We start from the raw sequence: 115,343 nt of genomic DNA on the forward strand, positions 1-115,343 counted from the left end.
GACCCTCCTTGGTATTTATTGTTTTCAGCGACTAATATTTTACCAAAAAGAGTGGTCTCTTGCTATTTTTTGTCCTAGAACAATTTTACACTAAGCTGCATTGTTACTTTAAAATAAAATTAGTTGTAAATAGAAAGAATCTCAAAGAATACCAAAAGGCTTTTTATTACATGGGAAATACGGAAGATTTTCCACGTAAAAAAAATCCCGCAGTAAATGAAAGTTTTCCTTCATCTACTGTGGGATTTTAAAAAGAATTTTATAGCGTGAAATTTATTATAAATAGAGGTGGGTCAATTGAATTATATAACAGGTTTGATTGTATTAATTTTATATTATTCCACAGTTACAGACTTTGCTAAGTTTCTTGGCTTATCTACGTCATGACCTAAGGCTGTTGAAACGTAATATGCAAAGAGCTGCTGCGGAATATTTGCAAGTAAGGATGTAAACATCCAGTGGGTTTGTGGAATGTAGATGACATCGTCCACAACTTTTTCGATTTCAGTATTGCCTTTTACGGCTATAGCAAGGACTTTGCCGTCTCTCGCTTTGATTTCTTTTAAGTTGCTCACTGTTTTTTCGTATAGATCTTCTTGCGTCACTATACCTATAACAAGGGTAGCATCTTCAATTAATGCAATGGGACCATGTTTTAATTCTCCTGCCGCATAAGGTTCACTATGCACATAAGCAATTTCTTTAAGTTTAAGTGAACCTTCCATAGATACCATATAATCAAGGCCCCTGCCTACATAAAATACGTTTTTGGAATGCACATATTTATCTGCCAGTCTTTTTATTTTTTCTGCCTTGCTCAGTACCCTGTTCACTTTCCTTGGCAATTGATATAATTCATCTCTTAATGATACAAATTCATCTTCTGTCATCTTTCCTAATTCAAGAGCAATATGACAAGTCAAAAGGTACATGGCAGCAAGTTGTGCGGAATAGGCTTTCGTCGAAGCTACTGCAATTTCCGGCCCTGCCCAGGTATAAAGGATGTCATCGGCTTCTCTTGCTATGGAACTTCCTACTACATTGACAACACCAAGAACTCTTGCCCCTCTTTGTTTTGCCAGGCGAAGGGCTGCCAGGGTATCTGCTGTTTCTCCTGATTGAGAAATCACGATCATAAGAGTGTTCTCATCTATTACAGGATCTCTGTATCTGAACTCTGAAGCAACTTCTGCAACTACTGGTACTCGTGTAATTCTTTCTATCAGGTATTTGCCTACAAGTCCGGCATAATAAGCCGTTCCGCAGGCAACAATGTAAATTTTATTGATATTGTCTAATTCATCTTTAGAAAGTTTAATCTCATCTAAAACCACTCTGTTTTGATTTTCCGGAAGTCGTGGCATTAAGGTATCTTTAACCACTTTTGCCTGCTCAAAGATTTCCTTTAACATAAAGTGGTCATAACCGCCTTTTTCTGCAGCAGCCACATCCCAGGTTACTTTAAATACTTCTCTATTCACCTGTTCTTTATTTTTATTGATGATCTTAACATCTTCTTTTGTTAAAATGGCTATTTCTTCATCTTCTAATAAATATACGTCTCTGGTATATTGAAGCACTGCAGGTATGTCAGAAGCTATATAATTTTCTCCCTTGCCCAGTCCTACAATAAGGGGACTGTCTTTTCTTACAGCAATCAATAAATCTGGGTGATCTTTAAATAAAACCCCTAAAGCATATGAGCCTTCTATTTTGTTCATTGCCTTAACAACAGCATCTACCGGATCTTCCTTATGTTTATAATAATAATCAATCAGATGAACAGCCACTTCTGTATCGGTTTCTGATACAAATACATACCCATGGCTGATTAATTCATCTTTTAATTCCATATAATTTTCTATAATTCCATTATGAACAACGGTTATACTTTCATCTCCATTGGTATGGGGATGGGAATTTTCATCAGAAGGTGCTCCGTGAGTTGCCCACCTGGTATGGCCTATCCCTACAGTTCCTTTTACAGTTCTGCCTTCAAGTTTCTCTTCAAGGTCTTTAAGTCTTCCTTTAGTTTTTACAATATTTATAGATGAACCATTATAAACAGCTATTCCTGCTGAGTCATATCCTCTATACTCCAGTTTTCTTAAGCTTTCTATCAGGATTGGAGAGGCTTCCTGGTCCCCGATATATCCTACAATACCGCACATATAAATACCCCCTTTATCTCCTATCTTTTAAACTATTTATTTAATTCTGTTTTAATCAGCTCTGCTAATTTTTCCGCTTCTTCTTTTAATACTTTTTCATCTTTTCCTTCTATCATGACGCGAATAAGAGGCTCTGTTCCAGAAGGGCGAATAAGTACTCTTCCTTCTCCGGCAAACTTCGCTTCCAGCTCTTCAATGGCTTTTTTAACAGTTTTATTTTCTAAGTAAGAATACTTCTTCTCATTAGAAACTTTCGCATTCACTAAAACCTGAGGAAGTACTTCCATGACACTCGCTAGTTCTGAAAGCTTCTTGCCAGTTTTTTTCATTACTGATAAAAGCTGAAGGGCAGTAAGTATGCCATCTCCAGTGGTATTATAATCAAGGAAAATGATATGCCCCGATTGTTCTCCACCTAATTTATAATTGTCTTTTAGCATTTCTTCTAATACGTAACGGTCTCCTACTTTCGTCTTTTCAACATTAATGCCGTTTTTTTCTGCCATAATGAATAGCCCTAAATTGCTCATGACTGTTGCAACGATTGTATTGCCTGTCAGAGTATTTTCCTTTTTCATCTGAAGGCCGCAGATTGCCATAATCTGATCACCATCAACGAGATTGCCATTTTCATCGACAGCCAGGCATCTGTCAGCATCTCCGTCAAAAGCAAGACCAAGATCCACTTTATTGGCTTTTACAATTTCCTGGAGTGCTTCTATATGAGTTGAGCCACAATTTTTATTAATATTGCATCCATTGGGCTCGCTGCCTGTTACAATAAGCTCTGCACCCAAAGCTTCCAGTACTTTAGGTCCTGCCATATAAGCTGCGCCATTGGCACAGTCCACAGCTATTTTTAATCCTTTTAAGTCCACGTTGATGGTTGACTTTAAGAAATCTACATAATCATTTAAAGCATCTGGTTCTTCAATGATCGTGCCTATTTCTTCTCCAACAGGTGTTGGAAGTTCTTCTGTATGATCTAATATGATGCCTTCTATTTCTTCTTCCAGTTCATCTCTTAATTTATAACCTTCGCTGTTAAAGAATTTGATGCCATTGTATTTTACCGGATTGTGAGAGGCAGAGATCACAACCCCTGCATCGGCTTTATATTTTCTTGTAAGGTATGCCACTGCCGGAGTAGGTACAACTCCGAGTTTTACAGCTTTTGCCCCTACGGAACAAATACCTGCAACCAGAGCTGCCTCCAGCATATTTCCTGATATTCTGGTATCTCTGCCAACTAAAATGATCGGTTGATGATGGGTTTCTTTTGTAAGTACATAAGCTCCAGCCTGCCCTAATTTATATGCTAGTTCTATTGTTAATTCTGTATTTGCTACACCACGAACACCATCTGTTCCAAATAATCTTCCCATTTCCAGCACCTTTCTTTTCTTATTTTAATCATAATATTTATATAAATTTTTAATTTTACACTATGTGTAAAATCCTTCCTCATTATAGCATCGTGTTAAATTTACGACAACAAATTTGAGAAAAAAATTATACAACTTTTATTGTTGGTATATACATCTTGTCATAGTGGTATATATCTTATATCCTATATATATGCTTTTAAAAATAAAATGACACAAAAAAAGAAGTGCCAATGCACTTCTTTTTTTATCATTCGGTTGCAGGAACACCTTCATGTTCAGGCACCTCTTGTTCTTCTTTAGGTTCAACAAGTTCTATTTCAACTTGAGGCGCCTCTCCTACTTGTCTGATGTTTTTAGGTAAAGTAAAGTTTACCGTAACTGTATGCTTACCTACACCATAATCCGAAACATCGATACTTCCTGCGATCATATTTTCAGTAATCTTATTAATGTCCTCTTCTATGCCTTGAAGATATACTGTAACTTCCTTTGAAATGTACCTAAATTGAAGATCTGTTTTAACGGTTAAACTTGAAGTCGGTATCTTAAATTCTCTTACAACTTGCTTTTTAACTTCTATAGTAACGGCTACCTTGGTATCTGTACTATTCCACAAAGAAACTCCCGAAGGAAGAATGATTTCTGGATTGAATGTAGTAGTCTTGTCTAAATGATCAAAGATAATCGTTGAAAGTTTAATCTGACTTAAGTTATTCACAACATTTTCAGGACCAACTATTGTAACTTCCTGAGGTTCTATTTTGATGCCTGTTGAAATATAGCCCTGGGCATAGGTCCCTTGTATATCAGCCTGTAGAACCGCCCTTCTCTTTTTTCCTACACTAAGCTGAACGGCTACGTTGTCAGTGCTTTTTTCAAGACCTAAAATTTCTTTTCCCTTAGCATCATATGCTTTAGGTTCAAGACCTAGAATTTTTTCACTGGTTACAATATCGGATACATTGACAGATACTTTAACAGAATCCACTTGATCAATCAAGGACTCTGCACCGGATAACACAATCTCACCCGGTGTTACCTTAGGCCCTAAGACCACGTAACCATCTTCTGTTTGTCCCTCAATATCAACCTGAATGGTCTTTGTCAAAGTTTTTCTCTTTTCTAAAATAACATCCAAGTATCTGATCTGATTCTGTTCTTCAAAAACAAGTCCCCTATATTCATCAGAGAATGAAATAGCAATGGGAATTTTATTGACTTCATCGGCTTTTGTGTAACGAAACAATTCAAGATCTGCAACAGCTTTAATCTCATTTAAGTACTTCTTATTGTTTTTTAAGCTCTCAAGAGTTAATCTGTTTCCTCTTAAATTAATCTTAATCGTTTTATTCTCAATTTCATCTAAATTAGATACAATAAGGTCATATTTTGATGTAACAGTCTCCAAATTTTCAATGGTAACGGGAATCGTAAAAGACATCGTTTCTTCGGGATTTTTTATATTGATAACAATAAGCCATAAACCTATCGCCAAAATAAGCGAAAAGATCTTCCATTCTAAATTTTTCCCAAAAAAATCACTCATGCTTATTTCGCCCCTTCCATAGTACAAGTTTTTTCTTTTCTGCTTTCTTATTGGGGGCATCCGTTAACAGGTTTCTTATGAATTCTCCCTTAACATTTCGTGTAAGAGAACCAAATTGCGTCACTGATATAGTTCCCGTTTCTTCTGATACGACAATTGTAATGGCATCCGAAACTTCACTTACCCCTAAAGCCGCCCGGTGCCTTGTCCCTAATTCTTTGCTGATTTCTAAGCTATCCGTTAAAGGAAGATAACACGTTGCTGCCGATATTCTGTTGTTTTTGATAATCACTGCCCCGTCATGGAGAGGAGTGTTATGCTCAAATATATTTATAAGAAGCTGAGAAGTGACAATCGCATCGAGCATAATACCCGTTCTTTCGTATTCACCCAGCTTAACGTCTTTTTCAATAACGATAAGGGCGCCTGTCTTCTCCTCTGACATATGTTCCACTGCTTTAACAATGGCCTCTATTGTTTTTTGAGAAATCGTCTCATCTTTTTCTTTTTGGTCGATCATAAAAGAAGAAAATAAGTTCCCTCGTCCAAGTTCCTCTAAGGCTCTTCTAAATTCAGGTTGAAAAACAACAAAGACTGCAATAATACCTACAGATATCGCATTGGATAAGATCCACCATACAGTATTTAAATGAAAGACATATGCAATAATAGCAACTGAAAAAACAACAAAAAGGCCTTTAAAAAGTGCCCATGCCCTGGTGTCCTTAATCCACGTAATAACGATATAAATAAGGTAGGCAACAATAAGAATATCAATAATATCAGCAATACCTATATGAGGGATATTCGTAACAGATATTTTTAATTGTGACAGAATATCTTTTAATGAGTTCAACCTGATTACTCCTCTTTAATTATAATGTTACTTTTAATTATACCATGTTTTATAGGGATTTGCTAAAGCTTTTACAATGAATTTTGACATGGTAAATTATACAAACTTTTTAGAAATTTAAGCTTGTCTATTATTAATATACGTTGTGCCTGGCATAAATTCCTTCTTTTTTTGAAATACTATGTAAAAACCTTATTGTAGGCTGTCGAAAGGAGATTTTTATGGATAAAGATAACGAATTGGTTCACACTATAGAAACTGCTCTTAGAGAAAATTTAAAACATCAGGTAATTGACCTTAATATTCATGCCACCGATGGGACCGTATATTTGACAGGCTTTGTGGATTGCCTGGCAGATAAAATTCAAGCAGAAAAGGTGGTTCAAAACTATGTTCCCCATGTTCGTTTTGAAAATAATTTAACCATTGCTATGAATGGAAATATATCAGATAAAGAACTTAAGGAGCAAACAGAAGACAATCTTCGTCACTGCGAATTTGCCGATCGTCTAAGGAATGTCAATGTAAAAGTAGAAGGCGGTTCCGCCACTCTGATCGGAAGTGTCAATACTTTAGCTGACGAAATTAAAGCTCTGGAAGTAGCAAGACAGACCATCGGCCTTAAAGATGTCGTAAGCAATTTGACCATAGAAACTGCCGAAGAAATGTATGATGATGCACTGTTAAAGAGCATGGTTCAGCAGGCACTCAATAAGTCTGATTTAGACAGGCATTCCATTATCCCAACGGTAGAAAAAGGTGTCGTGACTTTAGAAGGAATGGTCGACCATAGATACGAAGTAGAAATGGCTGGAGAATTAATCGCCAATGTGGATGGCGTTATAAAAATTAAAAACCATTTACGAAATCGCCAGGATGATGGAGAAGATCCATATGTGTATTAAACTAAACAGGCGGCCATTGGCCGCCTTCTTATTTTTCTAAAGCCTGGGCTAATCGTACTGCTTCAATGGCATCCCCTGCATAGCCATCGGCTCCTATTTCTTCGGCAAATGCCTGGGTAACCACTGCACCGCCCACCATAAATTTCGTATCAAGCCCTTCTTTTTTTGCTGCATCAATCACAACACCCATTTCTCCCATGGTAGTTGTCATAAGGGCTGACAATCCCACAATGGGGGCATTATGTTCTTTCACTTGTTTTATGATTTCTTCTTTTGGCACATCCTTACCTAAATCAATGACTTCAAAACCATAATTTTTAAGCATGAGTCCAACAATATTCTTGCCAATATCGTGGATATCTCCTTTAACAGTTGCAATAATGACTTTAGTTTTCTTTCTGGCATTGTCTTCTTTAAGAAGAAGAGGTTCTAAATAGTTAAATCCGGTTTTCATGGCTTCCGCACTCAAAATAAGCTGAGGAAGAAAATATTCTTTTTGATCGTATAATTCCCCTACTTTATTAATGGCTGGAATGAGGAGCTCATCCACTATATCAAAAGGTTTCATCCCTTCATCCAAAGCTTTTTTAATATAGCCCTCTATGGCTTCTTTCTCTCCTTTTAGTACAGCCTCATAAATCTTTGTCCTTGTATTTTCCTCTTTTGGCTTTTCATCTATGCTTTTAGAAATCGTTTTGGATTGTCCGAAATACGCTATATAGTTTTTACTGTTTTCATCTCTTCCAATCAGAACATCTCCTGCCATTTTTAATTCCATTAAGTTTTCGCTGCTTGGGTTGGCAATAGCCATATTAAGGCCTTTAGCCATTGCCATCATTAGAAATGCAGAATTTAACCATTTTCTTTCAGGAAGTCCAAAGGATATATTGGACAATCCAATAATGGAAGAAGTTTTTAAGTGTTTTGTGGCATATTCTATAACCCCAAGCGTCGTAAGGGATGCCTTTTGATCGGCAGATACAGTCATTACAAGACCGTCTACAACCATGTCTTGTGGTCCATAACCTATTTTTTTAGCTTCTTCTAAAATTCTGTCGAGGACTTTAATCCGCCCTTCTGCAGTAGCAGGTATTTCCTGATCGTCTAAAGGCAAGGCAATAAACATTGCTCCATATTTGGCTGCAATGGGAAGGAGCTTTTCTAATTTTTTCTCTTCTCCGGAAATAGAATTTAAAAGTGCTCTCCCTGGATAGATTCTAAGGGCGGCCTCTATAACTTCTGGGCTGGAGGAATCTATACATAAAGGCAATTCGCTCAAGGTAGAGAGGTTCTCTACCACATTCACCATAACCTTTTTTTCGTCAATACCGGGCATACCAACATTAACATCTAATATGCTTGCCCCTTTTTGCTGTTGTTCTAGGGCCAGGCGTCTTACTTCCGAAAGTTTCCCATCTAAAAGTTCCTGCTGCAGCTTTTTCTTTCCTGTCGGATTAATTCTTTCACCTACAATAACCAGGGGCATATTTTCCCCCATAAATACTGTTTTTCTTGCAGAGGTAAGAGCACTTATTTTGCTCTTAAGCCACATTTTAGGCACAGCACTTTCAGTTCTTTCTTTTATGAGTCTGATGTATTCTGGCGTTGTGCCACAACATCCTCCAATAAGGTTTACCCCTATATTGGTGAATTCATCTATGAAGCTTGCGAATTCTTCCGGTCCTAAATCATAGAAAAGCTCTCCATCTTTGACTACCGGAAGCCCTGCATTGGGTTTTACCAAAATAGGTACTGTAGCAACACCTTTCATCTCCTTAAGTATATGAATCATATCCTTAGGTCCTGTGGAACAGTTGCATCCTATAACATCTGCCCCCAAGGACTGAAGGGTAATGGCAGCAGTAATGGGGTCAGTTCCTGTTAGAGTTTTTTCGTCTTCTCCAAAGGTTAGGCTCACCATCACAGGTAAGTCAGTAGTTTCTTTAACTGCCAGAAGCGCTGCTCTTGCTTCCTGGATATCGATCATGGTTTCAATGACAAATAAATCAACGCCCCCTTCCACAAGGGCTTCTACCTGTTCTTTATATACTTCTACCGCTTCTTCAAAAGCTCTTTCTCCGAAAGGTTTTATGAATTCCCCTGTAGGAGAAAGATCGCCTGCAACTAAGATATCTCTCCCAACAGCTTCTCTTGATAATTGCACTAAACTCATATTGATTTCTCTTACTTGATCTTCTAATCCAAAGGTTTTAAGTTTCCAACGGTTTGCTCCAAAGGTAGGGGCATAAACAATATCAGATCCGGCTTCTTTGTAAGATCCTTGAATTTCCAATATAGCATGAGGATTTTCCAATATCCACTTTTCAGGGCATACACCTTGGGGCATACCTTTCTTCTGAAGCTGTGTGCCGGTGGCACCGTCTAAAATGAGTATTCTTTCTCTCAGCAGTTCATAAAATGTAGTTTTATTCATTCCTTTCTTCTCTCCTTATTCTGTTTTCTACGCCGCATATGGCGGTTACCGATTTCTCCGGCGTCATCATGTATGATTTTGTAAGGCTAATGCCTAATTTATCCAATTTAAGCTCTTCAAAAAAAATCTTTTGATATCTTAAATCTAAATCTCCATAACCTGGGCTATAACGCATAGAAGTTAATGCTTTCCCTTCTTTTTGAAGAGTTTTATTGATAAAATCCATAACCCAGGCAACCGTTTTATCGGCCATTTGAGAAGCAGTAGAATCGAAGATAACAGCTTTTACAGAGTTTTCTTTTTTGATTTCATCTTCTATTGCATGGATCATTTCATCTCCAATAGTAGATGCCATTAAAGCCGCTGTTTCACTGTTTTTTAAAAGTTCTGCTAAGCTTTTGCTTTTAACCAAATGCCTTCCTATGGTGATACTGTGGCAAGTTCGCTCTGTTATAGGCAAGATTAAAAAAGCCCCCTTCGGGTGGCAGTGGCTCACGCCTTCCCAAATGAGCTCCTCGATTTGCTCTTTTTGATCTTTTTCTAATTTGGTTTTCGTCTTTTTATATCCCAAGCGGTATAAAATCCTGTCCATAGGCGGCTCAATCCATATATTCTCAAAATATTTAACAGCAGAGTCCATACAATCACTTCCAAATAGTTTTTATGATTTTATACCATAATTTATCTTTTAATGCAAGAAAAACCGCAGAATTCTCTGCGGTTATTCCTCTTTATTTTCTTCTTCAAGATGATTTGGTTCTTGTACAATTCTTTTAATCTCTCTTTTGGGTTTTTCTAAAATAATTTTCGGAATCACTTTAACATAATAATAATTTTCTTCATCTTCAAACTGTACAGATTCTGCTCTGGAATAATCTACGACACGATGCATGAACTGAACAAGAAACATAAGAAACATGGAAATAATATTGGACACCAGTCCTCCCAGTATATTAACATCCATATCCAGAATTAAGATAGCTACTAAAAAACCTATGATATTAATACCGGTTCCAATGCCTATAGCGACATACCATGAATAGTCAAATGAAAATCTGCTGATACAATAAACCGATATGATTGCCAAAGAAAATATAACAATAGTGATGATGGCTGTTTGGTCCTGAGTCACCCACTGAATGGTGGAAACATACATCTTGGCCAATACATTGGGTATATCCATCAGTTCTCCCGATTTCATATTAATAAGCATCTGAATATGAGGGATAAAATACCATATCAAAGTTCCAAAAGCAATAGGAATGATGCCACTAACCCCTACATATAATCCTGCAAATAGCGGAACTACAAAGGGAATTCTTAAAGCAAAGCCTAATAAAAGAGCTAAGATCAATAAACTTTGTTTTGGAAACATCCTAATATAAAGAAGATAAATAATGATTAAGAAAAGGGAAACTAGTACAGCCACTTCTACAGAGACAAAGGCCAGATGAGTCGATACTAAAAAAATGATAAGCAAAAAAAACCATTGAGCCGGAACTATCATTCCTGAAATTCCAAATAAAATACCTACAGGTAATTTGGTCAGTACGATCGCATAACCCATTTTACTTATAAATAAAAAAATAATAAATGATGCAATAAATTTAAGTATAGGAAAGATCATTCTTTCATAGCGTTTATAATAACTGATGATCATCTCTCGTATTTGGTAAATTTGATTCATAAGTTTCTTTCTTTACCTCCTCTTGCTGAGAAGACAACTTGAGTTCCTCCAGCTGCCTTAGCATTTGTAAATACTTTCTGATTCTTTTCTCGGAAGCTTTATACCTTTTTTCATGAACATAGGAAGATAGCACAGAATAAACAACAAGAAGTACGACAATAATGCCTCCTAACCACATTCCGTAAGCCTTGTAGTCTATACTAAAAAGGTCTACTTTCTCTACAAAAATTTTATAAAACAAAATTAAACCTATAATTAAAAATCCGGCAATCGTTACAGAAAGTCTGGTCCACCAGTTTTGAATATATACATAGTCGGATTTAAAATATCCGTTAATTTTCCCATCCAAATTGCCGTGATTCTTCTCATAAATAGCCAACTTGGACATGAGCTTAATCTTTTCTTCATCAATCAAGCACAAATCACCTCTTTACTAAAAGTATTATACAGTATATTCTCCTTATTCTGGAAAAACCCTTCAAATTTCCTAAAAATATTTGTACTTTTAATGCTTATTTATTATAACATAATATCTCACAAATTCACTTCACTTTTTTTAAAAAATTTGTATAAAATAAATAAGCAGAAATTAGCAATAATTTTCTGCTTATTTATTATCGACTATTTATTCTGAAAGCAATCCTCCTACAGAATAACGATTGGAGGGGCTCCATAGAATCCATTCCTCTAAACCTGCATCATAAGTGGCCTGGATTTGCTCTCTGATCTGTTTAGGTCCATAAGGTTGGTAATGGGTAATCCAGGTTGCCGTAAAATCCTGAAGCCAGGGGCGAACAATCGCCCGATGTTCTCCTTCAGGAATTGCTGAAAGTTTTTCATTAGAGGCTTTCATAGCAGCCAAGATAATGTCATAAGGCTGTAAATCAGGATATTTAATGCCAAGAGAGCCATCAGCATAATGGGAAGGATATACCATGGGACAAATATAGTCTAAGTGTTTTGCCATTTCCACATAATCCTGTCCCACAATATCCGCATCTATTTTACTGGTAATAATGGTTCCAAAAACATCTGCCGATACAAATACACCTAAGGGTTTTAATTCCTTTACTGCATATTCTGTAAACTCAGTGATAATCTCTGTTTTCGTTTTCGTTTCAGCCAAAGGCCCCAAATCAACAGATTTCATTCCTGCTGAAGTATCAAAGCGAATATAGTCAAACTGGATTTCTTTAAAACCTACTTTTGCTGCTTCCTTAGCGATATCGATCACATAATCCCATACTTCTTTATTGTAAGGATTGACCCACGCGATTCCTTTGGCACGAAAAATACTGCCGTCTTGATTTTTAATCGCAAAATCTGGTCTTTTTTCTGCTAGATAAGGATCTTTAAAAGCTACAATCCGAGCAATGGGAAAAATATTATTTTCCCTTAACTGATCCATTAACTCATGAATATCCTTAATTCCTACCCTGTCCGTTGCACCGATTTCCTTTGCAATAGGGACATCTGCATCAAAGGTAATATATCCATCATCGCTTTTTACATCTATAACCATAGCATTAATCTCAGTGGTATTTGCGATTTCGATCAGTTCGTCCATATATTGAGGTATGCCAGCTTTCCAGCCTGTAACATAGATCGCTTTTACTTTCTTCGGCTCTAAGTAGGCAGCGTAATCAATCGGAGGCTGTGGCATATAATTTTCAAAGGACAGTATGGAACTTTTTTTGACATCTTGAGTATGATCAGAAGCATTTTTGTCATTTGCTTCTACATTATTCTTAAAATTAAGATACCCTGATCGATGAAGGGAATATCCTCCAATTCCTATTGCAAGAATACCTAAAAAAATTCCTAATATTATAAACTTAAAACCTTTTTGGCCCATATTCATCTTCCACCTTTATCCATCATTCTATATGCCATGTCCCATTATTATACCATATAAATTCTCTTGATTCGACATATTTTTATTTTATCTTTTTTATTATATGTTTAACTCAGACGCAATATGATGGTAAAAAAATAAGTGATGAACCAAAGTTCATCACTTATTTTTTGTTTTCTATAGGTTTCATGGTTGGGAACAGAAGCACGTCTCTTATGGAATAGGAATTTGTAAGGAGCATAACAAGTCTGTCTATTCCTATTCCTAAACCTCCTGTTGGCGGCATACCGTATTCTAAGGCTGTTAAGAAGTCCTCGTCGATCATGTTGGCTTCTTCATCTCCTGCCGCTCTTAATTCTTCCTGGTATTCAAATCTCTTTCTCTGGTCTATTGGATCATTAAGTTCTGAGAATGCATTAGCAAATTCACGGGCAGTAATAAAAAGCTCAAATCTTTCTGTATAATCTGGATTGTCGGGTTTTCTCTTAGCCAATGGAGAGATTTCTACCGGATGATCCATGATAAAGGTCGGCTGGATCAAGTTCTTTTCTACATATTCTTCAAAGAACAGATTGAGGATATCTCCTTTTTTATGGCGTTCTTCATATTCGATATGATGTTTCTTTGCAAGTTCTCTCGCTTCTTCAAGGGTATGGATCTCATTAAAATCTACATTAGCATATTGCTTTACTGCTTCGACCATTGTAAGTCTTGCAAACGGTTTTTCTAAATCGATTTCATCTTGTCCATAGGTTACTTTTGCTGTACCTAAAACATTCTTAGCCACAGTACGAATAAGGTTTTCTGTCAAATCCATCATGCCATAGTAATCTGTATAAGCTTGGTATAATTCTAAAAGAGTAAATTCTGGATTATGTCTTACAGACATTCCTTCATTTCTAAATACGCGACCGATTTCGTATACTCTTTCCATTCCACCGACAATAAGACGTTTTAGATGGAGTTCAAGAGCAATTCTCATATACATATCTATATCCAATGTATTATGATGAGTGATAAATGGCCTTGCAGCAGCACCTCCGGGGATTGTATGAAGCACTGGAGTTTCTACTTCCAGGAAATCTTTATCATCTAAAAATCTTCTTATTTCTTTGATAATCGCAGTTCTCTTAATAAAGGTATCTTTTACCTCAGGATTTACAATAAGGTCTAAATATCTTTGACGGTAACGAAGGTCTGTGTCTTTTAATCCATGCCATTTTTCAGGAAGAATCTGAAGGCTTTTTGAAAGCAATACAACTTCTTCTGCTTTAATGGAGATTTCTCCTTTTTTGGTCTTAAATACTTCCCCTTTAGCCCCTATAATATCGCCAATATCAAAACGTTTGAATTCTTCATAAGCTTCTTCTCCAATGCCGTCTTTTCTAACATAAATCTGAATTCTGCCCTGACGATCCTGTACATCACAGAAGGAAGCTTTTCCCATAATTCTCTTGGACATCATACGTCCTGCTACGCAAACAATTTGCCCTTCCATTGCTTCAAAATTCTTATGAATGTCTTCACTGTGATGGGTTACGTCGTATTTTACCAGCTTGAAGGGGTCTTTACCTTTTTCTTGAAGTTCACTTAACTTCTCTCTTCTGATTCTTAATAATTCATTAAGATCCTGTTCTTCCGTTTCCAAATGGAGTTGGTTTTCTTCCGACATCCGTCTTCCTCCTTAGCTTATTTCTTATTATTATCTATATATTTCAAGTATTTTAAACTCCAGTTTTCCTTCAGGCACTTCAACTTCAACAACATCTCCTACTTTATGGCCTATTAAAGCAGCCCCTACAGGAGATTCATTGGAAATTTTACCTTCTGAAGGATCTGCTTCTGTAGAACCTACAATCGCATAATCCAATACTTCATCAAATTCCATGTCTTGAATCTTCACTCTGCAGCCGAGGTTTATTACATCCACATTAACATCATCTTCATCTATTACATGGGCGTTGCGAAGAATCTTCTCTATTTCTACAATTCTTGTTTCGATTTCAGCCTGTTCTTCTTTGGCTGCATCGTATTCTGCGTTTTCAGAAAGATCCCCCTGTCCTCTGGCTTCTTTGATTTTTTCCGCAACTTCTTTTCTGCGAATAGTCTTTAACTCTTGAAGTTCTTTCTCTAATTTATCCAAGCCTTCGTAAGTTAAAACGATCTTTTTTTCTGCCATAAAGCAACTCCCTTTCTATTCACAATTGATTTAATTTAAAGTATATTAAAGTTCCATCCCCATATTCTTAGGATTATATCGCACCTGAATTATGTTGTCAATATCATGGTTTGGCTTGTCTTCCTTCGCTTATACAATATTGCCGTAACGACAAAAATTCTCTACCTTCCATCCGTCTTTTACGATTTCTTTATGAATCTGCTTTAAATCGCCTAAAGTATATTCTTTAGACACGATAAGATCAAACCACTCCTTTGATGCAAACCAGATCATTTCACAAAAAGCAGTGGAATATTGCTTCCCCTGTACAGAAAGTATAAAATCATCTATAACCTTTAAATCAGGACATTTTATGAGTATATTCTTTACCATCTCCTTGTTGTCTCCTATATAGAAATACATTGCTCTTTTATTGCAATAGTAGAAATCCGTATGAGGTATATCTCGGCAATCTATAATAACATCAGTATACTCAAGGACTGTTTTTTTATTATGCGACAAAAGCTGCAAATTTAGTCCTACATCATCATAGATTTCTTCTGATTTTACTTTAAATCTTTCTGTTTCATCACTAATTATGTTTAAGTAATTGACGCAGGGATAAATTAAATCCAGTATTAAATCCGTTGTTTTATTCTTTCCATCTAATATAGTTACTTCTGTATCTTCTAAAGACCTGCCTGCAACTTTTAAAATAGCCCAATAAATAAAAAAAGGTATTACATAATCTCCCTTTGAGATCGGAATAGAATAATATAACTTGTTCTTTCCCTTTTCTGAAAAGCAAATCATTTTCACTTTCTTTTCTTCTAAAATTTCCATTACCCTGTCCATTAGTTTTTGAAGATATCGCTCGGATTTCCCATTGGCCTCTTCTATAGTCAAAGGAAGCTGTACTTCGAAAAACGATGTCTCTAAAAAAGGTACTTCTTCTACTTTTACAGGACAGTTTTTTAGAATATATTGATCCTTTAAGAAAGAAGGCAGTTTTTTGATCCAGTTATAACCCAAGTTGACCTCGTCCGATGTTTTTGCCCAATGTAAATATGCAACCTTTTTCATCTTTCCTCCCCTTTTCTCTCAAGCTTCCGCTTTATATATGATTGTATGTGGAGGAGAGGAAAATATTACAAAAACCGGATCGCCTTTAAAGCGATCCTGTTAAAATTGCTCCAGATATTCTTTTAGAAGTTTTTCCATTTCTTCGTAATTTTGAGCCTCATTAATCTTATTTCTGAGAACTCCTGCTTTAAGCAATCCTTTAGTATACCATGAAACATGCTTTCGCATTTCTCTTATCCCGATGTATTCTCCTTTAAATTCTATGAGCATACGGGCATGGCGAAGGGCCATATCTATTTTTTCCTGGGGGGAGGGTTCTTCTAGAATTTCTCCGGTTTGTAAGTAATGAAGCACTCTTTTAAAAATCCACGGATTACCTTGAGCACCTCGACCAATCATAATGGCATCACAATTGGTTTCTTCAAATAATCTTTTGGCAGTTTCAGGGCTTACAACATCCCCATTGCCAATGACAGGAATAGACACCGCTTCTTTAACTTGCCTTATAATATTCCAATCGGCTTTTCCACTGTAAAACTGTTCCCTGGTTCTCCCATGAACGGCTATGGCTGCTGCCCCGCTTTCCTCTGCAATTTTAGCAACTTCTACAGCTGTAATGGTATTGTCATCAAATCCTTTTCGAATTTTAATTGTAACCGGCTTTTTTACTGCGGAGGAAACTGCCTTTACGATTTCTCCAATCTGCTTTGGATTTTTCATTAAAGCAGAGCCTTCTCCATTTTTTGTGATTTTAGGTGCAGGACATCCCATATTGATATCAATCATATCAATATCACTTTCTTCAATCTTTTTTGCCATTTCCGCCAAAATCCTAGCATCAGAACCAAAAAGCTGAACAGCCACAGGATGTTCTCTTTCATCTACCGCCAAAAGCTGCTTGGTATTTTCATTGTCATACAGAAGGCCCTTTGCGCTGACCATTTCTGTGTAAACTAAGCCACAACCCATTTCTTTGCAAAGAAGTCTAAAGGGCAGATCTGTAACCCCTGCCATAGGAGCTAAAAATACCGAATTTGGAATGTCTATATCTTTTATTTTCATGAAATCCTCCTACTTATTTTTTTCGTAAATGATTCTAAGGCCTTGCAGAGTTAAAAAACCATTGACTTCTTCTATTGTCTTGGATTCAGGGGCAATGACTTTTGCCAGACCTCCCGTTGCAATAACTTTTGCCTCCGGTGACTTCATCTCTTTTTTAATACGTTTTACGATATAATCGACTTGTCCAACATATCCATATACCAATCCGGATTGCATACTGTCTATGGTGTTTTTTCCAATCACCCGATCCGGCTTTTGAATTTCTACCTTCGGAAGTTTTGCCGCCCTTTGCCACAGGGCATCAGCAGATATATTAATCCCCGGTGAAATCACTCCACCGATATAATTTCCTTCTTTGTCTATAACATCATAGGTGGTTGCTGTTCCAAAGTCAATGATAATAGCTGGTCCTCCATAAAGCTTCAGAGCTGCAACAGCATTCACAATTCTGTCCGCTCCTAATTCCCTGGGATTATCCGTTCTGATATTGAGTCCTGTTTTGATCCCCGGTCCTACAATTAAAGGGTTAATGCAAAGATATTTTCGGATACCATGCTCAAGGGAATACATAATATCGGGAACCACAGAAGCAATAACCACTTGCTCCATACTTTTGGGGTTAATATCGTTATGCTGTAATAAATTATATATGAACATACCTAACTCATCGGAGGATTTATAACCGTGAGTACTCATTCTCCAATAAGCGGTTAATTTTTCTCCCTCATAAGCGCCCAGAACAATATTGGTATTACCGACATCAATAGCTAATATCATGCTCTTTCCTTCTTTCATTAGTATATAAAAGCAGACACATAGTGTCTGCTGATCAATCCTTAAATATTATATATTTTTTTCAATCCTTTTACAATGACAACCGTCAAAATTGCTGCCACGATCATTTCGGGAATTCCATTGGCTGTAGCAATTCCCAGCAAAATCACCTTTGCAGTACCTGATTTGCCTACAGCGCTGAATGCTTCAACGACCCTTTGGGCATAAAGAATATACATCATTCCTAATACCAGGACCGTATTGGTACAGCTTCCAATCATCGCTCCCGCTATAATGGAGATATAATCATTGGCAAATTTTTGGATACCATAATATCCATAGTAAGCCATGATTCCTACTAATATCCTCGGTAAAACGGATACTAAAGGATTCATAAAGGCAAAGGACAATATACTGGTAGGCTGGGTCAGATTTCTAATGAGACTGGCAAGTCCAAAGGATAATCCTACAATCCCACCTACTAAAGGGCCTCCGGTCATGCCTCCAATAATTGTCGGAACGTGAGCAATGGTTGCACTAACAATAGGCAGTCGAATGGTGCCTATAGGCGTTGCATCCAAAATAATAGAAATTGCCACCAGCATTCCGGTTAAAACGAGCTTTTGCGTTGAGCTTCTTTTGGCTAATGCTGTTTGATTCACTTTTTCACCTCCGTTCTCGTTCCGTAAGGATACAAGACGCATCATATAATGTTTTTCATAGTCTGATTTTAATAATATATAATTTCTTGCTTTCTATAAAATATGCGTAGAAACTATATAATAATAAATATCAGCTATGGAATTTATTATAGCAAAAATAAGTGAAACTTCAATCACTGTTTTTTCTTTTTTCAGTTTCTTTTAAAATAGCTTCCTTTATGGGTTGTCCTTCTGGCGTCATGTATATCTTATACCATAGTTTCAACATTTTGATCAGTTCCCTTTGTTCCGATTCTAATCTTTTGATTTCCAAAGGCACCCCTATTTCATCAAAATCATAATCACATTCTTCCGCCCTGGCTTCAAAATACACTTCTCCATTTTCATAAAATCCAATGGTAAAAATGGCATGCAGTTTTTCTGCTAAAGAAATGCAAATCATTCGAAGTTCATTTCTGATAGAAGTGGGAATCCCATCGAATTCCGGATTGCTATAATATTTCTGAGTATAATAAGAAGCTGAAAATATCACTTTTTTCTCCATTTGATCATCTCCTAAATATAACCGTATAATCCCCTGACAGAAACTTCTCCTGAAAAAACAGTAATAACTTGTCCATCTTGCTTTTCTACCATAAGTTCTCCTTCTTTGGACAGATCTACTGCTTTACCGATAAATTCCTCATTTCTATGGATAATTTTTACCTCTTTTCCAAGGGTTAAACAGTGGTTCTTATATTTTTCAAGCAAATCTTCCATATCTTGATTCTTCATATAGAGTTCATAATATTGTTCAAGGTACATTAAAATGGCTTTTACGATCTCTTTTCTGTCATACTCCTTTTCCCCTTCGATTTTTAAAGAGGTAGCAGTATTTTTTAAGTCTTCTGGAAAGGAATCCGTATTCACGTTAATGCCTATCCCCAGAATAATATAATTGATTTTTTCCATTTCAGCGCTCATTTCTGTTAATATGCCGCATATTTTTTTATTGTGCAGCACAAGATCATTAGGCCATTTTATTTGAACCGGAAGTCCTGTTGCCTCCTTTATTCCTTCACAAACCGCAAGTCCTGCCAATAAAGTAATTTTAGAAGCATCTGTAGGTGCAATAGACGGTCTTAAAATCACCGACATCCATATGCCCGTTCCGGCCGGAGAAATCCAAGTTCTTCCCAGTCTCCCCCTGCCAGCCAACTGTTCCTCCGATATGACTATGGTACCTTCCTTTTCGCCGCTGGCGGCCAGTTTTTTAGCTTCTTTATTGGTTGAATCGATCTGATGATAATGAACAATCTTTCTTCCCAGCCATTTGGTTTTTAAATGATATAAAATTTCGTCTTCTGTCAATAAATCAGGAGTTTCCTGAAGTAAATATCCCTTTTTTGTAACGGATTCTATGACATATCCTTCTTCCTTCAGATGAGAAATAACTTTCCAGATAGCAGTTCTTGAAACACCTAAAACTTTGCTTATTTCTTCTCCGGATACATATCCGTCGGAGTCCTTTAATAATTGCAGAATTTTTGATTTCATCTTGTACTCTCCTAATCTATGTATTGAAACAAAACACTACAGCTTATACTGTAGTGTTTTCACTGGAAATCTCTGAAATTTCTTCTTTGGAAGTTTCTGTTTCACTTTGAGAAGTTTCCGATTTTTCTTCCTTCTCTTCAACTTTATTAAATAATTCTGCGAATTCTTTTCCTGATATTTTTTCTTTTTCCATTAAAAGCTGTGCTGTCTTATGGAGGATATCGATATGATTTCTTAAAATAGCCTGAGCTTCTTCATACGCGTGCTCAATAATCGCTCTGATTTCTCTGTCAATCGCTCCTGCCACTGCTTCTCCATAATTTCTTGTATGAGCAAGATCTCTGCCTATAAATACTTCGTCGTTGTCATCTCCAAATTGAATAGGGCCGAGGCTGCTCATACCGTATTTCGTTACCATATTTCTTGCAATAGCTGTAGCCCGCTCTATATCATTGGAAGCCCCGGTGGTAATATCGTCTAAAATAATCTTTTCAGCGGCTCTTCCTCCAAGAAGGCTTATGATTTCCTGTTCCATACGCTTCTTAGTCATATACATTTTGTCTTCTCCAGGAAGAGGCATTGTATAACCTCCTGCCATTCCTGTGGGAATAATAGAAATGCTATGAACCGGATCAAGTTCCGTAAGCACCTGATGAATAATCGCATGACCTGCTTCGTGATATGCAGTAATTTTCTTTTCTTTTTCAGAAATCACTCGACTCTTCTTTTCAGTACCAATACCAACTTTTACAAATGCCTTCTGAATAGTTTCCATATTGATTGCGCGTTTACTTTCTCTGGCTGAAAGCAATGCGGCTTCATTAAGTAAATTTTCAAGATCCGCCCCTGTAAAGCCAGCGGTTGTTTGCGCAACTACTTTAAGATCTACATCTTCTTCAAGAGGCTTTCCTTTTGCATGGACCTTCAGAATTTCTTCTCTTCCCTTTACATCTGGTCTACCTACTACAACCCTTCTGTCAAAACGGCCGGGACGGAGCAACGCAGGGTCAAGTATATCCGCTCTGTTAGTCGCTGCGATAACAATAACCCCTTCATTCACTCCGAAACCATCCATCTCAACAAGTAATTGGTTCAGAGTTTGTTCTCTTTCATCATGGCCTCCTCCAAGACCTGCTCCCCGCCTTCTTCCTACGGCGTCAATTTCATCTATGAAAACGATACATGGAGAATTTTTCTTAGCCTGTTCAAAGAGGTCTCTTACCCTGGAAGCTCCTACCCCTACGAACATTTCAACAAAGTCTGAACCGGAAATACTAAAAAACGGAACTCCCGCTTCTCCAGCTACAGCCTTTGCCAGCAAGGTTTTACCTGTTCCCGGAGGTCCTACCAAAAGAACACCTTTAGGGATTCTCGCTCCCAGTTCAACATATTTTCTGGGCTGTTTTAAAAAGTCAACAATTTCTTTTAATTCTTCTTTTTCTTCATCTAATCCTGCTACATTATTAAAAGTAACTTTTTTCTTATCATCTACAACCATTTTAGCACGGCTTTTACCAAAACTCATTACCCGGCTTCCGCCGCCGCCCCCTTGTACTTGCTGCATAATGAATATTAGCAGAATCACCACTAATACCATAATAACAAGGGAAGGTAAAAGCTGTATGAACCAATTGGGCCGGCTAACTGAATAAGTAACAATTTGTGTATTTTCTTCAAACTGCTCAATACGTTCCATAAAATGATCCACACTGGGAACACTAATAACAACCAGATCTCCGTTTTTCAGAGTCGCTTTGACTTCTGCTCCTCTGGAATCGGCATCAGGATAAATGTCTAATCTTTTAACTTCTTCATTTTGCAGATTTTTAATCAATTGATCATAAGTAACCTGATTTTCAGGACTATTAGGGATACTATTTGTAGTAAAAATCACAGCTAAAATGATGATAATAAAAATCAGCATATATAAGCTGAGCCCTTTAAAATATTTTTTCAAACCCATTCCTCCTTCCTGTCTCTAAAAATGCCCTAGGCACCTCGTACAGTTATAAACTTTGCCATCATATTATGATACCATACTAATCCAAGGAGTGCAAGAAAGCCCCCGGATGCTTATTCTTCCGTATCTCTCATCACAGCTATATATGGAAGATTTCTGTACTTTTGCATATAATCAAGACCATATCCCAGAACAAATTCATCAGGAATCGTAAAGCCTACATAGTCTACTTTAACATCGGATACTCTTTGCTCTGGTTTATCCAGAAGGGTACAGATACGAAGGCTGGCCGGTTTTCTGTTGTTTAAAGTCTTAACTAAATAACTTAGGGTACGACCTGAATCAATAATATCTTCAACAATCAACACATGTTTCCCTTCTATAGGTTCATCCAGGTCTTTTACAATTTTTACAACCCCACTGCTTGTCATTTCATTGCCATAACTGGATACTGCCATAAAATCCATCTCTAACGGAAGATCGATCTCTTTAGAAAGATCCACCATAAACATAACTCCACCTTTTAAAACACATATTAAGCAAATTTCTTTTCCGGAATAATCCCTGGTAATTTGCTGTCCCAATTCCTTAATGCGATTTTTAATTTTTTCCTCTGAAATCAGTACGTCTAGTTGCTTCATTACAATGTTCCTCCCATTTTACAAATAAATAAATGTCATCATTATATCTCATACTTCATCTTTAGTCAAAGGAATCCACCTTACCTGTAAAACTTTTTCCGTGGATGAAGTAATTTTATAAGCATCGCTATACCGATAACCAATCACCCAAAGAATTTTATTCCCATCTGCCAGTAAGGGAATCCTGTCTCTTTCATCCCTTGGAATTTTTTCATCAATGAAAAAATCCTTAAGTTTTTTGGTTCCATTTTTAAGAAGAATACGGTCTCCAGGCTGTTTCGTTCTAATATGCAGACCAGTTTCTATTTTATCATAGTCAAAACTTTTCGTACAGGTATTCTGATGAGATAAGTTAAAATTCTCTTTATCCAGTACGATTACTTCCACCTTAGCATTCAATTCTTTTACAAATATGGTTGAAGGTACAGAAACATCGTAGCAAAATCCTTCAAAAAGTTCTTCTCCTGCCTGAAATATTAAATCTTCATACTGCCTTTTTACAATGATATCATTAGGCAGACAAAGCTTTTTACCCGTACCTTTCCTGCTTAATTCAATAACGTCCAGAACATGGTTTAAGTCGATGTTTTTCAACTGTCCCCTTAACCTTTCCAGAACGATTCTTATGATTCGCTTTTGAAGGACAGGATGATATGAGCAAAACAAAGGATTATCCAGTATTACAAGATGGGCTTTTTCTTCTTTGATACAGAGCTTGAGATGCTTGTTTGCCTCATCGTTTAAAAAGCTTTCTTCTTCCCTGAGGAGGGTGCTCATATTGTATAGGGTCTTAACAATATTTGGATTGAAATTTTTTTTAATAAAAGGAATCAGTTCATTGCGTATTTTATTTCGGGTGTATATGTTGAGTGCATTGGTATAATCTTGTCTATAATGTATATGATTTTCCAGGCAGTATTGTTCGATCTCATCCCTGGTAAATTCGAGCAAGGGCCTTATTATATGGTCCCTGACCGGAGTAATGCCTCCTAATCCCTTCATGCCACTGCCTCTAAACAACTGCATTAATACCGTTTCTGCCTGGTCATTCATATTATGGGCCACTGCAATTTTGTCCCCGTGGGTTTCTTCTCTCACTTTTTCAAAGATCTCGTACCGAACTGCTCTGCCAGCTTCTTCTTCACTGCATTTTCTTTTTAAAGCCTCTTTTTTCACATCTATGTTATATATAAAGCATGGAATATCCCATGTTTTACATATGTCACGAACATAAGCTGCATCCTCTTCAGCTTCTTTGCCCCGTATTCCGTGGTTGATATGAACAGCAGTTATTTTAAATGGAACAATCCGGGATACTTGCTTTAACAGATGAAGCAGACACATGGAATCTGCTCCTCCGGACACCCCGACTATTATATTATTATCTTTTTGTATCATATTATATTCTTTTATAATTTTATAAATCCTCTGTAACATAGGCACACCCATCAGAAAAATAGTTTTATATTTAGATGATACAAAATGCGTTATATAAATGCAAGTGTCGTACTAAAAATAGTAAAAAAGCAGTGCACAATTCGTACACCGCCCAAAAACTATGTATTCACTTAGATGCTGTCATCAGAAAATCTGGGATGCAAAATAGATAAAGAGTACAATACTTAAAAACAAACAGCCGTTTAAGATCCAATCTGTACTCCGTTTTTTAAGTTTTCTGCCGGAGTATATCGGTTTGCTTTTTTTCATATAATTTCCGATGATTTTTTCTGCTTCAGCAACAATATCCTTTGGCATTCTATTAGGATTTACATCTTTATTCAAGATGAAAATGGCCTTTTCGTACCAACCACCCTTGTCATTTTCAATAAATACCACTCGGCCGTTAGAAAAATATTCCATAGGAAAACCTCCATCATACTTTATGTTCATGGATAAGTTTTCCCTATATTTGTCATTATATGCATGTAAAAATCACAAATATTTTTCCCACACCTTAGCGACTAAAATCGTCATGTCATCTTCTATTTCATGATCAGAATTCTCTTTTGCAATGTTTAAAAGATAATCAGCAATATACTCTGGTTGGTTGGTATCTATGCCTTTCAGGATCTCGCTGAACCATTTTTCTTTTTCTATGATGTCTTTCTTGGAGTCTAAAACCCCATCCGTCACCATAACAATAATGTCTCCGTCTTTTAGTTTCTTCTTGGTGACATCAATATCTACATTGCTCAGCATGCCTACCGGCAGGGAAGAAGAACCAATAACTTCTACCATTTCTCCTCGTTTTATGAATGCTGAAGCGGCTCCAATTTTAACAAATTCCGCAACTCCTGTATACAAATCGATAATCGTCATATCGAGGGTTGAAAAGAAATCCTCGTTGGATTTTAAAACCAGTACGGAATTGATCATTTTAATGGCCAGATCCTTGTCAAATCCTGATTCTATGAATTCTTCCAGAAGTTCTATGGCTGCACTGCTTTCTTCGCTGGCTTTATTGCCGGTCCCCATGCCATCAGAGAGAGCTAAAAGATATTGGCCGTTCTTTATTTCCATAAAGGAATAATTATCTCCCGATATGGCATTGCTTTCTTTTGATTCTCTGGCTACTCCTGTCATAATCCTGAATTTTTCTTCTTCGATGAGTTTCATCTTACATTTGTCTTTGCTGCAAATGCCAACACATCCACTGTCTATGACTTTCATTCTCCTGCCCAGAATCTTACTTACTACAGGCAGAATATTTTTTGTACACAGCCGCTTCCCTTTGCAAGGAGAATGCTCAATCACCACTTCGTATTTATTTTGACGGTTCAAAACTACGATTACATCAGATACAATAATTTTTTCCCGGTCCAGTTCTACTTTAATGGCTTGTTCCAGTTCTTCTTTGAAATAAACTTCTCCGTATACTTCCATTGCTAAATTGCCAATGATGGATGAAACCCCTTTTAATTGCTCTGATACCAATTCCCTGCTTTCCACTATTCTGTTATGCCAAAGCAGGTTTAATTTATACAGTTCAAACATCCTGTTGGTCGTATCAGTAAATACATCTACCCTTAAACATTTATCCACAAAATCTTGCGGAATATCACTAAGGTCGATTCGGGATTTTCTTTCTGCAGCGGATAAAATGCTAAATACAGTTTGGTATGTATTATAAAAATCAGTCTCCCAGCAATGGGAACACAAACCGCAATCCTTGCATACTCTGGAAGCAACATCTTCAATCAGCATGGATACATCCCGCTGATTTAAACTGGTCTTTTTTCTGGAAATATTAGAAAATGTCCTGGATAATTTTAAAAAAGCATTGGAAAACGCTTCTAGTTGCTGCGCTGTAATGTCTCTTATGCGTTTATAATAAACTTCTTGCCCTGTTTCAGATTCATTGTTTATAAACTGTTTAATATAGGTTATAACTCCTTTAGGGAAAGTAAAAAACAGAATACTGGCTGCAATAATGGGTTTTAAAAAATCATAGGTAATCGCTGTGCCCTCAAAATAAAAAGAAACGATCATCTGTCCTAGTAAAAAGCCTATACCGCTCCCTATTCGTCCGATGTCTTTAAAGAGTCCAGTAATCATCCCGGATATACCTAAAACCCCAATAGATCCTGCAGGCATTACCCCAATAAGGGTTAGTATAGTTCCAATCACAATGCCTACAGTTCCTCCTATAGAAGGTCCTCCTATAAATCCAAATAGTAAAACCAGGAATATACTAATCACTTCTCGAAAATAAATTCCACTGACAGAAAAATCAATAACACCAGCAATGGCTGTCCCAAAAATTAAAATCAAACTGATAATTTCTTCATTGCTTAAAATCGTTCTTTTTAAGGAACCTTTTATACATGAAATTGCACTGCCATATATGTACGCAGCTGTAAAAACAAAAATGCTTTCTAAAACTGCTACAATCAAATAGTAGCCCGAAAAACCATTAATAGCCGCAGTTAGTATACCCATGGCAAAGCAGGAACCCATGGCAAGAACAGCTTGTACAATTTTAGTTGGCTTATAGCCCCTGGCTTCTACCAAATACTGAAATACAAGCATTAAAACAAAAGTTCCGATATATTTTGAAGACAAAACAGAGTCTCTTACACTTAAAACGCCTGCACAAGTGAATAAAAGCAACCAAATTCGATTGGCCTTCGCAGGCAAACCTGCAGCAAAATAAGCAATGCTTAGAGGAAGTAAATTGGTAAAAAGAATGACTCTGGAAATTGTAAATCCTACAAGATCAATGAATAAGTCCTTATAAGTTACGTCCAGGAAAAAATTTTTCCAATGGATGGTTTTTTTCGCTTTCGGCAGATCTACTTTCTTAAATGTACTATATTCTACGCGTTCCATATTTATCGTACCCCTCCCTATTTTTGCTTTTTCATTATAATAGAAAGGGATTAAATTATTTGTCACTATCTGGAAACTCATCCAAAAACCTTTAGACAACTTGTCCATCCATTTTACAAAAACTAAAAATACATACCTCTTGAATGCTGTTTTTTGTATATAACTGATGGTTTGATGAAACTCTTGATAGTACTTTCTTCATATGGATCCTGTAAAAACACAAGAAAGCAACACGTTTTACTTGTGAAATATAAAAGTTGGCATAGGAAACTCGGAGAAATTTCCTATGCCAACAACAAAAAAAAGATATATGCAAAGATTTGCATATATCTTTTTAGATGGGCGCAATAGGGCTCGAACCTATGACCCCCTGCTTGTAAGGCAGGTGCTCTCCCAGCTGAGCTATGCGCCCTTATGGTAGCGGAGGACGGAGTCGAACCGCCGACACTACGGGTATGAACCGTATGCTCTAGCCAACTGAGCTACTCCGCCACATTTTTGGTTGCGGAGAGAGGATTTGAACCTCTGACCTTCGGGTTATGAGCCCGACGAGCTACCAGGCTGCTCCACTCCGCGACGAAAAACATAACTGACAATGTTATATTATAAAGAGCTTTTGAGGGTTTGTCAAGTATAAATTTTTATTCAGTTTTTTCCATAAATACAATTTCATCTTCTTTTACCATGCCCAGTTTTTCTCTTGCCACTTTTTCTACATAGATGTCTGATTGAATATACTCTTTTTCTTTTAAAAGCAATTCCTGCTCTTCTTGGGCCAATTGAATTTTTTCACTGTATTCTGCTTTTTGTTTTTCCAGACCCCTGTTAATTTTTTGCAGATCATAAGTTTTAAATGCAATCATCCCAAAAAACATAGCTAAGAATAAAACATTCCAGCTAATAAAGCGTTTCTTTTGTCTTTTTCTCCTACTCAATACAATCCCCTCTTTGCCCCTCTTGATCATCCAGTGCATCAACTCTTCATACAGTATTTAAACAAAAAAGTTTCACAGGGGAAACTCTCGCACCAAACACAGTTGCCAAAACCGACAAAATATAATACGCGCGAGTACATCTCCTGCCCGCAAGGCTTTTTATTACATAGGAAATCCGGATGAATTTCCTATGTAATAAAACATTCTTCATCCAACTCCGATATCCTTTTTTCTTAAAGAAACTTTAAACTTTTTTATACATAATATAAAGTTCTCTTAACATTTGCTTTGATTTACGCTTTACCCGATTCTTTGATTTATGTATAAAGATTTTAGTTCGTACCCCCAGGATTCTCATAGGGCGAGAAATCCATTTATAGGGATAAGAAAGGATTTTTAGAATCATTCTAATAGGTATAAGAACGATCTTTATGAGTCCCCGGATTATTCTCTTGATCCAGTATATAATCCAGTCAGAAATTTTCATAAGGAAAATACTAAAAGTAAAAAAGTAAGTTACATTTCCAAGGAATGCGCCAAGTAAAGCAAATCCCCTAATCTCCCCATAATTCTTGCTGAAAAGTACAAAAAACATAAAACTGGATACTATGATCCAATAAATCAAGTCTTCTAACTGAATGACCCAGTTAGGATGAGGAATAATCTTTCTGATGATACGGAATACGTCATAAAAAATTCCTATAATGATACCTGCCTCAACTGCTGCAATAAATATCTGTGCCTGCTCACTAATAGATACAATCAAGTCAATCCACTCCTACTTAAAGAGCTTTCCTAAAAATGAATTCCCTTTCTTGGTAAAAGCCTCTCCATCATGATAAATCAAGCTCTCTATTTCACCTTCTATTTCCAATTCTTTTTTCTCCAGATTGAGCTTGTTTACATGAAGTTCTGTACCTTTTATTGTGAGCATACCCATTTCTGTTTCAACATCTACATTTTCTTCATCAAATGCCAGGACATCCAAAACTCCTGTGATTGAAAGCGTTTGGCGATCCTGCATTATAATATTATGGCCTTTTTGATTTACAATTTTGTCCTCCATAACATTACCACCTTTCAATACAACCTGCAAACTTTCCATTTTATTTATATATATTGAAGGTTGTATTGAAAAATGCGTATAAGTCTATAAATGTCTGTACATATTCTCTACTTCTTCTTTTTTAACATGTTCCTTAACATCCAACACTTCAACTTTTGTAGTGTTATTGCCAAAGCGGATCTCTATAATATCCCCTACTTTAACAGCAGTACTTGCCTTGGCTTCTTTTCCGTTTATCAAAACTCTTCCGGCATCACAAGCTTCATTGGCAATCGTTCTTCTCTTAATTAAGCGGCTTACTTTAAGATATTTATCTAAACGCATGGATTCATCTCCTAATATTTTTATTTTTTTTAAGTAAAGAAGTTTCCATCCTGTCCGGAGGGTTTTTTATTACATAAGAAATCCGGAGGAAGTTCCTATGTAATAAAAAAATCTACACTCGAAAAAGTGTAGATTTGTCATTTGAAATATGTATCATGCGCATCAAGTATTTTACTTTGCATTTACTGCATCTTTTAAAGCTTTTCCAGCTTTAAATCTTGGCGCTTTAGAAGCAGGAATACTCATTGGTTCTCCTGTTTGAGGATTTCTGCCTTCTCTGGCTGATCTTTCTGCTACGTCAAAAGTTCCAAATCCAACGAGTTGAACTTTTCCGTTTTTAGCAAGTTCTTCTGTCACCACTTCTTCGAATGCTTTGAGTACTTTTTCTGTGTCTTTTTTGCTCATTTCAGCTTTTGCAGCCATAGCTGCTACTAATTCGGACTTGTTCATAAATCCTTCCTCCTCTTATTTCATTTTACATTTGTAATGTAACAAATAAAAAACTACTCAATTTTAGAGACTTTAAGTTTCGACTCCTCCCATAAAGCATCCATTTCTTCGAGAGTCATGTCTTCCAACCTTCGATCCCTTGCAATTGCAGTATTTTCAACGTATTCAAATCTATTTATAAACTTTTCTATAGCATTTGTCAAGGCAAATTCAGGATTTATTTTTAAAAATCTAGCAATATTTACAACGGAGAATAATAAATCTCCATATTCTTCCATAATATGTTCACTTTTTCCTGATTTATAGGCTTCTTTAAGCTCCTCAAATTCTTCTTCGACCTTATTTAAAACATCCTGTATATCTGTCCAATCGAATCCTACATGGGCTGCCTTTGCTTGTACCTTATAGGCTCTGACTAAAGCCGGAAGTACCTCAGGAACGCTTTTTAATACTTCTGTTTGGTTTTCAAAGCCTTTTTCTTTTTTCTTAATCTGCTCCCAATTCTGCAAAATCTCTTCTGTACTTTCTACACTAATATCTCCAAAAATATGAGGATGCCGCAGGATAAGCTTTTTACAAATACCATCTATAACCTCATCTATTGTAAATTCCTTATTTTCTTCGGCAATTCGTGAATGAAATACGATTTGCAAAAGCAGATCTCCCAGTTCCTCTTTTAAACTCTCTTTATTGCCTTTTTTAATGGCATCAATCACTTCGTAACTTTCTTCAAGAAGATTCGGAAGAAGGCTCTCATGAGTTTGCTTTAAATCCCAGGCACAACCGTTTTCACCCCTAAGGGTCCTCATAATTTCCAAAAGGTCTTCATAAGTATATTTTTCTTTTTTATCCATTCTGCACCCACTCATTTAATACAGTGTTACTCTCTTAACTTTAATTTAACATGAGTATAGCATAAAAAAACACTTCATGACAAATAGTCAAATTTGATCAGAAATAAGTTAAAAATTGATGAAAAATGCAGACAGAAAATCTATCTGCATTTATTGTTCCATTTGTTTTCCTAAAAATCCTGCTGCTGACTGCGCCAGTTTGGTTTCTACTTCTCCCATCTGGGCGTTTTTGTCAGCAGATAAGAAGATCACCGCTCCTACGACATCTCCTTCAGCAATAATAGGGGATATAAGTTCAGAAGTATAATTGAGCGTCGTTTCATCTGCCAGAATAGGAATAAATTTCTCATCATCCTTGGATGCAGTAAATACAGTTCTTTCTTCAATAACCTTTTCAAGGGACTGGCTGATATTCTTATCCAAAAATTCTTTTTTAGAACCTCCTGATACAGCAATGATCTGGTCTTTATCCGCAATGCAGGTAATAAGTCCTGTTGTTTGAGACAAAGCTTCAGCATATTCTTTTGCAAAAGTTCCTAATTCACCTATAGGAGAATATTTTTTCAAAATAACTTGTCCATCATGATCTGTAAAAATTTCCAAAGGATCTCCTTCTCTGATGCGTAAGGTTCTTCTTATTTCCTTTGGGATCACCACACGTCCTAAATCATCTATTCTTCTTACGATTCCAGTAGCTTTCACATTAATTCCTCCTCTAATCTCTAGCGTTCATAATCATTTTCAATAATAGTATGATTACAATATTGTTATTTTATGCATGTTTTCCATTTTTCTTCTAAAACAAAAAACGAGGAAATATTCCTCGTTTTTTAACTTCATTATTCTATTTTCTTACTTTAATGGTGTCCCAAACTTCTTTATTGATCTCAACAGTTGCCTGATTCATCCATTCCTGTACTTTAGACTGATAAAAACTTTGCTTTTCTAATTCATAATAACTTTGCTCTGTTTCTTCCTTATCTGGTTCTATGATTTCTTCCAACTTTATAATATGGTATCCATAGCTTGTTTCTACCAGGTCGCTGATTTCTCCGACTTTTAACCCAAAGGCCGCTTCTTCAAATGCCGGTTCCATCTGATTTCTTCCAAAAACATATTCTCCGTCAGAAGGCAGGGAGGCTTCATCCTGTGAATATTCCTGGACTAAAGATGCAAAATCTTCTCCTGCTTTTGCCCTTTCTAAGGCTTCCTGCGCCTTGTTATAAGCTTCTTCTTGTTCTTCTTCCGAAAGCGCTACCAATTGCCCGTTTTTTATGTCATGGGTTTTCAACAGAATATGTTTGGCTCTGACCTGCTTTAAACTTTCTTTGTTTTGCTCAAAGAATTCTTCAAATTCTTCCTGATCGACAACAAAATCTTTCGTAATCGCTTCATATAATTTTTGGCTGATGATGTTTTCCTCTGCTATTTTTTCAAGGGTTGCATTTGAAATCCCCATATTTTTTACTTCTTCTTCACCAATTTCTGATTTAAGAATACTTGCCCGAGTCTTTATTTGCTCCTTCTCTTCATCGGTTAAAGCCAGTTTCATCTTTTTGGCTTCCTGAACCTGAAGCTTGATCGATTTAATAGAATCCAGAGCTCTTTCTTTCGCCACTTCTTCTGCCGGTTTACCATCAAACTTTGTCTCCCAGATGTCTTCTTCTCCTATACTCTGGTATACCTGTTTAATTCGCCACAAATAGACTTTATACTCTTCTACACTTACCTTTCCGTCATTGATCACTGCTACATATTCTGTTTTTCTGGAGCAGCTGGTTAGTAATATTCCTGCAACTATGATTATGGATAATATCGCTGTCATTCGTTTTTTAAAGCCCATTTCTCAAACCCCATTTCATATATATGCCTTGTGTATAGTTTTGCCCCATTTTTCTATATTATAAAAGAATTTTACTGCAACTTCAAACCTTTCATGGCTTGTAATAAATTCTTAATATATCTGATAAGTGTCTCTTTTTCATCATCGGATACATGATATATGAAATAAGGGTTTTCTGCAGCTGCAAAAGTCAGTTTTCTGTTATATTTGCCAAGCAGTTCCGGAATCTTTGAAGGATCTATACGGGCATCTTTTTTCAAAGTAATATTCACCTTGTTTCCCTTTTGAGCAATAGACACGATGTCTAAGGCGTGGGCTTCTGATTTTATAAGGGCAATTTCCAGCAGATTTTGCACACTCTTTGGAAGATCACCGTATCTGTCTTCAATTTCTTCCTGTAAGTCGAAATAATCCTGCTCGGTTTGTATCGAGGCAATCTTTTTATAGATTTCCAGTTTCTGCATCTCATTCACTATGAATTTATTAGGTATATAGGCATTGACATTTAATTCTATAGAGGTTTCAAAGGCCTCTTGTACAACTTCTCCTCTTTCTTCCCGAACAGCTTCTTCTAAAAGCTTACAATACAGATCATATCCTACAGCTTCCATATGTCCATGCTGCTGTTCTCCAAGCAGATTCCCTGCCCCTCTGATTTCCAGATCTCTCATGGCAATCTTAAAACCAGAACCAAACTCTGTAAATTCTTTAATAGCCTGAAGTCTTTTTTCTGCCGCTTCCTGCAGAACCTTATCTTTTTGGTACATCAGATAAGCATACGCAATACGATTGGATCGCCCTACTCTTCCCCTTAACTGGTAGAGCTGGGATAATCCCATATAATCAGCATCCTGGATAATAATTGTATTCACATTGGGTATATCAAGACCAGTCTCGATAATTGTGGTACAAACAAGGACATCAATTTCTCCATTGATAAAATCCATCATAATATTTTCCAGTTCTCTTTCGCTCATCTGTCCATGGGCATAGGATACAACGGCCTCCGGAACCATTTCCTGGATCTTAGCAGCTACTTGATCAATGTTTTTTACACGATTGTACAGATAATATACCTGTCCATTTCTTGCAAGCTCACGATGAATCGCGTCTTTTACAAATTCCGGATTGTACTCCATAACATAAGTCTGTACGGGATACCTCTCTTCCGGAGGTTCTTCCAAAACACTCATATCCCTGATGCCTACAAGACTCATGTGAAGGGTTCTGGGAATAGGGGTAGCTGTTAATGTCAAAACATCTACATTTTCTTTCAGATATTTTAATTTTTCCTTATGAGCAACACCGAATCTTTGCTCCTCATCGATAATAAGCAACCCTAAATCTTTAAATACAATATCTTTCGATAAGAGTCTGTGGGTACCTATGATAATATCGATCATACCTTTTCTTAACTGCTCAATGGTCTCTTTTTGTTCTTTAGGCGTTCGGAAACGGGACAGCAATCCCACTTTAACAGGGAAATCCTTCATCCTCTGGGCAAAGGTATTATAATGCTGCTGTGCCAAAATAGTCGTAGGCACAAGGTAAGCGACCTGCTTACCGTCTTGTACCACTTTAAACGCAGCACGAATAGCAACTTCCGTTTTTCCATACCCCACGTCTCCACAAAGAAGACGTTCCATGATTTTATCGCTTTCCAAATCCCTTTTGACTTCCTCGATGGCTGTAAGTTGATCGCTGGTTTCTTCATAAGGGAACATATCTTCAAATTCTTTCTGCCAGACTGTATCAGGACTGTACCTAAAGCCCCTGTTCTTTTGTCTTTTTGCATACAGTTCGATCAGTTCTTTGGCTAAATCTGATACTGCTTTTTTAACCTTTGCCTTGGTTTTTGCCCAATCGCTTCCCCCAAGTTTATTGAGCTTAGGTCCCTTGCCTTCTGCACCTATATATTTTTGGATCATATCCATTTGGTTGACAGAAACGTATAAGTTCCCACTGTCTGCATAGCGAATCTTCAAATAATCTTTGCTGACATTGTCTACAACTATTTTCTCTATTCCCTGATAGATTCCAATACCATGATTTTCATGAACCACATAATCTCCTATGGTAAGATCCGTAAAGCTTTCGATCTTTGAACCTTTTGGTTTCTTTTTAGTCTTTCTCTTCTTCTTTTCCTCTCCAAAAACTTCTTTGTCAGAAATAATGACAAAGTCTATCATGCCGTATTCAAAACCTTTATGAAAACTTCCGTGAGAAATAACGATTTGCCCCTTCTGTATAGGCTCTGATAGGTCATTTCTATAAGTACTTATAATGTTAATTTCTGAAAGTTCTTTTTGCAGTCTTTCTCCCTTGCTTCTTGGCCCTGCCAAAATAAGAATCCGACTATTTTTCTGTTTCCAGAAAAGCAGATCTTTTTCAAGAATATCAATCTGTTTATAGAAAGAATTGATGGACTTGACCGGAAACTGCAAAATTTCTTTGATGGTAAAATCTTTTATGCTATGGGTCAGCATGGTCATTAAAATGGTATCAAAATCTTTTATACTGTCTAAAAGGTCTTCATAACTAAAAAGGGTTTCCATTTGACGGGGAAGAATATAGCCTTTTTCCAGTCTTCCCTTCATGCTTTCTTCAAACTCTTCTATAGTCTTAAGACATCTTCCCTTCAGTCTTACAGGTTCATCTATTATCACCAGAGTCTCTTGATCGAGATAGTCCGCTAAAGTCACCGTATCCTCATAAAAATATCTGACATATCCTTCTATCCCCTGAAAAGTCTTTTGGTTCCTTACCTTTTCTAAGAAGGCTTCCACTGTTTTTGATAAAATCTCTTTCTGCTCTGTAAGGCCTTTTTTCTCCATCTGTTTTAAGCTTTTTTTAGTTTCTTCATTTATCAGCGTGATTGCCTGCTCAATGGCTTCTTCTGTAAATACCAATTCCCTCATGGGGAAGATTTCTATCTGATCTACTTTTTCATTTGATCTTTGAGTGATAGCGTCCATCTGCCTTATAGAATCAATCTCGTCATCCCAAAGTTCTATTCTGTACGGACTGGCTAAAGTTCCGGAATAGATGTCTATAATACCTCCCCTGATGGCAAACTGCCCCGGACTTTCTACCAATTCCACATGCTCATAACCCATTAAAACCAATTGGCGGCTAAGTTCTTGGGTAGATACGACATCCCCTATCTTAAGATGGATAATAAAGGACTTAAATACCTCTTTTTTAACGAGCCTGTCTAACATGGCTTCAACAGATAAAATGATCACTGGATTTCTATGATCCAACAAGGCCTTTATGATATTTAATCTTTGCCTTACGATATCTATACTGTGAACATCCGCACTGTAAAAAAGGGGGTCCTTTGAAGGATATATATAAATCTCATCTTTTATAAAAAACTGCATGTCCTCATAGATTTCTTTTGCCTTCATTTCATTATGTGTAAGAATGATAACCGGTCTGTCAGTATGAGTTTTTAGGGCATAAATAAGATGGGCTTTTTGTGAATCCAGGATACCTGTGGTCAATATAGGAGAGTGATTATTTTTTAAATTTTCCAATAATTTTTGATAAGATTCCAACTCAAGCAGCGGTTGTATCATTCCGCTAAAAGCAGTATTTTTCAAGTCGTCACTCCCTTATCCGCTGATTAAATTTATTCATGGCAGAGGTACTGCCTTCTCTTATAATGGTTTCAACAGCATCTGCAGCGAGTTTAATACTCTTTACCATTTCTTCTATTTCTTCTTTCGTAAAGCGACTTAATACATAGTCGGCCAAATCCCAGCCTGGAGGCTTTTCGCCAACACCAACTTTCACCCTTAAAAACTCCTGGGAATTTAGATGAGCAATGATGTTTTTTATGCCATTATGACCTCCTGCACTGCCTTGAGTACGGATTCTTAATTGTCCGATGGGCAGGCTGATATCATCATATATTATAATTATATGATTTCTGTCTATCTTATACCAATTCATAATCTCTATAACGCTTTGTCCGCTAAGATTCATATAGGTCTGAGGCTTTGCCAAAACAACTCTTTCTCCGGCAATCATTCCTTCTCCAAGCAAAGCCTGATGCTTTTTCTTATTTACATTAATGTTATGTTCAAAGGCTAATCTTTCGATGACTTCAAATCCCACATTGTGCCTTGTTGTTTCATACTGCATTCCGGGATTCCCTAATCCAATCACTGCAAACATTGATTTTCCCTCCGTTTTTTTTCATAGCAAAGAGCCCTAGTATAACTAGGGCTTAGGTATTTTTATATTTATATGTTCATTAATCAAATAATTTAGATACAGATAAATCTTCATGAATTCTATGAATAGCATCTGCCATAATAGGCGCAACAGAAATCTCTTTTAATTTTGAAATTCTTTTTTCTTTTGAAAGTTTAATAGTATTGAGTACAACCAATTCGGAAATAGCGGACGCCTCTATTCTTTCTATAGCGGGTCCGGACAATACCGCATGGGTACAACAAGCATAAACTTCTGTAGCTCCTCGTTCTTTTAAAGCATTGGCTGCATTTGTAATAGTTCCTGCTGTATCAATCATATCATCTACTAAAATAACTCTTTTGCCTTCAATATTTCCTATTATATTCATAATCTCTGAAACATTGGCTTTAGGTCTTCTCTTGTCAATAATCGCAAGAGGAATATCTAGTTTTGTTGCAAAAGATCTGGCTCTTCCCACACTTCCAAGGTCCGGAGAAACAGCAACAAAATCTTCCAATGAGCCAAACTTTTCAGTATAATATCTCGTTAATAAAGGCATTCCAACTAAGTGATCCACAGGAATATTAAAGAATCCTTGAATTTGAGCACAATGCAAATCCATTACAAGCACTCTGTGGGCTCCTGCTGTTTGAATGAGATCTGCAACCAATCTTGCACTGATAGGATCTCTGGCTCTTGTTTTTCTGTCTTGTCTTGCATAGCCATAATAAGGAATAACTGCTGTTATTCTTCCTGCAGAAGCTCTCCTTAGCCCATCGATCATAATGAGCAATTCCATCAGATTTTCGTTAACCGGCGCGGATGTAGGCTGAATAATAAATACATCTGCTCCTCTTACCTTATCATCAATTCGAACTGAAATCTCGCCATCGCTAAATCGTCCGACTTCTGCGTTTCCCAGTTTTAATCCTAATTCTTTTGCAATTTCCTCTGCTAACTCATGATGTGCATTACATGAAAAAATCTTGATTTCGCTGTTCGCGCTCCTCATGAAAAAAGGCCTCCTTAGAATATCGGTAATTTACACCCCCCTAATTCGACACTAATTATATCATATCTTTTATAATTTACAAAGGAATTTCTATCCTATCATTTATTTCTTCTCTCCACCCAGTTTTCCTTATTAACCTGTCTTGCTCTGGCGATACCTAATGCCCTCGCAGGAACATTTTCTGTAATAGTGGACCCTGCTGCTATAAATGCTTCTTTGTGGATCGTAACAGGAGAAACCAAATTGGTATTGCATCCTATAAACGCTTCGTCTTCAATAACGGTTCTATGTTTTTTATGACCATCATAGTTCACAACAACGGTGCCACAACCAAAGTTGACATTTTCCCCCACATCGGCGTCTCCAATATAAGTTAAATGGGATACTTTTGTATTATTGCCTATAGTAGAATTTTTTACTTCAACAAAATCGCCAATCTTTATATGGCTTCCAATTTTGCTGTTAGGTCTGATATATGCAAAAGGTCCTACTGTAGTGTTTGAACCTATTTCGCTTTCTAAGATCACGCTGGATTCAATACTTACATCATTGCCAATCTTTGCACTGTCTATTCGTGCATTAGGTCCTATAACGCAATCCTCTCCAATAACCGTTTTACCTTGAATGATGGATCCAGGATATATGATCGTATCTATGCCAATCGAAACATCTGGCTCAATATAGGTACTTTCTGGATCTATGATGGTAACCCCTTCATCCATAAATTTTTTATTAATGCGTCTTTTTAAAATCTGAGTTACTTCACTTAATTGTGCCCTTGAATTGACCCCTAAAATCTCCGTACTGTCTTTTACAATCATTGCATTGACCCTATAGCCTTTGGATAAAATAATATGAAGGGTATCTGTGAGATAATATTCTCCCTGTACATTGTGATTGGTCAGTTCTTTTAAAGCTTCCTTCAAAAGCCTTGCCTGAAAACAATACATTCCTCCATTGATTTCTCTTACTTTTAGTTCTTCTTCACTTGCATCCTTGTGTTCCACGATTTTTATAAAATTTCCTGCTTCGTCCCTTATAATTCTTCCATAGCCAGTGGGATCTTCTACAATTGCCGATAGTATTGTTACACCATTTTTTTCTTTTCTATGGGTTTCTATCATATTTTTCAAAGTTTCACCGGTAATAAGAGGCGTATCGCCATATAATACCAGGATATCTCCCTCTTCTTCAATAAAAGAATCTGCCTGCATCACTGCATGACCGGTTCCTAATCTTTCTTTTTGAACAGCATATTCCACCGAATCGCCAATGGCTTCCCTTACCTCTTCGCCTTTATGCCCGATCACAAGACAAATCTTCTGGCTGCCTGCATATTTTGCGGCATCCATTACATGTTCTATTAAACTTTTTCCAAGCATTTTATGTAATACCTTTGATTTTTTTGAATTCATTCTGGTGCCTTCCCCTGCAGCCAGTATTACTGTTGATAATCCTTTTGTCTCCCTAATGCTCATTCCAATCCCTTCCTTATTTCATAATATCTTATACATTGTCTCATGTTTATGACAAATTTTCAATATTCAATACTAGAAAGAGTTTCGCCCTCAAAATTCTCGCACAGGATACAGTGGGCAAAACCGACAAAATTTAATATGCGCGAGTTTCCATTTTGCCCGGAAGTTTTTTGCCATAGGAAATCCAAAAGAACTTCCTATGCAATAAAGTCAAAAAGGACGGTTCCTATGGCTTTTACCTTAAGGAACCGTCCCTCTAATTCATTTCTTATTCTTCGATATCAGCAGCGATTTCATCCTCTGCCACATCATCAGATTCTTCCGCTACAAGCACCATTTCATATTTTTCCAAAACAGCAGTTTGGATTTTATCTCTTGTTGCAGAATTAATTGGATGGGCAATATCTCTGAATTCTCCATCAATTGTTTTACGGCTGGGCATTGCAATAAAACGCCCCTTATCGCCTTCGATTACTTTGATATCATGCACAACAAATTCGTTATCAAAAGTAACAGAAACAACCGCCTTCATTTTACCTTCCTTGTTAATTTTACGTACACGGATATCAGTGATTTCCATATGCGAACTCCTCTCTGTAACATGATGCGGTCCTAGAGTAATCCCCCCGGATACCGTTTCGATTATATATCCTTATTATATAACAGATTTATCCAAATATCAATATGTTTTATATATTCAAATTTTACTTAAAAATATAACTTGTATTAAATTACACTAAATTACGCTTCCTTTTTTCAAAATAATCGGTTTTTCTTTCGTACCTATAAGTTCTCTTCCGTCAGAAACTACAACTTCTTTATCCAAAATAGCGTATTCTATCCTACAATTGTTTCCAATATATGTTCCTTCCATGATGACTGAATTTCTAATATCTGAATTGGTACCTGTAAATACCTTTCTAAATAAAACAGATTTTTCTACACATCCATTGATAATGGAGCCTCCACCAACCAAACTGTCTTTTACGCAGGCTCCAGGATTATACTTTACAGGGGGTTCATCTTTTACTTTGGTTGAAATATGGGGATATTGCTTTAAGAACAAATCCCTTACATCTTTCTTTAAGAAATCCATATTTACATCAAAATAAGTTCCAATTGATTTTAAGCTTCTCCAATATCCTTCAAAGGGGTAACCATAGATCTTAAGTTTTCTTCTGTATCTTATGATAATATCATTGACAATATCAAAACGGCCTTCGGATACAATATCTTCTAAAAGCTTAATCAGCAGGGTTCTTTGTATAACGTAAATTCCCAATGAGATAATACTGCTTTGAGGATCGATTGGCTTTTCTTCAAATTCTTTCAATCTATAGTCTTCATCCAGATTCATAACGCCATAATCGGATACATCTTCATCTTTCATATCCTTACATATGATGGTAATATCTGCTTGTTTTTGCTGATGGTATTCCAGGACTTTGTTATAGTCCATCTTATAAATCTGATCTCCTGACGCGATGATTACGAAGGGTTCATTACTTCTCTTTAAGAAGCTTATATTTCTGTAAATGGCATCTGCTGTTCCACGGTATCCAAAAGGATTATCGCTGGAGATATATGGTGAAAAAACAAAAAGGCCTCCTTGTTTTCTTCCTAAATCCCACCATTTCGCAGATGACAAGTGGTCTAAAAGTGAGCGGCAGTTGTATTGGGTAATAACTGCTACTTTATTAATTCCCGAATTAGACATATTGCTAAGCGTAAAGTCAATCGCTCTGTAAGATCCTCCTACGGGCATAGCCGGAATCGCTCTTTTTGCAACTAAATCCTTTAATTTTTCAGTTTTTCCGCCTTCTAAAATAATTCCAACCGCTCTCATGCTTCCACCCCTTCCAGAATCAGTGAACAACCTGATTCTAATCTTCCGTTGTCATAATGCGTTGGTGTTGTGTCCCCATAAACAACGCAATTCTTGCCAATCCATATACCTTCAGGTATTGTAGTATTTTCCCCTACAACACTGATCCCTGTATTGTATATACTCGGTTTATCTTTATTTGGTATATTTTCCCCTTCTCCTATTTTAACATTTTGGTTAATAATGCAATTTTCAGCTACAATACAGCGATCAAGCACAACACCTTCTTTTAATACAGAATTGGCCATTACTATTGAATCTCTTATTACGGCACCATTTTCTACAATAACACCTGGACCTAATACGGAATTGATCACTGTTCCATAGATCTCGCAGCCCTCTGAGATAATAGATCTGTGAACTTCTGCTTCTCCCCCTATATACTGAGGTGTTTGATAGTCTAAATTGGTGTAGAATTTCCAAAATTCTTCATACAAATTAAAGTTGGGAAGCGTTTCAATAAGCTCCATATTGGCCTGCCAATAAGATTCGATTGTCCCTACATCTTTCCAGTAATCTCTGAAACGATAAGCATAAAGTCTGTCCTCGTTTTCCAACATCGTAGGAATGATATGCTTTCCGAAATCACTGTCTTCATGACGTGCATTATCCTCAATCAGAGCTTGCTTTAATTTTTTCCATGTAAATATGTAAATGCCCATGGATGCCAAATTACTCTTGGGATTTTTGGGCTTTTCCTCAAATTCAACGATACGGTCTCCTTCTCCAGTGTTCATAATACCAAATCGATGTGCTTCTTCTATCGGAATTTCTAGTACAGCAATGGTTGCATCACAATTATTTTTCTTATGGAAATCCAGCATTTTGCTGTAATCCATCTTATAAATATGGTCTCCTGAAAGAATCAGTACATATTCTGGATTATAGTTATCAATGAATTTGATGTTTTGATAGATAGCGTTTGCTGTTCCTGAATACCAGGCGCCTTCCTGTTCCTTGACATAAGGAGATAAAATCGTAACGCCTCCTGCTTTTCTGTCGAGGTCCCAAGGAATACCGATTCCTATATGTTGATTTAAGCGCAGGGGTTCATATTGAGTCAGAACACCTACGGTATCGATTCCTGAATTAATGCAATTACTTAAGGCGAAATCGATGATTCGATATTTCCCTCCGAAAGTAACTGCAGGTTTTGCAAGATTTTTAGTCAGTATGCCAAGACGGCTTCCTTGGCCTCCTGCTAAAAGCATGGAGATAATCTCTTTTTTATGCATAGTCCCCCACTTCCCCTTCTCAATAGATATTTAACATCTAGCCCATCATATATAGTAAATTTCTAGTACATTTATAATAGCACAAGCTGTTATATTTTAGCAATCCATAATTGTTGGAACTTTATAACTATTAAGTCAAAACGGCCTAGAAGGCCGTTTTCAGGAATGGTTTTACAATTATTTCTTTTTTTCCCTCATCAACTTTTTCCAGAACCAATAGAGTCGCATACTCCTCTACCAGCTTTTCTTCCGGTTCCTTGGTCGCCATCAGAACCCCGACGCCAACAGCCTCACATTCAAACTCTTTCATCAAGTCCATGATCCCTTTGGCTGTTCCTCCTGCTTTCATGAAATCATCGATAAAGATAACTTTTGATCCTTCAGGCAGCGCACGTTTTGCTAAGGACATGGTTTGAATTCTTTTTGAAGACCCCGTTAAATAATTCATATGGATTGCTGTGCCGTCTGTTAACTTTCCTTCCTTTCTGACAACTACTAAAGGTTTGTTTAAGACTCGGGCAGTCATAAGAGCAAGGGGAATACCTTTTGTTTCAATAGTAACGACATAATCAAAATCCTGATCTTGGAAAAAACTAGCCAGAGCTTTTCCCATACTATAGCTTAACTCCGGGGAATAAATGAGATCATTTAAGTAAATATATCCTCCTGGGATCATTCGGTCGGTTTGGTTAATCCTTTGACAGAGCTCTTCACAAAAATTCTTAATCTGCTCTTTTGTCATAACAGGCTTATATAATACGCCTCCGGCAGCTCCCGCTACAGTTTCAATTGATCCTAAATCAAATTTTTTAAATATATTCTTTACAATATCAATATCTTCACTTAAAGTGGATTTGGCACACTCAAACAAGTCTCCGAAAGTATTCAGGGTAAAAATTTTCTGCGGGTTCTCTGTAAGAATCTTTATAATCGTTCCGATCCGTTCACTTTTATTAATTCGATTCACTGTTAAACTCCTTCCACCTTATAAATGGTATAGTTTTCACCATTATACACCAAATTATCGAATATTTTAAGTTCTTTTTCTAAAAACATTCGGCTTCAAATTTTACTTTTTTCTGGAATAATAATATAGTATAATGTTATATTTAGAATATAAATAGTAAAATCTATTTTTAATTTTAGGGAATAAATTATTTATCCTTGTTTTAATATAAATCTATAATATAAACGAATAGAGGTGCACTATGCTGGATATTAATTTTGAAAATACCCATCAAAAAATTCATTTTATAGGCATTGGCGGTATCAGTATGAGTGGATTGGCAGAAATCCTTGTGAAAAAAGGATTTAAGGTGTCCGGATCAGACATGAAAAACTCTAAAATCATACGCCACTTGGAACAACTGGGCGTAGACTTCCATTTAGGCCATTTGCCTTCAAACATTAAAGATGATTTAGACTTCGTGGTTTACACAGCAGCTATTAAGGAGGATAATCCGGAGCTAATGGAAGCCAGAAAAAGAAACATTCCTACTATGGATCGGGCAGAACTCCTTGGTCAAATTATGAAGAATTATCCTTATGCCATAGCTGTTTCCGGAACCCATGGCAAAACTACAACAACCTCCATGTTATCCCATATTTTACTGGAGGCCAAAAAAGATCCTACCATATCCGTAGGAGGCATATTAGACGCTATAGGAGGAAATATCCGCACAGGACATTCCGATTATTTTATCACCGAAGCCTGTGAATATTATGACAGTTTTCTTAAATTCTATCCTTATATAGGCATCATTTTAAACATTGAAGAAGATCATCTGGATTATTTCAAAGATATTGATCATATCAGAAACTCCTTTACCGCTTTTGCAAAAAGAATCCCTAAAGAAGGCACCTTGGTGATCAATGGAGATATAGAGAATATTCATTCCATACTGGATGAAGTAGACTGTAAAGTAGTAACTTTTGGTACTGACCCCAGCCGCGTTATGTGGACTGCTGCCAATATTTCATATAATGAAAAAGCTTGTGGAAGCTTTGACCTGTTTTATCAGGGAAAAAATATGGGCAGGATTTCTCTTGGCGTACCGGGCATTCATAATATTTATAACGCTCTTGCTGCCTGTGCCTGTGCTCATGCATTGAATATATCGACAGAAGATATGGCAAATGGATTAAAGAAATTTACAGGTACCCATCAACGTTTTGAAATTAAAGGAAATCTAAAAGGAATTACCATTGTAGACGATTACGCTCACCATCCTACAGAAATAAAAGCTACTCTGGCAGTAGCCAATCATTATCCTCACAATAGACTATGGTGTGTATTCCAGCCACACACTTACTCAAGGACAAAGGCATTTTTAAAGGAATTTGCTGAAGCTCTCACGGCAGCAGATCATATTATTTTAACAGATATTTATGCCGCCAGGGAAAAGGATTTAGGTGAAGTACACTCAAAAGATTTGCAAAAAGAACTTGAAAAATTAGGTAAGAAATCCTATTATTTTTCAGATTTTGAATCTATTGAAAATTTTCTTTTAGAAAATTGTATCCCCGGGGATCTGTTGATAACTATGGGTGCTGGAGATGTGAGTATTATAGGAGAAGACCTTTTAGGCGCCAATTTGTCCACATTATCCACAGAATTGTCAACAGATTCTCAAATGATTTCATGTGAATAATTTCCTCTTGATCAATATAAACTTCCATAATTTAACACAACTTTTAATTCCCAAAAGCTTAGCCTTTTGGGAATTTTATATCATGAAATATATTGAAATTTCACGAACTTATCCACATTATCCACAGAGTTATTAACATATTGAGTGTGTATAGAATAATAGAAGTCGAAATTTTCTTTCGTAAACATTACTAAAAGAATATGATATAATAGCAGTACCAATGGGACCTTGATGAAAGGAGAGATAGTGATGGCGATTCTAAATATTAAAAACAATCTAGAATTATCCACAACACCGATTTCCAACGAGTTTATTGATACATATATGCCAAAAGCCAATGGAAATTTTGTTAAAGTCTATTTATACGGTTATCGCTTTTGCTTCCACGGCCAACACAATCTCACCTCGAAAGAAATGGCAGAAAAACTGGACTTACTGGAATCCGATGTCATAAAAGCATTTCAGTATTGGAAAGAACAAGGCTTAATGGATTTTGAATGGCATGATGATGACAATATCTATATTTCTTATCATATGCCATCACCTTACACAGAAAAAAGTCAAAAAACAGAAACAACCAATGCTATCGCTGAAAATAAAGACGTACATATTCATTTGGAATCCAAACCGGATTACACTCCCGAGGAACTAACGATTTATATGAAAAATCCTGAAATCAGCCAGTTATTTAAAATTGCTGAAAGATATCTGGGACGAATGTTAAATCACAATGATTTAAAAATCTTATATAGTTTGTATGATTGGCTAAGACTGCCTTTAGACGTTATAGAGCTCTTACTGGAGCATTGTATCTCCAATAACCACAGAAGTATTCGATACATCGAAAAAGTAGCCATTACCTGGGTAGAAGAAGGCATTACGACGGTTGAAAAAGCCAAGGCAAGAATGAAGGTATTCAATAACGATTACCGGGAAATTATGAAATGCTTTGGTCTGACCAACAGAGATCCGGCTCCTTCTGAAATTGAATGTATGGACAGATGGATTAAGTCTTTTCCTTTGGACATTGTTTTGGAAGCATGCAAAAGAACCATTGTTCAGACTCAAAAGCCGAGCTTCCAGTATACAGATTCTATATTAAAAAACTGGGCTAAAAATAAAGTTAAATCTCTGGAAGATATTGAGAAACTGGACGCTGCATATCTTCAAAAGAAAACTATGCAAAATAACCCCACTACCAATGATTCTCAGACAGCAGACTATTATTCTAAACCCAGTAAATTTGTTAATTTCAAGCAAAGAAATTGGGATTTTGATGAATTGGAACGACTGGAAAGAGAATACCTTACTAAACAGCTTTCTGAAGGCAGGTGATATGAATGACGGTAAAAGAAAGTCAGTACAAGAAAATCCTGAGGGATTATGAAGTCAAAAGAGATCTTGCAAACAGGCGCTTAAAAGCCAGACAGGAAGAAGTATATGCCAAAATCCCCAGAATTGCAGAGATCGATAAAATCCTTTCCAGCACCGGTATAGAGGTTTCGAGACTGATCTTGCAGCATCCGGAAAAAGCAGATGAATTGATCAAATCATTAGAACAGAGAAATTTAGACTTAGTAATTGAAAAAGCTGAGCTTTTATACATTAACGGATATGACAAGGATTATCTGGAGCCTTCCTATAACTGCAACGACTGCAAGGATACGGGATATATTGATCATTCCCCGTGTCATTGTTTTAAACAGGCTCTTATTGATGTGGCGTATGACCAATCCAATTTAAAGGATATCTTGTCTGTAGAAAACTTTGATAACTTTAATTTTGATTATTATTCGGATGAAATTCATCCCCAGGCTAACATTTCTCCAAAAGAAAATATTAAGCAAATCTACAGCCACTGCATCCGCTTTGTCAATGAGTTTGATGAGACATTCAGCAATCTGATTTTTTACGGAGATCCCGGTCTTGGTAAAACATTTTTATGCAACTGTATTGCAAAAGATCTTTTAGATCGTGGAAAAACCGTACTTTATTTAACAGCCTTTCAGCTGTTTAAACTGTTTGAACAGGAAAGATTTCGCAAAGAGGAAATCGAAGATTCTACCTATCTGGATGCCATCTTTACAGTGGATTTGCTTATTATAGATGATTTAGGCACAGAATTTAATACAGCCCTTACCGGTGCAGAATTGTTTAACTGTCTTAATGCAAGACTTCTTGACAGAAAGTCTACAATCATTTCTACAAACCTTTCTCCCAATGACTGGCAAAAGCAATATTCTGAAAGAATTATATCCAGAGTATTTGGAAACTATAAAGCATTAAAATTCATTGGAACCGATATACGTATACTAAAGAAATATAATTGAAAATAATCCTGCCAAGCTTCAGGCTGGCAGGATTTCTTTTTTCATGTCTAGGCTGCAATACCACTGACAATTAAATGCAACCACCAGTTGACATATTGAAAAGTAGGCTTTATAGCCTACAACCATCTTTTCTGCTATTATAAAGATATCTCAATATACCATGAAAGGAAGGAGAAAAAATGATATTAGCGGATAAGATCATCGAAGAGAGAAAACGTAATGGTTGGAGTCAAGAGGAACTGGCAAATAAGCTGGGGGTCTCCAGACAGTCTGTATCAAAATGGGAAAGCGCTCAATCCATTCCAGATATTAACAAGATCATTCAGATGGCAGAAATTTTTGGAGTTACTACAGACTACTTGCTTAAAGACAATGCCTCCAGAGCGAACAGTGAACATCCGATAAAAGAATCTGTAGAAACTGTAAAGAAACTTCCTACGGTAAGTATGGAAGAAGCATCTGAATTTCTTAGAATAGAAGAAAAAAATGCACCGCTTATTGCGTTAGGCGTATCTCTTTGCATTTTATCTCCCATACTTTTAATTCTTCTTTTTGGTTTTTCAAGTAGTGGAATATTGGGCATTTCAGAAAATTTGGCGGGCGGGCTAGGAATTACAATTTTACTAATTATGATCGCTACCGCTGTTTTCATCTTTATCTCTTGCAGAAACAGGGAAAAAAGATATGATTTTTTAAAAACAGAGGAAATCGATACGGTCTACGGTGTTACCCAGATCGCAAAAGAAAAGAAAGAAACCTTTGAAAAAACATTTAATATGAATATTTCTATTGGAGTAATACTTTGCATTTTAGCCCCCATCCCCTTATTAATCAGCAGCTTTCTTACGGAGAAAGAGTATATTATTTCGGTTATGATTGGATTGCTTCTTACCATCATAACTGTTGCAGTAAATATGTTCATCCGAGTTGGAATAATCAACTCAAGCTATGATATATTGCTTCAGACAGGGGATTATACCCCTGATAAAAAGAAAGCTTCCAAAGTTTCAGATAAACTGGCAGGAATATATTGGCCAATAGTTTTAGCAGTTTATCTGGCATGGTCGTTGCCAACAAATAATTGGAATGTCACGTGGGTTGTATGGCCTGTGGCTGGCGTTCTGTATGTAGTTGTTGTTTCAATTGCTAAGATATTGACTTCTGAAAAATAAAACGCCAATTTAAGTGTTAGGTATTAAGGTTTTTAGTTCTATAGTGGATCTTTTGCTCATATCATATAATGTTCAACCATACCCAATCAGGGGGGAGTGCATGAGATCCTTTAAAATTCAAATCTTACTGCTCGTCATCTTGGGTTTAGTGTTATCCGATATGATTTATTATCGTTACAATACGCTTCATATTTACGAAACGGCTCTTCATCTCAATAAAAATCCATATTACATTCATGTTGACCTGGATGATTATAAAATGTATGTGTTTAAAAATGGCGAAATCATAAAAATCTATCCTGTATCAGGAGGACGAACCATTTCACCCTCTCCCCTTGGGACATGGACCATCATCTCAAAAGCTGATTGGGGGGAAGGCTTCGGAGGTACCTGGATGGGATTTAACGTACCCTGGGGTAAATACGGAATCCACGGAACAGATGAACCTTGGTCCATAGGGAGGCCTCTTTCCCATGGATGCATACGGATGTATAATAAAGATGCTAATGAACTGCAAAAGATGATTCCCATCGGCACCAAAATAACCATTGTAAAAGGAATCTTTGGACCTTTCGGGGATTACTTCAGGGTACTGGAGCCAGGACATACCGGTGCTGATGTACTTATGGTTCAGCGAAGGCTTAATGACTTAGGCTATTATAATGGCTACTGTGACGGAAAATATGGAGAAAGTATGAAAAGTGCAGTGCATAAATTCCAAAAAGATCACAAACTACCGATCAGCAATAAGATCTCCCTTACTATGTATGAAAGACTGGGGTTTATACCTATGGAATAGGTATAAACCCCTCTGTTTTTATCCTTTCTAATCGGTATGAAATTGACTAAGCATAGCTGCCAGCTGTTCTCCTAATTCTGCCTGTGTTTCAGCAACAGATGAAATGGCTTCCACAGTTGAGGCGGTTTCTTTTAATCTGAAAGAAATGGTTTGGGTGCTGGAAGAAGCTGATGTAATTGATTGAGAAATCGCTTTTATCTGCTCTTGAATTTGCTCCATTGAAGAAGCAATGCTTTGGGTGCTCTTTGTAAAATCCCGAACCAGCTCCTCTACCAGCTTTGAATCCTTTTGGTATTGTATACTGGTTTCTGCCATTAAATCATAATCTTTAATCACTTTATCATTAATGAAGTCCAAAATATCTTTTCCATTGTTGGAAAGATTCTCAAAAGCCTCGTATACCTGTGCTATAACGGCATGTATATTGGTAACAGCACTGGCTGATTGTTCTGCCAGTACTCTTATTTCTTCTGCTACTACGGCAAAACCTTTTCCCTGTTCCCCTGCCCTTGCCGCTTCGATGCTGGCATTAAGAGCTAACAGATTGGTCTGTGCTGCAACACTTGAAATAAGTTGGGCCATATTTTGAATCTCTTTTACAACTTCTGCTTTTTCAATGGCTTCTAATATTTTTGCTTTCTTTTGAGTATAAACCAGATGGGTCTCATCCTGGGATTGTTGAGATGCTTTTTTCATGCTTTCAGCCCGTTCCTTAATCTGGCCTACTGTATGATTGCTCTGACTGATATGGCCCGCTAAATTTCTTATATTATCTGCTACAACAGAACTGGTATGATTCACTTCCAGAGTTGCCGCATCGATTTTGGTCATAACCGAAGCAATATCTTCCGTTGAAGCAGTAATTTCTTCTACTCGGACTGTAATGGCTTCAACTGCTCCATAAAGGCTTTGAGAAGAAGAACTCATCTCCTGTGAATCCGTTAACAAACACTTAAACATTCCTTTATGCTTTTCTACCATTTCTTTAATGGCTCTTGATAAATCCCCTACTTCATCTTTTCTGGTCAAATCATATCTCTGAACATCCACTAAATAATCTCCATGGGCAATTTTTAAAACGTCTTTAATCACTCGGGTTAAGGGCCTGCTAATTTGTCTTCCAAACACCAATACAAAAATAATACCTATTATAATCACCATAGTTGTAATAAGCGACAAATTTCTAAACAAGGCACGACTCATGTTAATAACATCATCTTTTAAAACCCATACACTAAAGCTTCCAATAAGGTTTTGAGAGGAATCTATAATTGGCTTATAGATCACTTCATAAGCAGCTCCATTTAAAATAACTTCTTCAATTATGGCTTCTTTTTTCTCTTTTAAAATTTTTAGGGCCTCAGAAGAAATATTGGTTTCCGGAAAAGAAGTCGCTACAACTTTCTCATCAGAAAATAGCGCAATAGAATACCTGGTCGCACCGCTTATGGCATCTACTACATCACTGCTGCCATCCAATAAAGCATCCCCCTTATAAAGATTTCCTTCTTTTAAACTCCAGGCTCCCTGAAATTCACGAGAAAATAATTCATATTCCAAATCAACAATGGATTTTAATTGTTTTTCCATATTATAACTATTTAATGCATTTACTCCATCTCGGACGAACATTAAAATCACTGTTCCACATATAAGCAGTAAAATACTAAAAAAGAAAGTCATCTTGCCTCTAAGTCTAAGTTGAATATGATTCATATATTTGTGCCTCCCTATATATGATTAATTTCCTATGAGTAATTACCTATAAATAATTATCTATGAATAATTTCCAAATTATTATACCATATTTTTGACTTGTCAAATAAGTATTTTTATTAATAAAATTACATTCTTTTTAATTATAGTAAACTGATAACTTTTATCAACTTTTTGTAGTCCCAGATAATAACAGAAAATTCCACTTATCAATCTATTTAACTTCTTTTTTGCATAATAAATGCACTTATGGAATATATCTTGTATATATGCATATCACAGTAAATTTAGAATAATGATATATTCATAAGTGCATCATAAATATTATTAAATTTCATTTTTTTGACAATTCAATCAAGTTATAGGAGATAATCTTGCATTTTCCCTACTTTTTGCCCTCATAAAACTCTCTGGCTTCAGGATATTTATCCCGGGCATAATCTGTTTAAATACTTCTTCCCTATCCATTAAGTTTTTATATTATAATGTAAATTCCAAAATGCTGTTGTTCAAATCTTCAGCCAACATAGATAACTTCTCTGCATTGCTGGATACAGTCTCTATAAAACTGTTCTGCTCCTCTATAGAAGCGGATGTTTCCTGTATACCTGCTGCGCTGTCCTGAGATATGGATGCAATTTCATCCACTGATAATCTGATCTTTTTACTGTTTTCTGCTATTCCATTCAGATTATAGGCTACATTTTTTACCCGTTCTACAATATGGATTATTTCATTATTTATATTTGTAAAGGCTTCTCCCGTTACTTTGATTTGGTCTATGCCTTCCTGTACTTCTCCATAACCCTCTCTTAAGGAATGAACTACGGATTTTGATTCAGACTGTATTCCCTGGATGATATGGCTTATACCAACAGCAGAATCACTTACCTGTTCTGCCAATTTTCTGATCTCATCTGATACAACTGCAAATCCTCGCCCTGCTTCTCCCGCTCTTGCTGCCTCTATGGCTGCATTAAGAGCCAGCAAATTAGTCTGCTTTGCAATGGCATTGATGATTTCTACCAGTCGGGTGATTTCCTGAGATTTCGTATCTAAGTTTTCTACTTTAGCCATAGAATGTTTAAAGGTATCATTGATCTTGTCCATTTGAGCGATGTAGTTTTCAATAAGCTCTTTTCCTTGGGTAGACATATTGGAAAGTCCATCAATGGATGTATATAGATGTTTGCTGTCTTCATTGGAATTTGCAATACTGTTGTTTAAACTTGATATAAATTTAGCCACCTCTCCTGATGAATTAGCCTGTTTCTCAGCGCCATCAGATAATGCCTGCATAGTAAATGCAATTTGCTCGCTGATTTGTTGAATTTGATTGGCGGATTCAGTAAGCCTTTCACTTTCTGTATTTACTTCTTTGGAAGCATCAGAAATCTGATGAATCATTTTTCTTAAATTTTCAATCATCGTATTAAAAGCTTTCGATAAAAGACCTATTTCGTCATTGCCGTCATAATTGATTTTTTGTACAGCCAAATTTCCTTTGGAAACTTCATTACTTAAGGATACGATCTGGTTTAAATACTTTTGAATTATACGGGATATTAAAAACATAATCAAAAATCCCAGGGCTGAAGATACAGCAATAGATACAATCAGAATAAGTATCGTAAGCCTTAAACTATTTAGAGCTTCTTGTACAGCTTCATCTTTTTTTGCGATTATAATTTCTCTAAGTTCTTTCAATTCCTCAATTGTTATATGTTTTAAGGTTGAAATTTCCATAGATGCATTTTTTCCTTTCTGCATCATGGCTTCTACTTTATATCTGTTTACAGAAGGAACAATTTCGTCTATAAAGATCGTATTGATTCTCGCAGCATTATTGCTGATTTTTTCGATAAGTTCCTGAGAATCCTGTAGTTCAGGCAGTTCTTTTAATACAGCCAGTCCTTCATTGAATTGAGTCATTGTATTGCCGAAAGTATCGAGTGTTTTTGAAGTAAGATAGGTAACATAGTCATATGTTATGGCATCTACTTCATTAAAATTTGCAATCATGTTGTGTATCGTTTCCACATAAGACATTTTTTGATCTACTACTTCTATATTTTTTTTAACATTTCCCATTAATCCATATACAATTACTGCGGAAATTATAAAGAAAAATATAGAGATGATCAGGGAAACAGAGTATTTCAACCCAATTTTCAAATTTCTCCAGCCTATCTTTTTTAATACTTTCATCATAAGATCCCTCCTTGAGTTACTTCTGTTACAATAAATGACTAAGATACATAGTAGATATTATTTAAATTCGACATTAATCTCCATTTTCCTTTTAATTTTTTAACTAATATTTTCATAAGAGTGTATATACTGATTCTTCTTATAGTTAAGGCATAAAAATATGTTTTTTACCTCACAAGCTTTGCATGCTCAATAGAGTCTCAACCCATAATGAAAAAAGAGTCAATCGAAACGATTGACTCTTTTTTTAATTATTGGGTTATTAAATAGATTGATCTGTTGCCATAACCTGTAGAAGTTTTAACTTCAACTGTATATCCTCCATCTATTTCAAATTCATCAGCTGTGCCTAATTGTACTGCTACATATACTTTATTATCTGTCATTCCATATACATAGTCAGTTACATCAGACATTACCTCTGCACCATATTGGATGGATAGAATGTCATTTGCAAGATCTGCTACATTAGTATAATGATAATCATCAAATACAATTACAAGATAATTATTTACACCTAATGGTTTAAATATATTATTCTTTATAAGACATTCATCTTGATCAACCCTAAATATAACAGTATTATCCTGCAAATTATATACTGCTGAATATACATATTCATTTACAGTTACAATATCCTCTGGTTTTTCTAACAGTGATCTGTATTCAAAAATTAACTTTTCTTTATCTGTAGTATTATAAATACTTCCTCCCTCTGCATAATAATTAGGGAATGTTACTGTATAGCCATATTTTCTCCCTGATATTAACTGCATTTCAACTATGCCGTTCTTATCTGTATAATACACTTGATTATCTATGGTTACCTCTGCACCTTGTAATGGTTTTTGAGTCATAACATCTTTGATTTCAAATCTTGCAGTATATGTTTGTGGCTCGACTGTTACAAAGATTTCTTTATCCCATGTAATATTACCTTTTGTAAAACGAAGAATTGGATTGTCCGCATAAGATGAATCATATATATTTTGATCTTTTAATCTTATCGTTCCATTATCATTTTCAAGATGACTATAATAACGATGCTGTTCATCAATTATAATGTCAACAGTAATATTTCTATCTGCAATTTCATTAGGTTTTAATTGCTTTACTATATTCTCAATATTTTCGCCTTTTTGAATAGTATTCGGTATTATTACTTTATCTACGTATTTATCAGCTTCTAATTCCAGTATTGCAATAGAAGCATTGCCTTCTACTGTTTTTGGTCGAGATCCTAATATTGAGCCATCAGCAGCACTACTTACTATCACCTTTTCAATATCAATCTCATATTCTCCTGAAACTTCAGTAACCGCATTTAATACCAGTTCTTTAATAGTAACAGCACTTAAGTGAATTTTAGCCTCGGTAGAAACTGTAATTCTACCAAATTTTCCTGTAAAATCTACTTTTTCGTTTTCCAATAGAGTACCTTCTACGACTATTTCTGGTGCCTCAACATCTAATGCAAAAGTGTCAATTGATGTAGGACTTTGTATATAAATTGAATCCACTTTAGAATCTCCAGCTATACTTAGACTAACTCTGCCATCTTTATTATTCACTGTAATGCTTGGTGTAGTAATATCTCTGAAATGAATACTACCTCCACCGACAATGGTTGTTACGCCTTTAACATTTAAATCATTAGCAGATATCCATCCATCTTCAGCATTTTCTGTAATGGTTAAACTACCTGTAATATCTGAAAAATCTATGGACACATTAGGTACATTAACGATTACGTTTCCTCGAATCTCTACATTTATTAATCTTATGTTAGAAGCATCAACGATTACGTTCCCGGATATGATCCTTCTTTCTGAGTCTATTCCAGTATTTTCTGTAATTCTTATCGTAGGTACATTGCTTTCACTTCCAGGGTTTTTATTGTCGGAATTTCCACTGCTGGAGCTTCCACCGCCACCGCCTGTAGTTGTCTTTTCTGTAATTACAGGCTTTTCAACATTATCTGCAACGGTCAGCTTATCAGGTTCTTGTTCGAATTTAACACCGCTAACGTTGATGACTGCTTCTTTTACTGTACCTTTTCCTGTTATATTTGCTACTGCATTCAATACAATTGCGTTCACTACTGTTCCTGAAGGTATATTAACGTTTATATCTGCTGAAGCTGCTTCTACTTCACTAAAGTTACCTACTAATGTGATTTGATCTTCTTTGGAAGCATCTATAACTACTGTGGTAAATCCATCTTTGGTTAAATTGCTTTCTTCTAATTTAACCCCTGATTTTGCTGTTACTTCTCCTACTGTAGTAGCTCCACTTACTACCAATCTTATTTTGCCATTTTCTTTCTCTACTGTTACTTTGCCTAATGTAGAATTTACAATGATGATACTGTTTTCTCCTCCACCGTAAACATAAGTGGTTCCTTCAACCTTAACATTCTTTAAGGTAACTTCGCCTTCACCGATTTCTTTCGCTAAAGTTAAGTTTCCTTTGATGGTCATATCGGTTAAAGTAACATCAGATGCTTTAACTACTACATCATTTTCAATTACTTCTATACCATCTTTAGAACCATATGTACCTGCTGCATCATAAACAACACCTGATTCTTTTTGGATTTCCTTTTTTACTGCTCCTAATGCGTTGTTTAAGGTTACCACTGCTTCTGCACGGGTTATGTTGTTTGAGGGCTTAAAGCTTCCATCAGGATAACCGCTCATAAAACCTTCCTGGACCACTGCACCGATTAGGCCTTTACTCCAGGCTGGCATGGCTAGAGAATCACTGAAGGAATTTGTACCGCTTTCATCTACTGTCAATCCTTTGATGGTTGCTACGATTTTTGCTACTTCCTGTCGAGTAATAGGGTTCTTTGGCTTCATGGTGTTGTCAGGATAGCCCCCTATATATCCCGCTGCACTCGCTACGGATACTGCCTGGTAATACCATGCTTCTTCAGAAACATCTCCATAATTAATGGTTGTTCCTTCTTTGTACCCGAATGCTCCATTCACTAAACTCATGAATTCTGCACGGGTAATGTCTTGTTTCGGTTTAAATGTTCCATCCGGATAACCCCCTATTAAACCCTGGTCAATCCATGACTGGATGGTTTCTTCTGCCCAGTGTCCCTTAATGTCGGAAAATGCACTGGCATAGATACTCGTAGGAAGCATAGTTACTGCCATGGCCAGCATTACTAAGAATGCTACTGTTTTGCTTGCTACTTTCTTCACTCTATCCCTCCTAAAATAATATTGAATGAAAAATATTCCTTTTTTAATAAGGAATATTGTATCAATTTTATCATTTTATCTCCTAAGGTTCAACATAAAACGATAAGATACTTTATTTTTCGCACGAATTTCTGAATATATAAAAATCGTGGTTTGCATTGCAAACCACGATTTAATATGCTCTGTATCTTTATATGGTTTTTACATTTTTTGAAGAAAAAGAATCTTATTGCATAATCTGCTTAAAAAGCTTATCACCATTTATTTATTTTTTCATATTATAATGTGAATTCTAAAATACTGCTATTCAACTCTTCTGCCAGTTTAAATAGCTTTTGCGCATTGCTGGATACGGTCTCTATGAAGCTGTTTTGCTCCTCTATAGAAGCGGATGTTTCCTGTATACCTGCTGCGCTGTCCTGAGATATGGATGCAATTTCATCCACTGATAATCTGATCTTTTTACTGTTTTCTGCTATTCCATTCAGATTATAGGCTACATTTTTTACTCGTTCTACGATATGGGCTATTTCATTATTTATATTTGTAAAGGCTTCTCCCGTTACTTTGATTTGGTCTATACCTTCCTGTACTTCTCCATAACCCTCTCTTAAGGAATGGACTACAGATTTTGATTCAGACTGTATTCCCTGGATGATATGGCTTATACCAACAGCAGAATCACTTACCTGTTCTGCCAATTTTCTGATCTCATCTGATACGACTGCAAATCCTCGCCCTGCTTCTCCCGCTCTTGCTGCCTCTATGGCTGCGTTAAGAGCCAGCAAATTAGTCTGCTTTGCAATGGCATTGATGATTTCTACCAGTCGGGTGATTTCCTGAGATTTCGTATCTAAGTTTTCTACTTTAGCCATAGAATGTTTAAAGGTATCATTGATCTTGTCCATTTGAGCGATGTAGTTTTCAATAAGCTCTTTTCCTTTGGTAGACATATTGGAAAGTCCATCGATGGATGTATATAAATGCTTGCTGGCTTCATTGGCATCTGTAATACTGTTGTTTAAATTTGATATAAATTTGGCCACTTCTCCTGATGAACTAGCCTGCTTCTCAGCTCCATCAGCTAATGCCTGCATAGTAAATGCAATTTGCTCGCTGATTTGTTGTATTTGCTCGGATGATTCTGTCAGCTTTTCGCTTTCTTCATTGACTTCTTTAGAAGCATTAGAAATCTGATAAATCATCTTTCTCAAGTTTTCAATCATTGTATCAAAAGCCCTCGATAAAAGCCCTATTTCATCATTGCTATCATAGTTGATTTTTTGAACGGATAAGTTTCCTTTTGCAATCTCATTGCTTAGGGATACTATTCGATTTAAACGCTTTTGAACTATACGGGATATCAAAAACATAATCAAAAATCCCAGGGCTGAAGATACAGCAATAGATATAATGAGAACAAGAATGGTCAGCTTTAAGCTGCTTTTTGCTTCTTTTACAGATCCTTCTTTTTGTGCTGTTATAATTTCTTTAACTTCTTGCAAATCATTCACGGTTACAGTTTTTAAAGAAGCAACTTCTTTTCTCTTCATCATATATTCTACTTTAAGATGTCTATTGGCAGCAGGAACGATTTCATCAATAAACATATGATTGATTTTTGAAACATTATTACTGATTTTTTCTAGCAACTCTTGATACTCCTGTAATTCAGGAACTTCTTTTAATAAGACTAACCCTTCATTAAATTGATCGATTTTGCTTTTAAATCTCTCGACTGTTTCTGGAGAAAGATACGTAATATAGTCATATGTCAGTGCATCTATTTCATTAAAATTTGCACTCATATCCAGTATTTTTTCCACATAAGATGTCTTCTGCTCCACGATTTCAATATTCTTGTTTACATTCCCCATTAATCCATACACAAATGCAGCTGAAAGCATAAATAAGAAAATTGAAATCAATAATGAAACAGAATATTTTAAGCCAATGCTTAAATTTTTCCATCGAATGTTTCTAAAAAACTTCATAATATGTCCCCCCATTACCTCTTGTTATATTCTTCAAGATATATATCATATATATATTCGACATATATCTACTTTTTCCTTCTAATTTTAATTTTCAAAATTATACTTTTTTATCATCCATGAATTGGTTTTATTTCTTTTAAGCTGCATTATTCCATAGATTAATAATAAAGATAATTCTTTAAATCTATGTAAGCTCATAGCAAAAAAGGCTGTTAACAATTTATATATGTCAACAGCCTTTTTTGCTATATTCCTTTAAAACTAAATTTCAATTCCAATTGATTGCTAATATCAAGGAGATATTCTTTATGAGTTTGTGCGCCCCATGAATTGTCTCCCCCTACACCCATTTGCTGTTTTGCGACTCTGACTACAGTATAATGAACAGGCGGTAACTCATACGGATGCATTGCATTTTCCAATTCATGAGGTGTATATGGCAGGGCTGAAAAACTTAAATCTTTTCCGCTAAATAGTAGTCCTTTTCCCAGCTTATTCGTTACCTTGGCGTAATAAACCCCAACCTTATTGCCACATTCCTGAGGTACTAAGTATTTTGCAAGATTATCCCTGACTTCATTGCGGTAAATTCCTAATTTAGCCCCATGGCATCTGTCAACATAAGTTTCTTCTGGTCCCATGCCAAACCATTCAAGCTGGTCATAATCCGCATCCAGTTTAAACATTACTCCAAATTCCGGCATATCTCCTAGTTCCTTAACAGGATCATAAGCCAAATGGACTTCTATTGTTCCATCGCCATATACTGTATAAGAGAGCTTACAGCTGGATGCCGGGCGAGTAGGTAAAAGATAGGTGAAGGTGATTGTAACATGGTTATCCTTTTCTTCCAATACAGGAGACACAACCACTTTCCCATTTTCATCCTTATTGGAAGCATACATGCTGGCCAATTTCCATTGTCCATATCGGGCAGAGAAATTATTTCCCATATCATTATCAATGGGTGCTCTCCAGAAATTAGGTTTAGGCATTGCTTTGAGCATTTCTGTTCCGCCATACCTGTAAGACACCAATCCACCGCTTATACCGGAGAATAGTACATCAAAGTCTTCTCCTTTTACTCCTATATTCCATCTGCCATAAACCACTTTTATAGGCTTTTTGCAAAGGGCAGGCTTTCCTTCCACTTCATACGCCTTTTGTCCAAAAGCAATTTCATGCCCTTTACTCGCCCAAAGGGTATCTTCTTTTAATCGGAATGAAACGGTAATCGCATATATACCTTCTTTTGACGGAAGTTCAACTGGCAGCTTTATTTCTTCCTGAGAAAGAGGTGGAATATTGGTTTCTATTCTTTCTTTTTGTATAAGTTTTCCGTTTCTTTCTACCAAGACAAAGCAATCATACGCATTGGTATTTACAAACAGGTTTTTGTTGGTTATAACCGCCTTGCTGCCGTCTATTTTAATACTGATTGGCTGATAATTATACTTTACTTCCTGCATTTTTGGAGAAACTTCTCTGTTTTCACCATACACAATGCCATTGCCACAGAAATTATAATCTGCAGGACGTTCATCAAAATCTCCGCCATAGGACTGGAATTCCTGCCCATACCTATTCTTTTTGGTAATGGACTGGTCAATATAATCCCAAATGAATCCTCCCTGGAACAAAGGGTCTTCCTCACTTAGTTCAATATATTTATGCATAGCCCCACAGGAATTGCCCATGGCATGAACATATTCACAGCAAATAAAAGGTTTTTCTCTGTTATGGGATAAAAATTCCTTAATTTTTTCTACAGGCGTATACATCTGACTTTCTATATCGCTGGTATCGTTATACCTGCGGTCCCAATTCACTCCTTCGTAATGAACCAGACGGGTATTATCCCATTTACGAAATGCCTGAGACAGCTTATAAATATTGCTTCCTCCAAAAGATTCATTTCCACAGGACCAAATGAGGATTGATGGATGATTTTTATCCCTTTGGTACATGGAATATGCCCTGTCTAAAATAAGATTCAGCCACTTTGGATTGTCTCCTGGAATGGCGTCTTCTATGCTTGCTGTACCCCGGGCTACAGTATCCCAGATACCGTGAGTTTCAAGATTTGTCTCATCGATTACATATAATCCGTATAAATCGCAGAGTTCATAGAGCTTGGAAGAGTTGGGATAGTGGCTGGTACGAATAGCATTGATATTATTTTGCTTCATCGTAATAATATCTTTGATCATTTCTTCTTGGGTCACGCATCGTCCTCTTAAAGAACTGAATTCATGTCTGTTTACTCCATTAAATACAATACGCTTTCCATTAAGACACATGACAGAATCTTTGATCTCGAACCTTCTAAATCCTACTTTCTGCAAAATCACTTCCTGAGTCTGCCCGTCATTACTTTTCACTTCAATGAGTAAGTCATATAAATAAGGACATTCTGCACTCCAAAGTTTTGGAGAAGCTACAGGAAAACTATAATGGGAGGATTCGGATAAGTCCGTTTCTTTTTGAATCACAATATTTTTTCCATCCATTAAAGATAATTTAATTTTTCCGCTGCGTGTTGCAACCAAATCCAGCATCAATTCTGCATTTTCATATGCATCATCCAATAAGGTCTGAACCTTTAAATCCCAGATATGCACATCCGGTATAGTGTAGAGATATACATCACGGAAGATTCCTGAAAATCTATAAAAATCCTGATCCTCACACCAGCTTCCTGCGGTCCATTTAAACACCTGAACCGCTAACTTATTTTCCCCTGTATTAAGATAAGGGGTCAGTTCAAACTCTGAAGGCGTAAAACTGTCTTCACTGTAGCCCACATAAACCCCGTTAAGCCACAGAGCCATACCACTTTCTACTCCCTGGAAGGATATAAACACTCTTTTGCCTTCCATATGGGCTGGTAACGTGAAGTATTTTACATAGCTGGCTGTTGGATTAAACTCTGTGGGAATTTCTCCCGGATCAATCTCTTCTCTTCCATCCCATGGATATTGAATATTGACATACTGTGGAACATCATATCCTTCCAATTGAATATGTCCCGGTACCCTTATAACATCCCAGGTTTTGCAATCATAGTTTAAATCAAAAAAATTCTTAATAGAAGAATCATAATTTTTAGCATAAGAAAATTTCCAAAATCCATTTAAAGAATATTTAAAACTACTTTCTTCTTCACTTAAGCATTCTTCCAGAGAAGAATAATAGTTATGGTCTGAATGGGGCTCCATTCGGTTTTCCTTAAAAATTTCCGGATTTTTCACAATCTCATAATCAAATGTCTTCATATCTTATGCCCTCCATTTAATGTTTAATCTATGAAACTTTTATTTAACTGCCCCGGTAATACCTTCTGCGAAACTCTTTTGTAAAATGAAGAAAATAATGATCGTCGGAATCGTACATAACAGTACGCCCAACATCAACATACCATAATCCGTTACATAACCCTCTGTAAGATTGGCAACCAACATGGGCATTGTAATACTTTGATCATTTGTCATAATAACCTTTGGCCATAAATAATTGTTCCATGCATTCATGAAAGTGATAGTCATAGCTGCCGCATAGGTTGAGCGCATCGTTGGAATAAACATACGATAAAAAATTTGGAGCTCATTTAGCCCATCTATCCTTGCCGCTTCAATAATGTCATGGGGGAAAGACCTGGCACTTTGTCTAAACAGCATGATCAAAAATGGCGTTGAAATCGTAGGTAAAATAAATCCAATAGTGGAATTGAGAAGACCTGCCTTTGAAAACATCTGGAACAATGGAATCATCGTTGCTGCAAAAGGCACCATCATAGCAAGCAGAAGTATGGACATCACAGTATCTTTTGCTTTGTCATGGAAAATTTCAAATCCATAGCCTGCCAAAGAACAAATACATAAAGAAATTAGTGTGAGGGTAACTGAATACTTAAATGAATTAATCATCGCCCCGGAAACATTTTGAGCTGTCAAAAGATTCTTGAAATTATATAACAATGCCGTACCGGGAATCAGTTTTCCTCTTATAACATCCACACTCATATTGGTAGCTGCACAAAACATCCAATAAAGCGGAAACACCGAAATAATAGAAACAATCGTCAAAAATACATATTCAAAAATTCTTTTTCCCTTCTCAATCACGTTTGTCACCTACTTTCATTTGGATAAAGGCTAATATCGCCACCAATATCAATATCAGATAAGACATAGCCGCTGCATATCCAAAATTCGGAACATATTTAAAGGACATGTTGTAAATATAGTGAGACATTGTAATCGTGGCATTTGCCGGACCGCCGTTGGTCAAGTTCACAGATTCATCAAAGAGCTGCAAGGTTCCATTGGTGGACATGATCGCAGTTAAAAGGATCGTTGGCTTTAAAAGTGGCACTGTAATTTTCCAGAAAGATTGAAATGAAGAAGCTCCATCTATTTTGGCAGCTTCATATATGGTATACTCAATGTTTTGAAGACCAGCCAAATAAAATACCATGTTATAACCAGTCCATCTCCAAATCAATGCAATAATGATAACTGCTCTTGCACTGTTGGGAAATGCCAGGAAATTATACCCTGTTTTGAATATACCTAACTTAATAAGCATCACATTAATGAATCCATCAATGGCAAATAAAGAACGGAAAATAATCGCATATGAAACCAGCGAAGTTGCACAGGGCAGGAAAATGGCTGTACGAAATAAACCTTTGAATCTTAAATTCCTGTCATTGAGCATACATGCCAGAACCAATGCTAAAATAAGCATGATAGGAACCTGTATAATGAGATAAATAAAATTGTTCTTCAATGCCTGCATAAATACATTATCCTGGAACATCCGAACATAGTTATTAACTCCTGCCCAGGTCATCTTGGCACCGATACCTGTGCGAAAAGAAAGAATGAGTGCTTTAAACATAGGATAAAAACTCATAGCCACAATTAAAATAACAGCTGGTATCAGACATGCCCAGCCAAAAAGATTTTGCCTGGTTTTTAATTTGAGCCTTTTATGAGAATAGCTGATCCCGGTATTCATCTCCAGATTATTATTGGAATAGCTCACGAGATCTCCCTCCCTTTACTGTTTTAATAAAAAATTCGAAAAGTATAGGGAACGGCCTGAATAAGACTGTTCCCTATATACAACTTCATGCTTTAGCCTCAATGACTTATTGTCCCATTGTAAATTTAACAGTGGATTCTGCCGTTTCCAGTTCAGCTTTTAAATCAGCGCCAGAAATAACATTGGATAATGCTGTAGCCACAGCATCTCTTGCTTCGTAGTAGTAGATACCAGTATTATTGCTTGGTACTTTAGATGCAAAATCTGTAATCATTGAATAGATCGCCTGATTCTGGAAGAATTCCTGAGGTTCGCCGTATACATCAGAATCTCCTGCCGGAATATAAGTTGCAAGAGCCCCTGATTTTGGCAGAATGGTTTCATAGAATTCTACGCTTCCGGCAAAGGTCTTGGACAAGAAATCAATAGCCAATTCTTTGTTCTTGCTGTTCGTAGTAATAGCCCAGCTTGAACCACCATTGTTGGAATAATTTGTGGCGCTGGATATATTATCTAACTTGGGCATATTGGTGATTTGCCAAAGTCCTTTTTGATCTTCTGCAGTCTGAATCGATCCTAAAATCCAGCATCCGTTAATTGTTCCTGCAACTGTTCCATTGGTGAATGATCCAACATATTGATCCCAATCGTTTACGTGAACCAATACACCAGACTTTATTAATTCAACATAAGTCTTTATAACTTCTTCCAATACTTGGTTGTTAACGATGTTTGGTGTTCCATCTGCATTGAATAAGCTTGATCCGGCAGACTGAAGCATGATCATAATTAAATCAGATTCCCCAGCTACACAGGAGTTTAGTGGTTTTCCGGTTTTTTCTAATACCACTTTAGCTTTTTCAATATATTCAGACCAGGTTATATCTGTAAAGTCTTCTATTGTAAATCCTGCTTGTTCCAAAACGTCTGTTCTAAGAGCCTGAATTACTGCTCCATTATCAAATGGAACGCCGTAGTTTTTACCATCTACTGTGGAATAAGCCACTTTAGACGCTCCAAATTTATCAAATGCAATACCTGAATTGGTTAAATCTACAAAAACATCCGGGAAACTCATTACATTCTTTTGGAATGCATTGTCCTGCATGAGTAAGATATCGGGCAGTGTGCTAAGATCTCCCGAAGTTGCAGCTGTTGTAAGTTTTGTCTGAATATCTTGCCAGGGGGTTTCAATAATATTGAGTTTAAAATCAGGATGATCTTTCTGATAAACTTTTTCAGCTTCCTGCATCGCATAGATATTAAATGCAGGGTCCCAGCACCAAACGGTCAATTCATTTGATCCGGAAGATGAGCCTGTTTTTGCTTCTGTTGATTGGGAATTTCCTCCTGATTGATTTGATTGGTTAGTTTGGGTGCCTGAACCACAAGCAGCCAAAGAAAGCGCCATAGTTGCAGTGAGCAATAATGAAATGATCTTCTTTTTCATTGTAAATCCCCTCCTCTTGTTATATGAGCATATCGAAAATAGTCATATTTGCGCTTTGAATTAGCAAATATGCATAAGTTTTTTTATATACTCATCTATTTTGTAAGTAAATTATACCAAAAATCATGGGCAATTGTTTTTATATTCACTCAAAAAATGTGCAAATTCAATCATTTATGCAAATACTACCATCCTTTTTGTGCACTAATTCTATAATTTAATAGTTTCCCTTCAAAATTTTCTGCAGATTGTTTCCATTGATATGGCGAAATTCCAACCAATTTTTTAAAATTGCGATTAAAGGTTGAAACCGCAGTAAATCCCACCTTATATGCCACATCTTCCATAGAAATCTGCGTTTTCTGAATGAGTTCACAAGCTTTTTGAATACGAATAAGATTGATATAGTCCACCGGTTTCATATTCATTGTTTCTAAAAACACTCTGCGAAAATGACTTTCACTCATATTGCAGGCCTGGGCCAACTGGCTTATTTTGATTTCGTCTCTGTAATTTTCTTTAACATAGTCCAGGGCTCCGGATATTCTGGAAGTTTGTTTTTTTATTTTTGCTTTTTGCTCTTCTTGATCATTCAATCGTAAAAGTTCTACAATGAGCACATGAACATATCCTTTTACACTTTCCTTATAGTAAATATCCTTTTTTCTCATCTCTCTTATGATGTTTAAAATAATCTGATTTAAAACAGGATACTCACTGGCACGCAACAATAATGGCCTTCGATAAATTTTTTTAAGAATTTCCTGAATAAAGAGGGTGTCATCCCTGTACATATTTTTCAGGCACTGCTCTGCATCAATAAATAGCCATTCCCAATAACTCTTTGTTCCCGGATCACTGCTTGCCCTATGGGGACAGTTGGGTGGAACAATAGAAAACATATCGGGACCCGAGCGTATACTCTCATTTTCAAGTTCCAATGCTCCAAAACCGTCATAGCAATAGCCAATCTCGAGATAATTATGGAAATGCAGGCCATCGATGCCTTCACTGTAGCTTCTAATCCATGATTCTCCCAAAAGCGCTAATACAATTTCATCGTTTGGCATTTCATAATATCTGAATTCGACTTTTTGCTTCCTTTTACTCATTCAGATTCCCCCCAATACCAATCTTATTTCTATTATAGCAAAATTTTGATTATAATATTTCTAAATTATTTATCTTTTCTTTATTTACACTCTAAATAAACAACTCATAATTTAGTCTTAATTGAAGAAAGGTATTAAATGTTAAGCGTAATTTGTTGAAATTTCTTGCCGTGTAAGATATATCATTGAGAGGTTAGTTTAAATACTTATCGGTATATAAATTAAAAAGTTATCATTCAGAAGAAGAATATATGCAAGCTTAGGATTAAAGTCATTACGTTATTCAGGTGAATGGTGCACTGGATGAAGCCTTCACTTACATCACAAAACCGGAAGTTAATTATGTGATTTCCTTTTGACGAAAAGAACCCCCATATTCCCAAAATAATAAACCTCCAGGTTTCAGCCTGAAGGTTTATCGTTTATCTGAAACAGAGAAACTCCCTGCTTTTATTCATATATATTTTTACTCAGATACCTGTCGGACCGGTCAGCAAAGATCATTACAATATTGCCTTTCTCGATTTTTTGAGCCTGCTTTAGGGCTGCTGCAAAGACAGCTCCCGAAGAAGATCCGACCAAAAGCCCTTCCTTTTTGGCCAAATCCTTTACTGCCCGAAAGGCTTCCTCATCACTGATTTTCTCTACATCATCAACAAAATCCATTTCTAAATTGCCTGGGATAAAATCGTTTCCTATCCCTTCTATTTTATAGGAGTGGCACGCCCCTCCCCCAATAATAGAACCATATGGATCCGCTAATACGCCTTTGATCGACGGATTTTTTTCCTTTAAGTATTTCATAACACCGCTAAAGGTACCGCCTGAGCCTGCTCCAGAAATAAATACATCAATCTTTCCTTCCATTTGATCATAAATCTCTCTTCCGGTATAAAGATAATGGGCCTCTGCATTATCGGGATTATCAAACTGATTGATCACCAAAACATCATCCATCTCTTTTTTAAGTTCTTCTATTCTTCTATATGCCCCCTGTAATCCTTCTTCTGTTGGGATGTTGATGATTTCTGCCCCTAATGCTTTCATAATCATCTGCTTTTCTACAGAAAACTTTCCAGGTACGATAAAGATAATTCTATATCCCCTGTTGACTGCTGCCAAAGCAATTCCTATACCTGTATTCCCTGCCGTTGCTTCGATAATCGTGCTACCTTTTTTAAGTCTTCCTTCTTTCTCATATTTCTCGATAAAATGCTTTCCGATTCTGTCTTTAACAGACCCTCCAGGATTCGCAAATTCTAGTTTGGCAAATAATTGAACATTCCCTGGCAGATCAAAATGATTGATTTTTATGATCGGAGTGTTTCCAATTAACTCTGTAACATGATTCACATAATGCATATAACATCGCCCCCTCATTTCAAAGAAATATCTAAATCTTTTATAATATCCTCCACGTATTCTATTCCTACGGACAATCTGATCAGTCTGTTGGTAATACCTAATTTTTCTCTTTTTTCTTCCGGAATGGATGCATGGGTCATTTGGGCCGGTACGCTGATTAAGCTTTCTATGCCTCCCAGGCTTTCCGCCAGGGTAATGATTTTCAAATTGGATAAGACTTTCTCTACAGTAGCTTCAGAATCTACTTCAAAAGAAATCATTCCTCCGGCTCTTGACATCTGACTTTTAAAGATCTCCTGTGAGCCATTGCAGCCTGGATAGTAGATTTTCTTTACCCAACTTTGATTTGAAAGCCAGTTTACAATTTGTTCTGCGTTTTCGCAGTGTCTGTCCATACGAACAGGTAATGTTTTAATCCCTTTGATTAAAAGCCAGCTGTCAAAGGGGCCTAAGATCGCTCCTACAGAATTTTGAATAAAGTGCATCCTGTCTCCCAGCTCTTTATTATTTACAACAACCAGTCCGGCAACCAAATCACTATGGCCCCCTAGATACTTTGTTGCACTGTGAAGTACGATATCTGCCCCTTGAGTGATAGGCCTTTGAAGATAGGGTGTCGCAAAAGTATTGTCAACTACGGTAAGAATCTCTTTTTCTTTTGCCAATTCTACGATAGAACGAATATGGGTTAATTTCATCAAAGGATTGGTTGGGGTTTCTATATAGATCATTTTCGTATTGGCTTTTATGCCGTTTCTTACTTTGTCGATGTTGCTGGTGTCTATAAAGTCATACTCTAAGTTAAAGTTTTTAAATACCTTATCAATGACTCTAAAGGTGCCTCCATATACATCGTCGCTGACCAGAATATGATCTCCCGATTTTAAAAGCATTAAGACAGATGAAATGGCAGACATTCCTGAGCTGAAGGCAAATCCTCTATAGCCTTCTTCCAGATCCGCGATCAGCTTTTCTAAAGCTTCCCTTGTGGGATTGCCCGTTCGCGAATACTCAAATCCCCGGTGTTTTCCCACGCTTTCCTGGGCATAAGTAGACGTTTGATAAATGGGAACGGTTACAGCTCCCGTATAAGGATCCCCGGTAATTCCTCCATGTATTGCCAAAGACCGAATATCCATAATATTACCTCCCCTAATTTTTTTGTGCAGTTAGTATCCAAACATAACTGTTCATTTTTTCAATCTCATAGGTATATCCTTGAGCCCTAAATATTTGAATCAGATCTTCTATGAGCTCATAGTACTCCGTGTATAAATCTTTCAGGAGATTAAAAGCTCGATCAGCTTTCACTTTTTCAATAAGCTTAAGCTTATATTCCTTCGATTCAAACATGGTGTCTGCAATGACAATTTTCCCATCAGGTTTTAATAATCCGTCCATTAACTTAACAGATTCTATTTTTTCAGCATAGGTTAAATGGTGAAATGCATAGGATGCTACAAATGCATCTACCTTTTGCTTTAAGGGCAGTGATAAAAAGTGACCATCCAATATTTCCAGTGAAGGTATTTTTACTTTTGCTGCTTTTCTCATTTCGCTGGAAGGTTCAATCCCTATGACATGAAAGCCCTTTTTTGTCAGCAGTTCGCTTAAGTTCCCCGTCCCGACGCCTATTTCTATTACTGTTCCTGACTTTTTGTCTTCTATTTGTGTACTGATTTTATCTAGTATCTTCGTGTAATTCTCAAAAACTTCTGCATACTCATGGTTTTTGCCATATACTGTGTCGTCATAAGAACTTGCCCATTGGTCAAATAAAGCATTGAAATCAGGCATATTCATCCTCCTTTAAATATGGCGTGATCGGAAAAGCCAGCAACATGCAGTATGCGCGAAATGCGCATCCTGCCCGGAGGGCTTTATGATATAAAAAATCCTTAAGGATTTCCTATGTAATAAAAAAGACTTCTCCTCCATTACATTTAGAGGCGAAGTCTTCCGCGGTCCCACTCTACTTAGGCATAAGCCTATCTTTAATGCGCTATACAGGGCGCTCCCTGATTGCCTACTACGCTTTCAGCAATCCGCTCCGGAGTGCACTTCAGTCAGAATCTCTGCAAGCTGCTCTCAGCCGGTGACAGCTTTTCTCTGTGACAGGATTTCTAACCTACTCTCTCCTTCATTGCATTATCTTCTCAATTCATAGTATTCCGATAAGATTATATTGTTTTCTTTATGATAAAAAATTTTTTTAGATATGTCAAGTAGTTTTTCTCAATTTTGCCATAACAAAAAAGTGGCTGTTATGCCACTTCCCAGTTTTCCCTGATATATTCCCACTTTTTATCCCGACTTTCTATGATGTATGCAATGTCTTTTTCATCTAGATGCCTGAATCTTCCCTGTTTTCTTAAGAAGTTTTCTACGGATGAAAATTCTTTAGGATTCTTATTCAACTTAAATCTTCCGTACTCATATTCTGCCAGATACCAGAGCCCGGTATCTACAACTTCTTTAGCCAATTCCACTGTTATGTCCTCTGGCGTTCCCCACCCTGTCGGGCATGGAGCATAAACATGGATATAAGAGGTACCTTTCACTTCCTTTGCCTTAGCAAGCTTATTCATGAAATCCTGAACATATCCAATACTTGCAGTGGCTGCATAACTAATGCCGTGAGCCGCTACAATCTCAAACATATTTTTCTTCTGAGTGATACTTCCATGAATATTTTCCCCCGCGGGGGTAGTGGTGGTTCTGGCACCGAAAGGCGTTAAGCCGCTTTTTTGAATACCTGTATTCATATATGCTTCATTGTCATAGCAAATGTAAATGATCTGATCGTTTCTATCAATGGCGCCAGATAATGCCTGAATACCTATATCCGCTGTCCCTCCGTCTCCGGCAATCCCTACAGCATGAAAATCTTTAATCCCCAATGCCTTTGCCCCTGCAGCAATACCAGAAAGCATGGAAGCTGTTCCTGCAAAGGTAGATATCATGGCATTGGTCGAGAAACATAATTGGGGATAGACAAAACCTACAGCAGACATACAGCCTGCCGGAATAACAGTATAGGTTCTTTCTCCCAATACTTTTAAAGCCAGTCTCACTGCTAAACTTCCTCCACAGCCGGCACAACCCTTATGTCCATAGAAAAATTCTTTATCTGTGATATTGTGGGCATTGATTCTTTTAATTTCCTTCTCCATCTGTGTCCACCCCCAAGTTGATCCATTTGATGTACTCTTTTTTTACTCCATTCGCTGCTTCTTCCAAGTATGTATACATAAATTTGATATCATTTTTAGAAATATCCCGTCCACCAAGGCCTGCAATAAAATTATAAGATTGAATGGGTTTGCCTGATTTCAGAAGGGCCGAATTGACATTGGTATAAACGGTTCCCTCGTATCCAAAGGAAATATCTTTCTCCAATACACCTACGACTTTTGCCCCCCGGGTTATATCAATGATTTCTTTTTCGGGGAAAGGACGCATAAATCGAATCTTAAGGACTCCGACTTTCTTCCCTTCCCTTCTTAATTCATCTGCGACCACTCTGCAGGTTCCCGTAATGCTCCCTAAAGTAACCAGTATAATCTCTGCATCTTCACATCTGTATCCGTCCACTAATCCCCCATATCCTCTCCCAAACTTTTTATGATACATCTCGTCTACCTCTTTAATTACTTCCGCTGCTTTTGCGGCCGCTCTGTGCTGCTGATATTTAAATTCCATATTATCTCCCGGAGAAGAACTAAAACACATATTCTTAGGATTCTCAAAGTCCAGCTTATTTTCTGTTTCAAAAGGGGGCAAAAATGCATCCACGGCTTCCTGGCTTGGTACTTCTACCAGTTCATAGGTATGGGTCAGAACAAATCCATCTAAATTGACCATCACAGGGGTTAATACTTCTTTATTTTCAGCGATGGCATAGGCCTGAATCATCATATCAAGGCTCTCCTGAGCATCTTCCACATAAACCTGAAGCCATCCACAATCCAGCAGGGACAATGAATCTCTTTGATCCCCATAAATACTCCAGGGAAGCGCCAATGAACGGTTGGCGTTCATCATCACAATAGGAAATCTCCCTCCACTGGCGTAATGCAAGCACTCCGCCATATACAAAAGCCCCTGAGAAGAGGTGGCTGTAAAAGCCCTTGCGCCCACTGCGCTGGCGCCCATGGCTGCTGAGAGGGCAGAATGTTCGGATTCCACATGAAGGAATTCAGATGTAAGCTCTCCTTTTTCCACCATTTCTGCAAGCCTTTCAACCACTACGGTTTGCGGGGTGATGGGATATGCAGAAATCACATGAGGTCTTGCTAGTTTGACACCTATAGCAGCAGCTTCATTCCCTGATACAAACATTTTAGTATTCCCCATTTTCCCCCTCCTTGATCATTTCTATGGCTTTATGGGTGCAAGCTCTTGCACAGATCCCGCAGCCCTTACAAAAATCATAATCAATGCCTACTTTTTTATTTTCCTTGAAAATGGTCCCTTCCGGGCAATACAAATAGCAAAGACAGCATCCTGTGCATTTTTCTTTATGTACAATAGGCTTTCTGGTTCGCCATCCTGCATTTTTTACAACCAGAGTCCCTGCTGGAGCGGCTGGTCCACAAGGATAATCTTTGATATGCTTTGGTTTTTCATACTGCATTAATTGTGGCTTATTCATAGCCACTCCCCCTTAATCCGTTCATAAGATTGGTTTAAAACCCGGATATTTTTCTCTGCCAGGCTTGATGAAAACTCATTTTTTATACTTTCTGCCACAGCATGGACTGGAATCACTTCTGAAATACCAATAAGCGCCCCAATCATGGCTGTATTGGTTACAGGCCTTCCCAGTATCTCCTGGGCAATGGCCACTGCATCAAAAGTGACAATCCAATCCGGAGAAATTGCTTTATACTTTTCTTCCCGGGCAGTATTGATAAGAATCTTTCCTCCAGGTTTCAGATCCTGAAGCAATGAGGGGGCAAACAGCGTTTCATCCAATACAACAATATAATCACAGTGTATAATTTCACTTCTGTCCCTGATTTTTTGATCATCTATCTTGGTAAAAGCAGTGATGGGTGCACCTCTTCTCTCCGGTCCAAAGGAAGGAAAAGCCAAAGCATATTTATTGCCGTACAAAGAGGCAGCAGCTCCTAGTATTCTGGAGGCTGTGAAACTTCCCTGTCCCCCTCTGCCATGCCATCTGATTTCAATCATGATATCCTCCATTCTGCATTTTTTGCCTTTTCTCTTAATGTCGAAAGTCTTTTTAGGGCTTCTTTAAGAGTATCTGTCTTTTTTGCGAAGTGAAAGCGAATCAGGTGGTTTACATCTTCTTTAAAGAAGCTGGAACCTGGGACAGCGGCTACCCCTACTTCTCTGGCAAGCCATTCACAAAACACCGTATCACTTGGAGCGCCGAATTCTGAAATATCTACCAAAACATAATATGTTCCCTGAGGTTCTGTATATTTAAGTCCCAGCTCATCTAAACCTTTTAAAAATATATTTCTTTTCTCTGTATAAAGTTTTCTTAATTCTTCATAATATGCATCCGAAAACTTTAGGGCTGCTACTGCTGCTTCCTGCAGAGGTGCTGCTGCCCCTACTGTAAGAAAATCATGAACCTTACGGGCATTTTCAATTACTTGGGAAGGCCCTATAATATATCCAAGTCTCCATCCTGTAATTGAGTAAGTTTTTGAAAGAGAGCTGCAGGAAATGGTTCTCTCAAACATTCCAGGCAAAGATGCAAAATAAATATGTTCATTCGGTTCAAACACAATATGTTCATAGACTTCATCAGTAATCACAAAAACATCATACTTTTCTGCCAGGTCTGCAATAAACTCCAGTTCTTCCCGTGTGAATACTTTTCCTGTAGGATTGGAAGGATTACAGAGAATAAGCGCCTTTGGATTTTGCTCAAAGGCTTTTTTAAGCGCTTCCTGATCAAAGTGAAATGTGGGCGGATGCAAAGGGACATATATTGGTTCTGCCCCGGAAAGAATCGTATCCGCCACATAATTTTCATAAAAAGGAGAAAAGACAATCACTTTATCTCCCGGTTTACAGGCTGTCATCATAGCTGCCATCATAGCTTCCGTACTTCCACAGGTCACAACAATTTGAGTATCGGGGTCAATGGGAATATCCATGTATTTTGACTGCTTTTTAGCAAGCGCTTCTCTGAAGTTTTGTGCACCCCAGGTGATGGAATACTGATGAGGGCCTTCTTCTGCTGCCTTTTTTAAGGCTTCCCTCAATTCCTTGGGAGGATCAAAGTCCGGAAAACCCTGGGACAAATTCACTGCCCCATAGCGGTTAGCTATTCGTGTCATTTTTCTAATAACAGATTCTGTAAAAAAGTCCAGACGATTGCTTACTTGCGGCATATTTTTCCTTCTTTCTATTGTTCTCTTAAGTCAATAAATCTTTTAGCCTTGTGGGTAGCTCTTGGAAGAGCCCCTTCTTCCAGGATCACCACTTCTTTAGGTCTAACGCCTAATCTTGCTTTAATATTGTGAGATACCTTTTCCGACAATTCCTCGTTCGTTATGGTGACATCCGCATGTTTTTCCACTTCTACTTTAAATTTGGTGGTAAAGTTTTCGGAAATCGCATACACTCTGTATTCCCCATTGAGTTCCTTAATGTTTCGAACGATAAATTCTATATCGCTGGGGAAAATATTCACGCCCGAGACAATGAGCATATCATCGAGTCTTCCTACCACCTGAATTCTGCCATGGGTACGTCCGCATTCACATTTTTCTTTGTTGAAAATAGCAATATCTCCTGTTCTGAAACGAATCATCGGTCTTGCCTGTTTTCTTAAGGTGGTGAGCACCAGTTCCCCCCTTTGACCATCCTTTACCGGTTCCAGAGTTACGGGATCGATCACTTCCACATAAATCTGATCTTCTGCTATATGCAGTCCGTTCCTTGCACTGCACATTCCGGCACAAGCCCCATAAATATCAGAAATACCATAGAAATCATACACTTCTGCATCCCAGAGATCTTCAATGGCTTTTCTTGTGGCTTCTATGGAACCTCCTGGTTCTCCGGCAACAATGATTTTATTGATCGCCAGGTCCGTTGCAGGATTGATGCCTTGTTTTTTAGCAGTTTCTCCAAGATACCATGCATAGGATGGAGTCGTCCAGATCACCGTAGGCTGAAATTCCTGCAAAATATAAAGGAGTCGTTCTGAAGGAATGGTTCCTGCCCAGATGCATAATGCCCCCAAATTCTGGGCTCCTATAACATCAGGGCCTCCCACAAACAAGGTGAAGTTTAAAGCATGCACATATCTGTCATGGGGTCTCATGCCTGCCGCCCAGAATAATCTGCTTTGGATATCCTGGAACTCATCAAAATCGGTTTTGGTAAAAGGACTTAGGGTAGGTACTCCTGTGGAACCGCTGGATGCCGAAACAAAGACCACATCTTCTTCAGGCACTGCAGTCAACGTTCCAAGAAGAGGCTTTGAGATTTGAGCGTCCCGCTCAATCTGCTTATTGATGAACGGAAACTTTGACAGGTCGGATAAAACCTTGAAATCTTCGGGTTTTACTCCGGATTCATCAAAAGATTGCTTATAATATGGTGAGTGTTCATAAGCGTATTTCAAGTGTTCTTTGAGCTGTTCTGTCTGATATGCTTCTAACTCTTCCCTTGGCATGGTTTCTATGGATTCATTCCAATATCTTTGATATGACATTTTTATTCCCCCTAATCAGCTGCGTTTGATTATGATCTTTTATCTACTTTTTTAGAGCTATAGTCTCCCAACCATTGAAAACCCTGTACGATTAACACTAAAACAACCACTGTAGTAAGCATGATGTCGGTTTGATATCTGTAGTATCCGAAGCGAATGGCTAAATCGCCGATACCTCCCCCGCCGATAATCCCTGCCATAGCAGAATATCCGATCAAACTGATGGCAGTTACTGTAATGCCTACGATCAGGCTGGGCAAAGCTTCCGTTAAAAGCACATGGTATATAATGGTCCTTGTTTTTGCCCCTGCGGCTTGCGCTGCTTCAATCACTCCTTTATCCACTTCTCTAAAGGCCGCTTCCACCAATCTCGCATAAAAGGCTATGGCTGCAACAGAAAGAGGTACTGATGCGGCTCCTGATCCTATAGTAGTACCCGTAATGAGCTTAGTGACAGGTAAAAGTACAACAAGCAGAATCACAAAAGGTGTGGATCTTACGATATTAATGATCAAACCTCCGATAAAGTTTAAAATTTTGTTTTGAAAAAATAAGCCACTGGACGTAAGATACAAAAATAATCCTAAAGGAATACCCAAAACTATGGATAATATCAGTGCTATTCCTACCATTTGAGAAGTTTCTCCCAGGGCTTTTAATAAATCAAAAATCAGTTCAGCTTGCATAGAGTACCACCTCCGTAAATGCAGTTCTTTCGTTGATATAGTCCACTGCCAGTTGAACTTCCCTTTCTTCTCCCTCTATATCGACGACTAAGATTCCCACGGGTCGATCTCCTATGTACTCGATTTTTCCATGGACGATATTTAGGTTAACATTATAACGTTTAGATACTTCTGATATTAAAGGCTCCGTTGCGGACTCTCCCTTATAGACAATTTTCAGTACCCTGCCCTTAAAATCATTGAAAATCTGCTTAGGGAATTCGAGGTGGAAGGTGTGTTCAATTAATTGTTTTGTAAAAACATTTCTCGGATTGACAAATACGTCATAAACATTGCCTGCTTCTAATAACTGTCCGTCATTCATAACCGCCACTCGGTCACAGATGCTTTTAACCACATCCATTTCATGAGTGATGATGACAATGGTAATCCCTAATTTCTGATTAATTTCTTTAAGTAAGTTTAGGATGGATTTTGTCGTTTCTAAGTCAAGGGCAGAAGTAGGTTCGTCACAGAGAAGAATTTCTGTTTCGTTGGCAAGGGCTCTTGCTATACCTACTCTTTGCTTTTGTCCGCCGCTAAGCTGAGCCGGAAAAGCATTACTTTTATCTGAAAGACCGACAAGATTCAGCAGTTGGTTTACTCTTTTTTGAATTTCATCTTTAGGTTTTCCTGCTGCAACCATTGGAAAGGCTACGTTTTCAAAAACTGTCTTTCTTTTTATCAGATTGAAATGTTGAAAGATCATCCCTATTTTCTGTCTAAGAAGCCTTAAGTCTTCTCCTTTTAAATCTGTAATGTCCTGATTGTTAATAAAAATCCTGCCTTCTGTTGGCCTTTCTAAAAGATTAATGGTTCGGAGCAGGGTACTTTTCCCTGCTCCACTGGCTCCAACAATTCCAAAAATTTCTCCTTTGTTAATGTTCAGCGAAAGTTTCTGAACTGCTTTAACTTTGCCTTCAGCCCCTTCATAAGTCACGCTGACATCCTGAAATTGAATCATATGTTTTCCTCCCTACTGTTGTAAAAACCAGGCTGGCTTTTGGAAAGCCTTAAACATATAATCTGGATTTTCGATAACTTCCCTGAACTCTTCCGATTCAACGACTTCTTTAATGTCTTTTACAAATTGGGAATTAATATCTTCTGTTCTTACAGCAACGAGATTTTTATATTCTTCCTGTAACTCTTCCATGACAAGGGCTGTAGATAAATCGATCCCTGCTGAAATCGCATAGTTTCCATTGATTGCTGCAAGATCCACGCTGTCTAATGTTCTTGGAAGCTGGGCTGCTTCTACCGGAGTAATTTTAAGATTTTTGGGATTGGATTCTATATCTTTTTCAGATGCTTTTGAAGGATCTATATCCTTATTCAATGTAATAAGTCCTGCCTGTTCCAGAAGCCTGAGGGCTCTTGCCAGGTTGGTAGGGTCATTGGCTATGGTGACTTCGGCGCCATCCGATAATTCATCTATGCTTTGTACTTTCTTTGAATACAAGCCTACCGCTGCTGTTGGCACATTGATTACAGGTGACAATTCAAGGCCGTGGTCTTCGGCAAATTTATTTAAGTACACCAGGTGTTGGAATAAATTGGCGTCAATTTCTTTATTGGCCAGAGCAAGGTTAGGCTGAACATAATCACTGAACTCTTTAATTTCAACCTTATATCCCTTTTTTTCAAGACCTGGCTTAATGCCCTTAACAATCATATCCCCATAAGGTCCTGGAGCAACTCCAAATATGATGGTCTTACTTTCCTTTGATGCACATCCTGTAAGTATCCCTAATATAGTAATAATGGATACAAGCAATACACTTATTTTTTTCATCTTATTTTCCTCCCTATTTTTTTGATTTTTTGAACTACATTTTTACGCATTAAAAAACCTCTTTCCGATGAAAGAGGTCATTTTCTTCCTCTCTCATCTCTCAGCTCATCTGTCTTGAGCTGTTGGAATTAGCACCTTGTAATACATACAGGTTGCCGGGCTTCATTGGGCCAGTCCCTCCGCCTCTCTTGATAAGAGTTTCTTACTAAATCATATTATATTGATAAGAATTATATGAGATAAATTCCGCTTTGTCAATAAGTTTTCAAAAAATTTTATTAATCCTATCTTTTTACTTTGTATTATATAAAACATAAAAAAACCGGGATTCATCCCGGCTTTTATTCAGCACTAAGCTTGAACCAATCTTTTAAAGACTGATAAGCTTCTTTGTAGCGCGTATAAATTTTATTGTACTTTTCTACATTTTTCTCTATAGGAGTTACAGATCCAACAATTTTTATAAATATATTGCAAGCTTCTTCAATACTGCTAAATTCTCCTGCTCCTACGCCTGCTAAAATAGCAGCACCAAGAGCCCCTCCCTGATTTGTATTGATTTCATTTATTGGATATCCAAAAATATCTGCAAGAATCTGTTTCCAGAGAGGACTCTTTGAACCTCCCCCAATGGCAATAATTTGAGAAATAGGTACTCCGATATCTTTTAAAATTTCAAGAGAATCCCGAAGTCCAAAGGATACACCTTCAAGTACCGCCCTTGTCATCTCACCTCTTGTGGTACTCATGGATAATCCCAAAAATGTTCCTCTTGCATCAGGATCGGCATAGGGAGTACGTTCTCCCATAAGATACGGAAGGAATATTACGCCTTTAGCACCTGGTTCCGTCTCACTGGCTTCTTTTAAGAGTTCATCAAAATCCATTCCTTTATTGGCTTCTTCTACCCACCATTTTAAGCAGCTGGCTGCCGAAAGCATAACCCCCATGGAATGATACTTCCCATTGGCATGGCAGAAAGCATGAAGGCGATTCTGGCTGTCTACAGCGTAGTCATCATGGGCTGCAAATACGACACCCGAAGTCCCCAGGGTAACCATTACGGTTCCTTCTTTAACCGTTCCGGTTCCTATGGCTCCGGCAGCATTATCGCCGCCTCCTCCTACAACCAGAATCTCTCCTGTGAGTCCCAGTTCCCCTTTCACTTCTTCTGACAACTTTCCTGTTACTTCATAGGATTCATAGAGTTTTGGAAGATACTCTTCTTTGATGCCTATGTACTCGATCATTTCCTTGGACCAGCATCTGTTTTTAACGTCTAATAGAAGCATTCCGGAAGCATCAGAAACATCCGTTGCATAATCTCCTGTCAATTTAAATCTGATATAATCTTTTGGAAGAAGAATGTGTCTTATTTTCTCAAACAATTCAGGATGATTTTTCTTTACCCATAAAATCTTAGGGGCTGTGAACCCGGTCAATGCCTTATTACCAACAAGCTCTGTGAGTTTTTCTTGCCCAAAATGATTGGTGATGTCCTCACACTCCTCCGCAGTTCTTTGGTCGCACCAAAGTATTGCGGGAAGCAGGACCTTATTTTCTTCGTCCAAGGCTACCAGTCCGTGCATTTGACCACTAAAGCCTATTCCCCGGATTTCCCCTTCAGGAAGATTGTTTTTTTGAATAACTTCTTTAATAGCTTCTTTGGTACCCATCCACCAGTCTTCAGGATTTTGCTCCGCCCAATTACTTTTTGGATAATACACCGGATATTCCCTGGAAGATTCCCCGAGAATTGTTCCGTCTTTATCAACAGCAAGTACCTTTACAGATGATGTACCTAAATCAATCCCCAAAAAAATCATACCTATTCTCCTCCTTGAAAGGGTTGTTGTATCAACAACCCAATAAATCGATCTTTACTACAGTGTATAGATATATTGATTAATTCGATCTTCTAAGAGTTCTTGTCTTCCGGATTTGTTTACAATCTTATCATGCTTTAATGCATAGGCAGTTAATTCTTCAAAGCCTACTTTATTTTCTACGATATCTTTTCCGATGCCTTCATTGTAACTTGCATATCTTTCTTCGATAAAGCTTTCTAATACTTTATCTTGAAGCAATTTATCCGCAATGATAAGACCCCTTGCAAAGGTATCCATACCAACAATGTATCCGATGAATAAGTCTTCTACTTCAAAGGAACCTCTTCTTACCTTAGCGTCGAAGTTAAATCCTCCAGGTGCGATACCTCCGTTTTTAAGCACTTCGTACATCGCTAAAACAGCATCGTAGATATTGGTTGGGAATTGGTCTGTATCCCATCCTAATAGCATGTCTCCCTGGTTAGCATCGATACTTCCTAATACGCCGTTAATTCTTGCCATGTTCAGTTCATGTTGGAAGGTATGTCCTGCTAAAGTCGCATGGTTCGCTTCTATATTCATTTTGAAATGGTCTTGTAAATTATATTTTCTTAAGAATCCTAAAACAGTCATTGTATCAAAATCGTATTGATGTTTTGTAGGTTCTTTTGGTTTTGGCTCGATTAAGAATTGTCCTGTAAAGCCAATTTTCTTAGCATAATCTACTGCCATTTGTAAAAATCTTGCATAGTTGTCTTGTTCTAAAGCTGTATTGGTGTTAAGAAGTGTTTCATAACCTTCTCTTCCACCCCAGAATACATAGTTTTCTCCGCCAAATTTCTTAGTAAGGTCAATGGCTTTTTTAACCTGAGCCGCCGCAAAAGCAAATACATCCGCATTAGGAGAAGTAGATGCTCCGTGAACGAATCTTGGATGGCTGAATGCATTGGTTGTTCCCCATAAACATTTGATACCTGTTTTTTTCATTAATTCTAAGATGTAATCAGAGATTTCATCTAAATTAGCAAATTTTTCTTCTAAGGAATTGCCTTCTGGTGCAATATCAAGGTCATGGAAACAGAAATATTCGATACCTAATTTGCTCATAAATTCAAATCCTGCTTCTGCTCTCGCTTTAGCAAGTTCCATGCCTTCTTTTCCTGCCCAAGGTCTCTTAGCTGTGCCTTCTCCAAACATATCAGCGCCCATAGCAGTTAAAGTATGCCAATAGCTCATAGCAAATCTGAAATGATCCTTCATAGGCTTGCCTGCAACAATTTTTTCTGGGTCATAGTATTTAAATGCTAAAGGATTAGTAGATTTAGGTCCTTCATACTGAATCTTCTTAATGCCTTCAAAATATTCTTTCATAAGATCCCCTCCAAAGTTTTTAAATTGATTTTAACAACTTAATTCTATTATATAGTATTCACAAAACTTTTTCAACCCATTTTAAGAAGTTATTTTTTAATATTTTCTTACTTTTCTATTCATTCTACCTGCTAAAAAGATCCTGTATTAAGCTTTTAAAATTATATAAGAAGTTTTTTATTGCATAGGAAATTCAGAGGAATTTCCTATGCAATAAAAAAACAGAGCACTTGTAAGTGCTCTGTCTTATTAATGCGGATGAAGGGAGTCGAACCCCCACGGTGTCGCCACCGGCAGATTTTGAGTCTGCTGCGTCTGCCAATTCCGCCACATCCGCCAATACTGGGTAGGAAGGATTCGAACCTTCGGATGCAGGAGTCAGAATCCTGTGCCTTACCGCTTGGCGACTACCCAACAATATTAATTTGTCCGAACAACTTCATATTCTAGCACAAATGATTTAGTTTGTCCAGTAGTTTTTTTCAAAAAAGCCGTCTCACCCGGAGGGCTTTTTATTACATAGGAAATTCGAAGAGATTTCCTATGTAATAAAATAACTCGTACGAAATGTACGAGCTATTATGCATTCATTGTGCTCTGAATTTTTTCATGTATAGCTTTTGCTGCTTTTTTCCCTGCCCCCATGGCTAAGATCACAGTAGCTGCACCAGTCACCACATCGCCTCCGGCATAAACATTTTGCTTGCTGGTATGCATGGTTTCTTCTTCTACAATAATTCCGCCCCATTTGTGGGTGTCTAAGCCCGGAGTCGTTTGGCGAATAAGTGGATTAGGGCTTTGTCCAATGGCTATGATCACTGTGTCCATATCCATTATGAAATTACTTCCTTCAACTTCAACAGGCCTTCTTCTTCCTGATTCATCCGGTTCTCCAAGACCCATCTCTACACACTCAATGGCTTTTACCCATCCGTTTTCTCCATGGATTTTCTTAGGATTTGCAAGCAGTTTAAAGATAATGCCTTCTTCTTTTGCATGATGAATTTCTTCTTTTCTCGCCGGCAGTTCTTCTTCTCCGCGGCGATAAATAATATAAACTTCCTCTGCTCCAAGTCTTTTGGCTGTTCTGGCAGCATCCATTGCCACGTTACCGCCGCCAATAACTGCAACTTTTTTACCAACCTTTACAGGAGTAGGATTATTGGGGAAATCATATGCCTTCATTAAATTCACTCGGGTTAAAAATTCATTGGCAGCGTATACTCCGTTTAAACTTTCTCCTTCAATACCCATGAATTTAGGAAGTCCGGCACCGCTCCCTACAAATACTGCCTTGTAGCCTTCTTCAAATAACTCATCAATTGTGATCGAACGACCTACTACAACATTTTTATTGATTTTAACGCCCAGATCTACTATAGTTTCTATTTCTTTTTCAACCAATGCTTTTGGAAGACGGAACTCCGGAATGCCGTACATGAGTACACCGCCTAAAGCATGCAAAGCTTCAAAAATGGTTACATCATATCCTAATTTAGCCAAGTCTCCGGCACAGGTAAGTCCTGCAGGGCCTCCCCCAACCACTGCAATTTTAATCCCATTTTTTGTAATCTGCACTGACTTTTTCTCTGCATGCTGCATATGGTAGTCGGCAACAAATCTTTCCAGCCTTCCAATACCTACCGGTTCTCCTTTTATGCCTCTTACACATACACCCTCACATTGATTTTCCTGGGGACATACTCTGCCACAAATGGCTGGCAGGTTGTTTTCTGAAGTAATGAGTTCATAAGCTTTTTCAAAGTTCCCTGCTGCTACTTCCTTAATAAATTCTGGTATAGGAACGTTCACAGGACATCCGGATACACAGGGTTTATGTTTGCAGTTAAGGCATCTTGTTGCTTCTTCCATGGCTTGTTCCTTGGTATATCCAAGTGCCACTTCATTAAAATTTTTATTTCTTACATTGGGATCTTGTTCAGGCATGGTTACTTTTTTTAAACTCATATTAGGCATTTTACTTTCCTCCTAGTCCAATGCGGCAAGAATGTTCTTCTTCCTTATACATTCCCTGCCTTCTCATGCATTCGTCAAAATCTACCAAAAGGCCGTCAAAATCAGGGCCATCCACACAAGCGAACTTTGTTTCTCCGCCAACAGTCACTCTGCATCCTCCGCACATCCCTGTTCCGTCAATCATGATCGGATTAAGGGATACTGCCGTTTTGATATTTTTCGGCTTTGTAATGCCTACAACAGCTTTCATCATTACAAGAGGCCCTATGGCAATGATTTCATCATATTCCTTACCTTCATTTAATAGTTCATTCAGTACATCGGTCACGAATCCTTTTTTGCCTTTTGTGCCGTCATCGGTTGCATAGTAGACCTTATCGCAAATCGCTTCAAATTCCTTATCAAGGATAATAAACTCTTTGCTTCTTCCACCCAGAATCACATCTACTGCCACACCCATTTCATGAAGTTTTCGTATTTGAGGATATAGGGGGGCTGCTCCAACGCCACCGCCAATTCCTAATACTCTTTTATGTTTTTTAAGGTCAGAAGGTTTTCCTAAGGGCCCTACAAAATCAGGAATCGTATCTCCTTCTTGTTTGCTGCTTAGTAGCTGGGTAGAGTATCCAACAATCTGATAAATAATGGTAACAGTTTCTTTTTCTCTATCGTAATCTGCAATGGTTAATGGAATTCTTTCTCCTTTTTCATCGGCCCTGAGAATGATAAACTGCCCGGGTTGGCAACTTCGTGCTACAAAAGGTGCATGAACAACCATTAGCTCTACAGCTTCGTTCAGTTTTTCTTTTTTCAAGATTTTATACATTTTTACATCTCCTCTGTAAAATAACTCAATAATAGGAGAAGCCTTATTTGAACAAGCAACAAATAAGGCTTCTATTACATTATACATAAGTTACATCTCTAAATCAATTTGGGTATTTTAGTAAGCTATTCCCTGTGCCAACATTGCTTCAGCTACTTTTAAGAATCCTGCAATATTAGCTCCTACCACATAATTACCTTCGTGGCCATATTCTTTAGCCGCATCCTGAGCACTCTTGTGGATATTTGCCATGATTTGCTTTAATTTTGCATCCACTTCTTCAAAAGTCCAGGAATATCTCATACTGTTTTGACTCATTTCGAGACCTGAAACAGCAACGCCTCCTGCATTGGCAGCTTTTCCAGGTCCAAATAAAATACCGTTCTTAAGGAAAATCTCAACAGCTTCTGGTGTAGAAGGCATATTGGCCCCTTCTGCCACTGCAATACATCCGTTTTTCACTAAGGTTGCTGCAGCTTCTCCATCCAGTTCATTCTGTGTTGCACAAGGAAGTGCAATGTCACAAGGGATTGTCCAAATTCCTGAGCATCCTTCATGATACTCTGCATTTGGATGATAGTTGATATATTCTTTGATTCTCTTTCTTTCAACTTCTTTGATTTGTTTTACTGTATCTAATTTGATGCCTTCTGCATCATAAACATATCCATTGGAATCACTAAGAGCAACAACTTTTCCGCCCAGTTGCTGTGCTTTTTCTGCTGCATAAATGGCAACATTCCCAGATCCTGAAATCACTACAGTCTTACCTTCAAAGGATTCTCCTTTGGTTCTTAACATTTCTTCTGTAAAGTAGCAGCAGCCATATCCTGTTGCCTGAGTACGAACTAAACTTCCCCCATAGGTTAAGCCTTTTCCAGTTAATGTACCTGTAAATTCATTGCGAAGTCTTTTGTATTGTCCATACATATATCCGATTTCTCTTGCTCCAACACCAATATCTCCTGCTGGAACGTCCGTATCTGCACCGATGTGTCTTTGAAGCTCTGTCATAAAGCTTTGGCAAAAACGCATAATTTCTCCGTCAGATTTTCCTTTAGGATCAAAGTCGCTTCCACCTTTACCTCCGCCCATTGGCAGACCAGTTAAAGAATTCTTAAAGATTTGTTCGAAGCCCAAGAATTTAATAACCCCGAGATTTACAGAAGGATGGAATCGGATGCCTCCTTTATAAGGTCCTATAGCACTGTTAAATTGTACTCTAAAGCCCCTGTTTACCTGAACCTTGCCATTGTCATCAACCCAGGATACCCTAAACATGATCACTCTTTCCGGTTCTACAATTCTGTCAACAATCCCTGCCTTGATGTATTCGGGATGTCTTTCAAGAACCGGTTCGAAGGAATGGAGTACTTCCCTCACTGCTTGATGAAATTCAAGTTCAGCCGGATTTTTAGCAATGACCCTATCCATGACTTCTTGTAAATAGCTGCTTTTAAATTCCACTTTGTCTCCTCCTCTATACAATGAAAGATAATTATTATTAACATGCATTATATACAATTGTCTGACATTGGCACCATTATATCACGTAGACTGCAATTTGCAAATATATTTTTTTAACATTTCTACAAAAAATAAAAAAAAGCCTACAGAATTTACATTCTGCACGGCTATTCATAAATATCTGAAAGCTCTATATTGAGCATTTCGACATTTTTATAAGAACTTCTTTCATTATTAAGGGGTTCTTTGGCTTTTTCCTTAAGAACTTTGATTGGAAGTTCGATGATAAATTCTGTCCCCTTATGTTCTTCACTCTGCACATGAATGGTACCATTATGCATTTCCACTAAAGATTTAACAAGAAACAATCCTATTCCGCTTCCCTCATATTGCCGTGTAGCACTGGAATCTACCTGACCGAATCTCTGAAAAATCACATGTTGTTTTTGGGATGGTATACCTATGCCAGTATCTTTTACGGATATAAGGATTTTCTCATCCTGTTTTTCTATTCCTACTTTAATGACGCCTCCAGGTAGAGTAAACTTGGCAGCATTGGATAAAAGATTTAACATAATTCTCTCTATTTTTTCTGCATCAAAAGCCATGATTTGCTTGGAGACTTTACTTTCAAACAGAAGGTTAATCGATTTGTTTTTTATGTATTGCTCAACCGACAAAGTAATTTGCTTAACAACATAAACAATATCAGCATTTTCCAAATGCAATTTAAAGAAGCCGGAATCAATTTTTGTTACATCAATAGTATTATTGAGCAGACGAAGAAGTCTGTAACAGTTTTGTTTCATAATACTTGCATACTTCTTTTCTTTTTCAGAAGGCAAGTAGAAAGTTTCTAAAAGCTGCAACGTAGATAAAATGATGTTTAAAGGCGTTTTTAACTCATGGGATACATTGGTAAAATACTCTGTTTTGGCTTTATTGTCGCGTTGCGCTTCCTTAAGTAATTTCTCTTGACATTTTATATTTTCCTGGAGGATGAGTTCTACTTTCTTCAAATCTGTGATATCTTTAATGTGCTCCATCACAAGCTGAACTTCATTCGTATCTTTGTCAAAAACGGGATATGCCATGATCTCCACCCATTTTTCCAGTTTCTCTATATAGGTTTGGATTTTTTCAGTCTTTTTGGACTGACAGGCCTTTTGGGTGATCGACTCCGTGCAAGGCTTACTGCACATTTTAAGATCTGTACATTTTTTCCCGATGACTTCTTCACTGGTATATCCCCAAAGATCAAGAGCTGCCATGTTGCACTGAATAATCCTGTCTTCAGTGTCTTTAATGTAAATTGGATCAGGGATACTGTCAAAAATCGTATCCAAAAGGGCCGAAGTTTCTTTTAATTGCCTTTTTATATCATAATGATGGTTTACTGCATTCGTGAAATCTTTAAGTAAAGTATAGGAGCCCGCCAGATACAACGGTTCATCATTTTCATCCCAAATGCCTTTTCCCTGAATGAGAACCCATTCATAATTTGAAGGCTGAATGGCTACCCTGCATTCTGTTTTAAAAATGGATATTTCTCTTTTCAAATAACGTTTTAAAGTCTCATTAACATAATCAATGTCCATAGGATGTATGATTTCTTTTAAAAACTCAATAGGCATATACAGGGTGGATTTATCTCCATCAAAATACTCTCTGATTTTTCCATTATAGTAGATTGTATTTTGAGGTATATCCAGACCCCAAAAACCATCATTGGCTCCTTCTTTTGCTATGTCTAGCCAAATCTGACCCTTTTCCAGTTTTTTGGCATCCGTATCAATCAATCTGTGATTTATATGCTCACCCCCTAAAGTCAAGAAAATTACTTTATTTTTGGAATCAGTATAACAACATTATACCCTTACAGGTAAATTTGTAAATATATTTTTGGAATTAAGGAAAATTTTGTACTAATGTTAAATAAAGAGCTGGATATCTGATTCAAGAGCATCTTTAAGATATTCTTTGGCTTCTATGACCTCTACCTCAGGAATCAGCTCTTCTTTCGAGATCCCCATAATTTCCATAGAAAGCTTACAGCCATAAAAATTCACTCCTCTTTTTCTTGCTCCGTTTAAAAAGTTTATGAGTCTTGGGGCCCCATCTTCTTCCATCATGTCAATCAACATTTTCTTCCCTAATCCACTGAAATTCATCTTAGAAAGTGGAAGTTCTTCCGGTCCTTTTGGTGTCATCATTCCAAACAGTTTTTCATAAGGACTTTTCTCTTCTGTATTTCCATTTTCTCCTGTTCTAAGCAAAAAGAGTCCCCAAAACGCAAAGAACATGGTTACTTCCATATCCATGTCTCTTGCCGTATTGGCTAAAATAAGAGCCGCCAAAGCTTTATCATAGTCGCCGCTAAACATGAGTAAGTTTAATTTTTTGCTCAATTTTTCATCTCCTTATAAAATTTTATTAGTATTTTATCCTCTTATTCAATATTTATAATAAAATTCAACGATCAATGTATAACATTCTTTTCACAAGAAAGAATTTCTCCTTCGAAACTCTCGCGCCAAACGCGGTCGGCAAACCGACAAAATTCAATACATTCAAATTTCCATCCTGCCTGGAAGCTTTTTTGAAATAGGAAATTCGAAAATTTTCCCTATATAATAAATAAAAGAGCGAACTTTTTCGCCCTTTGCATTGATCACAATGATTAATCTAAATTCTCATACTGATCAATATAATATTTTTTATTCCGTACAATACACTCTAATAATGCAGCCAAACGATCAATTTCCTGGAAAGTATTATAAAACCCCAGACTGATTCTGACCATCCCCGGCCGAGTTTTTGTTTCATCTTCTATGTAGGCTTTGATTTCTTCTTTAGAAAGCTTTAAGAGCATCTGAATGTAAGGTTGCGCACAAAAACAGCCATTTCTCACTGCAATACCGCCTTCATAGGACAAGGCCAATGCCACAACCCGGTGAGGAACTCCCTTAATATTAAAAGAAATAATACCTAATCTATCCTCTATATCATGAATATCTCCATATAGTTCTATATCGGGGATTTGAGTTAATTTATACATTGCATAGGCTGCCAACTTTCTTTCATGAGCCTCAATGGCATTCATTCCCATTGCATTAAGGGTTCTTATAGCCTGTATAAGGGCTACAACTCCTATGACGTTGGGAGAGCCTCCTTCTTCATTTTGTGGCGGATCATTCCACACCACTTCATCATGGGTAACAAATTTTACCGTTCCCCCGCCGGGATCAGAAGGTTCTCCAACAAAAACTTCTCTGGGCCCAATTAAAACCCCGATGCCAAAAGGCGCATACAGTTTATGGGCAGAAAACGCCAAAAAGTCTATATGCTCCGGATCTTTGTGAGATTTCATATCAACAGAAGTATGGGGAACGAGCTGTGCTCCGTCTATGAATATTTTAGCTCCGTACTGATGCGCAATTCTTGCTGCTTTATAGATTGGATTAATATATCCCAGTACATTGGATGCTCCTGTCATGGTAACGATCTTTACTTTCCCTTCGTATTTTTTAAGTTTACGCTCCAAATCTCCCATATCCAGCCGTCCATGCCCATCGATTCCAATATAGTCCACATGAAAGTGATTCCTCCAAGGTAAATCATTGGAATGATGTTCCATAGCTGTAGATAATACAACCTCTTTTCCCCCTTTTTCTCCTAATTTTATAGCTGCTTTATTAATGGCCTGGGTTGTATTGCTGGTAAAGATGACCACATCCTTTTTAGAATCAGCTCCGACAAAATCACAGACAATTTCCCTGCCCTTTTCATAAATCTGTGAAGACAGTCTTGATTTATATCCAGTTCCTCTATGAACAGAAGAATACCAAAAAGCAAAACGATTCACCGCATCCATCACCGAAATGAGAGGAGGAGTAGTGGCTCCATTATCAAAATTAACGCCCGTTACACATTTCCCATTTATGAGGGGGACTTTCCCCTCTACACCCACCACCCACTTTCGAAATCCATATGGGTTCATATTCCCCACCCCCAAAATATAGCAAATTGGCTTAATATTATAGTATTAATCAAAAAGAATATGGTGCCTGTCAATATACATTTCCACATTTGGAATGAATCCACAAATGTATATGGCAGACACCATTCTTAGGATTATATTTTAATTGAAGCAACTTCATAGAAAAATTTTCTTGGATAAGAAATGGTCACTACTGCTGTCCCTTCATATTTAGGGGACTGGACCACCCGAACGACTTTTGCAGGACATACTGCCTGCCCATCTTTATTCACCGCCATAACGTTTTCTCCTTTTTTAGGGAGGGGCAAAAATTCATAGGGGATGGATAAGGCAACTTCTTCTTCTGAAAAAATATAGTCTCTAAGGGTGATGGCCTGACCCGGGCAGGCAGGAACACAAAGTCCGCACCCGATGCATTTCTCATAATCTATTTTGGGTGTATTGCTGATCTGATCTCCAATCATTATTGCATGCCTGGGACAGGAAGCTTCACAGGGATTACAAGGGATTTCCTGAGTGCATTCAACGATTGCAACGGCTCCTTTTAATAACCTCTCTTTGGATGGAAGCACCATGCTCTTTTGACTTTTTCCTTCATGAATATTGTGTCTTAGCTGAGAAAGCCTGTTTTTAACAGAAGCTGCATATTTTATATATTCTTCTTTTTCATAAAGCCCCAGAGACCAGGCCACTGCAAGGCCTGCCATTCTGCCTTCTTCCATGGCGATGCTCGCTTCTTCTATTCCCGTTATATCTCCTGCAACATAGATACCTTTTATACTGGTTTCCATGTTTTCATCGTGAACAGGAATATGCCCTCCCAAAGAAGGATTGTACAGAAAGGCACAACCTGCCATCCATGCCAGTTCTCCTAAAGGGGTAAAACCCGTAGCAAGGCAGATGGTATCGACATCCAAAATTTTTTCGCTGCCCTCTATGGGTTTAAAATGCTCATCCACCTCTACAATCTCCGCTCCTTCTACGCAAGTACTTCCAAGAGCTCTTTTTATCGTATGCCTCGGATAAAAAGGCACCCCGGCTCTTCTTAACTTTGCCATATGAACCTCATATCCGCCCGCCTTCTCCCCTACATCGATAATTCCTGCCACTTCTATGCCTGTCTGTATGAGTTGATAGGATACAATGACCCCTACATTTCCCGATCCTACCATAAGCACTTTGTTCCCAGGCCTAACCCTATGAATATTCATCATGGTCTGGGCTGCGCCTGCACCCATCACCCCAGGGAGCGTCCATCCAGGGAAATTGATGGGATTTTCCTGGGCTCCTGTTGCGATAATGATTCTTTCCCCTTGGACCGTCAAAGACTTCTTTTTATTTTGAATTACCCATACTTCTTTATTGGCATTAAGCCCTACTACCTCTGTATTAAGCCATATCTCAATACCTAAATCTTCTGCTTCCTTAAGAAGCATTTCTCCTATATATATCCCTCTCATACCTGCCTTATGTTCCTTAGAACCGAAAAATTTATGGATCTGTTTAAAAAGTTGTCCTCCTGCCTTATGATTTTCATCAATGACAAGCACTTCTCCTCCTGCCTTTGCCACTTCAATGGCACTGCAAAGACCTGCAGGTCCACCTCCAATGACCACTACGGATTTATTCATCATCTTTTTCACTTCTCTCCCAACTGCCCAGGCCCTTCTGGGTTTCTATTTTCATTCCATCTCTCACTGGGGTAATACAAGTTCTTACATTTGGAATACCATCCACAACCATGACACAATCCGTACATCTCCCTATGGCACAAAAGACTCCTCTGGGTTCTTTTCTTTTTCTGGTATAACGGCAGACTTTAATGCCATTGGCAAGCAGCGTGGCAGCAATCATTTCTCCTTCATAGGCTTTAAGGATCTTGCCATCTACCCAGATGGCAACTTCTTTTTTATCTTCCATCTTTCCTAATATAGGATGTTCCATAATTCTATTCATTTAAAAGATCACCTTCTATTCCAAGATTAACTGGACGGACGGGTTGTCTATAGGTTCCCTGCCTTGGAAGGTTTTTCGTTATTTCTTGGATCATTTTTTCTATTCGCACTCTGCAAGTCCGTCCCTGACACAGTCCCATGCCGCATCTTGTAAATCTTTTTACTTCGTTAAAGGTATTTGCTCCATCCTCTATGGCCTCTTCAATTTCTCTTTGAGTAATTTCTTCACATCTGCATATAATAATATCCTCCATAAATACTCCTCTCTCTATTTTTAATAGGGCGAACACTGTCCGCCCTATCATTTTATGACCATTGCGCTTTTGAATTTTTCGTCAATAAAGATACTATAATAATCAAAACAGCAGAGATTATTAAAGCAATAAGTACCCTGTTAGAACCCAGGGCAGGAATTTGTGTGAGTATGGAGCCAGTTATAATTCCAATCCTTGCGCCCCAAGGGGTTACTTTGCTGTTTTTAACGCCCATTTCGAATTTTTCGCCTTTTCTTTCCTTCCAAAGAAGCCCTACTAAAAGAAGGGGGACTAAACCACCTCCGGCCATGGCATAGGCCCTGGAAAACAAGTCTAAAATAGAGCTGGCATAAATGCCTGCTACGGCAGAAAAAACACCAATGACAATGGTTAATCCTTTTGCATATTTAACAAGCTGTGCATCTGTTGCCTTCTCCTTAAAGGGTTTGATTAAATCGTTGACAATAAGAATGGATGCAGAATTTAAGTTTGAATCTGCCGAAGACATACCTGCCGCCAGTACCAGTGCAAAAATCATCACTGCAATACCTTTGGGAACATAATTGAGCATAAACCAAGGCATTGCATCATCCGGTTTTAGTCCTTGATTTAATGTAAGAATCACCATACCTACCAATGCAGTTAACATAACAAAGATAATCGCAATGATTCCACTCCATAAAAGTCCGTCTCTTGCAGCTTTTTTATTTTTAGCGGAAAAACACCTTTGCCAGTAAATCTGAGCTGCCAATATCCCAATACATCCCGTTACAAACTGATTAAGAAGCTGTATGACATTGGTTCCTCTAAAACTCCATAATTCTCCTTTGCCTACTTCTGCGAGTCTCATTCCCAATTCTGTCATACTCCAGCCAACTGGTGAAAAGGCAAAGATATAAAAAGCAACACCAAATATTACAACCAATATTCCTTGAATCAGATCCGTCCAAACTACGGAATATATACCTCCCAGAGTGGTATAAACAATAAATACAAGAGAGAATAATAGAATAATTGGAACAGGATTGGCGCCAGTAATAATGTTAAAGATATTTCCAAAAGCCTTTCCTTGTCCTCCCACCCATGCAATCATAATCATAGAAGCCAGAATACCGCCTAAGGCTCTTGTGACCTTATCTCTTACGATTAAATCATCCATCATTTCAGGAAAAGTATTATAGGTAAGCCGTCCTGCCAATCCTGCAAAAAATAGTGCAAAAATAATTTTAGATCCCTGTTCTCCTAAAATGAATACAAGCCAGGGAAGCCCAAATTGATAGCCTTTACCTGCATGGCCTATAAAATTTCCAACACCCATAATCGTTGCAAATTGTGTAAAGAAAATAAGATATAAAGGAAAAGTTTTACCCCCTATGGCATAATGCGAAAAACTGGACTGGGCTTTTCCCGTTACCTTCCAGGAAATGAACAAGAATACCGCGCACATTACGCCAGTAACAATCCACAACCATACCCCTAAATCCATACTCTGCCCCCTTTAACTTTTTACTTTTTAAACCTGCTTAAATTCAGTTCTTCCATAGGATAGGCCACTTTCTCGCCGCAAATCATAGAAGCCGTAATTTTGCCAGTAACAGGTGCCATAGCAATACCATCTCCTTCATGGCCTGCCGCAATATAGAATCCTTTTTTCCCCTCTACTTCTCCAATAATGGCTTTACCATCCTCGGAAGCTGGTCTAAGGCCGGCAAAACTTCGAATCATATGAACGTTTTTTAAAATTGGAAACATCTTAAGAGCTTCTTGCATGATCAGCATCAACGCTTCATAAGTCGTACTTTGGTCAAACCCTGCATATTCCCTCGTGCTTCCTATTAAGTAATTGCCACTGGAGGCTTGGCTAAGAGCCAGTCCAATTCCCAACTCCCTGTGTTTTTTGGGCTTTCTTTGGATAATCTGAGGGTTCATTTTCGCAGCAATATAATCCGCACTCCAGGCATTGGTTGCTCCAAGGGGTGGTACCTGCTGAGTAACGATAATTTGCCCCCTTTTGGGTTTAATGGGAATATCAATTCCAATAAGTTTTCCTATTTCCGGTGCCCAGGCCCCCGCAGCATTAACCACATATTCTGTTTGTATACGACTTCCATCTTTAAGATCAATCTCCCAGGAATCTTCCCTTTGCATAATGTCCGTAATTTCTATATGAGTTTTTAGGGCCAGACCAAGGGCAGTCCCCTTTTTTAGAAATCCTCTCATAACTTTTAGGGGATTCACCTGGGAATCTTTACTGCAGTAAGTGGAAGCTTTAATGTCTTTTCTTACAAAGGGTTGCTTTTTAAGTACATCTTTTCGATCCAGCATTTCAACCGGGAGTCCGTGGCTATTTTGTATTTTAACAAACTCTTCCATTGCCTTGAGTTGTACATCGTCTTCTATTAGTACCATCCCTCCCCTGTTTTCAAATTCCAGGTCGATCTCCAGTTCTTTAGACAAACATTTGTACATTTCTACACTTTCCAGCGTCATGTCTAAAAGAATACCTGGCTTTTTGGATTGAAAGAAAATAGCATCATCGCAGGAAGATGATGCCCCGCTGCCCACTTCCCCTTTTTCTAAAATCAAAACCTTTTTCTTTTTTAAAAGAAGGTAGTAGCTTACGGACAGTCCTATAATGCCTCCCCCAATGATCACGACATCATAATGTGCCAAGACCTAAACCCCCCACCAATTGCATCAATCAATTCATCAATCATTCGCCTTTCTATAAATATATGGAAAATTCAGACGCAATATAACAAAAAATAAAATACCTGCCGGTTCACATTTCTACATTTGAATGTAAACCGGCAGGCACTATAGGTTCGAATTATGAATATTTAAATATATGCTGCTTATATTTATCTAATATAATCATTAACGGATATCCGATTCCATAACAAGAAATCAATTGTCCAAGCCCTACGCCTCCCATAAATATAAGAAGGGTTGTATTCCACTCAATCCTGCCAAAGGTTCCGTAGTAAATCAGTAGTCCCACAATAAGGGCATTCACTACGATGGGTGGAATGGGCACCAGTACTTTCTTTGGCATTTTATAGGACAGATAGGCGGCAATTAAAGTGGCTAAACTGCCGAAAACGATGTCCACCATGCCAAATTTACTAATGAAGATATTGGATAATAAGCATCCAATAAATAACCCCGGAACTGCCGCAGGGGTAAAGAATGGCAGTACAGTCAAAGCTTCTGAAATACGCACCTGGATATAATCCGTGCTGATCACTGCAAAGGGCAGGGTTAACACCACATAAATTGCAGCAATCAGGGCTGACTGCACCAAAAACAAGATTTTCTTATTCATTTTTTATCCTCCTTAGTTTTGTTTATAGTCAGGATTTCGCGAACTGACTTCTGTAGTACTATAACACAATTAAAGCATAAAGAAAAGCTATTTTTCAGGGTTTTCATATTTTAGATATAATCTGCAATACAATAAAACATATTAAATATAATACTCTGTTAGAAGTTTGTTAGAAGTTCGGAGTAAAAACAGGTTACTATTTAAATAAAGGATTTTTATCCTCTCTGTCGAATCTTTTATAAAAACAAAATAGGAGTGCATAGGGATGTTTTTTGAATTCAGAAATAGAAACAGAACTGTAAAAGAACTGAGAAAAGATAAATGTTACACGGTTAAGGAACTGGCAGAAAAAGTGAACTTAAACCCTTCCATCATCAATAAAGTAGATTCGTTAAAATTAAGAGATGTGCCTGAACCAGTAAAGTCTAAAATCCTTCCTTTTCTAAAATAATTTTTTGTCGAAGCTTGTCACAAGCGGGCCAAGCTCCTCATATATTATTAGTGTAGACAAGGTTAATATATGAGGAGGTGAAAAGATGAACGAAGTTCAAGCTAAACCCAAACCAAAGCCAAATGCACAGACCCATGTTCATGAATTCGTAGGCAGTGTAATGGTTGCCGAAGGTGTAGAGCCCCATAACCACCGTTTTTCCGGTGTAACCAGTGAAGTGATTCCTCTTCCTTGTGGAGGACATAAACATGCTCTATACACCAGTACTGACTTCTATGACAACCATTACCATGAGGTTGCAGCTGAAACAGGACCTGCAATATATGTAGGTGACGGAAGGCATATACATTATGTAAATGCCACAACAACTCTAAATGCGGGCCATACCCACGATTTTATCTTTGCTACTTTAATCAATAATCCGACAGGAAACTAAAGTCAAAAACACAGCGATTGGATTATTAAATCCAAATCGCTGTGTTTTTTATTCCTCACTTATCTTAAAAACAATATACAGTATAGTTATTTCTTAATATTTTGATAAGGGCAACAACGCCCCCTATTTTTTAATAAAAAGGAACATTATATATGTTTTTGTCATAATATGTAGCAGGATTGTGAATCCTAATACTTTTTGAAAGGAGATTGGAGTATGCCCAATGGATTTGGTTATGGAGGGTACGGTTATGGATACGGCTATGGCGGGATTCTTTATCATTTAAGTCGACTGATCGGAGAAACCGTTACGATTTACACAACCAGCGGCGGTCAGTCTGGTTCTGGTTTCACTGGAGTATTGATTGGTGTGAATCCTTCATTTGTTACTTTAGTAACAGGTCAAGGTCCTGCCCCCGGATGTGCTCTTGGAAATACTTGTGGAGGATATGACAACTATGGTGGATATGGCAATTACAGTGGATACAATGGTATTTATTCTGTTGGTTCTATTACACATATTCCCGTTTACATGATTGCTTCATTTACCCATAATACACTTTAAAAAATGAATTCTTCAAAAAATCCTGGAGATTTGCTCTAAGAGAATAAGCCGCATAAGCTGATGAGGAAAGGTCATTTTTGAAAAACTGATTTGCTCATTTGAAAGTCTCAGCACTTCATCCGATAAGCCAAGAGAGCCTCCTATTATAAAGATGACAGAGTCTTTTCCTTTAAGACTCAATTTTTTTATATGGGAAGCAAATTCTCCGGAAGAATATTGCTTTCCCTGAATGGCTAAAGAAATAATATATCCATCCTGATTTTTGATGTGTTTTAAGATTTTCTTTCCTTCTTTTTGCTTCACTTCTTCTTCCTGAGCCGGACTTAAATTTTCTGGCGCTTTTTCATCTTCAAGCTCAATAACTTCTATATTACAATGTCTGGATATACGTTTTTTATACTCTAAAATACCCTCTTTTAAATAAGCCTCTTTTATTTTTCCTATGGAAATTATGGTGATGTTCATGTTCTCACTCCTGGACATAAATAAAGTAGGGAGAAAGCTCCCTACTTTATTTTGATCTTTTTACTCTTTTTATATCTGCACCTAAGCCACCCAGTTTCTTTTCAATGGCTTCATATCCTCTGTCAATATATTGCAGATTCGAAATCGTCGTTTCCCCTTCTGCTGCCAGAGCTGCCAATACTAATCCTGCCCCGGCTCTTAAATCCGTTGCACAAACTTGAGCGCCGGAAAGTTTTTTAATGCCTTTTATAACGGCTACTCTTCCTTCCACTTTTATATCTGCACCTAAACGCTTTAACTCATCTATGTACTGGAAGCGGTTGTCCCAAACACTTTCTGTAATAATACTGGTCCCTTCCACAACACTAAGCAAGGCAGACATCTGTGGCTGCAAGTCTGTAGGAAATCCGGGATAGGGCAGTGTCTTCACATTAACAGCCTTAAGAGGATTGGTAACACTAACCCGGATAAAATCGTCTCCTTCTTCTACGTTTACACCCATTTCAATAAGCTTTGCAGATAAGGACTCCATATGCTTTGGAATAAGATTTTTTACAGTGACATCTCCACGGGTAATAGCTCCCGCCATCATATATGTACCTGCTTCAATCTGATCAGGTATAATCATATAATTCGTACCTGATAACTTCTCAACGCCAATAATACGAATCACATCGGTTCCTGCACCTTTTACATTTGCCCCCATGCTGTTTAAAAAGTTGGCTGTGTCTACTACATGAGGCTCTTTGGCAGCATTTTCTATGATTGTAGTTCCTTCGGCCAAAACTGCTGCCAACATAATGTTAATGGTAGCTCCGACACTGACTACGTCTAAGTAAATCTGGGCTCCCACTAATTTTTCCGCCGATGCCTTAATCATCCCATGCTCTACAGCAACATCAGCACCTAAGGCAGTAAATCCCTTTATATGCTGGTCAATAGGCCGCGTTCCAAAATTGCATCCTCCTGGGAAAGCTACCTCTGCTTTTTTATAACGGCCAAGAAGTGCTCCGAGAAGATAATAGGAGGCCCGGATTTTTTTTACCGACTCATAAGTTGCGCAGAAGTTATTAATATTCCTGCTGTCAATTCTTAAGGTATGAGGATCAACAAATTCACATTTGACACCCATATCATTGAGGGTATTTGCTAAACTAATCACATCATCAATATAAGGTAAATTTTCTATCGTACAAATATTATCGCACAAAATTGCTGCAGGAATAACAGCAACAGCAGCATTCTTTGCTCCATTTACAGTTACTTCTCCCTGCAATCTTTTTCTGCCCCGTATAATTAACTGTTCCAATCCCAACACCTCTTAAACCGGATTTGTCAAATTCATCTAAAACGGTATAAACACCTCAGACAATTATATCACTAAAATTTGCCGGAAGAAAGTCCCTTTGTAAAAAATATCTACAGGGCAGTTCCTTCTATGGGAATATATTTAAGGAGAAAATATCGGTTTTATCGCATTTGATTGGTGTATGCATTAATATAGAAATTTCTTCCATTAGCCAATGTGATACGATAATAGGGAATCCCCTCTCCTTCTTTACGCCAAGGACTTTCTGATTCAATGAAGTATCCAAGATCAATCTTTTGAATCACCAGGATTTCTTCAAATCCTTGCTTCTTTTTCATCTGGTTCATAAATCCAAAAAGCATTTCATCGGGAGCATATATGCTCCTTGAAAGGTCTGTATACTTAACAGGCTTCATTCTATAAATATCGGCTTTTTCGATTCCCTTTGAAGTAATGAGAAGGTCTGCATAACTGTTGTATAAGATATCTCCGTTATAAGTTTCATAATAAGTATAAATGTAACTGCTATTGTCTTCTTTAAACTGCCACTGCATCTTTGATACTGTATAACCCAGCTTTTCTAAAAACTCGTCTGCTAATTTCTTGGATTGCTCTTTTGTAAAAACACTGTCTTTTTCAGCACTAAGATCCGCTCTATAGAAAACATATCCCGGGGCAAAACCTATTTTTGCTTTTCCCTTAGAATATACTGTTTGCTTTTCATTTTGGTCAGTAGTGATGGTGGTTACAGCAATATTTTCAGTGTCTCCAAAAATAGTTCTAAAAAGCTTGGTTTGTTCATCTCCATCTATGAATTTAGGCACCAGAATCAGTTTTCTCATAGGAGGGTATTTCTCTGGCAAAAGTGTATAAACCATAATATTATTATCATATAGTAATTTCTTGATATTGTTTTCTTGTTCTTTCGTAAGGGTATATACAGCTACCCGTTTCTGATAATTCATATACCCTAAAATACTGTTTAATATCAGAAAAATAATAATGAGTATATTTTTTACTTTCGCCCAATTCATAGTAAACCTCTTTTCTTAAGAGCATGCTTTAATAGGAAAAAGCTTATCTCCCACTCTGACCATCCAATATACTTTAAGGGGCTTATCAAAATCTGTTTGGTAATATGCCCAGTACATATCGTTAATTTCTATATTTTGTGCGCCTTCGGCAGATAATTGGTTAATGACTTCGCTTAAGGCTTGTAAATAGGATACATTCACTTCATATTCTTCATCGGATCGTTGCCCTTCCCAGGTTAATCTTCTATAAAGTTTTACTTTACCCTCTTCAACGACAATCTTAACCGCATGTTGCATATTGACTTGATCAGCTATTTTCCCAGAAAATACATAGGGTATATCCTGAAGCCTAAAGTCAAAATAAAATTCCCACCCGGCATTGGTTTTACGCTGTCCGGATAAGTACATAGGATTTTCCAGTAGATCTTCCTCACTTAAAGACGCCTGATGCTTGTCCAGGAATCCTTTGGCGATCTGATAAGCTTGTATAAAACTCATCCGGGTGTACTTTACCGTGCTGGATTGATCGATATATTCTATTACACCAGTAGGATAGTATTTAACCATGATACTTCCTTCAATATAATATACTGTTCCGTCTTCCATCTGCTGCTTTCGCTTTAATGTAGGATTCATAAATAAAGGATTGACGATTTGTTCCAGTTTTTCTTCATCTATAGTTCCTTTTGACATTACAGGATCCATCATTACCATCTTTTGATATACAGGCGGTTCATTAAATGCAGGGAGAAAAACATTATTGACAAATTGGTTCATATTGCTCTGCTTAGTAGAAATATAGAGGATTTGTGAAGAGTCTTCTCTGATCTCGTCAATTAAATTGTAAAGCATCATCGAATCATGCTTTACAGCCACCTCATACACCTTATTATATCCTTCATCAATAAAATAACAAGTTGCCTTTTGCCCTCCATTTTTACTGGGCACCAAAAGCACCTGATCAAATCGAGGGATTTTGGATATAAGTTTATTTCCATCAGTCACCAGACCTTCTGTAGGAATAACTCCCGAATACTGAAAAAGTATAGACTTCTGAGACAGGATCTGCTTCCAGTTTAAATTATCTTCCTTTATAAACTCTCCTTTAAAAAATATGGCAGTGAGAAGTTCCGTCATTTCTTCTTTTGCCATTTTAAATTCTTCTTTAGAACTTTTTAAAAGCGTATAGGCTCCTCCTTCAACTCCAAAGTTGATGATAATTCTTCTGGGCTGAAGAAGATAAATCGGCTCACCAGTATAATTAACAGCATCAAAACCGTTCCTTACCCATAAATTATAAAAAAAGTTACGGCCTGACAAATTGCCAAACCATAACTTTCCTGTGTGAAATATGCTTGCAAGTATTAAACCTGCCAGTAAAATTGTTTTTAGATTATCTTTATTCATTATTACCACCGCTGTGTATCATTTTAATATGGATTTTAATACAGTATTTTTTGTCGTTTCCTGTTCCGAAAAGATATTATTGATCTTCACTTCTTCAAGTTCTTTCTTGATTTCTTCTTTTTTGCGACTGATCTCAAAAAGAAATACCTGTTCATTATTTTCTTGTTCTACTTTAATTTCTATATAATTCTTTCCAACCTTTAAATTGATCAATTGGCTAAATAGTCCGGAGGCTCCTACACTTTGCGAATAGGTTTCTTTATCTTCCTGTTCTTTATCCTGATAAACTTTAAAAACGAGGACAGTTCCTTCCTTCGCTTCACCTGCAATATTTCTTACTTTGTCAAATGTCACTTCCTGTTCTTTAGTGAGGCCTGCTGTGATTTTAATAACACCTAAATCCAGAATATCTTCTTCAGCAGATGATATTTCGTATGTCTTTGCCGAAACATTTGAATTGGTAGTCAAATCCTTTGCACTCACTTCTGTCATGGGAAATAACATAATCAGAGCAAAAACCATCAAATACAAATACTTTCGCACAGTGTCCCCTCCTTCCTCCAATAATCTATCGTCTTTCACTATATCTATTATATAAAAAAAGTATTACAAAAAGATTACAAGCCCCTTACTTTTAGATTACATCATTTGCAAAATTCCAGGATAATGGTTGTACCCTTGCCTTGCTCGCTTTTTGCCCATATTCTCCCCTTATGATGTTCCATAATTTCCTTGGCAATAGCCAATCCAAGTCCGGTTCCTCCCATTTCTCTCGATCTTGCCTTATCTACCCGATAGAATCTTTCAAAGATTCGAGTTAGATCTTTTTGGGGTATGCCAATTCCTGTGTCTTTTACACCTACTCTGACCCATTCTTCATCTTGAGATATGTATACATCAATTCTTGCTTCCTCAGGGCTATATTTGATGGCATTACTGATGACATTGCTTAAGACCTGATGAATCCTGTCAGGATCTACAGAAACAAAAATCTCTTCAACATTCGAATGAAACTTCATGGTTTGATGTTTCTTTAAAGCATGAATTTGATGCTGCTGTACACTTTCTGCAACCAATTGGGCCAGATTGACGGTTCTTATGTTAAATTTAACTTGCTTATTGTCTAATCTGGATAATTCAAGTAAGTCTTGCACCAGAGCAGTCATTCTGTCCGCTTCATGATTGATCACCTGAAGAAAAGATACCGCCAGCTCTTTTTCTTCCAAAACTCCGTCTAAGAGGGTTTCTGTATAGCTTTTTACGGTTGTAAGAGGGGTCCTAAGTTCATGGGATACATTGGCGACAAATTCCTTTCTCATTTCTTCCAGTTCTTTTTGCTCTGTTACATCCTGAAGTACCAATATGACCCCTTCTGCCTCTCCTTTTTCCCTTCCATAAACCGCAAAACAGCCATTAATGTATTTATCTCCTATCATCATAATATGCTGTTTTATTGAGTTTGGCTTCATTTTTAAAAAATCATTAAAGTGAAGCTCTATTCCGGCACTTTTAAAAATATCATAAAAATACTTTTCCTCTCCGCTGGTCCTTAGCATTTCATAAGCTGCAGGATTAGCGTGAATGAGCATACCTTTTCTGTCAAAAGCCAAAATCCCATCTGCCATATGGGTGATGACTGTTTCCAGCTTATTCTTTTCACTGGACATGGCTAAAATCATTTGACTCAATTCCTCTGCCATATGATTAAAACTTCTTGTAAGCTGACCAATTTCGTCACTGGACTTCACTTCAATCTTGTGGTCCAGATACCCTTCTGCCATTTCTTTTGCCTTTGCAGTCAGTATTTTAATCGGTCCTGTCAGAGTCTTGGCAAAGTAAAAGCCAAAAATCATGGTAATACATAAAGCCCAGATGGATGCTACCAGAATAATATTTGTGATTTTGGCAATGTTTTCTGCTATTTCCTGGGCAGATGCTCTTATATAAATAATATATTGAACCTGGTTATTGGGCAGTACTAAAGGATAAGCATAATCAATATACTCTCTTGCGTATCCCCGTTCCAGAATTAGAATAGGATTTCCCATGGAAGGTTCTTTGTTAACGATCGCCTGGTATACAACCCTTGTATTCCACTGCTCCTGGTCTCCTTCTCCTATAACAATATTGCCTTCGGAATCCAGAATATAAATCTTCTTATTCCCAAAACTGCCGTCCCAAAACCAACTCAAATCTTTCCACCCGGACTGTATAGAACCGTCTTCCGATATAATAGCATTCTTGATCATATCTGCCATATCACTGAGCTCATTATTAATTTTACTGTATTCATGATGCTGAATTTGCCAGAGAATAAAAGTACCGCTGGAAATCATTACGATTAAAACCAAAGTGAGGTAGATAAAAACCAACCTCCACTGAATACTTTTCATATGTATATCACTCTACCCCTTAAAATAATACCCAATGCCTCGTTTGGTTAATATATACTGGGCATGACTGGGATCGTCTTCTATTTTTTCTCTGAGTCTTCGTACAGTTACATCTACGGTACGAATATCTCCGTAATACTCATATCCCCATACTTTTTCTAAAAGGGTTTCTCTTGAGAACACCTGTCCCCGGCTTAAGGCCAGGAATTTTAGAAGTTCAAACTCTCTAAGCGTCAGTTCAATAACTTTTCCGTTTTTAGTTACTTCATACTTATCTAAGTTGATGGCTAAATTGTCATAAGTAATAATACTTTTATTATTTTCTCCTTTGGATTCTTTTTCAGCTGCTGCTACCCTTCTTAGATTTGCCTTTACCCTTGCCATCAGTTCTCTTACGCTAAAGGGCTTTGTTACATAATCGTCTGCTCCCAACTCTAAGCCCAAAACCTTATCCACTTCTTCTGCTCTGGCTGTCAGCATGACAATGGGTGTATCTTTTTTTTCTCTTACTTTTCTGCATACCTGAAAGCCGTCTATTTTTGGCATCATAATATCCAATAAAATTAAATCCGGATCTTTACTGAATATGATGTCAAGGGCTTGCTCCCCGTCATAAGCTGTAAGCACTTCATAACCTTCTTTTTTCAGGTTGAATTTTATAATATCCGCAATATTCTTTTCATCATCTACCACTAAAATTTTTTGATTCATATTCCCCACCTCTTCTCACATCGCTTGATTTCATTGTACCAAAAATATGCTTTTATGTAAAATACGTTATTAACAAAAAAGGCGAACATTGTTCGCCCATAAATATAAATCTTCTATTATTTTAAATAATTATACGGATTTTTAGCAGTTCCGTCTTTTCGTATTTCAAAATGAAGATGAGAACCGGTACTATTTCCCGTACTTCCAACTGCTGCGATCTTTTCTCCTTTTGCTACCTTTTGTCCTACAGTAACATATATTTTACTTGTATGACCATAATAGGTTTCAAATCCGTTGCCATGATCTATTCTTACAAGATATCCGTATCCTCCATGCCATCCTGCTTCTACTACGACTCCTCCATCCGCTGCATAAACAGGGGTCCCTATCGGAGCAGCCAAATCTATACCTGCATGGAATGTTCCCCAGCGAGAACCAAAAGGTGAGGATAATGTTCCCGATACCGGCATCTTAAATGAACCAGTTGCACTTTTTGGGGGAGGTGTTTGGGTTCCAACGATCAAAATAGCTTCTTTAGGCTCTCTGATCACTTTTTCGGATATGATTTCTCTTCCTTCTTCATAGCCGTTGATTCGCACTTTGTAAGCAGTGATTTCTTTTTCTCCCTCTTCTCCATGCTGCTCTACCTTTAAATAAGTTTTATATTGGGTATCATCTTTTTTATAAATCACTGGCTTCTCAATAGGTTCTGTATAAGTAAATTTTTCTTTAGTCATGACAGAAATCACAGGTTTTGGGATCACTAAACTGATTTCCTGGCCGATTTGAAGAAGGCTGTCTTCTTCTAAATCGGGATTTGCTTTTAGCAAATCTTCTACAGTCATGTCATATCTCATGGAGATGGACCATAGCGTATCTCCCTCTTGTATCGTATAGGTTTTTTGCTGTTCTGTACTTTTGGTTAAAGCCGAAACTGCTTCTTCTTTAGTTAGAATCATGTCTAAGGACTCCACAAACAAAGGCCCTATCTCCACTTCTTCTACAAAGGACGCTTCTACCACTTCTGTGCCTTCTTTGATATACGCTTTTTTGACTGCATCAAGAACCTCCTGAGCTTCTTTCTCATCTTTAAGTACCGCCTGAACTTTACCGTCAACTTTTATAGCGTAACATCCTATATCATATGTAATATTCTTTTTGATTTCATCGATTAATTTTTCTTTATCCATTATTTCTTTTTTAGAAGCATGAGTAGGCGCTGTAGACAATTTTTCATTAACATCAATAGCATGATGAATTTCCTGCTCAACCAACAGCTTTACTTCATCAAAAGCTTCTCCCGCCAATGCTTCTTCTACTACTACTCCTATTTGTCTATCATCTAAAAGAACTGCATATGCATTATCCTGGTAAGAAATCTCAAATCCCAAATAAAAAACAGCGGTTACAAGAATACTCAAAACAAATGTCTTGAAATACTGCATCATATCAACAGATTGTATTTTCTGCAGATTAATCATATTGTGCCTCCACACTATAAATGTTATGGTTTCATAATAATTATGTAACAGATTTGTAAAAAATACAATTTTATTTTAACAAATATATGCCATTTTGTAAAGCCTAATGGAAAAAAAGTAGAGAATCCTCTCTACTTTTCCGCTAAAATATTGATTGTATCTGCCTGATCACTGCCATAACTTCTTAAAGTGACGGACACAAGCATCCCTTCTTCTAGATCTCTTCGGCTTAATCTTCTGGTGCCCCGGAATACCTCCACATCTTTGTCCAGCTGAATACGTTTTGATCCATAAGCATCAGATGTTCTAAGATCTAAATAATCATCCAAAAAATTGATATTTTCTATATATCCTTGAACCGCTCTTACTTTGGTTTGATCCTTTAGAATCATTTCTTCGATTTCCAGACTGTCCAGGGCGAGCTCAACTTCTTGGCCTAAACGCACATCATAGATCGTACCGCTTTCTCTTCCTCTGTCTTTTTTAATAATTGCTCCAGAAAGCAAAGGATAAGTTTTTGTTGTGCCATTGCTTAACTCAATGGTTATTTTGGATTGGGAAGTTGAGATCAGTATTTCTTGCACGACTCCTTTTACTTCCGAAAACGAACCTTCTGCATAAAGTCCTATTACTTTATCATACTCTAAGTCAAGAGTAATTTTATCTCCTATTCTAAGATCATTCCAGGCAGCATTTGATATAGATTTTTTGGTAATGATGGTTTCTGAAGTAATCTGATATTCTGTTTTTTCTCCCTTGCTGTTTTCCAGTACTATGATTTTTGTTCCATTGGTCTGTTTTTTCTCAGCTAAAGTGCCTTCTACTTTTCTTTGCTTCTCCATGATCGCTGCTTTATATAAAGTACTGCCCCTAACTTCCGCTATAATAATGTCTCCTTTTTGAATTTTTGAAAGGGCAACTTCTTTATTGTCTTTTGTAATAACTGTACTTTGACCTACAGTATAGGTTTCAACGGTTTCTTTGATATCACCCTTATAATCTACATATTTTACCACTATATCTATTCTGCCGTTTTCACTTACAAAATCCACAATTCCATCAATTCTTTTCGTGGAAGAAAGGTCTGTGGTTCCCTGGCTATTTTGACTGGAATTTGAAGGTGTAGTGGTATTGCTCGGGGATGTCGTATTCTGTTGATTGGTATTTGTATTGTTTGTGTTCGTGTTTGTATTGTTTGATTTAGCACTTTCTAATATTGTAATTTTAGAAATACGCTGCTGGCCATTTTCTTCTATCAGCTCTACCAGCAAAGTATCTCCTTCTTTTATGGTTTCGATATTGGTTTCTTTATTGTTAATAAAAATAGGTGCATCTTTTTTGATATAATAATAGGATTGCTTATTTTCACCATATTGAAGCAATATGTAATATAAATTGCTGTAAAACTTTTTAACGGTTCCCTGTAAATAAACTTCTTTTTGTGGTGTTGAAGTTTCAGTCTTTTCAGCAGATGGCGCAGTAGTACCGGTACCAGTATTTCCTGCCGGTTTTAAGGCATCAGCAAGAACCTTTGCCAGCATTGCTTTAGTTACTTTATCCTTAGGATTAAACTTAACATTGGTTCCCCCCTGAATCACACCTGCATTTTTCAGGTATAATACATAAGGCTTTGCGGAAGAGGAAATGGAATCGTCATCCGAGAATCCTGTAGAACCTGTTTTCTTTAAGGCTTCATTTTCTTTTCCCATTAATCGCACTACAAAAACAGCCATATCTTCTCTTCTAAGGGAAAGGACAGATTCTTCTCCACTTTCTTGTTTTACTACAAATTTAGGCAAGTCTGCTTCTTTTAAAACACCTTTTTGCAGAAGATAAGCAATTTCTTCATTACTGCTTTTGTCCCATTTTGAAAAACTCTTAGTATAACTATCTAACACATTTTTGTAAGTATCTATTGCTTTTTGAGAAAACTGTTTTTCTTCTTCTGAAACACTGCTGTCTACTAAAGGATCTTTATATCCTGCAATCTTTGCTGCAATCTGAGAAAAATAAAAATAATCTATAGTGTTATTGGGTTTAAATTGATTTTGAGTATTGCCCCCCATCCATTTTTTGTCCGTAACCTGCTGTATTGCTTGATAGGCCCAATGGTTTTCGGGTACATCCACATAGACTTGAGCAAAAGCAGACGTTGAAATAGCCATTGCTGCTGCCAGTGCCAATGCTGTTTTCCTAATATGTTTCATATTAATCCCCCTTACTTGATTTTATCTATTTCCAGTTACATCATGTGCTATCATTCCACTTTTTATTGTATGTCAAACTCTTGCTATATGCAAGCTTTTCCAATTAAAATAAATGTATTTTCTTGGGATGATATAGGTCATCCTTATAAGCAAAGGAAAATCCTTCCCATTCGAGTGCTTCTTTTTCATACATGGTCAACATAAACTGTGCCAGTAAAACCCGTCTTTCAACAATTTTTTTCGAATGAAGACTTTTTATCTCTTTTCCGCACTTTAACAGGATCATCGTTTGCTCATCTTTCTCACAGACATCTTCTATATGCAAAAGAGAAAGATATCCCTCACTGCCGTCTGTTCTTCCAATAGGCTTTCTCACTTTAACAGGCACCAATACCAAATCCCTCGAAAACACCAAAGGAAGTCCGTTTCTCCTGTGAATCAGGGAACTTGTCCACTGCCTTAGGGCATAAAGGTCGATTCTTCTCTGATGAAATAAAAAGGCAAGAAAAGCTCTCATACTCTTATCCATATATATTTCTTCGCCTGTACTTACATATATGTATATGCCATTTTCGCCCTTAGGACCGTACGTTGGTAGAATGCCCTGAATCCCTTTTTTAATAACAGTATTCATACCAATCCCTCCTAAAACATTTTGTAGCATTATTTTATCAGAACATATGTTCGTATTCAAGCCTGTTTCAAAATTTTAGGATACTTTCATTATTTTTTTCAGATGATGAAGCCCTTTGTCTTTATGCTTTACAGCCACGCTGTAAGAACAGCCCATCTCTTTAGCAATCATCCCCAGCTGCTTTCTTTTTATATAGAAATCTTCTATCACCTTGCGCTGTTTTTGTGTCAGATTTAAAAGAGCATGCTGGAGCACTCTATATTCTTCTTTTTCTGCTATGTCCTCTTCTATGTTGTTCCCCTCATCCATCAGCGCATCAATAAAAGCATTGCCTTCCTCCCACCCCGTATCCAGGGAACAATCCGCATCTTTCTTTTTTAACTGATTATAATAGAAGAATTTAAGCCTGTCCCTTATATAGGCTTCAAAGGGAACATTTTTTGCAGGATCATATGCTTCAACAGCTTCTAAAAGAATCAGTACACTATCCTGAAAAAGCTCCTCCCTGTCTCTTCTGTTGGAAGGCATAAAAAGCATCATCTTGTAAAAAAGAGGTTTAAATTTTTGAATCAAGTATTCTTTTGCAGTAATATCTCCTATTTTTGCTTTTTCTACATGAATTTGAATTTCAAGCGTCATAATCCTTCTCCTTATAAGGCGCCTTTTGTAAATTCAGTACTGTGATTAAAGCCTATCTCTCCTGGTTTAAAAACCAAAATCAGGATAAAGAACGATTCTGCAGTGATTATGTCTTGGTCTTAATAATTAAGATTAATATAGGTAGATTCTTATGTTAACTGTTGTTTGTCACCGACGAAAAAGTTCTGGTCCACATCTTTACCATTTTTTTAATATTGAAGAATAGAGTCTGATTCGTTAAAATAGGCTATGTAAGTTGATAGACATAAGTCGCCAACATAATCAATACCCTTCTAATACTTCTAATCTGGTGTTGACTATGAACAATCAACCCCTTCGGGGGATGAAGGCACTTCTAATCCTCATAAAAACCAGTTTTCTAAAAACTGATGGATAAATTTGACAGTAACAAAAACCTTGATTATGTTAACCACATCAGCTATAATACACATATAGTTGGTCGACATAAGTCATCAACATAATTTAAAAATGTTCAAAGCAAAACAATAAGGAGGAAGGCTTAATGAACAATCTTAAACAGAAAATTTTATCCTTCGCATTAGCAACCTCTGTGGTTCTTTCTTCCACAAGTATGGCTTTTGCAGGAAGCTTATCCAATATTGATAAGTTAAATGTTTTATCCGATCTTGGAATAATCACAGGAGAAGGCAACGGGGTTATCGCAACTCAAACAATGACAAGATACCGTGCTTTCGTAATGCAACTTAAAATGATGGGTAAATACGACGAAATGAATAACTTTGCATGGGAAGGAAAAGAAACTTTCAAAGATATCAACGCAAAGCACAGCCAATTCATTCGTAAATTAGCAGCATATTTAAAAGCACATCCTGAATTCGGTATTGAAGGGGATCACCTTGGAAACTTAAATCCAATGGCTCCTGTTAGTGCCCGTGAGTACATGAAAATGATGTTAGTACGTCTTGGATATGTTGAAAACAAAGACTTTACATGGGCATCTATTCCTGTATTTGCACAATCTTTAGGATTGGTTGAATCTGCTTCAGAAGTTGAAGGAAGCCAAATTCCATTAACCACAATTGCTGATTTCACATACGATACATTAGTAACAAAACCTAAAAACAGCGACAAAACATTAGCACAAGAATTAGGATTAAATGTATCCGCAGCTGAAATAAAATTAGACAGCGTACCTGCTACATCTAACAAAGCTGCAATCACAATCTCCGGTAGTGCATCCGGTCTTGACAAAGTAACTGTTAACGGTAAAGAAGTAGCTGTTAAAAACGGTAAATTCGAAACAGAAGTTACTTTAAAAGACGGCAGCAACACCATTATTGTTAAAGGCGATGGCGCCCAAGATGTATCCGTTACTGTTAAATACAATGACGTAGATGCTCCTGAAGTAGCTGATGTTCAATCTGCAGGATTAAAACAAGTGATCGTAACATTCAATGAAGAAGTAGATAAAGATTCTGCTGAAGTATTGGCAAACTACGACAACAAATTTGCAACTGCAAAACTTCAAAGCGATAAGAAAACTGTTGTATTAACATTAGCTAGTGCAGCAGCTCAAAATGATAAAATCAAATTTGATATCGAAGATATCAAAGACTTAAAAGGCAACAAGATGGATAAAGAATCCGTTGAAGTGAAAATGGTTGACCGTGAAGTGCCTGAAGTTGAAGAAGTATCTGTAAAAGGAAATCAAATGATTCAGGTGACCTTCAGCGAATTGGTTCAAGTAAGCGAATCCAACTTCGAATTGGTTGACGAAGACGGAAACAGAGTTGAAAGAATTAAGAACGTAGAAGTTGACGGCAGAAATGTAAAAATTAACTTCAGAAAAGCAATTGATGCTGGAAACTATATTCTTGAAGTAAATGACGTAAAAGACTATGCAAATCTTGTAATGCTGGATGCAGAATTCGACGTAACCATCGTAGAAGATGAAGATGCTCCAAGTGCAACTTTAGTTTCTGCAACTGATACAAAGGTAACTGTAGAATTCAACGAAGACATCAAAACTGCATTAAAAGATATTGAAGCAGAATGGAAGAGCGGTTCTAAGAAGGGCTCCTTCGACAAAATCACTGCCGATGACGATAACGATCGTTTAATCACTTTCGAATTAGAAGGTGGAAAAACTATCCCTCTTAGCGGTATTACACTGTATATCTGGAACGTAGAAGACTACTCCGGAAACTCTGTAGACAAAGACGATGCAATCGAAATCAAAGTTGACAGAGATGATATCGAAATCGATACAATAAGACCTGAAGTAGAAAGCATTAAACAAGACGGTAAAAACACCTTCATCATCACATTCAGTGAAGATGTTCAACTAGGTACAGTAACCGTATTTGACGAAGATGATGAAGAAATAGATGTAAAATCTATCGCTTACAAAGATTCTTCCAAAAACAAAAAAGAAATCAAAGTAGTGCTTGACAGCAACGACGATTTATACGGAACATTCACTGTAGAAATTGAAGATTTCGCAGACATGTCAACACAAGAAAACGAAATGATTCCTGATTCCTTTGAAGTTAAATTAGAAGATAGCGATATTTCTTCAGATGTCACAAGCTTCAAAGCGTTAAGAACAAGCAACAGCACTATAGACCAAATTCTTTACATTCAATTCCCAGAAAGAATGAATGAAAGCTCTGTAGAAAACGAAAACAACTATAAAGTATTCTTCGGCGGTAAATGGGTAACCATTCATAAAGATGCAGACATCACTTTACTTGCTGATGAAAAGACTGTAAAAATCGAAGTTAAAGATTGGTTTAACAACAGTGATGTAACACCTGCTGCTATTGATGGTATCCAAATCTTCAATGTAAAAGATGAATCCGGAAATGAACTGGATGGAACTGTATGGTTAGACTTTGCATCCAACAATGGATATGGAGTACTTTCCCTTGCAGCACCTGAAATTACAGCAGTTAAAGCAACAGCCAAAGATAAAGCAATCGCAACAGTAAGCGGTTCTATCGACGAAGCAACTTTAGATGCTGATGACTTCTACTTCCAAGATGCTTCCGGCAACAAATACTATGTAGATGATGTAACTTACAACAGCACAAAAGACGAATTAACATTCATTATGGATGACGAATTCCCAACCGATGTGGCTGGTATCACATTGAAATTGGCTGCAAATGTATCTACAGAAAACGTATTTGAACAAGCGATCGAATTAGCTTCTGGATTACCAGGATTAGTAGACGAAATCAAACCTGAAGTAACTGTAAGTGATGCAGTATATGCAACAGCTGGAAAATCCGCTCTTGCAGACTTCATCTTAGGTGAAAACAGCGGCGCTGAAGGACTCTATGTAATACTCGAAGCTTCTGAAGCAATCGATGTACCAGCAGGAGCAGATGCTCAAAATCTGCTTAAAGATGCCTTCACAGTTAAGAAAGGCTCTAAAGAACTGGCGATCAATAAAATCTTCGAATACACTGGTAACAATACAGAAAAATACAACAAGAATGGTGTAGACTATGTAGTACTCTTCATCACAGCTGATAAAGACGGAAACGCAGTAACAGCAAATGCAGTGAAAGATCAACTCATCATTTCCTTCAATGAAATCAGCGTAAAAGCATTAACCATCACTGATGCAGCAAGCAACGACAACGTACTTGCAGGATTCAAAGATGGAAAAGTAAACATTCAATAATAATTTAGAAGACATTAAAAAACCGTAGGGAAGTCATTTCCCTACGGTTTTTGCTTTGAAAGAAAGTTTGCTTAAACTTTAAAGCAAGTATGGATTATTCAGGAGGTAAACCAGTTGGGCGTGCTGAATGGCTGTTTTTTCCTGGGTTACCTGAGCGGACAGAATCGCCAGTTCTGCTTGCTTTAGATTCAGTTCTGTTACCATACCTAATTCGTATTGAGTTTTTAGGATATTGTACTGCTCTTTAGCTTGCTGTAAATTTGAAGTATCTACTTGATATTGCTCTTCTATCTGCTTTATTTGATTATATGTCGTACGGATTTTATCCCGAAGTTCATTTTTAGCTTGAGTAGCATCCATTCTTGCTTGCTTTAGTTTGCTTTCTTTTACTGCATAACTGTCTGCAGGATTATATTGTGAAGAAACATGGAGATGAAGATTATACTCGGCTTGCTTTACTGCTTCTTCTTTTAGAATGATGGATGGATCCGTTGTCATAGCTCTTTCTATGTAGGCATCTAATTCATTTTCACTCATTTCCAAAGGCGTAAAGTTAAGCGTATATTCTAAGGCTGGTCTTTCTTTTTCATCTATGTTCATTAAACGGTTTAGTTTGATATATTCATTGTCTAAAGATTTTTTAAGGGATTCTAGCTGTTTCTGTTGCTCTTTGAAATTCTGCTCTTCTTTAGTTTTATTAAAATCACTTTCTAACCCTAAATTTGCCTTTTGAGTTATTACATCCAGCTGCATTTTAGCATTTTCCAGGGTTTTATTCAGCAATTCCATGTCCATTTTATTTTTTTGTATGGAATCAAAAGCTGATTTTACCTGGTATTTTATTACTCCTTCTTGAATTTCCTTCTGATATTGAGCCGCTGTTACTCCGTAATCCGCTTGAGTTAATGCCAGTAAGGAACTGATAGTGCCTATATCTGCAACATAGTATGATACTTCTTTGGTATAATCGTTTACCTCTGGTCTATAAGTTACTATAGAACTTCTTGCATGTTTTAAGGATTCTTCTGCAATTTTTATGCTCTCCTCTATACTTTTTAATGCCAAACTGTTTTTCAACGCCTTGGCTACTGCTTCTTCATAAGTAATTTTTGATCCTTCTTCAGCGATATTTAAGGTTGGATACTCTATCTGCTTTATTTCTTGTTTTTCTGTTGCTGTTTGTGGCGCTGTATTAATTGAAATAATATTGTTGGCAGCATCCCATTTTACCTCTGCACCAAAAGCTTCGCTAACAAATCGAAGAGGAATCATTATATTTCCGCCAACTTGCTTGGGGGCAGTTGATAATTCAACAGGTGTTCCATTGATTTTTGCAGTCTTTGTACCCGGGATAAGGGTTAACTCCATATCAGTAGTTTTCGCTTTGATCGCTCCTGTAGTATCATCCCAGTTTACCGTAACCCCCAATATTTCGAAGATCTCTCTGAGTCCTACCAAAGTCGTTCCATCTTCCACAATTGGAGCAACTTTTAGTGAACGAGAAATACCGTTTATCTGCAGTGTTGTAGCTTGGGCAGCATATAAAGGTACTGAAGATGATATGAGTAAGGATGCTAATGTTATGGATGCTATTTTTTTAATATGTTTTCTCAAGTTAATTTTCCTTTCTATAGAACTTTTATTTTACTTTAATATCAAAAGGAACCTCGGTGTATTTTCCACTACCATCATTTTGCATGATTTTAAGCACCATATGAATTCCTTCTGCATCTTCCGGAATTTCTTTAAATATAATGTATCCTTCTCTGATTTCATCTTTTCTGATGTCATGATACCATTTCGTATCCCATCGTAAATCTGAAATATCTGAAACCTTATATGGCACTCCATCAACCTCTATAACTGTTTCCCGTTGAATCAGTTGAAGCGGTGGATATTCTTTGTTCTTTATTGCTATAAATACTTTTGTTTCATCATCGTTTTTCAAAACAGTCTGTATAGTTACATCCATATTCATATACGTCTTTGTAATCGGATATGTCTGGTAATTTCTTGTATCTTTTTCTTCTTTCTTTTCTTTTTCTTCTTCTTTCTCTTCTCTTGGCACTTCTACATACACTACTTTCTCTATTACTTCAGGTTCAGGCGTTTTAATTTCTATCGTTTGGGTTTGTGCATTCCATGTAATTGGCATACCTGTTCCTTCTGCGATAAAGCGGATAGGAACATAAACAGAATCTTTGTAAATAATAGCTGGTTTGTCTTCTGAAGGTTTCTTTATTTCTCCATCAAATTCAAAACGAATATGATTTGCAAGATAAGCAGAAACTAATTTAGATGTTTCCGCAAAAACACCAGTTGAAAAAGTGAATACACTGCCGATCACTGTTCCCAATACAATATAACCTAATTTTTTTCTTAACATAATACTCCTTCCTCCTTACTAAAATTAATGTTAGATGTGAAAAAAGAGACCCCATCAGGGGCCTCTTTTGTATAGGGCTAATTCATTTTAGTTAAATGTAACTGTCTTAGTTGCGTCGTCCCAGCTATAAGGAACATTTAATGCACTAGCAACCCAAGAGATTGGAAGGAATGTTCTTCCATCTTTAACTTCAGCTGCTGTATCCATTGTTAATACTGCTCCATTTACTACTAAGTCTTTGCTTCCAATCTTAACTTGAACTACACGATCTCCAAGGATTGTAACAGTCTTAGTAGCTTGATCCCATTTAATGTTGGATGGATCGATTCCTAATGCATATGCAACATATTTTACAGGAAGCATTGTACGACCATCTTTGATATATGGAGCTACATCAGCAGTTACTGTTTCTCCTTCTACTGTGTAGTCTGCACTACCTACTGTGAAGGCAACTTTTACTGATTTACCAGAAGCTTCTCCTTTATGAGGAGCTGGAGTTACAATTTTAACGAAGTCATCTACTTCATATACATCTACGTCAAATTTGTAATCGTTTCCTGGATCTTTTTCATCCTTCTTATCGTTTTCAATTGCTGCAGAACCGCTAATTTGTAATGCATAGGATCCTTCTGGTAATGTACGGTCTATATCAACTGATAATCCTTTGATTACAATTGTACTTGCTGTCTTACTTTCACGTTTTACTTCGATAGTTATCTCACCATTCTTAACTTTTGCTTCTCCAAGAACTAAATCACCTGATGTTACTTCTACATCTGGTTTGAAGTTCTTATTGAAGCCCATCTTTTCTACACCAATAACAAGTTCTTTAGATTTCTTTAAAGCACCTGCTTTGGTTTCAGTAATGGTGATATCATTTACCTTTACTTCTCTGTAACCAAGTTGTACTTCTACAGGTTTTACT

The 115,343-nt window shown here is 37.2% G+C and carries 97 protein-coding genes, 5 tRNA genes, 1 riboswitch and 1 other annotated feature (1 of these 104 running past the window's edge); of the genes, 10 read left to right on the forward strand and 92 right to left on the reverse strand.

Features of this window, described 5'->3' with window-relative positions; genetic code table 11:
- Positions 1–335 precede the first annotated feature (335 nt).
- The 4 genes from glmS to cdaA form a co-directional block, all read right to left on the reverse strand.
- The gene (glmS, locus tag JOD07_RS03250; protein WP_158739482.1) at positions 336–2,171 is read right to left on the reverse strand and encodes a glutamine--fructose-6-phosphate transaminase (isomerizing); all 1,836 of its coding nucleotides are present in this window, start codon (positions 2,169–2,171) and stop codon (positions 336–338) included.
- Positions 2,172–2,203: 32 nt separating this feature from the next.
- Positions 2,204–3,556 (reverse strand): phosphoglucosamine mutase, encoded by a 1,353-nt coding sequence (glmM, locus tag JOD07_RS03255; RefSeq protein WP_158739481.1) that lies wholly within the window; start codon positions 3,554–3,556, stop codon positions 2,204–2,206.
- Between the two features lie 250 nt (positions 3,557–3,806).
- Positions 3,807–5,105 carry a CdaR family protein gene (locus JOD07_RS03260; RefSeq protein WP_158739480.1) on the reverse strand — a complete coding sequence of 433 codons (1,299 nt, stop codon included), beginning with the start codon at positions 5,103–5,105 and terminating at the stop codon, positions 3,807–3,809.
- Positions 5,098–5,961, reverse strand: a complete 864-nt coding sequence (gene cdaA / locus JOD07_RS03265) for a diadenylate cyclase CdaA (protein ID WP_207756786.1) — start codon at positions 5,959–5,961, stop codon at positions 5,098–5,100. The genes JOD07_RS03260 and cdaA overlap by 8 nt, the downstream gene beginning before the upstream one ends.
- 221 nt (positions 5,962–6,182) lie before the next feature.
- Between cdaA and JOD07_RS03270 the strand changes: the two genes are divergently transcribed.
- Positions 6,183–6,866 carry a BON domain-containing protein gene (locus JOD07_RS03270; protein ID WP_204612191.1) on the forward strand — a complete coding sequence of 228 codons (684 nt, stop codon included), beginning with the start codon at positions 6,183–6,185 and terminating at the stop codon, positions 6,864–6,866.
- 28 nt (positions 6,867–6,894) lie between these two features.
- Here JOD07_RS03270 and JOD07_RS03275 read toward each other — a convergent pair whose 3' ends face one another.
- The 37 genes from JOD07_RS03275 to purR form a co-directional block, all read right to left on the reverse strand.
- Positions 6,895–9,300 (reverse strand): homocysteine S-methyltransferase family protein, encoded by a 2,406-nt coding sequence (locus JOD07_RS03275; protein ID WP_204612198.1) that lies wholly within the window; start codon positions 9,298–9,300, stop codon positions 6,895–6,897.
- Positions 9,293–9,940 carry a vitamin B12 dependent-methionine synthase activation domain-containing protein gene (locus tag JOD07_RS03280; protein ID WP_204612200.1) on the reverse strand — a complete coding sequence of 216 codons (648 nt, stop codon included), beginning with the start codon at positions 9,938–9,940 and terminating at the stop codon, positions 9,293–9,295. The genes JOD07_RS03275 and JOD07_RS03280 overlap by 8 nt, the downstream gene beginning before the upstream one ends.
- An 81-nt stretch (positions 9,941–10,021) precedes the next feature.
- The gene (locus tag JOD07_RS03285; protein ID WP_158739476.1) at positions 10,022–10,987 is read right to left on the reverse strand and encodes a hypothetical protein; all 966 of its coding nucleotides are present in this window, start codon (positions 10,985–10,987) and stop codon (positions 10,022–10,024) included.
- Positions 10,941–11,402: a hypothetical protein gene (locus JOD07_RS03290; RefSeq protein ID WP_158739475.1), complete on the reverse strand. Its 462-nt coding sequence runs from the start codon at positions 11,400–11,402 to the stop codon at positions 10,941–10,943. Before JOD07_RS03290 ends, JOD07_RS03285 begins: the two co-directional genes overlap by 47 nt.
- A gap of 210 nt (positions 11,403–11,612) precedes the next feature.
- Positions 11,613–12,842 carry a putative glycoside hydrolase gene (locus tag JOD07_RS03295; RefSeq protein WP_204612202.1) on the reverse strand — a complete coding sequence of 410 codons (1,230 nt, stop codon included), beginning with the start codon at positions 12,840–12,842 and terminating at the stop codon, positions 11,613–11,615.
- A 163-nt stretch (positions 12,843–13,005) separates the two neighbouring features.
- Entirely contained in the window at positions 13,006–14,514 is a 1,509-nt protein-coding gene (gene lysS / locus JOD07_RS03300) for a lysine--tRNA ligase (RefSeq protein ID WP_158739473.1), read from the reverse strand.
- A 30-nt stretch (positions 14,515–14,544) separates the two neighbouring features.
- Positions 14,545–15,021 (reverse strand): transcription elongation factor GreA, encoded by a 477-nt coding sequence (gene greA, locus JOD07_RS03305; RefSeq protein ID WP_158739472.1) that lies wholly within the window; start codon positions 15,019–15,021, stop codon positions 14,545–14,547.
- 129 nt (positions 15,022–15,150) lie between these two features.
- Entirely contained in the window at positions 15,151–16,083 is a 933-nt protein-coding gene (locus JOD07_RS03310; RefSeq protein WP_204612204.1) for a hypothetical protein, read from the reverse strand.
- A 99-nt stretch (positions 16,084–16,182) separates the two neighbouring features.
- Positions 16,183–17,145: a tRNA dihydrouridine synthase DusB gene (gene dusB / locus JOD07_RS03315; RefSeq protein WP_204612206.1), complete on the reverse strand. Its 963-nt coding sequence runs from the start codon at positions 17,143–17,145 to the stop codon at positions 16,183–16,185.
- 9 nt (positions 17,146–17,154) lie between these two features.
- Positions 17,155–17,922 (reverse strand): type III pantothenate kinase, encoded by a 768-nt coding sequence (locus tag JOD07_RS03320; RefSeq protein WP_204612456.1) that lies wholly within the window; start codon positions 17,920–17,922, stop codon positions 17,155–17,157.
- 59 nt (positions 17,923–17,981) lie between these two features.
- Positions 17,982–18,581, reverse strand: a complete 600-nt coding sequence (locus tag JOD07_RS03325; RefSeq protein WP_243144534.1) for an ECF transporter S component — start codon at positions 18,579–18,581, stop codon at positions 17,982–17,984.
- Between the two features lie 169 nt (positions 18,582–18,750).
- On the reverse strand, positions 18,751–19,125 hold the full coding sequence (locus tag JOD07_RS03330; RefSeq protein WP_158739469.1) for a DUF6145 family protein: 375 nt from the start codon (positions 19,123–19,125) through the stop codon (positions 18,751–18,753).
- An 11-nt stretch (positions 19,126–19,136) separates the two neighbouring features.
- Positions 19,137–20,117 (reverse strand): biotin--[acetyl-CoA-carboxylase] ligase, encoded by a 981-nt coding sequence (locus JOD07_RS03335; RefSeq protein WP_158739468.1) that lies wholly within the window; start codon positions 20,115–20,117, stop codon positions 19,137–19,139.
- 43 nt (positions 20,118–20,160) lie between these two features.
- Positions 20,161–22,080: an ATP-dependent zinc metalloprotease FtsH gene (gene ftsH, locus JOD07_RS03340; protein WP_158739467.1), complete on the reverse strand. Its 1,920-nt coding sequence runs from the start codon at positions 22,078–22,080 to the stop codon at positions 20,161–20,163.
- 110 nt (positions 22,081–22,190) lie between these two features.
- A complete protein-coding gene (hpt, locus tag JOD07_RS03345) occupies positions 22,191–22,718 on the reverse strand; it encodes a hypoxanthine phosphoribosyltransferase (protein WP_158739466.1) in 528 nt (175 codons plus the stop codon).
- Positions 22,719–22,766: 48 nt separating this feature from the next.
- Positions 22,767–24,116: a tRNA lysidine(34) synthetase TilS gene (gene tilS / locus JOD07_RS03350; RefSeq protein ID WP_204612215.1), complete on the reverse strand. Its 1,350-nt coding sequence runs from the start codon at positions 24,114–24,116 to the stop codon at positions 22,767–22,769.
- 183 nt (positions 24,117–24,299) lie between these two features.
- Complete coding sequence (locus JOD07_RS03355) at positions 24,300–24,578, reverse strand: hypothetical protein (protein WP_158739464.1); 279 nt, start codon at positions 24,576–24,578, stop codon at positions 24,300–24,302.
- A gap of 72 nt (positions 24,579–24,650) precedes the next feature.
- A complete protein-coding gene (spoIIE, locus tag JOD07_RS03360) occupies positions 24,651–27,047 on the reverse strand; it encodes a stage II sporulation protein E (RefSeq protein ID WP_204612224.1) in 2,397 nt (798 codons plus the stop codon).
- 339 nt (positions 27,048–27,386) lie between these two features.
- Positions 27,387–27,459: transfer RNA gene (locus JOD07_RS03365), tRNA-Val, on the reverse strand.
- 3 nt (positions 27,460–27,462) lie between these two features.
- A tRNA-Met gene (locus JOD07_RS03370) sits at positions 27,463–27,539 on the reverse strand.
- A gap of 7 nt (positions 27,540–27,546) precedes the next feature.
- Positions 27,547–27,623: transfer RNA gene (locus JOD07_RS03375), tRNA-Met, on the reverse strand.
- A 65-nt stretch (positions 27,624–27,688) separates the two neighbouring features.
- Positions 27,689–27,982 (reverse strand): FtsB family cell division protein, encoded by a 294-nt coding sequence (locus tag JOD07_RS03380; RefSeq protein ID WP_158739462.1) that lies wholly within the window; start codon positions 27,980–27,982, stop codon positions 27,689–27,691.
- A 244-nt stretch (positions 27,983–28,226) separates the two neighbouring features.
- Complete coding sequence (gene yabQ / locus JOD07_RS03385; RefSeq protein ID WP_158739461.1) at positions 28,227–28,748, reverse strand: spore cortex biosynthesis protein YabQ; 522 nt, start codon at positions 28,746–28,748, stop codon at positions 28,227–28,229.
- 12 nt (positions 28,749–28,760) lie between these two features.
- Entirely contained in the window at positions 28,761–29,048 is a 288-nt protein-coding gene (gene yabP, locus JOD07_RS03390; RefSeq protein WP_158739460.1) for a sporulation protein YabP, read from the reverse strand.
- A gap of 84 nt (positions 29,049–29,132) precedes the next feature.
- The gene (locus tag JOD07_RS03395; RefSeq protein WP_158739459.1) at positions 29,133–29,372 is read right to left on the reverse strand and encodes an RNA-binding S4 domain-containing protein; all 240 of its coding nucleotides are present in this window, start codon (positions 29,370–29,372) and stop codon (positions 29,133–29,135) included.
- Positions 29,373–29,543: 171 nt separating this feature from the next.
- Positions 29,544–29,822 (reverse strand): HU family DNA-binding protein, encoded by a 279-nt coding sequence (locus JOD07_RS03400; protein ID WP_158739458.1) that lies wholly within the window; start codon positions 29,820–29,822, stop codon positions 29,544–29,546.
- Between the two features lie 53 nt (positions 29,823–29,875).
- Positions 29,876–30,676 carry a nucleoside triphosphate pyrophosphohydrolase gene (mazG, locus tag JOD07_RS03405; protein WP_158739457.1) on the reverse strand — a complete coding sequence of 267 codons (801 nt, stop codon included), beginning with the start codon at positions 30,674–30,676 and terminating at the stop codon, positions 29,876–29,878.
- Between the two features lie 150 nt (positions 30,677–30,826).
- Positions 30,827–31,378 carry a stage V sporulation protein T gene (gene spoVT / locus JOD07_RS03410; RefSeq protein ID WP_158739456.1) on the reverse strand — a complete coding sequence of 184 codons (552 nt, stop codon included), beginning with the start codon at positions 31,376–31,378 and terminating at the stop codon, positions 30,827–30,829.
- Between the two features lie 142 nt (positions 31,379–31,520).
- Positions 31,521–32,519, reverse strand: a complete 999-nt coding sequence (locus JOD07_RS03415) for a peptidylprolyl isomerase (RefSeq protein ID WP_158739455.1) — start codon at positions 32,517–32,519, stop codon at positions 31,521–31,523.
- A 71-nt stretch (positions 32,520–32,590) separates the two neighbouring features.
- Positions 32,591–36,100 (reverse strand): transcription-repair coupling factor, encoded by a 3,510-nt coding sequence (gene mfd / locus JOD07_RS03420; protein WP_204612457.1) that lies wholly within the window; start codon positions 36,098–36,100, stop codon positions 32,591–32,593.
- 28 nt (positions 36,101–36,128) lie between these two features.
- Entirely contained in the window at positions 36,129–36,701 is a 573-nt protein-coding gene (gene pth / locus JOD07_RS03425; RefSeq protein WP_204612226.1) for an aminoacyl-tRNA hydrolase, read from the reverse strand.
- Between the two features lie 79 nt (positions 36,702–36,780).
- On the reverse strand, positions 36,781–37,734 hold the full coding sequence (locus JOD07_RS03430; RefSeq protein WP_158739453.1) for a ribose-phosphate diphosphokinase: 954 nt from the start codon (positions 37,732–37,734) through the stop codon (positions 36,781–36,783).
- A gap of 98 nt (positions 37,735–37,832) precedes the next feature.
- The gene (gene glmU / locus JOD07_RS03435) at positions 37,833–39,212 is read right to left on the reverse strand and encodes a bifunctional UDP-N-acetylglucosamine diphosphorylase/glucosamine-1-phosphate N-acetyltransferase GlmU (protein ID WP_204612228.1); all 1,380 of its coding nucleotides are present in this window, start codon (positions 39,210–39,212) and stop codon (positions 37,833–37,835) included.
- Between the two features lie 268 nt (positions 39,213–39,480).
- Positions 39,481–39,792: a septation regulator SpoVG gene (gene spoVG / locus JOD07_RS03440; protein WP_158739451.1), complete on the reverse strand. Its 312-nt coding sequence runs from the start codon at positions 39,790–39,792 to the stop codon at positions 39,481–39,483.
- Positions 39,793–39,948: 156 nt separating this feature from the next.
- Positions 39,949–41,058 carry a glucose-1-phosphate adenylyltransferase subunit GlgD gene (gene glgD / locus JOD07_RS03445; protein WP_158739450.1) on the reverse strand — a complete coding sequence of 370 codons (1,110 nt, stop codon included), beginning with the start codon at positions 41,056–41,058 and terminating at the stop codon, positions 39,949–39,951.
- Positions 41,055–42,332 (reverse strand): glucose-1-phosphate adenylyltransferase, encoded by a 1,278-nt coding sequence (locus JOD07_RS03450; protein WP_158739449.1) that lies wholly within the window; start codon positions 42,330–42,332, stop codon positions 41,055–41,057. The genes glgD and JOD07_RS03450 overlap by 4 nt, the downstream gene beginning before the upstream one ends.
- Positions 42,333–42,477: 145 nt before the next feature.
- A complete protein-coding gene (gene purR / locus JOD07_RS03455) occupies positions 42,478–43,299 on the reverse strand; it encodes a pur operon repressor (RefSeq protein WP_158739448.1) in 822 nt (273 codons plus the stop codon).
- A 241-nt stretch (positions 43,300–43,540) separates the two neighbouring features.
- On the opposite strand from purR, the gene murC reads away from it, so the two are divergent.
- From murC to JOD07_RS03480, 5 genes are all read left to right on the forward strand, one after another.
- Positions 43,541–44,983 carry a UDP-N-acetylmuramate--L-alanine ligase gene (gene murC / locus JOD07_RS03460; protein WP_204612230.1) on the forward strand — a complete coding sequence of 481 codons (1,443 nt, stop codon included), beginning with the start codon at positions 43,541–43,543 and terminating at the stop codon, positions 44,981–44,983.
- A 249-nt stretch (positions 44,984–45,232) separates the two neighbouring features.
- Positions 45,233–46,318 carry a DnaD domain protein gene (locus JOD07_RS03465; protein ID WP_158739446.1) on the forward strand — a complete coding sequence of 362 codons (1,086 nt, stop codon included), beginning with the start codon at positions 45,233–45,235 and terminating at the stop codon, positions 46,316–46,318.
- Between the two features lie 5 nt (positions 46,319–46,323).
- Positions 46,324–47,313: an ATP-binding protein gene (locus tag JOD07_RS03470; RefSeq protein ID WP_158739445.1), complete on the forward strand. Its 990-nt coding sequence runs from the start codon at positions 46,324–46,326 to the stop codon at positions 47,311–47,313.
- Positions 47,314–47,492: 179 nt separating this feature from the next.
- A complete protein-coding gene (locus JOD07_RS03475; protein ID WP_204612232.1) occupies positions 47,493–48,485 on the forward strand; it encodes a helix-turn-helix domain-containing protein in 993 nt (330 codons plus the stop codon).
- Between the two features lie 100 nt (positions 48,486–48,585).
- Positions 48,586–49,284: a L,D-transpeptidase family protein gene (locus JOD07_RS03480; RefSeq protein WP_158739444.1), complete on the forward strand. Its 699-nt coding sequence runs from the start codon at positions 48,586–48,588 to the stop codon at positions 49,282–49,284.
- Positions 49,285–49,311: 27 nt separating this feature from the next.
- On the opposite strand, the gene JOD07_RS03485 is transcribed toward JOD07_RS03480, so the two are convergent.
- The 37 genes from JOD07_RS03485 to JOD07_RS03665 all read right to left on the reverse strand — a co-directional run bounded on the left by JOD07_RS03485 (position 49,312) and on the right by JOD07_RS03665 (position 94,628).
- Positions 49,312–51,000 (reverse strand): methyl-accepting chemotaxis protein, encoded by a 1,689-nt coding sequence (locus JOD07_RS03485; protein ID WP_158739443.1) that lies wholly within the window; start codon positions 50,998–51,000, stop codon positions 49,312–49,314.
- 480 nt (positions 51,001–51,480) lie between these two features.
- Positions 51,481–53,211 (reverse strand): methyl-accepting chemotaxis protein, encoded by a 1,731-nt coding sequence (locus tag JOD07_RS03490; protein WP_158739442.1) that lies wholly within the window; start codon positions 53,209–53,211, stop codon positions 51,481–51,483.
- A 251-nt stretch (positions 53,212–53,462) separates the two neighbouring features.
- Positions 53,463–56,426 (reverse strand): S-layer homology domain-containing protein, encoded by a 2,964-nt coding sequence (locus tag JOD07_RS03495; protein ID WP_158739441.1) that lies wholly within the window; start codon positions 56,424–56,426, stop codon positions 53,463–53,465.
- Positions 56,427–56,704: 278 nt separating this feature from the next.
- The gene (locus tag JOD07_RS03500; RefSeq protein ID WP_204612234.1) at positions 56,705–58,420 is read right to left on the reverse strand and encodes a methyl-accepting chemotaxis protein; all 1,716 of its coding nucleotides are present in this window, start codon (positions 58,418–58,420) and stop codon (positions 56,705–56,707) included.
- 248 nt (positions 58,421–58,668) lie between these two features.
- Positions 58,669–61,698: a beta-galactosidase, LacZ type gene (gene lacZ, locus JOD07_RS03505; RefSeq protein WP_204612236.1), complete on the reverse strand. Its 3,030-nt coding sequence runs from the start codon at positions 61,696–61,698 to the stop codon at positions 58,669–58,671.
- A 39-nt stretch (positions 61,699–61,737) separates the two neighbouring features.
- Entirely contained in the window at positions 61,738–62,466 is a 729-nt protein-coding gene (locus JOD07_RS03510; protein WP_158739611.1) for a carbohydrate ABC transporter permease, read from the reverse strand.
- 73 nt (positions 62,467–62,539) lie between these two features.
- Positions 62,540–63,445: a carbohydrate ABC transporter permease gene (locus JOD07_RS03515; protein ID WP_158739612.1), complete on the reverse strand. Its 906-nt coding sequence runs from the start codon at positions 63,443–63,445 to the stop codon at positions 62,540–62,542.
- Between the two features lie 133 nt (positions 63,446–63,578).
- Entirely contained in the window at positions 63,579–64,922 is a 1,344-nt protein-coding gene (locus JOD07_RS03520) for an ABC transporter substrate-binding protein (protein WP_158739438.1), read from the reverse strand.
- A gap of 185 nt (positions 64,923–65,107) precedes the next feature.
- Positions 65,108–66,034 carry an AraC family transcriptional regulator gene (locus JOD07_RS03525; protein WP_158739437.1) on the reverse strand — a complete coding sequence of 309 codons (927 nt, stop codon included), beginning with the start codon at positions 66,032–66,034 and terminating at the stop codon, positions 65,108–65,110.
- 450 nt (positions 66,035–66,484) lie between these two features.
- Positions 66,485–67,396: a PLP-dependent cysteine synthase family protein gene (locus tag JOD07_RS03530; protein ID WP_204612238.1), complete on the reverse strand. Its 912-nt coding sequence runs from the start codon at positions 67,394–67,396 to the stop codon at positions 66,485–66,487.
- A 14-nt stretch (positions 67,397–67,410) separates the two neighbouring features.
- Entirely contained in the window at positions 67,411–68,538 is a 1,128-nt protein-coding gene (locus JOD07_RS03535) for a bifunctional cystathionine gamma-lyase/homocysteine desulfhydrase (protein ID WP_158739435.1), read from the reverse strand.
- Positions 68,539–68,551: 13 nt separating this feature from the next.
- Positions 68,552–69,196: a class I SAM-dependent DNA methyltransferase gene (locus tag JOD07_RS03540; protein WP_204612240.1), complete on the reverse strand. Its 645-nt coding sequence runs from the start codon at positions 69,194–69,196 to the stop codon at positions 68,552–68,554.
- Positions 69,197–69,341: 145 nt separating this feature from the next.
- Positions 69,342–69,552 (reverse strand) — a binding site (T-box leader).
- Positions 69,553–69,663: 111 nt separating this feature from the next.
- On the reverse strand, positions 69,664–70,572 hold the full coding sequence (locus tag JOD07_RS03545) for a thiamine pyrophosphate-dependent enzyme (RefSeq protein WP_158739433.1): 909 nt from the start codon (positions 70,570–70,572) through the stop codon (positions 69,664–69,666).
- Positions 70,556–71,755 carry a transketolase C-terminal domain-containing protein gene (locus tag JOD07_RS03550; protein ID WP_204612242.1) on the reverse strand — a complete coding sequence of 400 codons (1,200 nt, stop codon included), beginning with the start codon at positions 71,753–71,755 and terminating at the stop codon, positions 70,556–70,558. Before JOD07_RS03550 ends, JOD07_RS03545 begins: the two co-directional genes overlap by 17 nt.
- Positions 71,742–72,053 (reverse strand): 4Fe-4S binding protein, encoded by a 312-nt coding sequence (locus tag JOD07_RS03555; protein ID WP_204612243.1) that lies wholly within the window; start codon positions 72,051–72,053, stop codon positions 71,742–71,744. The genes JOD07_RS03550 and JOD07_RS03555 overlap by 14 nt, the downstream gene beginning before the upstream one ends.
- A complete protein-coding gene (locus JOD07_RS03560; RefSeq protein WP_158739430.1) occupies positions 72,050–72,595 on the reverse strand; it encodes a 2-oxoacid:acceptor oxidoreductase family protein in 546 nt (181 codons plus the stop codon). The genes JOD07_RS03555 and JOD07_RS03560 overlap by 4 nt, the downstream gene beginning before the upstream one ends.
- A complete protein-coding gene (locus JOD07_RS03565; protein ID WP_158739429.1) occupies positions 72,592–73,773 on the reverse strand; it encodes a pyridoxal phosphate-dependent aminotransferase in 1,182 nt (393 codons plus the stop codon). Before JOD07_RS03565 ends, JOD07_RS03560 begins: the two co-directional genes overlap by 4 nt.
- Before the next feature lie 14 nt (positions 73,774–73,787).
- Positions 73,788–75,104, reverse strand: a complete 1,317-nt coding sequence (locus JOD07_RS03570) for a phenylacetate--CoA ligase family protein (RefSeq protein ID WP_158739428.1) — start codon at positions 75,102–75,104, stop codon at positions 73,788–73,790.
- Between the two features lie 29 nt (positions 75,105–75,133).
- Entirely contained in the window at positions 75,134–75,790 is a 657-nt protein-coding gene (locus JOD07_RS03575) for a methionine ABC transporter permease (protein WP_158739427.1), read from the reverse strand.
- Complete coding sequence (locus tag JOD07_RS03580; protein WP_158739426.1) at positions 75,780–76,793, reverse strand: methionine ABC transporter ATP-binding protein; 1,014 nt, start codon at positions 76,791–76,793, stop codon at positions 75,780–75,782. Before JOD07_RS03580 ends, JOD07_RS03575 begins: the two co-directional genes overlap by 11 nt.
- Positions 76,794–76,805: 12 nt before the next feature.
- Positions 76,806–77,624 (reverse strand): MetQ/NlpA family ABC transporter substrate-binding protein, encoded by an 819-nt coding sequence (locus JOD07_RS03585; protein ID WP_158739425.1) that lies wholly within the window; start codon positions 77,622–77,624, stop codon positions 76,806–76,808.
- Positions 77,625–77,714: 90 nt separating this feature from the next.
- Positions 77,715–77,822, reverse strand: a riboswitch (SAM riboswitch).
- A gap of 143 nt (positions 77,823–77,965) precedes the next feature.
- Positions 77,966–79,450, reverse strand: a complete 1,485-nt coding sequence (gene xylB, locus JOD07_RS03590) for a xylulokinase (protein ID WP_204612245.1) — start codon at positions 79,448–79,450, stop codon at positions 77,966–77,968.
- Between the two features lie 57 nt (positions 79,451–79,507).
- Entirely contained in the window at positions 79,508–80,824 is a 1,317-nt protein-coding gene (gene xylA, locus JOD07_RS03595; protein ID WP_204612247.1) for a xylose isomerase, read from the reverse strand.
- 253 nt (positions 80,825–81,077) lie between these two features.
- A tRNA-Leu gene (locus tag JOD07_RS03600) sits at positions 81,078–81,161 on the reverse strand.
- Positions 81,162–81,166: 5 nt separating this feature from the next.
- Positions 81,167–81,238, reverse strand: a tRNA-Gln gene (locus JOD07_RS03605).
- A 165-nt stretch (positions 81,239–81,403) separates the two neighbouring features.
- A complete protein-coding gene (gltA, locus tag JOD07_RS03610; protein WP_204612249.1) occupies positions 81,404–82,801 on the reverse strand; it encodes an NADPH-dependent glutamate synthase in 1,398 nt (465 codons plus the stop codon).
- Position 82,802: 1 nt separating this feature from the next.
- Positions 82,803–83,627, reverse strand: coding sequence for a sulfide/dihydroorotate dehydrogenase-like FAD/NAD-binding protein (locus JOD07_RS03615; protein WP_158739421.1), 825 nt, complete (start codon positions 83,625–83,627; stop codon positions 82,803–82,805).
- Positions 83,628–83,744: 117 nt separating this feature from the next.
- Complete coding sequence (gdhA, locus tag JOD07_RS03620; RefSeq protein ID WP_330636116.1) at positions 83,745–85,094, reverse strand: NADP-specific glutamate dehydrogenase; 1,350 nt, start codon at positions 85,092–85,094, stop codon at positions 83,745–83,747.
- Between the two features lie 167 nt (positions 85,095–85,261).
- Positions 85,262–86,893, reverse strand: a complete 1,632-nt coding sequence (locus JOD07_RS03625) for a PAS domain-containing sensor histidine kinase (protein ID WP_204612253.1) — start codon at positions 86,891–86,893, stop codon at positions 85,262–85,264.
- Positions 86,894–87,025: 132 nt separating this feature from the next.
- The gene (locus JOD07_RS03630; RefSeq protein WP_158739418.1) at positions 87,026–87,502 is read right to left on the reverse strand and encodes a DsrE/DsrF/DrsH-like family protein; all 477 of its coding nucleotides are present in this window, start codon (positions 87,500–87,502) and stop codon (positions 87,026–87,028) included.
- A 272-nt stretch (positions 87,503–87,774) separates the two neighbouring features.
- A complete protein-coding gene (locus JOD07_RS03635) occupies positions 87,775–89,094 on the reverse strand; it encodes an aminotransferase class V-fold PLP-dependent enzyme (RefSeq protein WP_204612261.1) in 1,320 nt (439 codons plus the stop codon).
- 134 nt (positions 89,095–89,228) lie between these two features.
- A complete protein-coding gene (locus JOD07_RS03640) occupies positions 89,229–90,728 on the reverse strand; it encodes an FAD-dependent oxidoreductase (protein WP_204612458.1) in 1,500 nt (499 codons plus the stop codon).
- The gene (locus JOD07_RS03645; RefSeq protein WP_158739416.1) at positions 90,718–91,050 is read right to left on the reverse strand and encodes a (2Fe-2S)-binding protein; all 333 of its coding nucleotides are present in this window, start codon (positions 91,048–91,050) and stop codon (positions 90,718–90,720) included. The genes JOD07_RS03640 and JOD07_RS03645 overlap by 11 nt, the downstream gene beginning before the upstream one ends.
- A complete protein-coding gene (locus JOD07_RS03650; RefSeq protein ID WP_158739415.1) occupies positions 91,043–91,303 on the reverse strand; it encodes a (2Fe-2S)-binding protein in 261 nt (86 codons plus the stop codon). The genes JOD07_RS03645 and JOD07_RS03650 overlap by 8 nt, the downstream gene beginning before the upstream one ends.
- Before the next feature lie 52 nt (positions 91,304–91,355).
- Complete coding sequence (locus JOD07_RS03655; protein WP_158739414.1) at positions 91,356–92,789, reverse strand: sodium:solute symporter family protein; 1,434 nt, start codon at positions 92,787–92,789, stop codon at positions 91,356–91,358.
- A gap of 20 nt (positions 92,790–92,809) precedes the next feature.
- Complete coding sequence (locus JOD07_RS03660; protein ID WP_158739413.1) at positions 92,810–93,976, reverse strand: NAD(P)/FAD-dependent oxidoreductase; 1,167 nt, start codon at positions 93,974–93,976, stop codon at positions 92,810–92,812.
- 157 nt (positions 93,977–94,133) lie between these two features.
- Entirely contained in the window at positions 94,134–94,628 is a 495-nt protein-coding gene (locus tag JOD07_RS03665) for a QueT transporter family protein (RefSeq protein WP_158739412.1), read from the reverse strand.
- A gap of 265 nt (positions 94,629–94,893) precedes the next feature.
- On the opposite strand from JOD07_RS03665, the gene JOD07_RS03670 reads away from it, so the two are divergent.
- The 3 genes from JOD07_RS03670 (at position 94,894) to JOD07_RS03680 (ending at position 96,079) form a co-directional block, all read left to right on the forward strand.
- Positions 94,894–95,079 (forward strand): helix-turn-helix domain-containing protein, encoded by a 186-nt coding sequence (locus tag JOD07_RS03670; RefSeq protein ID WP_158739411.1) that lies wholly within the window; start codon positions 94,894–94,896, stop codon positions 95,077–95,079.
- An 85-nt stretch (positions 95,080–95,164) separates the two neighbouring features.
- Positions 95,165–95,515 carry a YmaF family protein gene (locus JOD07_RS03675; protein ID WP_158739410.1) on the forward strand — a complete coding sequence of 117 codons (351 nt, stop codon included), beginning with the start codon at positions 95,165–95,167 and terminating at the stop codon, positions 95,513–95,515.
- Between the two features lie 216 nt (positions 95,516–95,731).
- The gene (locus JOD07_RS03680; RefSeq protein ID WP_207756788.1) at positions 95,732–96,079 is read left to right on the forward strand and encodes a hypothetical protein; all 348 of its coding nucleotides are present in this window, start codon (positions 95,732–95,734) and stop codon (positions 96,077–96,079) included.
- A gap of 12 nt (positions 96,080–96,091) precedes the next feature.
- On the opposite strand, the gene rlmH is transcribed toward JOD07_RS03680, so the two are convergent.
- The 11 genes from rlmH to JOD07_RS03735 all read right to left on the reverse strand — a co-directional run bounded on the left by rlmH (position 96,092) and on the right by JOD07_RS03735 (position 108,359).
- The gene (gene rlmH / locus JOD07_RS03685) at positions 96,092–96,544 is read right to left on the reverse strand and encodes a 23S rRNA (pseudouridine(1915)-N(3))-methyltransferase RlmH (RefSeq protein WP_158739409.1); all 453 of its coding nucleotides are present in this window, start codon (positions 96,542–96,544) and stop codon (positions 96,092–96,094) included.
- Between the two features lie 46 nt (positions 96,545–96,590).
- The gene (locus JOD07_RS03690; RefSeq protein WP_158739408.1) at positions 96,591–97,853 is read right to left on the reverse strand and encodes a UDP-N-acetylglucosamine 1-carboxyvinyltransferase; all 1,263 of its coding nucleotides are present in this window, start codon (positions 97,851–97,853) and stop codon (positions 96,591–96,593) included.
- Positions 97,854–98,014: 161 nt separating this feature from the next.
- Positions 98,015–98,887, reverse strand: a complete 873-nt coding sequence (locus tag JOD07_RS03695; protein ID WP_158739407.1) for a two-component system regulatory protein YycI — start codon at positions 98,885–98,887, stop codon at positions 98,015–98,017.
- Positions 98,888–98,902: 15 nt separating this feature from the next.
- A complete protein-coding gene (locus JOD07_RS03700) occupies positions 98,903–100,294 on the reverse strand; it encodes a hypothetical protein (RefSeq protein WP_158739406.1) in 1,392 nt (463 codons plus the stop codon).
- An 18-nt stretch (positions 100,295–100,312) separates the two neighbouring features.
- Positions 100,313–100,837, reverse strand: a complete 525-nt coding sequence (locus tag JOD07_RS03705) for a hypothetical protein (RefSeq protein ID WP_158739405.1) — start codon at positions 100,835–100,837, stop codon at positions 100,313–100,315.
- Between the two features lie 101 nt (positions 100,838–100,938).
- Positions 100,939–102,687: an ATP-binding protein gene (locus tag JOD07_RS03710; RefSeq protein ID WP_204612263.1), complete on the reverse strand. Its 1,749-nt coding sequence runs from the start codon at positions 102,685–102,687 to the stop codon at positions 100,939–100,941.
- A gap of 12 nt (positions 102,688–102,699) precedes the next feature.
- Positions 102,700–103,398: a response regulator YycF gene (gene yycF, locus JOD07_RS03715; RefSeq protein WP_158739403.1), complete on the reverse strand. Its 699-nt coding sequence runs from the start codon at positions 103,396–103,398 to the stop codon at positions 102,700–102,702.
- A 116-nt stretch (positions 103,399–103,514) separates the two neighbouring features.
- Positions 103,515–104,879 (reverse strand): peptidoglycan DD-metalloendopeptidase family protein, encoded by a 1,365-nt coding sequence (locus JOD07_RS03720; protein WP_158739402.1) that lies wholly within the window; start codon positions 104,877–104,879, stop codon positions 103,515–103,517.
- 131 nt (positions 104,880–105,010) lie between these two features.
- The gene (locus JOD07_RS03725; RefSeq protein ID WP_158739401.1) at positions 105,011–107,086 is read right to left on the reverse strand and encodes an S-layer homology domain-containing protein; all 2,076 of its coding nucleotides are present in this window, start codon (positions 107,084–107,086) and stop codon (positions 105,011–105,013) included.
- A gap of 103 nt (positions 107,087–107,189) precedes the next feature.
- Positions 107,190–107,720: a hypothetical protein gene (locus tag JOD07_RS03730; protein ID WP_204612265.1), complete on the reverse strand. Its 531-nt coding sequence runs from the start codon at positions 107,718–107,720 to the stop codon at positions 107,190–107,192.
- A gap of 75 nt (positions 107,721–107,795) precedes the next feature.
- Complete coding sequence (locus tag JOD07_RS03735; RefSeq protein ID WP_158739399.1) at positions 107,796–108,359, reverse strand: RNA polymerase sigma factor; 564 nt, start codon at positions 108,357–108,359, stop codon at positions 107,796–107,798.
- Between the two features lie 523 nt (positions 108,360–108,882).
- Between JOD07_RS03735 and JOD07_RS03740 the strand changes: the two genes are divergently transcribed.
- Positions 108,883–112,032, forward strand: a complete 3,150-nt coding sequence (locus JOD07_RS03740) for a hypothetical protein (RefSeq protein WP_204612267.1) — start codon at positions 108,883–108,885, stop codon at positions 112,030–112,032.
- Between the two features lie 78 nt (positions 112,033–112,110).
- Here the strand turns inward: JOD07_RS03740 and JOD07_RS03745 are convergent, their stop codons facing one another.
- The 3 genes from JOD07_RS03745 to JOD07_RS03755 all read right to left on the reverse strand — a co-directional run.
- Positions 112,111–113,646 carry a stalk domain-containing protein gene (locus JOD07_RS03745; protein WP_204612269.1) on the reverse strand — a complete coding sequence of 512 codons (1,536 nt, stop codon included), beginning with the start codon at positions 113,644–113,646 and terminating at the stop codon, positions 112,111–112,113.
- 25 nt (positions 113,647–113,671) lie between these two features.
- The gene (locus JOD07_RS03750; RefSeq protein WP_158739395.1) at positions 113,672–114,418 is read right to left on the reverse strand and encodes a stalk domain-containing protein; all 747 of its coding nucleotides are present in this window, start codon (positions 114,416–114,418) and stop codon (positions 113,672–113,674) included.
- A gap of 87 nt (positions 114,419–114,505) precedes the next feature.
- On the reverse strand, positions 114,506–115,343 hold the 3' portion of the coding sequence (locus tag JOD07_RS03755) for a copper amine oxidase N-terminal domain-containing protein (protein WP_204612271.1). It continues 1,370 nt past the right edge of the window; only the last 838 of its 2,208 coding nucleotides appear in the window; its start codon lies off the right edge, out of view — the gene reads right to left on this strand; its stop codon occupies positions 114,506–114,508.

This window comes from Defluviitalea raffinosedens (genome assembly GCF_016908775.1).
GTDB classification, from domain to species: Bacteria; Bacillota; Clostridia; order Lachnospirales; family Defluviitaleaceae; genus Defluviitalea; species Defluviitalea raffinosedens.

Excerpts from the sequence above, each read along its gene's own strand:
- glmS (WP_158739482.1), bottom strand. The coding sequence starts at position 2,171 with ATGTGCGGTATTGTAGGATATATCGGGGACCAGGAAGCCTCTCCAATC.
- glmM (WP_158739481.1), bottom strand. The coding sequence starts at position 3,556 with ATGGGAAGATTATTTGGAACAGATGGTGTTCGTGGTGTAGCAAATACA.
- JOD07_RS03260 (WP_158739480.1), bottom strand. The coding sequence starts at position 5,105 with ATGAGTGATTTTTTTGGGAAAAATTTAGAATGGAAGATCTTTTCGCTT.
- JOD07_RS03270 (WP_204612191.1), top strand. The coding sequence starts at position 6,183 with ATGGATAAAGATAACGAATTGGTTCACACTATAGAAACTGCTCTTAGA.
- JOD07_RS03275 (WP_204612198.1), bottom strand. The coding sequence starts at position 9,300 with ATGAATAAAACTACATTTTATGAACTGCTGAGAGAAAGAATACTCATT.
- JOD07_RS03280 (WP_204612200.1), bottom strand. The coding sequence starts at position 9,940 with ATGGACTCTGCTGTTAAATATTTTGAGAATATATGGATTGAGCCGCCT.
- JOD07_RS03285 (WP_158739476.1), bottom strand. The coding sequence starts at position 10,987 with ATGAATCAAATTTACCAAATACGAGAGATGATCATCAGTTATTATAAA.
- JOD07_RS03295 (WP_204612202.1), bottom strand. The coding sequence starts at position 12,842 with ATGGGCCAAAAAGGTTTTAAGTTTATAATATTAGGAATTTTTTTAGGT.
- lysS (WP_158739473.1), bottom strand. The coding sequence starts at position 14,514 with ATGTCGGAAGAAAACCAACTCCATTTGGAAACGGAAGAACAGGATCTT.
- greA (WP_158739472.1), bottom strand. The coding sequence starts at position 15,021 with ATGGCAGAAAAAAAGATCGTTTTAACTTACGAAGGCTTGGATAAATTA.
- JOD07_RS03310 (WP_204612204.1), bottom strand. The coding sequence starts at position 16,083 with ATGAAAAAGGTTGCATATTTACATTGGGCAAAAACATCGGACGAGGTC.
- dusB (WP_204612206.1), bottom strand. The coding sequence starts at position 17,145 with ATGAAAATAAAAGATATAGACATTCCAAATTCGGTATTTTTAGCTCCT.
- JOD07_RS03320 (WP_204612456.1), bottom strand. The coding sequence starts at position 17,922 with ATGATATTAGCTATTGATGTCGGTAATACCAATATTGTTCTGGGCGCT.
- JOD07_RS03330 (WP_158739469.1), bottom strand. The coding sequence starts at position 19,125 with ATGGAGAAAAAAGTGATATTTTCAGCTTCTTATTATACTCAGAAATAT.
- JOD07_RS03335 (WP_158739468.1), bottom strand. The coding sequence starts at position 20,117 with ATGAAATCAAAAATTCTGCAATTATTAAAGGACTCCGACGGATATGTA.
- ftsH (WP_158739467.1), bottom strand. The coding sequence starts at position 22,080 with ATGGGTTTGAAAAAATATTTTAAAGGGCTCAGCTTATATATGCTGATT.
- hpt (WP_158739466.1), bottom strand. The coding sequence starts at position 22,718 with ATGAAGCAACTAGACGTACTGATTTCAGAGGAAAAAATTAAAAATCGC.
- tilS (WP_204612215.1), bottom strand. The coding sequence starts at position 24,116 with ATGATACAAAAAGATAATAATATAATAGTCGGGGTGTCCGGAGGAGCA.
- JOD07_RS03355 (WP_158739464.1), bottom strand. The coding sequence starts at position 24,578 with ATGGAATATTTTTCTAACGGCCGAGTGGTATTTATTGAAAATGACAAG.
- spoIIE (WP_204612224.1), bottom strand. The coding sequence starts at position 27,047 with ATGGAACGCGTAGAATATAGTACATTTAAGAAAGTAGATCTGCCGAAA.
- yabP (WP_158739460.1), bottom strand. The coding sequence starts at position 29,048 with ATGGAGGACAAAATTGTAAATCAAAAAGGCCATAATATTATAATGCAG.
- JOD07_RS03395 (WP_158739459.1), bottom strand. The coding sequence starts at position 29,372 with ATGCGTTTAGATAAATATCTTAAAGTAAGCCGCTTAATTAAGAGAAGA.
- JOD07_RS03400 (WP_158739458.1), bottom strand. The coding sequence starts at position 29,822 with ATGAACAAGTCCGAATTAGTAGCAGCTATGGCTGCAAAAGCTGAAATG.
- mazG (WP_158739457.1), bottom strand. The coding sequence starts at position 30,676 with ATGGATAAAAAAGAAAAATATACTTATGAAGACCTTTTGGAAATTATG.
- JOD07_RS03415 (WP_158739455.1), bottom strand. The coding sequence starts at position 32,519 with ATGGGCTTTAAAAAACGAATGACAGCGATATTATCCATAATCATAGTT.
- mfd (WP_204612457.1), bottom strand. The coding sequence starts at position 36,100 with ATGATACAACCGCTGCTTGAGTTGGAATCTTATCAAAAATTATTGGAA.
- pth (WP_204612226.1), bottom strand. The coding sequence starts at position 36,701 with ATGTTTGCAGTGATTGGATTAGGGAATCCCGGAATGCAGTATGAAACA.
- JOD07_RS03430 (WP_158739453.1), bottom strand. The coding sequence starts at position 37,734 with ATGAGGAGCGCGAACAGCGAAATCAAGATTTTTTCATGTAATGCACAT.
- glmU (WP_204612228.1), bottom strand. The coding sequence starts at position 39,212 with ATGAGCATTAGGGAGACAAAAGGATTATCAACAGTAATACTGGCTGCA.
- spoVG (WP_158739451.1), bottom strand. The coding sequence starts at position 39,792 with ATGGAAATCACTGATATCCGTGTACGTAAAATTAACAAGGAAGGTAAA.
- glgD (WP_158739450.1), bottom strand. The coding sequence starts at position 41,058 with ATGAGAGCGGTTGGAATTATTTTAGAAGGCGGAAAAACTGAAAAATTA.
- JOD07_RS03450 (WP_158739449.1), bottom strand. The coding sequence starts at position 42,332 with ATGCATAAAAAAGAGATTATCTCCATGCTTTTAGCAGGAGGCCAAGGA.
- murC (WP_204612230.1), top strand. The coding sequence starts at position 43,541 with ATGCTGGATATTAATTTTGAAAATACCCATCAAAAAATTCATTTTATA.
- JOD07_RS03465 (WP_158739446.1), top strand. The coding sequence starts at position 45,233 with ATGGCGATTCTAAATATTAAAAACAATCTAGAATTATCCACAACACCG.
- JOD07_RS03470 (WP_158739445.1), top strand. The coding sequence starts at position 46,324 with ATGACGGTAAAAGAAAGTCAGTACAAGAAAATCCTGAGGGATTATGAA.
- JOD07_RS03475 (WP_204612232.1), top strand. The coding sequence starts at position 47,493 with ATGATATTAGCGGATAAGATCATCGAAGAGAGAAAACGTAATGGTTGG.
- JOD07_RS03480 (WP_158739444.1), top strand. The coding sequence starts at position 48,586 with ATGAGATCCTTTAAAATTCAAATCTTACTGCTCGTCATCTTGGGTTTA.
- JOD07_RS03485 (WP_158739443.1), bottom strand. The coding sequence starts at position 51,000 with ATGAATCATATTCAACTTAGACTTAGAGGCAAGATGACTTTCTTTTTT.
- JOD07_RS03490 (WP_158739442.1), bottom strand. The coding sequence starts at position 53,211 with ATGATGAAAGTATTAAAAAAGATAGGCTGGAGAAATTTGAAAATTGGG.
- JOD07_RS03500 (WP_204612234.1), bottom strand. The coding sequence starts at position 58,420 with ATGAAGTTTTTTAGAAACATTCGATGGAAAAATTTAAGCATTGGCTTA.
- lacZ (WP_204612236.1), bottom strand. The coding sequence starts at position 61,698 with ATGAAGACATTTGATTATGAGATTGTGAAAAATCCGGAAATTTTTAAG.
- JOD07_RS03510 (WP_158739611.1), bottom strand. The coding sequence starts at position 62,466 with ATGTTTTGTGCAGCTACCAATATGAGTGTGGATGTTATAAGAGGAAAA.
- JOD07_RS03515 (WP_158739612.1), bottom strand. The coding sequence starts at position 63,445 with ATGAATACCGGGATCAGCTATTCTCATAAAAGGCTCAAATTAAAAACC.
- JOD07_RS03520 (WP_158739438.1), bottom strand. The coding sequence starts at position 64,922 with ATGAAAAAGAAGATCATTTCATTATTGCTCACTGCAACTATGGCGCTT.
- JOD07_RS03525 (WP_158739437.1), bottom strand. The coding sequence starts at position 66,034 with ATGAGTAAAAGGAAGCAAAAAGTCGAATTCAGATATTATGAAATGCCA.
- JOD07_RS03530 (WP_204612238.1), bottom strand. The coding sequence starts at position 67,396 with ATGCATTATGTGAATCATGTTACAGAGTTAATTGGAAACACTCCGATC.
- JOD07_RS03535 (WP_158739435.1), bottom strand. The coding sequence starts at position 68,538 with ATGGATATTCGGTCTTTGGCAATACATGGAGGAATTACCGGGGATCCT.
- JOD07_RS03540 (WP_204612240.1), bottom strand. The coding sequence starts at position 69,196 with ATGCCTGATTTCAATGCTTTATTTGACCAATGGGCAAGTTCTTATGAC.
- JOD07_RS03545 (WP_158739433.1), bottom strand. The coding sequence starts at position 70,572 with ATGGAGAAGGAAATTAAAAGAATCAATGCCCACAATATCACAGATAAA.
- JOD07_RS03550 (WP_204612242.1), bottom strand. The coding sequence starts at position 71,755 with ATGGGGAATACTAAAATGTTTGTATCAGGGAATGAAGCTGCTGCTATA.
- JOD07_RS03555 (WP_204612243.1), bottom strand. The coding sequence starts at position 72,053 with ATGAATAAGCCACAATTAATGCAGTATGAAAAACCAAAGCATATCAAA.
- JOD07_RS03560 (WP_158739430.1), bottom strand. The coding sequence starts at position 72,595 with ATGATTGAAATCAGATGGCATGGCAGAGGGGGACAGGGAAGTTTCACA.
- JOD07_RS03565 (WP_158739429.1), bottom strand. The coding sequence starts at position 73,773 with ATGCCGCAAGTAAGCAATCGTCTGGACTTTTTTACAGAATCTGTTATT.
- JOD07_RS03570 (WP_158739428.1), bottom strand. The coding sequence starts at position 75,104 with ATGTCATATCAAAGATATTGGAATGAATCCATAGAAACCATGCCAAGG.
- JOD07_RS03575 (WP_158739427.1), bottom strand. The coding sequence starts at position 75,790 with ATGCAAGCTGAACTGATTTTTGATTTATTAAAAGCCCTGGGAGAAACT.
- JOD07_RS03580 (WP_158739426.1), bottom strand. The coding sequence starts at position 76,793 with ATGATTCAATTTCAGGATGTCAGCGTGACTTATGAAGGGGCTGAAGGC.
- JOD07_RS03585 (WP_158739425.1), bottom strand. The coding sequence starts at position 77,624 with ATGAAAAAAATAAGTGTATTGCTTGTATCCATTATTACTATATTAGGG.
- xylB (WP_204612245.1), bottom strand. The coding sequence starts at position 79,450 with ATGATTTTTTTGGGGATTGATTTAGGTACATCATCTGTAAAGGTACTT.
- xylA (WP_204612247.1), bottom strand. The coding sequence starts at position 80,824 with ATGAAAGAATATTTTGAAGGCATTAAGAAGATTCAGTATGAAGGACCT.
- gltA (WP_204612249.1), bottom strand. The coding sequence starts at position 82,801 with ATGCCTAATATGAGTTTAAAAAAAGTAACCATGCCTGAACAAGATCCC.
- JOD07_RS03615 (WP_158739421.1), bottom strand. The coding sequence starts at position 83,627 with ATGTATAAAATCTTGAAAAAAGAAAAACTGAACGAAGCTGTAGAGCTA.
- JOD07_RS03635 (WP_204612261.1), bottom strand. The coding sequence starts at position 89,094 with ATGAACCCATATGGATTTCGAAAGTGGGTGGTGGGTGTAGAGGGGAAA.
- JOD07_RS03640 (WP_204612458.1), bottom strand. The coding sequence starts at position 90,728 with ATGATGAATAAATCCGTAGTGGTCATTGGAGGTGGACCTGCAGGTCTT.
- JOD07_RS03645 (WP_158739416.1), bottom strand. The coding sequence starts at position 91,050 with ATGAATAGAATTATGGAACATCCTATATTAGGAAAGATGGAAGATAAA.
- JOD07_RS03650 (WP_158739415.1), bottom strand. The coding sequence starts at position 91,303 with ATGGAGGATATTATTATATGCAGATGTGAAGAAATTACTCAAAGAGAA.
- JOD07_RS03655 (WP_158739414.1), bottom strand. The coding sequence starts at position 92,789 with ATGGATTTAGGGGTATGGTTGTGGATTGTTACTGGCGTAATGTGCGCG.
- JOD07_RS03665 (WP_158739412.1), bottom strand. The coding sequence starts at position 94,628 with ATGAATAAGAAAATCTTGTTTTTGGTGCAGTCAGCCCTGATTGCTGCA.
- JOD07_RS03670 (WP_158739411.1), top strand. The coding sequence starts at position 94,894 with ATGTTTTTTGAATTCAGAAATAGAAACAGAACTGTAAAAGAACTGAGA.
- JOD07_RS03675 (WP_158739410.1), top strand. The coding sequence starts at position 95,165 with ATGAACGAAGTTCAAGCTAAACCCAAACCAAAGCCAAATGCACAGACC.
- JOD07_RS03680 (WP_207756788.1), top strand. The coding sequence starts at position 95,732 with ATGCCCAATGGATTTGGTTATGGAGGGTACGGTTATGGATACGGCTAT.
- rlmH (WP_158739409.1), bottom strand. The coding sequence starts at position 96,544 with ATGAACATCACCATAATTTCCATAGGAAAAATAAAAGAGGCTTATTTA.
- JOD07_RS03695 (WP_158739407.1), bottom strand. The coding sequence starts at position 98,887 with ATGAATTGGGCGAAAGTAAAAAATATACTCATTATTATTTTTCTGATA.
- JOD07_RS03700 (WP_158739406.1), bottom strand. The coding sequence starts at position 100,294 with ATGAATAAAGATAATCTAAAAACAATTTTACTGGCAGGTTTAATACTT.
- JOD07_RS03710 (WP_204612263.1), bottom strand. The coding sequence starts at position 102,687 with ATGAAAAGTATTCAGTGGAGGTTGGTTTTTATCTACCTCACTTTGGTT.
- yycF (WP_158739403.1), bottom strand. The coding sequence starts at position 103,398 with ATGAATCAAAAAATTTTAGTGGTAGATGATGAAAAGAATATTGCGGAT.
- JOD07_RS03720 (WP_158739402.1), bottom strand. The coding sequence starts at position 104,879 with ATGATTAATCTGCAGAAAATACAATCTGTTGATATGATGCAGTATTTC.
- JOD07_RS03725 (WP_158739401.1), bottom strand. The coding sequence starts at position 107,086 with ATGAAACATATTAGGAAAACAGCATTGGCACTGGCAGCAGCAATGGCT.
- JOD07_RS03730 (WP_204612265.1), bottom strand. The coding sequence starts at position 107,720 with ATGAATACTGTTATTAAAAAAGGGATTCAGGGCATTCTACCAACGTAC.
- JOD07_RS03735 (WP_158739399.1), bottom strand. The coding sequence starts at position 108,359 with ATGACGCTTGAAATTCAAATTCATGTAGAAAAAGCAAAAATAGGAGAT.
- JOD07_RS03740 (WP_204612267.1), top strand. The coding sequence starts at position 108,883 with ATGAACAATCTTAAACAGAAAATTTTATCCTTCGCATTAGCAACCTCT.
- JOD07_RS03750 (WP_158739395.1), bottom strand. The coding sequence starts at position 114,418 with ATGTTAAGAAAAAAATTAGGTTATATTGTATTGGGAACAGTGATCGGC.